Origin of the sequence: Brenneria izbisi, from assembly GCF_025840185.1 — a bacterium.
Lineage (GTDB): Bacteria > Pseudomonadota > Gammaproteobacteria > Enterobacterales > Enterobacteriaceae > Brenneria > Brenneria izbisi.
The window spans coordinates 461,374-576,716 of record NZ_JAMPJU010000001.1; the positions used below are offsets into that span (position 1 = coordinate 461,374).

At 50.4% G+C, this 115,343-nt stretch carries 106 protein-coding genes, 1 tRNA gene, 1 other RNA gene, 2 pseudogenes, 1 riboswitch and 1 other annotated feature (2 of these 112 only partly in view); of the genes and pseudogenes, 54 read left to right on the plus strand and 56 right to left on the minus strand.

Going from position 1 to position 115,343, the window contains the following annotated elements:
• The 4 genes in view from oppD to oppA are tightly spaced (at most 56 nt apart) and all read right to left on the minus strand, a layout consistent with a single transcriptional unit that may run on beyond the window.
• On the minus strand, window positions 1-803 hold the 5' portion of the coding sequence (oppD, locus tag NC856_RS02120) for an ABC transporter ATP-binding protein (protein ID WP_264088758.1). It extends 193 nt beyond the left edge of the window; 803 of the gene's 996 nt are visible here — the first part of the coding sequence; the start codon lies at window positions 801-803; its stop codon lies off the left edge, out of view.
• 11 nt (window positions 804-814) lie between these two features.
• Window positions 815-1,723: an oligopeptide ABC transporter permease OppC gene (oppC, locus tag NC856_RS02125; RefSeq protein ID WP_264088759.1), complete on the minus strand. Its 909-nt coding sequence runs from the start codon at window positions 1,721-1,723 to the stop codon at window positions 815-817.
• A gap of 12 nt (window positions 1,724-1,735) precedes the next feature.
• The gene (gene oppB, locus NC856_RS02130; RefSeq protein ID WP_264088760.1) at window positions 1,736-2,656 is read right to left on the minus strand and encodes an oligopeptide ABC transporter permease OppB; all 921 of its coding nucleotides are present in this window, start codon (window positions 2,654-2,656) and stop codon (window positions 1,736-1,738) included.
• Between the two features lie 56 nt (window positions 2,657-2,712).
• Window positions 2,713-4,350 (minus strand): oligopeptide ABC transporter substrate-binding protein OppA, encoded by a 1,638-nt coding sequence (gene oppA, locus NC856_RS02135; RefSeq protein ID WP_264088761.1) that lies wholly within the window; start codon window positions 4,348-4,350, stop codon window positions 2,713-2,715.
• Window positions 4,351-5,373: 1,023 nt separating this feature from the next.
• Between oppA and adhE the strand changes: the two genes are divergently transcribed.
• A complete protein-coding gene (gene adhE / locus NC856_RS02140; protein ID WP_264088762.1) occupies window positions 5,374-8,064 on the plus strand; it encodes a bifunctional acetaldehyde-CoA/alcohol dehydrogenase in 2,691 nt (896 codons plus the stop codon).
• A 320-nt stretch (window positions 8,065-8,384) separates the two neighbouring features.
• Here the strand turns inward: adhE and NC856_RS02145 are convergent, their stop codons facing one another.
• Window positions 8,385-8,981 carry a thymidine kinase gene (locus tag NC856_RS02145; protein WP_264088763.1) on the minus strand — a complete coding sequence of 199 codons (597 nt, stop codon included), beginning with the start codon at window positions 8,979-8,981 and terminating at the stop codon, window positions 8,385-8,387.
• Between the two features lie 399 nt (window positions 8,982-9,380).
• Here NC856_RS02145 and hns point away from each other — a divergent pair, with 399 nt between their 5' ends.
• Window positions 9,381-9,788: a histone-like nucleoid-structuring protein H-NS gene (hns, locus tag NC856_RS02150; RefSeq protein ID WP_264088764.1), complete on the plus strand. Its 408-nt coding sequence runs from the start codon at window positions 9,381-9,383 to the stop codon at window positions 9,786-9,788.
• A 132-nt stretch (window positions 9,789-9,920) separates the two neighbouring features.
• Here hns and galU read toward each other — a convergent pair whose 3' ends face one another.
• The 3 genes from galU to rssA all read right to left on the minus strand — a co-directional run bounded on the left by galU (window position 9,921) and on the right by rssA (window position 13,030).
• The gene (galU, locus tag NC856_RS02155) at window positions 9,921-10,832 is read right to left on the minus strand and encodes a UTP--glucose-1-phosphate uridylyltransferase GalU (RefSeq protein WP_264088765.1); all 912 of its coding nucleotides are present in this window, start codon (window positions 10,830-10,832) and stop codon (window positions 9,921-9,923) included.
• Window positions 10,833-11,035: 203 nt separating this feature from the next.
• Window positions 11,036-12,052, minus strand: coding sequence for a two-component system response regulator RssB (rssB, locus tag NC856_RS02160; protein WP_264088766.1), 1,017 nt, complete (start codon window positions 12,050-12,052; stop codon window positions 11,036-11,038).
• A 72-nt stretch (window positions 12,053-12,124) separates the two neighbouring features.
• Window positions 12,125-13,030, minus strand: coding sequence for a patatin-like phospholipase RssA (gene rssA, locus NC856_RS02165; RefSeq protein ID WP_264088897.1), 906 nt, complete (start codon window positions 13,028-13,030; stop codon window positions 12,125-12,127).
• Between the two features lie 147 nt (window positions 13,031-13,177).
• Here rssA and NC856_RS02170 point away from each other — a divergent pair, with 147 nt between their 5' ends.
• The 4 genes from NC856_RS02170 (at window position 13,178) to NC856_RS02185 (ending at window position 14,987) form a co-directional block, all read left to right on the plus strand.
• Entirely contained in the window at window positions 13,178-13,642 is a 465-nt protein-coding gene (locus tag NC856_RS02170; RefSeq protein ID WP_264088767.1) for a YchJ family protein, read from the plus strand.
• A gap of 83 nt (window positions 13,643-13,725) precedes the next feature.
• On the plus strand, window positions 13,726-14,574 hold the full coding sequence (gene purU, locus NC856_RS02175; RefSeq protein ID WP_264088768.1) for a formyltetrahydrofolate deformylase: 849 nt from the start codon (window positions 13,726-13,728) through the stop codon (window positions 14,572-14,574).
• Window positions 14,575-14,726: 152 nt separating this feature from the next.
• Window positions 14,727-14,811, plus strand: a tRNA-Tyr gene (locus NC856_RS02180).
• A 45-nt stretch (window positions 14,812-14,856) separates the two neighbouring features.
• Window positions 14,857-14,987, plus strand: a non-coding RNA gene (locus NC856_RS02185) — RtT sRNA.
• A 43-nt stretch (window positions 14,988-15,030) separates the two neighbouring features.
• Here the strand turns inward: NC856_RS02185 and NC856_RS02190 are convergent.
• Complete coding sequence (locus NC856_RS02190) at window positions 15,031-15,651, minus strand: trimeric intracellular cation channel family protein (protein ID WP_264088769.1); 621 nt, start codon at window positions 15,649-15,651, stop codon at window positions 15,031-15,033.
• A 21-nt stretch (window positions 15,652-15,672) separates the two neighbouring features.
• Window positions 15,673-15,770, minus strand: a riboswitch (glycine riboswitch).
• 219 nt (window positions 15,771-15,989) lie between these two features.
• Here NC856_RS02190 and xthA point away from each other — a divergent pair.
• Window positions 15,990-16,796 (plus strand): exodeoxyribonuclease III, encoded by an 807-nt coding sequence (xthA, locus tag NC856_RS02195; RefSeq protein WP_264088770.1) that lies wholly within the window; start codon window positions 15,990-15,992, stop codon window positions 16,794-16,796.
• A gap of 71 nt (window positions 16,797-16,867) precedes the next feature.
• On the opposite strand, the gene NC856_RS02200 is transcribed toward xthA, so the two are convergent.
• The 3 genes from NC856_RS02200 to NC856_RS02210 all read right to left on the minus strand — a co-directional run bounded on the left by NC856_RS02200 (window position 16,868) and on the right by NC856_RS02210 (window position 19,728).
• Complete coding sequence (locus NC856_RS02200; protein ID WP_264088771.1) at window positions 16,868-17,161, minus strand: YnjH family protein; 294 nt, start codon at window positions 17,159-17,161, stop codon at window positions 16,868-16,870.
• Window positions 17,158-19,080, minus strand: coding sequence for a DNA topoisomerase III (locus NC856_RS02205; RefSeq protein ID WP_264088898.1), 1,923 nt, complete (start codon window positions 19,078-19,080; stop codon window positions 17,158-17,160). The genes NC856_RS02200 and NC856_RS02205 overlap by 4 nt, the downstream gene beginning before the upstream one ends.
• A gap of 96 nt (window positions 19,081-19,176) precedes the next feature.
• On the minus strand, window positions 19,177-19,728 hold the full coding sequence (locus NC856_RS02210; RefSeq protein ID WP_264088772.1) for an NAD(P)H nitroreductase: 552 nt from the start codon (window positions 19,726-19,728) through the stop codon (window positions 19,177-19,179).
• A 400-nt stretch (window positions 19,729-20,128) separates the two neighbouring features.
• Between NC856_RS02210 and sppA the strand changes: the two genes are divergently transcribed.
• From sppA to pncA, 3 genes are all read left to right on the plus strand, one after another.
• A complete protein-coding gene (gene sppA / locus NC856_RS02215) occupies window positions 20,129-21,979 on the plus strand; it encodes a signal peptide peptidase SppA (protein ID WP_264088773.1) in 1,851 nt (616 codons plus the stop codon).
• Between the two features lie 81 nt (window positions 21,980-22,060).
• Window positions 22,061-23,080 carry an asparaginase gene (ansA, locus tag NC856_RS02220; protein ID WP_264088774.1) on the plus strand — a complete coding sequence of 340 codons (1,020 nt, stop codon included), beginning with the start codon at window positions 22,061-22,063 and terminating at the stop codon, window positions 23,078-23,080.
• Window positions 23,081-23,115: 35 nt separating this feature from the next.
• On the plus strand, window positions 23,116-23,775 hold the full coding sequence (pncA, locus tag NC856_RS02225; RefSeq protein WP_264088775.1) for a bifunctional nicotinamidase/pyrazinamidase: 660 nt from the start codon (window positions 23,116-23,118) through the stop codon (window positions 23,773-23,775).
• A gap of 9 nt (window positions 23,776-23,784) precedes the next feature.
• Here the strand turns inward: pncA and NC856_RS02230 are convergent, their stop codons facing one another.
• Window positions 23,785-24,057 carry a YeaC family protein gene (locus NC856_RS02230; protein ID WP_264088776.1) on the minus strand — a complete coding sequence of 91 codons (273 nt, stop codon included), beginning with the start codon at window positions 24,055-24,057 and terminating at the stop codon, window positions 23,785-23,787.
• Window positions 24,058-24,180: 123 nt separating this feature from the next.
• The gene (gene msrB / locus NC856_RS02235) at window positions 24,181-24,600 is read right to left on the minus strand and encodes a peptide-methionine (R)-S-oxide reductase MsrB (protein WP_264088777.1); all 420 of its coding nucleotides are present in this window, start codon (window positions 24,598-24,600) and stop codon (window positions 24,181-24,183) included.
• A 344-nt stretch (window positions 24,601-24,944) separates the two neighbouring features.
• Between msrB and gapA the strand changes: the two genes are divergently transcribed.
• Both gapA and NC856_RS02245 read left to right on the plus strand, forming a co-directional pair.
• Window positions 24,945-25,940: a glyceraldehyde-3-phosphate dehydrogenase gene (gene gapA / locus NC856_RS02240; protein WP_264088779.1), complete on the plus strand. Its 996-nt coding sequence runs from the start codon at window positions 24,945-24,947 to the stop codon at window positions 25,938-25,940.
• A gap of 108 nt (window positions 25,941-26,048) precedes the next feature.
• Entirely contained in the window at window positions 26,049-26,918 is an 870-nt protein-coding gene (locus NC856_RS02245) for a D-hexose-6-phosphate mutarotase (RefSeq protein WP_264088780.1), read from the plus strand.
• 61 nt (window positions 26,919-26,979) lie between these two features.
• On the opposite strand, the gene NC856_RS02250 is transcribed toward NC856_RS02245, so the two are convergent.
• The gene (locus NC856_RS02250; protein ID WP_264088781.1) at window positions 26,980-27,834 is read right to left on the minus strand and encodes an aldo/keto reductase; all 855 of its coding nucleotides are present in this window, start codon (window positions 27,832-27,834) and stop codon (window positions 26,980-26,982) included.
• Between the two features lie 125 nt (window positions 27,835-27,959).
• Window positions 27,960-28,709, minus strand: a complete 750-nt coding sequence (locus tag NC856_RS02255) for a MipA/OmpV family protein (RefSeq protein ID WP_264101766.1) — start codon at window positions 28,707-28,709, stop codon at window positions 27,960-27,962.
• 521 nt (window positions 28,710-29,230) lie between these two features.
• Here NC856_RS02255 and yeaG point away from each other — a divergent pair.
• The 3 genes from yeaG (at window position 29,231) to NC856_RS02270 (ending at window position 33,879) form a co-directional block, all read left to right on the plus strand.
• Entirely contained in the window at window positions 29,231-31,165 is a 1,935-nt protein-coding gene (yeaG, locus tag NC856_RS02260; RefSeq protein ID WP_264088782.1) for a protein kinase YeaG, read from the plus strand.
• Window positions 31,166-31,201: 36 nt separating this feature from the next.
• A complete protein-coding gene (locus tag NC856_RS02265; protein ID WP_264088783.1) occupies window positions 31,202-32,476 on the plus strand; it encodes a YeaH/YhbH family protein in 1,275 nt (424 codons plus the stop codon).
• Between the two features lie 203 nt (window positions 32,477-32,679).
• Window positions 32,680-33,879, plus strand: coding sequence for a multidrug effflux MFS transporter (locus tag NC856_RS02270; protein WP_264088784.1), 1,200 nt, complete (start codon window positions 32,680-32,682; stop codon window positions 33,877-33,879).
• Window positions 33,880-33,963: 84 nt separating this feature from the next.
• Here NC856_RS02270 and NC856_RS02275 read toward each other — a convergent pair whose 3' ends face one another.
• Complete coding sequence (locus NC856_RS02275; RefSeq protein ID WP_264088785.1) at window positions 33,964-35,217, minus strand: D-amino acid dehydrogenase; 1,254 nt, start codon at window positions 35,215-35,217, stop codon at window positions 33,964-33,966.
• 307 nt (window positions 35,218-35,524) lie between these two features.
• On the opposite strand from NC856_RS02275, the gene NC856_RS02280 reads away from it, so the two are divergent.
• Window positions 35,525-37,063, plus strand: coding sequence for a SpoVR family protein (locus NC856_RS02280; protein WP_264088786.1), 1,539 nt, complete (start codon window positions 35,525-35,527; stop codon window positions 37,061-37,063).
• A gap of 116 nt (window positions 37,064-37,179) precedes the next feature.
• Here the strand turns inward: NC856_RS02280 and fadR are convergent, their stop codons facing one another.
• On the minus strand, window positions 37,180-37,899 hold the full coding sequence (gene fadR / locus NC856_RS02285; RefSeq protein WP_264088787.1) for a fatty acid metabolism transcriptional regulator FadR: 720 nt from the start codon (window positions 37,897-37,899) through the stop codon (window positions 37,180-37,182).
• 425 nt (window positions 37,900-38,324) lie between these two features.
• Between fadR and dsbB the strand changes: the two genes are divergently transcribed.
• Window positions 38,325-38,858, plus strand: a complete 534-nt coding sequence (gene dsbB, locus NC856_RS02290) for a disulfide bond formation protein DsbB (RefSeq protein WP_264088788.1) — start codon at window positions 38,325-38,327, stop codon at window positions 38,856-38,858.
• 72 nt (window positions 38,859-38,930) lie between these two features.
• On the opposite strand, the gene NC856_RS02295 is transcribed toward dsbB, so the two are convergent.
• From NC856_RS02295 to NC856_RS02310, 4 genes are all read right to left on the minus strand, one after another.
• Complete coding sequence (locus tag NC856_RS02295; protein WP_264088789.1) at window positions 38,931-39,128, minus strand: DNA polymerase III subunit theta; 198 nt, start codon at window positions 39,126-39,128, stop codon at window positions 38,931-38,933.
• 73 nt (window positions 39,129-39,201) lie between these two features.
• Entirely contained in the window at window positions 39,202-39,648 is a 447-nt protein-coding gene (locus tag NC856_RS02300) for a YcgN family cysteine cluster protein (RefSeq protein ID WP_264088790.1), read from the minus strand.
• Window positions 39,649-39,748: 100 nt separating this feature from the next.
• A complete protein-coding gene (locus NC856_RS02305) occupies window positions 39,749-40,405 on the minus strand; it encodes a fumarylacetoacetate hydrolase family protein (protein WP_264088791.1) in 657 nt (218 codons plus the stop codon).
• A 374-nt stretch (window positions 40,406-40,779) separates the two neighbouring features.
• A complete protein-coding gene (locus NC856_RS02310; RefSeq protein WP_264088792.1) occupies window positions 40,780-41,037 on the minus strand; it encodes a YcgL domain-containing protein in 258 nt (85 codons plus the stop codon).
• Between the two features lie 136 nt (window positions 41,038-41,173).
• Here NC856_RS02310 and minC point away from each other — a divergent pair, with 136 nt between their 5' ends.
• The 3 genes from minC (at window position 41,174) to minE (ending at window position 43,065) form a co-directional block, all read left to right on the plus strand.
• Complete coding sequence (minC, locus tag NC856_RS02315) at window positions 41,174-41,857, plus strand: septum site-determining protein MinC (RefSeq protein ID WP_264088793.1); 684 nt, start codon at window positions 41,174-41,176, stop codon at window positions 41,855-41,857.
• Window positions 41,858-41,979: 122 nt separating this feature from the next.
• A complete protein-coding gene (minD, locus tag NC856_RS02320; protein WP_264088794.1) occupies window positions 41,980-42,792 on the plus strand; it encodes a septum site-determining protein MinD in 813 nt (270 codons plus the stop codon).
• A 3-nt stretch (window positions 42,793-42,795) separates the two neighbouring features.
• Window positions 42,796-43,065, plus strand: a complete 270-nt coding sequence (minE, locus tag NC856_RS02325) for a cell division topological specificity factor MinE (protein WP_015840174.1) — start codon at window positions 42,796-42,798, stop codon at window positions 43,063-43,065.
• Between the two features lie 115 nt (window positions 43,066-43,180).
• On the opposite strand, the gene rnd is transcribed toward minE, so the two are convergent.
• From rnd to NC856_RS02350, 5 genes are all read right to left on the minus strand, one after another.
• Window positions 43,181-44,302 (minus strand): ribonuclease D, encoded by a 1,122-nt coding sequence (rnd, locus tag NC856_RS02330; protein WP_264088795.1) that lies wholly within the window; start codon window positions 44,300-44,302, stop codon window positions 43,181-43,183.
• A 192-nt stretch (window positions 44,303-44,494) separates the two neighbouring features.
• On the minus strand, window positions 44,495-46,183 hold the full coding sequence (fadD, locus tag NC856_RS02335) for a long-chain-fatty-acid--CoA ligase FadD (RefSeq protein WP_264088796.1): 1,689 nt from the start codon (window positions 46,181-46,183) through the stop codon (window positions 44,495-44,497).
• A gap of 203 nt (window positions 46,184-46,386) precedes the next feature.
• Window positions 46,387-47,001, minus strand: a complete 615-nt coding sequence (locus tag NC856_RS02340) for a Slp family lipoprotein (RefSeq protein WP_264088797.1) — start codon at window positions 46,999-47,001, stop codon at window positions 46,387-46,389.
• A gap of 124 nt (window positions 47,002-47,125) precedes the next feature.
• Complete coding sequence (gene tsaB, locus NC856_RS02345) at window positions 47,126-47,824, minus strand: tRNA (adenosine(37)-N6)-threonylcarbamoyltransferase complex dimerization subunit type 1 TsaB (RefSeq protein ID WP_264088798.1); 699 nt, start codon at window positions 47,822-47,824, stop codon at window positions 47,126-47,128.
• Between the two features lie 105 nt (window positions 47,825-47,929).
• Window positions 47,930-49,849: an ATP-dependent DNA helicase gene (locus NC856_RS02350; RefSeq protein WP_264088799.1), complete on the minus strand. Its 1,920-nt coding sequence runs from the start codon at window positions 49,847-49,849 to the stop codon at window positions 47,930-47,932.
• Window positions 49,850-50,037: 188 nt separating this feature from the next.
• Between NC856_RS02350 and NC856_RS02355 the strand changes: the two genes are divergently transcribed.
• Entirely contained in the window at window positions 50,038-50,382 is a 345-nt protein-coding gene (locus NC856_RS02355; protein WP_264088800.1) for a RidA family protein, read from the plus strand.
• Between the two features lie 36 nt (window positions 50,383-50,418).
• On the opposite strand, the gene NC856_RS02360 is transcribed toward NC856_RS02355, so the two are convergent.
• Window positions 50,419-50,661 carry a YoaH family protein gene (locus NC856_RS02360; protein WP_264088801.1) on the minus strand — a complete coding sequence of 81 codons (243 nt, stop codon included), beginning with the start codon at window positions 50,659-50,661 and terminating at the stop codon, window positions 50,419-50,421.
• Between the two features lie 138 nt (window positions 50,662-50,799).
• Between NC856_RS02360 and pabB the strand changes: the two genes are divergently transcribed.
• From pabB to NC856_RS02375, 3 genes are all read left to right on the plus strand, one after another.
• On the plus strand, window positions 50,800-52,227 hold the full coding sequence (pabB, locus tag NC856_RS02365; RefSeq protein WP_264088802.1) for an aminodeoxychorismate synthase component 1: 1,428 nt from the start codon (window positions 50,800-50,802) through the stop codon (window positions 52,225-52,227).
• Entirely contained in the window at window positions 52,223-52,813 is a 591-nt protein-coding gene (locus NC856_RS02370; protein WP_264088900.1) for a CoA pyrophosphatase, read from the plus strand. The genes pabB and NC856_RS02370 overlap by 5 nt, the downstream gene beginning before the upstream one ends.
• A gap of 152 nt (window positions 52,814-52,965) precedes the next feature.
• Complete coding sequence (locus NC856_RS02375; RefSeq protein WP_264088803.1) at window positions 52,966-54,330, plus strand: L-serine ammonia-lyase; 1,365 nt, start codon at window positions 52,966-52,968, stop codon at window positions 54,328-54,330.
• 85 nt (window positions 54,331-54,415) lie between these two features.
• On the opposite strand, the gene NC856_RS02380 is transcribed toward NC856_RS02375, so the two are convergent.
• The 3 genes from NC856_RS02380 to NC856_RS02390 all read right to left on the minus strand — a co-directional run bounded on the left by NC856_RS02380 (window position 54,416) and on the right by NC856_RS02390 (window position 58,241).
• The gene (locus NC856_RS02380; RefSeq protein ID WP_264088804.1) at window positions 54,416-55,969 is read right to left on the minus strand and encodes a TerC family protein; all 1,554 of its coding nucleotides are present in this window, start codon (window positions 55,967-55,969) and stop codon (window positions 54,416-54,418) included.
• A gap of 367 nt (window positions 55,970-56,336) precedes the next feature.
• Window positions 56,337-57,440, minus strand: coding sequence for an amidohydrolase (locus tag NC856_RS02385; RefSeq protein ID WP_264088805.1), 1,104 nt, complete (start codon window positions 57,438-57,440; stop codon window positions 56,337-56,339).
• A 153-nt stretch (window positions 57,441-57,593) separates the two neighbouring features.
• The gene (locus tag NC856_RS02390; protein WP_264088806.1) at window positions 57,594-58,241 is read right to left on the minus strand and encodes a YitT family protein; all 648 of its coding nucleotides are present in this window, start codon (window positions 58,239-58,241) and stop codon (window positions 57,594-57,596) included.
• A gap of 454 nt (window positions 58,242-58,695) precedes the next feature.
• Here NC856_RS02390 and manX point away from each other — a divergent pair, with 454 nt between their 5' ends.
• From manX to mntP, 5 genes are all read left to right on the plus strand, one after another.
• Window positions 58,696-59,658 (plus strand): PTS mannose transporter subunit IIAB, encoded by a 963-nt coding sequence (manX, locus tag NC856_RS02395; protein WP_264088807.1) that lies wholly within the window; start codon window positions 58,696-58,698, stop codon window positions 59,656-59,658.
• Between the two features lie 114 nt (window positions 59,659-59,772).
• Window positions 59,773-60,570: a PTS mannose/fructose/sorbose transporter subunit IIC gene (locus NC856_RS02400; RefSeq protein ID WP_264088808.1), complete on the plus strand. Its 798-nt coding sequence runs from the start codon at window positions 59,773-59,775 to the stop codon at window positions 60,568-60,570.
• Window positions 60,571-60,584: 14 nt separating this feature from the next.
• Window positions 60,585-61,427, plus strand: coding sequence for a PTS mannose transporter subunit IID (locus tag NC856_RS02405; protein WP_264088809.1), 843 nt, complete (start codon window positions 60,585-60,587; stop codon window positions 61,425-61,427).
• 114 nt (window positions 61,428-61,541) lie between these two features.
• A complete protein-coding gene (locus NC856_RS02410; RefSeq protein WP_264088810.1) occupies window positions 61,542-62,000 on the plus strand; it encodes a DUF986 family protein in 459 nt (152 codons plus the stop codon).
• 431 nt (window positions 62,001-62,431) lie between these two features.
• Window positions 62,432-63,004 carry a manganese efflux pump MntP gene (gene mntP / locus NC856_RS02415; protein ID WP_264088811.1) on the plus strand — a complete coding sequence of 191 codons (573 nt, stop codon included), beginning with the start codon at window positions 62,432-62,434 and terminating at the stop codon, window positions 63,002-63,004.
• 77 nt (window positions 63,005-63,081) lie between these two features.
• Here the strand turns inward: mntP and rlmA are convergent, their stop codons facing one another.
• The 3 genes and pseudogenes from rlmA to NC856_RS02430 form a co-directional block, all read right to left on the minus strand.
• Window positions 63,082-63,912, minus strand: coding sequence for a 23S rRNA (guanine(745)-N(1))-methyltransferase (rlmA, locus tag NC856_RS02420; RefSeq protein ID WP_264088812.1), 831 nt, complete (start codon window positions 63,910-63,912; stop codon window positions 63,082-63,084).
• 142 nt (window positions 63,913-64,054) lie between these two features.
• Window positions 64,055-64,264 carry a transcription antiterminator/RNA stability regulator CspE gene (gene cspE, locus NC856_RS02425; protein ID WP_005968829.1) on the minus strand — a complete coding sequence of 70 codons (210 nt, stop codon included), beginning with the start codon at window positions 64,262-64,264 and terminating at the stop codon, window positions 64,055-64,057.
• 39 nt (window positions 64,265-64,303) lie between these two features.
• Window positions 64,304-64,415: pseudogene (locus tag NC856_RS02430) on the minus strand (DUF2627 domain-containing protein).
• Window positions 64,416-65,141: 726 nt separating this feature from the next.
• Between NC856_RS02430 and NC856_RS02435 the strand changes: the two are divergent.
• The 5 genes from NC856_RS02435 (at window position 65,142) to NC856_RS02455 (ending at window position 69,815) form a co-directional block, all read left to right on the plus strand.
• Window positions 65,142-66,056, plus strand: a complete 915-nt coding sequence (locus NC856_RS02435; protein ID WP_264088813.1) for a metal ABC transporter substrate-binding protein — start codon at window positions 65,142-65,144, stop codon at window positions 66,054-66,056.
• Window positions 66,053-66,943 (plus strand): manganese/iron ABC transporter ATP-binding protein, encoded by an 891-nt coding sequence (locus NC856_RS02440; protein WP_264088815.1) that lies wholly within the window; start codon window positions 66,053-66,055, stop codon window positions 66,941-66,943. Before NC856_RS02435 ends, NC856_RS02440 begins: the two co-directional genes overlap by 4 nt.
• On the plus strand, window positions 66,943-67,806 hold the full coding sequence (locus NC856_RS02445; protein ID WP_264088816.1) for a metal ABC transporter permease: 864 nt from the start codon (window positions 66,943-66,945) through the stop codon (window positions 67,804-67,806). Before NC856_RS02440 ends, NC856_RS02445 begins: the two co-directional genes overlap by 1 nt.
• Window positions 67,803-68,663 (plus strand): metal ABC transporter permease, encoded by an 861-nt coding sequence (locus NC856_RS02450; protein ID WP_264088817.1) that lies wholly within the window; start codon window positions 67,803-67,805, stop codon window positions 68,661-68,663. Before NC856_RS02445 ends, NC856_RS02450 begins: the two co-directional genes overlap by 4 nt.
• A 291-nt stretch (window positions 68,664-68,954) precedes the next feature.
• Window positions 68,955-69,815, plus strand: a complete 861-nt coding sequence (locus NC856_RS02455) for a fructosamine kinase family protein (RefSeq protein WP_264088818.1) — start codon at window positions 68,955-68,957, stop codon at window positions 69,813-69,815.
• A 5-nt stretch (window positions 69,816-69,820) separates the two neighbouring features.
• Here the strand turns inward: NC856_RS02455 and NC856_RS02460 are convergent, their stop codons facing one another.
• Window positions 69,821-70,369 carry a YniB family protein gene (locus tag NC856_RS02460; RefSeq protein WP_264088819.1) on the minus strand — a complete coding sequence of 183 codons (549 nt, stop codon included), beginning with the start codon at window positions 70,367-70,369 and terminating at the stop codon, window positions 69,821-69,823.
• Between the two features lie 197 nt (window positions 70,370-70,566).
• Here NC856_RS02460 and hxpB point away from each other — a divergent pair, with 197 nt between their 5' ends.
• Entirely contained in the window at window positions 70,567-71,232 is a 666-nt protein-coding gene (gene hxpB / locus NC856_RS02465; protein WP_264088820.1) for a hexitol phosphatase HxpB, read from the plus strand.
• 59 nt (window positions 71,233-71,291) lie between these two features.
• Here hxpB and NC856_RS02470 read toward each other — a convergent pair whose 3' ends face one another.
• Window positions 71,292-71,624: a cupin domain-containing protein gene (locus NC856_RS02470; protein WP_264088821.1), complete on the minus strand. Its 333-nt coding sequence runs from the start codon at window positions 71,622-71,624 to the stop codon at window positions 71,292-71,294.
• A gap of 492 nt (window positions 71,625-72,116) precedes the next feature.
• On the opposite strand from NC856_RS02470, the gene kduD reads away from it, so the two are divergent.
• From kduD to NC856_RS02510, 8 genes are all read left to right on the plus strand, one after another.
• Window positions 72,117-72,878, plus strand: a complete 762-nt coding sequence (gene kduD, locus NC856_RS02475; RefSeq protein ID WP_264088822.1) for a 2-dehydro-3-deoxy-D-gluconate 5-dehydrogenase KduD — start codon at window positions 72,117-72,119, stop codon at window positions 72,876-72,878.
• A 294-nt stretch (window positions 72,879-73,172) separates the two neighbouring features.
• Window positions 73,173-74,804 carry a pectate disaccharide-lyase PelW gene (pelW, locus tag NC856_RS02480; RefSeq protein WP_264088823.1) on the plus strand — a complete coding sequence of 544 codons (1,632 nt, stop codon included), beginning with the start codon at window positions 73,173-73,175 and terminating at the stop codon, window positions 74,802-74,804.
• Window positions 74,805-74,844: 40 nt separating this feature from the next.
• On the plus strand, window positions 74,845-75,735 hold the full coding sequence (locus NC856_RS02485; protein WP_264088824.1) for a carbohydrate ABC transporter permease: 891 nt from the start codon (window positions 74,845-74,847) through the stop codon (window positions 75,733-75,735).
• Window positions 75,728-76,633: a carbohydrate ABC transporter permease gene (locus tag NC856_RS02490; protein WP_264088825.1), complete on the plus strand. Its 906-nt coding sequence runs from the start codon at window positions 75,728-75,730 to the stop codon at window positions 76,631-76,633. The genes NC856_RS02485 and NC856_RS02490 overlap by 8 nt, the downstream gene beginning before the upstream one ends.
• Window positions 76,634-76,646: 13 nt before the next feature.
• Window positions 76,647-77,774, plus strand: a complete 1,128-nt coding sequence (locus tag NC856_RS02495) for an ABC transporter ATP-binding protein (RefSeq protein WP_264088826.1) — start codon at window positions 76,647-76,649, stop codon at window positions 77,772-77,774.
• A gap of 16 nt (window positions 77,775-77,790) precedes the next feature.
• Window positions 77,791-79,080 (plus strand): ABC transporter substrate-binding protein, encoded by a 1,290-nt coding sequence (locus NC856_RS02500; protein ID WP_264088827.1) that lies wholly within the window; start codon window positions 77,791-77,793, stop codon window positions 79,078-79,080.
• A gap of 245 nt (window positions 79,081-79,325) precedes the next feature.
• A complete protein-coding gene (locus NC856_RS02505) occupies window positions 79,326-80,042 on the plus strand; it encodes an oligogalacturonate-specific porin KdgM family protein (protein ID WP_264088829.1) in 717 nt (238 codons plus the stop codon).
• 451 nt (window positions 80,043-80,493) lie between these two features.
• Complete coding sequence (locus NC856_RS02510; protein ID WP_264088830.1) at window positions 80,494-81,888, plus strand: L-cystine transporter; 1,395 nt, start codon at window positions 80,494-80,496, stop codon at window positions 81,886-81,888.
• 108 nt (window positions 81,889-81,996) lie between these two features.
• Here the strand turns inward: NC856_RS02510 and osmE are convergent, their stop codons facing one another.
• A complete protein-coding gene (gene osmE / locus NC856_RS02515; RefSeq protein ID WP_264088831.1) occupies window positions 81,997-82,329 on the minus strand; it encodes an osmotically-inducible lipoprotein OsmE in 333 nt (110 codons plus the stop codon).
• Between the two features lie 227 nt (window positions 82,330-82,556).
• On the opposite strand from osmE, the gene nadE reads away from it, so the two are divergent.
• The gene (nadE, locus tag NC856_RS02520; protein ID WP_264088832.1) at window positions 82,557-83,381 is read left to right on the plus strand and encodes an ammonia-dependent NAD(+) synthetase; all 825 of its coding nucleotides are present in this window, start codon (window positions 82,557-82,559) and stop codon (window positions 83,379-83,381) included.
• 177 nt (window positions 83,382-83,558) lie between these two features.
• Window positions 83,559-85,277 (plus strand): ABC transporter ATP-binding protein, encoded by a 1,719-nt coding sequence (locus NC856_RS02525; RefSeq protein WP_264088833.1) that lies wholly within the window; start codon window positions 83,559-83,561, stop codon window positions 85,275-85,277.
• A 145-nt stretch (window positions 85,278-85,422) separates the two neighbouring features.
• On the opposite strand, the gene ihfA is transcribed toward NC856_RS02525, so the two are convergent.
• From ihfA to NC856_RS02610, 17 genes are all read right to left on the minus strand, one after another.
• Entirely contained in the window at window positions 85,423-85,719 is a 297-nt protein-coding gene (gene ihfA, locus NC856_RS02530) for an integration host factor subunit alpha (RefSeq protein ID WP_009112984.1), read from the minus strand.
• A 4-nt stretch (window positions 85,720-85,723) separates the two neighbouring features.
• A complete protein-coding gene (pheT, locus tag NC856_RS02535) occupies window positions 85,724-88,111 on the minus strand; it encodes a phenylalanine--tRNA ligase subunit beta (protein ID WP_264088834.1) in 2,388 nt (795 codons plus the stop codon).
• 15 nt (window positions 88,112-88,126) lie between these two features.
• Window positions 88,127-89,110: a phenylalanine--tRNA ligase subunit alpha gene (pheS, locus tag NC856_RS02540; protein WP_264088835.1), complete on the minus strand. Its 984-nt coding sequence runs from the start codon at window positions 89,108-89,110 to the stop codon at window positions 88,127-88,129.
• Between the two features lie 119 nt (window positions 89,111-89,229).
• Window positions 89,230-89,354: a sequence feature (Phe leader region), on the minus strand.
• On the minus strand, window positions 89,304-89,348 hold the full coding sequence (gene pheM / locus NC856_RS02545) for a pheST operon leader peptide PheM (RefSeq protein WP_121514181.1): 45 nt from the start codon (window positions 89,346-89,348) through the stop codon (window positions 89,304-89,306). It overlaps the preceding feature by 45 nt.
• Window positions 89,355-89,492: 138 nt before the next feature.
• The gene (rplT, locus tag NC856_RS02550) at window positions 89,493-89,849 is read right to left on the minus strand and encodes a 50S ribosomal protein L20 (RefSeq protein WP_012769671.1); all 357 of its coding nucleotides are present in this window, start codon (window positions 89,847-89,849) and stop codon (window positions 89,493-89,495) included.
• A 42-nt stretch (window positions 89,850-89,891) separates the two neighbouring features.
• Complete coding sequence (gene rpmI, locus NC856_RS02555; RefSeq protein ID WP_109054964.1) at window positions 89,892-90,089, minus strand: 50S ribosomal protein L35; 198 nt, start codon at window positions 90,087-90,089, stop codon at window positions 89,892-89,894.
• Between the two features lie 98 nt (window positions 90,090-90,187).
• Window positions 90,188-90,730, minus strand: coding sequence for a translation initiation factor IF-3 (gene infC / locus NC856_RS02560; protein WP_109054963.1), 543 nt, complete (start codon window positions 90,728-90,730; stop codon window positions 90,188-90,190).
• 3 nt (window positions 90,731-90,733) lie between these two features.
• A complete protein-coding gene (gene thrS / locus NC856_RS02565; protein ID WP_264088836.1) occupies window positions 90,734-92,662 on the minus strand; it encodes a threonine--tRNA ligase in 1,929 nt (642 codons plus the stop codon).
• Between the two features lie 325 nt (window positions 92,663-92,987).
• Window positions 92,988-93,254 (minus strand): YebO family protein, encoded by a 267-nt coding sequence (locus NC856_RS02570; protein WP_264088901.1) that lies wholly within the window; start codon window positions 93,252-93,254, stop codon window positions 92,988-92,990.
• 241 nt (window positions 93,255-93,495) lie between these two features.
• Window positions 93,496-94,287 carry a DNA-binding transcriptional regulator KdgR gene (gene kdgR, locus NC856_RS02575; protein ID WP_264088837.1) on the minus strand — a complete coding sequence of 264 codons (792 nt, stop codon included), beginning with the start codon at window positions 94,285-94,287 and terminating at the stop codon, window positions 93,496-93,498.
• Window positions 94,288-94,499: 212 nt separating this feature from the next.
• Window positions 94,500-95,666, minus strand: coding sequence for an oligogalacturonate lyase (ogl, locus tag NC856_RS02580; RefSeq protein ID WP_264088838.1), 1,167 nt, complete (start codon window positions 95,664-95,666; stop codon window positions 94,500-94,502).
• Window positions 95,667-95,940: 274 nt separating this feature from the next.
• Window positions 95,941-96,822: a protease HtpX gene (htpX, locus tag NC856_RS02585; RefSeq protein ID WP_264088839.1), complete on the minus strand. Its 882-nt coding sequence runs from the start codon at window positions 96,820-96,822 to the stop codon at window positions 95,941-95,943.
• A 219-nt stretch (window positions 96,823-97,041) separates the two neighbouring features.
• Window positions 97,042-98,265 carry an L-lactate MFS transporter gene (locus NC856_RS02590; RefSeq protein ID WP_264088840.1) on the minus strand — a complete coding sequence of 408 codons (1,224 nt, stop codon included), beginning with the start codon at window positions 98,263-98,265 and terminating at the stop codon, window positions 97,042-97,044.
• A 183-nt stretch (window positions 98,266-98,448) separates the two neighbouring features.
• Complete coding sequence (locus NC856_RS02595) at window positions 98,449-99,198, minus strand: LytR/AlgR family response regulator transcription factor (protein WP_264088841.1); 750 nt, start codon at window positions 99,196-99,198, stop codon at window positions 98,449-98,451.
• Window positions 99,195-100,940, minus strand: coding sequence for a sensor histidine kinase (locus NC856_RS02600; RefSeq protein WP_264088842.1), 1,746 nt, complete (start codon window positions 100,938-100,940; stop codon window positions 99,195-99,197). Before NC856_RS02600 ends, NC856_RS02595 begins: the two co-directional genes overlap by 4 nt.
• A gap of 290 nt (window positions 100,941-101,230) precedes the next feature.
• Window positions 101,231-103,405, minus strand: a complete 2,175-nt coding sequence (locus tag NC856_RS02605) for a sensor domain-containing phosphodiesterase (protein ID WP_264088843.1) — start codon at window positions 103,403-103,405, stop codon at window positions 101,231-101,233.
• Window positions 103,406-103,999: 594 nt separating this feature from the next.
• Window positions 104,000-104,257: a hypothetical protein gene (locus tag NC856_RS02610; protein WP_264088845.1), complete on the minus strand. Its 258-nt coding sequence runs from the start codon at window positions 104,255-104,257 to the stop codon at window positions 104,000-104,002.
• Window positions 104,258-104,636: 379 nt separating this feature from the next.
• On the opposite strand from NC856_RS02610, the gene NC856_RS02615 reads away from it, so the two are divergent.
• Complete coding sequence (locus NC856_RS02615) at window positions 104,637-104,903, plus strand: hypothetical protein (RefSeq protein WP_264088847.1); 267 nt, start codon at window positions 104,637-104,639, stop codon at window positions 104,901-104,903.
• 53 nt (window positions 104,904-104,956) lie between these two features.
• On the opposite strand, the gene icd is transcribed toward NC856_RS02615, so the two are convergent.
• On the minus strand, window positions 104,957-106,210 hold the full coding sequence (gene icd, locus NC856_RS02620; RefSeq protein WP_264088848.1) for an NADP-dependent isocitrate dehydrogenase: 1,254 nt from the start codon (window positions 106,208-106,210) through the stop codon (window positions 104,957-104,959).
• A gap of 131 nt (window positions 106,211-106,341) precedes the next feature.
• On the opposite strand from icd, the gene rluE reads away from it, so the two are divergent.
• The 7 genes and pseudogenes from rluE to NC856_RS02655 all read left to right on the plus strand — a co-directional run bounded on the left by rluE (window position 106,342) and on the right by NC856_RS02655 (window position 112,900).
• Window positions 106,342-106,968: a 23S rRNA pseudouridine(2457) synthase RluE gene (gene rluE, locus NC856_RS02625; RefSeq protein ID WP_264088902.1), complete on the plus strand. Its 627-nt coding sequence runs from the start codon at window positions 106,342-106,344 to the stop codon at window positions 106,966-106,968.
• Window positions 106,961-107,407 carry an NUDIX hydrolase gene (locus NC856_RS02630; RefSeq protein WP_264088850.1) on the plus strand — a complete coding sequence of 149 codons (447 nt, stop codon included), beginning with the start codon at window positions 106,961-106,963 and terminating at the stop codon, window positions 107,405-107,407. Before rluE ends, NC856_RS02630 begins: the two co-directional genes overlap by 8 nt.
• Window positions 107,408-107,511: 104 nt before the next feature.
• Window positions 107,512-108,618 carry a tRNA 2-thiouridine(34) synthase MnmA gene (mnmA, locus tag NC856_RS02635; RefSeq protein WP_264088851.1) on the plus strand — a complete coding sequence of 369 codons (1,107 nt, stop codon included), beginning with the start codon at window positions 107,512-107,514 and terminating at the stop codon, window positions 108,616-108,618.
• 2 nt (window positions 108,619-108,620) lie between these two features.
• Window positions 108,621-109,250 (plus strand): high frequency lysogenization protein HflD, encoded by a 630-nt coding sequence (gene hflD / locus NC856_RS02640; protein WP_264088852.1) that lies wholly within the window; start codon window positions 108,621-108,623, stop codon window positions 109,248-109,250.
• A gap of 143 nt (window positions 109,251-109,393) precedes the next feature.
• A complete protein-coding gene (gene purB, locus NC856_RS02645; protein ID WP_264088853.1) occupies window positions 109,394-110,764 on the plus strand; it encodes an adenylosuccinate lyase in 1,371 nt (456 codons plus the stop codon).
• A 172-nt stretch (window positions 110,765-110,936) separates the two neighbouring features.
• Window positions 110,937-111,710: pseudogene (locus tag NC856_RS02650) on the plus strand (ATP-binding protein); the annotation flags it as partial.
• A 68-nt stretch (window positions 111,711-111,778) separates the two neighbouring features.
• Window positions 111,779-112,900: a ribosomal protein uL16 3-hydroxylase gene (locus NC856_RS02655; protein ID WP_264088854.1), complete on the plus strand. Its 1,122-nt coding sequence runs from the start codon at window positions 111,779-111,781 to the stop codon at window positions 112,898-112,900.
• A gap of 81 nt (window positions 112,901-112,981) precedes the next feature.
• On the opposite strand, the gene pepT is transcribed toward NC856_RS02655, so the two are convergent.
• Window positions 112,982-114,214, minus strand: coding sequence for a peptidase T (gene pepT, locus NC856_RS02660; RefSeq protein ID WP_264088855.1), 1,233 nt, complete (start codon window positions 114,212-114,214; stop codon window positions 112,982-112,984).
• A gap of 405 nt (window positions 114,215-114,619) precedes the next feature.
• On the opposite strand from pepT, the gene potA reads away from it, so the two are divergent.
• A protein-coding gene (potA, locus tag NC856_RS02665; protein WP_264088856.1) for a spermidine/putrescine ABC transporter ATP-binding protein PotA crosses the window boundary here: on the plus strand, window positions 114,620-115,343 show its 5' portion. It continues 392 nt past the right edge of the window; only the first 724 of its 1,116 coding nucleotides appear in the window; the start codon lies at window positions 114,620-114,622; its stop codon lies beyond the right edge, outside the window.

The window sequence follows — 115,343 nt, forward strand, 5'->3', positions numbered from 1 at the left end:
CGGGGAACCGCGTTCAACAACCCGACGGAATAAGGATGACTTGGCTGATAAAACACGTCACGCGCCATGCCATATTCCATCGTCCTCCCCGCGTACATCACCAGCACCTTATCGCAGATACCCGCCACCACGCCAAGATCATGGGTAATCAAGATAATGGCGGTATTGAATTCGTGTTTCAGTTCATTAAGCAGCGTCATGATTTGCGCCTGAACCGTCACATCCAGCGCCGTCGTCGGTTCATCCGCGATCAGCAGCTTAGGCCGGCACAACAACGCCATAGCGATCATGACGCGCTGACGCATCCCGCCGGAGAACTCATGGGGATACATTTTCATGCGTTTACGCGCTTCCGGCATTTTTACCGCATCCAGCATTCTGACCGACTCTTCAAAAGCTTCCCGCTTGCTGATCCGTTTGTGCAACATCAGCACCTCCATCAGTTGCTCACCCACCCGCATATAGGGGTTTAGCGATGTCATCGGATCCTGAAAAATCATGGCGATTTCTTCAGCACGCAACTTGTTCAACTGCTGTTCCGGCAGATTTAAAATCTCTTTGCCGCGAAAACGGGCTGAGCCGGTAATGCGACCGTTCTGGGCCAACAAGCCCATCAACGCGAATGCGGTTTGCGACTTGCCCGATCCCGATTCACCAACAATGCCCAACGTTTCCCCGGCATTCAGCCTGAACGTCAGGTCGTTTACCGCCGTGACCTCGCCATCCTGCGTATGAAACGTCACGCGTAAATCCTGAACACTGAGCAGCGCCTCATTCTCACCGGCTGAATTCATCCTATTCATGCAACCCCTCCTCAGCGATCTTTCGGATCGAGGGCATCACGCAGGCCATCGCCGATAAAATTGAAACAAAATAGCGTTACCACCAGAAAGGCGGCGGGATAAAGCAGTAGCCAGGAAGAGACTTCCATCGAGTTGGCGCCATCATTCAACAACGCGCCCCAACTGCTTAACGGTTCCTGCGTACCTAATCCCAAAAAACTCAGGAAGGATTCGAACAGGATCATGTTCGGCACCAGCAATGAGGCATACACCACCACTACACCCAGTACGTTCGGCACAATATGGCGCAACACGATGCCGCGCGTCGAAACGCCGGAAACCATCGCAGCCTCAATGAACTCTTTACGTTTCAGGCTTAGCGTCTGACCGCGTACGATCCGCGCCATATCCAGCCAGGAAACCATGCCTATCGCCACGAAGATCAACAGCATGTTCTGTCCGAAAAAGGTCACCAGCAGAATGACGAAAAACATGAACGGGAAGGAGTTGAGGATCTCCAACAGTCGCATCATAACGGAATCGACTTTACCGCCCAGATAACCGGACAGCGCGCCGTATAACGTGCCGACCACCACAGCCACCAACGCCGCCGCGACCCCCACCATTAACGACACGCGCCCGCCGATCGCCACGCGCACCAGCAGATCGCGACCGGAAGAGTCGGTGCCGAAATAGTGACCGGAAGTCATGTCCGGGGCGGAAGACATCATCCCCCAGTCAGTATCCGCATAATTAAACGGCGACACCAACGGCGCAATAATCACAAACAGCGTGATCACCCCCAGCACCAGCAAACTGGCCAACGCCGCCCGATTATTGATAAAACGCAACCGGGCATCCTGCCACAGACTGCGCCCTTCAATCTCCATCTGCTCACTGAAACTTTCCAGGGCTTCAATATCTTTTCGATGCCAAAACATAACGCCCCCGACTCAGTAGCGGATTTTAGGGTCGATAACCGCGTATAACACGTCAATTATCGCATTGAATAAAATGGTCAATCCACCGACCAGAATGGTCAGGCTGAGTACCAGCGAATAATCACGATTCAGTGCGCCATTCACAAACAACTGACCGATTCCCGGCAACCCGAAAATGGTTTCAATCACCATTGAGCCGGTAATAATGCCGACGAATGCCGGTCCCATATATGAAAGCACCGGCAACAGCGCCGGTTTCAACGCATGACGTAGAATAATGCGGCGCATAGGCAACCCTTTGGCCCGTGCGGTGCGAATGAAGTTGGAATGAAGAATTTCAATCATCGAACCTCTGGTAATCCGCGCAATACTCGCAATATAAGAGAGCGACAACGCCACCATCGGTAAAATCATGAATCTGGCTTCACCACCGTTCCAGCCGCCGCCTGGCAGCCAGCGCAGCGTAATCGCAAAGATCAGCACCAGTAAGGGCGCAACCACAAAACTTGGGATCACTACTCCCGTCATGGCAAACCCCATGACTGTATAGTCCCATTTACTATTTTGCTTCAACGCGGCAACCACACCGGCGGTCACCCCCAATATCACAGCCAGTAAAAAAGCGGCGGCGCCCAGTTTGGCGGAAACCGGAAATGACGCCGCCACCAAATCGTTTACGGAATAATCTTTGTATTTGAAAGAAGGTCCAAAATCACCCTGCGCCAACTGCAATAAATAATTGCCGTATTGCGTCAGGATGGGATCGTTCAGATGATATTTGGCCTCAATATTCGCCATCACTTCAGGTGGAAGATTACGCTCCCCGGTAAATGGGCTGCCTGGCGCCAGCCTCATCATAAAAAACGAAATTGTAATCAGTATAAATAGTGTTGGAATAGCTTCCAGACAGCGGCGAAATATGAATTTTAACATTGCTCATACCTGTAAAAAAACAGACAGGACGGAATACCGCCTGTCTGTCATTTTTATTAATGCTTGATAATATAAAGATCTTTAACGTAAACGTAATCCAGCGGATCTTTACCGGTTAATCCGCCGACATAGGGTTTTACCAACCGAATATTGGCGTAGTAATAAACCGGCGCGATGACCGCATCCTTATCCAGCAAAGCCTCAGCTTGCTGATAAATCACCGAACGCGCTTCATCCGTGGTCACCTGCAAGGATTTGCTCATCAATTGATCAAATTCCTGATTTTTATAATGCGACGTGTTGTTACTGCTGTCCGATATCATGCTATTCAGGAAGGTAGACGGCTCATTATAGTCGGCGCACCACCCCGCACGCGCAATATCATATGTCCCCTGATGACGTGAACTGAGGTACGTTTTCCACTCCTGATTATCCAGCTTGACGGTAACGCCGATATTTTGCTTCCAGAGCGATGCCGCCGCAATAGCCAGCTTTTTATGTAAATCAGAGGTGTTATACAACAGGCTCAGCGTCAACGGTTTGTCGGCGGTATAACCCGCTTGCGCCAACAGTTTTTTTGCTTCTTCATTACGCTTCGCCTGCGGCCAGGTAAACCACTCCGGTTCGTCGACTTTCAATCCATCAATGTAAGGCGGCACAAAACCATAAGCCGGCGTGTCGCCCTGATTCTTGACTTTATTGGTTAAAATATCCTGGTTCAGCCCCAAACGCAGCGCGGTTCTTACCCGGACATCATTAAAGGGCGCTTTCTGATTATTGATTTCGTAATAATAAGTACACAAATAAGGATTGGCCTGCACTTCCTGCGGAATTTCTTTTTTCAGTTTCTGGAACAGTTCGATGGGCAGATAATTATAGGTCATATCGATTTCACCGCTGCGGTAGCGGTTTACATCCGTCACTTCGGAGGCAATCGGCAAATAGGTGACCTGATTAATCACCGTATCGGCGTTATCCCAGTATTGCGGGTTGCGCGCCAGCACGATTTTTTCATTCACCACCCACGCTTTCAGCTTGTAGGCGCCATTACCAACCCAATTTTGTGGTTGCGTCCATTTATCGCCAAACTTTTCGACCACCGATTTATTGACCGGCGACATCGCCGGATAAATCGGCAATTTATAGAAATAAGGCACCGCTTCAGACAGCGTGATTTCCAGCGTATGATCGTCCAGGGCTTTCACTCCCAGCGTATCAGGGGCTTTCTTGCCGGCAATAATGTCATCGATATTCAATAAATGACCATATTGCAGATAGCTGGCATAAGGGGATGCGGTTTTGGGATCGGCCAGGCGTTGCCAGCTATAAACGAAATCCTGCGCCGTGACGGGATCACCGTTTGACCAGCGCGCATCTTTGCGCAAATGAAAAGTCCACACCTTGAAGTCTTTATTATCCCAACGTTCCGCCACGCCGGGGATCACTTTGCCGTTCACATCTGAAATCACCAGCCCTTCCAGCACATCGCGCAACACATTCGACTCTGGCACGCCTTCGATTTTATGCGGATCCAATGACGCCACTTCCGCGCCGTTATTGCGCACCAGTTCCTGTTTTTCCGCCAGTTGGACGCCAGCGGGAACGGTGGCCGCCCAGGTTTGTCCCCCTGTTGTTGCGTACGACAACGCAATGAAACTGGCCAGCAGGCTTTTTCTTGTGATCATGTGTGTCATTCTCCTCTCCTTTGACTGTTTGACAAAACATCTGCATCTGAGTGGTGTTATTGACGATTCAGCGCGACTGCCATTTATGCCTGACTAACAAGGTGTTAACGGATTCGTTGTATCTGCGTCGTCATGATTATCAGACAGAATCGATGATTACCGTAATAGAACCAATAAAAATAACTTATCAATTACACTGCAATGACGATATTAATCCGAAGCTATCAAAAGCCCTCACATCCGCCAACATGTTTAAAGCCGCGTTGCTGAGTATTATTTAAGCCAAATGAAGCAATCATTAAATATCATCAAGCCGATAAAGATTAACTAATTGATAAATTACGCTATTTAATATGATATGCCTTTTTATAAATAATCATCCATTAAACTATTGATACAAAAAAGATCTGCCCGAATCCTGACGCCGAGATAAGTAACCATACCATCGCTCGCTTAAACACATAACATCCTATTGCTCCATTCGTTACAAATTTAGCAAAATATACTTAACCTATAGGGCTATGCAATGACAGTGCTCACGATTAAAAGATAAAAAAAGCATGTCAAACATTACATTTTTACATAAGAATTATTTATGAAAAGGCGAGAATATTCGCCAGCACAAAGGCATTGATGGGATGCCAGGCGCGGCGATAAAAACAGATAAGTTGAATATTGATAATAATTATCAATAACCGCTTGCTGAATGGTGTCAGCATAACAAAAAATAGACAGAGATCACAAAAAAGAGCCTCACAAATCGGTATGCTCTTTTCATACTCGGTTAAACAAGCGAATATTCTGCATTCACACTAATCAGCAAATTTTTATTTTTATAATACCCGCCATTCTCGATTACAGTATTTTAAAAACCGAATAGTAGACCATGGAGGTCGACAAGCTCTTTGAGTCAATCAATGCGACGTAACGGATATACGTTTTGTTGGCAAAACGCGTTCAACGTACGTTTATCTATACCTTTGGGCTTAGCAGCGATTGACTGAAAGAGTTTAACATTATCAGGAGAACATTATGGCCGTAACCAATGTTGCTGAACTTAACGCACTAGTGGAAAGAGTAAAGAAAGCGCAGCAGGAATTTGCCAACTATTCCCAGGAACAAGTTGATAAAATTTTCCGCGCTGCCGCGCTCGCCGCCTCAGATGCACGTATCCCGCTGGCGAAGATGGCCGTGGCCGAATCCGGCATGGGTATTGTTGAAGATAAAGTGATCAAAAACCATTTTGCTTCCGAATACATATATAACGCTTATCAGGACGAAAAAACCTGTGGCGTTCTCTCTACCGACGATACCTTTGGCACCATCACCATCGCCGAACCGATTGGCCTGATTTGCGGTATTGTGCCGACAACCAACCCGACTTCCACCGCGATTTTTAAAGCGCTGATCAGTCTGAAAACCCGTAACGGGATTATCTTTTCTCCGCATCCCAGGGCCAAAAGCGCCACCAATAAAGCAGCGGATATTGTTCTGCAGGCAGCGATTGCGGCGGGCGCGCCTAAAGATATTATCGGCTGGATTGATCAACCTTCTGTTGAATTGTCCAACCAGTTAATGCATCACCCGGACATCAACCTGATTCTGGCAACCGGCGGCCCCGGCATGGTGAAAGCCGCATACAGTTCCGGTAAACCCGCAATTGGCGTGGGCGCGGGCAACACGCCCGTCGTCATTGATGAAAGCGCCGACATTAAACGTGCCGTTGCTTCTATTCTGATGTCGAAAACCTTCGATAACGGCGTGATCTGTGCGTCTGAGCAGTCGGTGATTGTAGTTGAGAGCGTCTATGATGCGGTACGCGCGCGTTTCGCTTCTCATGGCGGCTACATGCTGCAAGGTAGAGAGCTTCAGGCCGTTCAAGGCGTATTGCTGAAAAATGGCGCGCTCAATGCAGATATCGTGGGCCAAACAGCGCCGAAAATTGCAGAAATGGCGGGGATTTCTGTACCTGACAACACGAAGGTGCTAATCGGTGAAGTGACCGCGGTTGACGAGTCGGAACCCTTTGCCCACGAAAAACTGTCGCCGACCCTGGCCATGTATCGTGCCGTCGATTTCAACGATGCGGTGATGAAAGCTGAAAAACTGGTTGCGATGGGCGGCATCGGCCACACCTCCTGTTTGTATACCGATCAGGACAACCAGCCGGAACGCGTCCATCATTTCGGCAACAAGATGAAAACCGCCCGTATTCTGATCAATACCCCTGCGTCTCAAGGCGGTATCGGCGATCTGTATAACTTCAAACTCGCCCCTTCCCTGACGTTGGGTTGCGGTTCCTGGGGGGGGAATTCCATCTCGGAAAACGTTGGTCCGAAGCACTTGATCAACAAGAAAACGGTAGCCAAGCGAGCAGAAAATATGTTGTGGCATAAACTTCCCAAATCCATTTATTTCCGTCGCGGTTCATTGCCGGTGGCACTTGAAGAGGTCGCGTCCGACGGCGCCAAACGCGCATTCATTGTGACTGACCGTTTCCTGTTCAATAACGGTTATGTCGATCAAGTGGTCAGCGTGCTGAAACAGAATGGGCTGGAAACCGACGTGTTCTTCGAGGTCGAAGCAGACCCTACTCTGAGCATCGTGCGTAAAGGCGCTGAGCAAATGAACTCCTTTAAACCGGATGTCATTATCGCGCTGGGCGGCGGTTCTCCGATGGATGCGGCAAAAATCATGTGGGTGATGTACGAACACCCCACTACCCATTTTGAAGAACTGGCGTTGCGCTTTATGGACATCCGTAAACGTATCTACAAGTTCCCGAAAATGGGGGTAAAAGCCAAGATGATTGCCATCACCACCACATCTGGCACCGGTTCCGAAGTTACGCCGTTTGCGGTGGTGACCGACGACGCGACAGGCCAGAAATATCCTCTGGCTGACTACGCATTAACCCCGGATATGGCCATTGTGGACGCCAATCTGGTGATGAATATGCCAAAATCGCTGTGCGCCTTCGGGGGACTGGATGCGGTGACTCACTCACTGGAAGCTTATGTCTCGGTATTGGCGAATGAATATTCTGATGGTCAGGCGTTACAGGCGCTGAAGCTGTTGAAAGAAAACCTGCCGGCCAGTTATCGCGACGGTGCGAAAAATCCGGTAGCCCGTGAACGAGTCCATAATGCCGCAACGATTGCCGGTATCGCATTTGCTAACGCTTTTCTGGGTGTTTGTCACTCCATGGCGCACAAGCTGGGCTCGGAGTTCCATATTCCGCACGGTCTGGCGAATGCGCTGCTGATCTGCAACGTTATTCGCTATAACGCCAATGACAACCCAACCAAGCAAACAACGTTCAGTCAGTATGACCGTCCACAGGCTCGACGTCGTTATGCCGAAATCGCTGACCATCTGCGGCTGACCGCACCGAGTGATCGCACCGCGCAGAAAATCGAGAAGCTGTTGAACTGGTTGGAAGAAATGAAAACTGCGTTGGGGATCCCTGCCTCCATCCGTGAAGCGGGCGTACAGGAAGCGGATTTCCTGGCGAAAGTGGATAAACTGTCTGAAGATGCGTTCGATGACCAATGTACCGGCGCTAACCCGCGTTATCCGTTGATTTCTGAACTGAAACAGATTCTGATGGATACCTACTACGGTCGTCAATTCTCTGAAGATACCGCAAAAAAAGAGGTGGAAGCTGTTGTTGCTGCGCCCGCAGCAAAAACCGTGAAACAATCGAAGAAAGTCACCAGTTGATTCATGATGCGCAAACAGCCTCATTGGAGGCTGTTTGACTGCGTTATCATCGCTGCCTTGCTAATGAAGCAGGGCTTTTTTTACGTCACTATCCCCGTATTCATCCCGCCTGAATGTTTCAATCAACCTTACCAAACGGCGTTAGCCCGAATTACCGCAAAAAAAGGCCATCAACAGCGCGACGGCGGCATTTTTCGCAGGACATGGAAACTCCTAAGCAATGGCGGCGCAACACGTTCACAAGCCCTTAAATCGCGTTTTTAACGTAACCAGGCAGCCATAACGATGAATTGAAGAAACCATCGCCTCTCATCGTTGTTTTATTCGCTCGCGGTTCTGATCAATCCCAACGCTATTTTGTAGTGTTTTCGACAGACGGAGACATAGCTTTCATTGCCGCCAATTACTACCTGTTCGCCTTCACGCAACGGATTACCCTGAGCATCCAGACGCAATACACAGTTCGCTTTACGTCCGCAGTGACAAACCGTTTTTAGCTCTATCAATTTATCGGCCCAGGCTAATAAATAGTGGCTTCCTGAGAACAATTCGCCGCGAAAATCCGTGCGTAAACCGTAACACAATACCGGGATATCTAATTGATCCACCACGTCGGAAAGCTCGCTCACCTGCTCACGAGTTAAAAACTGACATTCATCAATTAATACACAGTGAATAGGTTGAGCCCTATGTTCTTTTGCCAGCAAGTTAAATAAAGATGTCTGCGGATTATACAATAATGCGGGAGAAGAAAGGCCGATACGGGAACTCACCACCCCGACGCCATGGCGGTTATCTATTTCTGCGGTGAACACCAGCGTGCGCATGCCGCGTTCCTGATAGTTATATGAAGATTGCAATAGTGCGGTGGATTTTCCCGCATTCATTGCTGAATAATAAAAATAAAGCTGAGCCATACTCGGCGCTCCAAAAGATAGGCGAGATCATCGCTTATACGGTCAGATTTTATTGTAACAACCCGCCTTTAGACTATGCAATGCGCTATTACATTTACGTTCCTCCGCCCAGATAGTGGCTATTGATAGGCGCGGAAAGATAAACAGATAAAATTCCCTTATAACGGTAAGCTAAGGTCCAATATCCGCCCCCTTCTACATTTGTTGTAGAAAAAATGACGGAAAAATGTATTTCTCATCTTGGCGAAAGTATTTTATATTCAGGTTTCAGCGTGTGTGATATCCGTTTTAAAACTAGTATTTTTTAACAAACTTACAAATTTGACTATTGCAGAAAAGAAAATAGCATTCTATTATCACACTACACGACACCAATAATATAAATCTGAGATTATCACAATGAGCGAAGCACTAAAGATTCTAAACAATATCCGTACTCTGCGTGCCCAGGCAAGAGAATGTAGTCTGGATACTTTGGAGGAAATGCTGGAGAAACTGGAAGTCGTCGTTAATGAACGACGTGAAGAAGAAAGCCAGGTCCAGGCAGAAGTTGAAGAACGTGCACGTAAATTGCAACAATATCGCGATATGTTGATCGCTGATGGTATTGACCCTAACGAATTATTACAATCTCTAGGCTCCGTCAAAGTCGCAGGTAAAAGCAAACGTGCCGCACGCCCTGCTAAATATCAATATACCGATGAAAACGGCGACCTTAAAACCTGGACTGGTCAGGGTCGGACGCCAGCTGTAATCAAAAAAGCCATTGAAGAGCAAGGCAAATCCCTGGATGATTTCCTGATCTAATTCAGCTTTAAAATAATACGCCGATACCCTTGATTTTTATCAAGGGTATTTTTTTATTAAAAAAAGCGGGGAGGACGAAAATTGATGCTCTCCATCTTGGATAATAAAACAGAGAGCAGGCTTTACCCGATATTATTTCGCCTCGGCGTCAACCGTTTCCTGCAACCACTCGGTGAATTCACTACCCAGGCTATCATTGCGCATACCGTACTCGACAAAGGCCTGCATATAACCTAATTTGTTGCCGCAATCATGGCTCACGCCTTTCAGATGGTAAGCTTCCACCGTCTCTTTCTGCATCAGCATGGCAATAGCATCCGTTAACTGAATTTCATTACCCGCGCCTGGCGGCGTTTTTTCCAGCAAAGACCAGATTTCCGCAGAAAGAACATAACGACCAACAACGGCTAAATTAGACGGGGCTTCGGATGCTTTCGGTTTTTCAACGACGCCCACCATTGGGGCGCTGTCACCCGCGTTTAATTTCACGCCTTTGCAATCCACAACCCCGTAGCTGCTGACATTGTCCACCGGCTCAACCATAATCTGGCTGTGACCGGTTTCTGAAAAACGCTTCAACATTTCGCTCAGGTTATCTTTTTTCAAATCGGAAGCATATTCATCAATAATGACGTCAGGTAAAATAACGGCAACCGGCTCATCACCGACTAAAGGATGCGCGCACATTACCGCGTGGCCCAATCCTTTCGCCAACCCCTGACGAACTTGCATAATGGTAACGTGCTTAGGACAAATAGATTGAACTTCTTTGAGTAGCTGGCGCTTAACACGTTTTTCCAACATGGCTTCCAGTTCGAAACTGGTATCAAAATGGTTTTCAATCGAATTTTTAGAAGAGTGAGTAACCAGAATGATTTCATTGATTCCCGCAGCAATACACTCATTAACCACATATTGAATTAGCGGTTTATCCACCAATGGCAGCATTTCTTTTGGAATAGCCTTTGTCGCCGGTAACATACGCGTTCCCAGCCCTGCAACGGGGATTACCGCTTTTTTTACTTTCTTATTAACAATCGACATAAACAACCTCTTATATATCGTTCAAATAATGAACTTTATTTGTCTTGCCTAAAAACGGGATGAGTTCAACTCATTTACCGGATGGCGCTTGACCAATGTTATAACGCAATAAAAAATAAGATCACTAGGAATAGTGTAGAAAATAAAAAATAATAACGGAAGGTGTACATCGTCTGGAGAGAGTAACCAACATACCTATCGGATTATTCTGTAGACAACATGAGTCGTAAACGCCCCCCCCCACCCCATATCTGACATTGCCAATCAACACAATTGTGATTTAACTGATTGAGGTAAGTGACATCCAACGTTCCTAACGGCACGCCGCTATTCAGAGAAATCTGGTTGCCATCGGCATTTAACATGGCGTTCAAACCGGCTGATACCAGAATTAACCGTTTTAATTCACGATGATAATAACCAACCAATAAAGGGAAGCGTCCCTCTAAACTCGCTTGCCGCAACAACTGGTTTACCTGCTTTAATAATGTCGGTAGATACGGTAAGCGATGCTGCTGATTAGCCAAATGATCCTGAAGCAACCCATTGAATAATGTCCGAAGTAATAAGGCCGCTAACGTTCCATTATTATTCACCGCCTGAGTCACATCCAGACAGTAAAACGCCAGTTCCGTCTCTGAGAGCGCGGCAATATCCAAAACCAGGCCCGGCTGTTCGGCAATCGTCAACTGGCGATAATTAATCCGACAATGCGCAAGCGTTTGCTGAACCGGCGGCTGCAATTGCGCCAGCAATTTTGCGACCGCATCGGGAGATTGACTCAATGAGTCCATATCCTGCATTAATTGTTCAAGCTCATTCACCTGCGAGGTAAACATGTCTGGATACAGGCAAGACATGACGACCTCGCGTAAGCGGGCATAATCACGAACCGGTTTCAGCAGCACATCCTGAGCCCCAAGGCGCAATACCTTTGCGACATCCGCCATATGGCTGGTCGCCGATATAACCAATATCGGCGTGTTGTTGCCTCTTAAGCGCAGGCGCTCAAGAAATTCGATCCCTCCCATCATCGGCATATCCAGATCGCAGATAATCAAATCAGCTTGGCGATCTTCCAAAAGGCTCAATGCTTCCAGTCCATGGACTGCTTCTAACACTGAAGCGCCAAGCGTAATCAGATAACCGGAAAGCACTGAGCGGAAAACGGCCTCATCCTCAATGATTAAAACATGTTTACCCGCTAATGGTCGTTCCATCCGTTTGTTACCTCTTGCTTCAAACTCTTCATGTTCAAAAATTGCTTATCGACAATACCTGAACCCAAGGTTTCAGTGAGATTGATTAACCAAAGGCAGCAATTCCTCACGTTTCTTCTCCACCGCCTGACGTCCCGCGCTTATTGCCTCCTGCGCTCGGTGGAAATCCAGAGTGGCAATCTGCGGGCAGTAGGGTTGCACCAGCACATCCGGCGGATCACCCGCCATTCGCGTCATTTTCAGTCTACTTTCCAGGATATGGATCGAGGTGCTCATGATTTCCATCGCCGTTGGCGAAACGGCTGGACGATGGCGTCGTCCGCGTAATAAGCGCTCACGGATTTTACTCCGCCAATCATTTGGCTCAACGTCGCCATCCTCCTCTGCGTTCGTGGGCTTAACCGACAGCATGTGCTGATTGAGGCTGGCATCCTGCTGCAAATCCACCGCGATGACAACATCAGCACCCATCGCACGCGCCAGTGAAACTGGGATAGGGTTCACTACGGCCCCATCCACCAGCCAGTAACCATTGAACCATACGGGAGACAATAAGCCCGGCACACTACAAGAAGCCCGGATTGACTGGTGCAAGTCCCCTTCCGTCAACCAGAGTTCGCGTCCGGTGCTCAGATTGGTCGCGACCGCACCAAATTTAATAGCGCATTCTTCAATGCGTTGTGTATGTAACAAATGCTTTACATTATTAAATACCCGCTCACCACGCAACAACCCGCCACGCTGCCAGGAGAGATCCATCAATCGAATGACATCCCAGTAGCCGAATCCTGACACCCAGCGCTCAATCACCGCCAGATTATGCGTGGCGTAAGCGGCCCCGACCAACGCGCCGACAGAGCAGCCAGCGACAACATCAATCTTGATGCCCAGTTCGGTCAATGCATTGATGACGCCGATATGAGCCCATCCTTTGGCCGCGCCGGAACCCAAAGCCAGCCCCACTTTTACCTGTCGCATGGGTACATCGTGTGTTTTCATTCTAGCCCACATTACTACTTCCAGAATGTCTTGGTTAACATATTGGTTAACATATCTGTATCCTGATTAAAGATCTCTTTATTATCTATCAAGTTTTAAGTTATTAAATTTTCTTCAGGAGAAACTGTGCCAGAACTTTGTCCTTGTTGCAGCGGCTTGCAGTATAGCGCATGCTGCCAGCCGTATCTTGGCAATACCCGTACCGCCGCGGATCCGCAAACGCTAATGCGTTCTCGCTATACCGCTTATGTCAAACACGATGTGGACTATCTGGTCGCCACCTGGCATCCCGACCTGCAAGCGGAGAAATGGCGTGATTCCATTACGGAAAGCTGCCGGGACACCTGCTGGCTTGGGCTCAATATATTGACCTCAGGCCCCGGCAAGACGCAAGACGAAGGTTATGTTGAATTTGCCGCACGCTATACGGCCGCCAACCGGCAGGAGACTGGATTGATGCGGGAACGCTCGCGCTTCCTTCGTTATCATGATCGCTGGTACTATAGCGATGGCATTCATCTGCAAACTGGCAGAAATGAACATTGCCCATGCGGTTCCGGCAAAAAGTACAAAAAGTGCTGCGGACAATAAGCAAGGCGCATTAACCGCAGTGAATTCCGGCACTGCATTAACATACGATCGCTATTATAGTTTTGGACAGGATCCACGCTCTCATGCAATCCCAGAATATACAAAGAAAAGTGTTACGGACTATTTGCCCTGATGCCAAGGGCCTTATCGCAAAAATTACCAATATTTGTTACAAGCATGAACTTAACATCGTGCAGAACAATGAGTTTGTTGATCATCGTACTGGTCGCTTCTTCATGCGCACGGAACTGGAAGGGATTTTTAACGATACCACCTTGCTGGCCGATCTCGACAGCGCCCTCCCTGACGGTTCTTCTCGTGAGTTAACCAGCGCAGGCCGTCGCCGCATTGTTATTCTGGTCACCAAGGAAGCACACTGTCTGGGCGATTTACTGATGAAAAGCGTATACGGCGGATTGGATGTTGAAATCTCCGCGGTGATTGGCAACCACGAAACGCTGCGCACGCTGGTCGAGCGCTTTGATATTCCCTTCCATCTGGTCAGTCATGAAGGTTTTTCCCGCGAAGAACACGATCAGCACATGATCGCGCAGATCGACCAGTACCAGCCGGATTACGTTGTGTTGGCAAAATACATGCGCGTGCTGACGCCCGCTTTCGTTCAGCACTATCCGAATCAGGTTATCAATATCCACCACTCGTTCCTGCCGGCGTTTATCGGCGCACGACCTTATCATCAGGCTTATGAGCGAGGCGTAAAAATCATTGGCGCCACCGCTCACTATGTCAATGACAACCTGGATGAAGGCCCAATCATCATGCAGGACGTAATCAACGTCGATCATTCCTACACCGCGGATGACATGATGCGTGCCGGACGCGACGTTGAGAAGAATGTGCTGAGCCGAGCGCTGTATCGTGTATTGGCACAGCGGGTTTTTGTCTACGGAAACCGCACTATCATTCTTTAATTTGCTGATCGGGCATCATTTTTTGTATCAGGATGCCCGGCATAAAAAATCGGCAAACAGGTTCGTTTTTTAATATATCCGGCTTTACAGCGGCGTATCATTTGATATGATGCGCCCCGCTTGATGCGAAAGCGTCTTGCGGCAAGGCCAATGGTGGGGTTCCCGAGCGGCCAAAGGGAGCAGACTGTAAATCTGCCGTCACAGACTTCGAAGGTTCGAATCCTTCCCCCACCACCAATTCAATATTGTTCTACTGAATTCAATTTTAACACCACACATCCATTTTCCCCTTCAGGGGGAAGGTGAGAAACTTCGACCAAGGTTCGACAAAACCGGAACGGTTTTGAACAACGCGACAGCGTTGACCCGTAGGGCGAGGCGCAAAGCGCCGAGTTATCCTTCCCCCACCACCAATTCAATATTGTTCTACTGAATTCAATCCTTCCCGGCATCAGATCAACTTTTCCAACTCCCCGGCACGTAGGAAAACACCGGCAGTTGCCACGACCAGCGAATGGCTGCCAGACGAACGGATAAGCCGAGGGTGAAGGACACCAGCAGATTGATGTCGTGGTTCACATTCAACGCTTTCAGACCGAGATATAATAAAGCCACCAGCAACGATACGCTGGCATAGAGCTCTTTTCTCAACACCATCGGCGTGCGGTTGCAGAAGATATCCCGCAGAATTCCGCCGAAAATACCGGTCACAATTCCCGCCATAATCACCACTGTCGTGGAATAGTTCAATTCCTGTGCGACATTGCAGCCGATGACGGTAAACGCGATCAGTCCCATCGCATCCAGTATCAGAAACAGACGATGTAGATGGTGCATAATGCGCGCGATAATAATCGTGAACAAACCAGCGCCAATGGTGAGATAAATATAACCAGGGTGTTGAGTCCAGCCGATGGGGTAATTGCCGAGAAGAATGTCACGCACCGTACCACCGCCCAGCGCGGTGATAAACGCGATCATGCCGACACCAAAAATATCCATATTTCGCCGTCCGGCAGCCAGCGCGCCAGACATGCCTTCAGCCGTGATCGCGATCAGATAGATGTAAGTAAGCACACAAGATTTCCTGTGAAATGTGCCCCTCCCTCTGTCCGTTTTACCTGAGAGTTTACGCAGCGCTCGCCGCTTGCCCCTTCGGTGGGTTGTCGCAACAACCTCTCTCCAGTTGGCATCAATGAAATTCGCAGTATGGTGACCTGAGCGATTATGGGAGTTTGCGCCTTCGGCGGAGCATCATTCGATACCCTCTCTCCTGCGAGCAGCGCAGTATACGGACTCCCCACGCCTGGTTCAACCTGTCATAGCCGAATCTTATTATCAGGTGGCGTTGCCGTGACGTTTGGCCTCGATTTCTGCTACCATCTGCAAACATTTTTCATTGAACGGCAGCTAACATGAAAGTTGTTTCTTTTAATATCAATGGACTGCGAGCTCGCCCTCATCAGTTGGCCGCAGTTATCGAACAGCATCAACCGGATGTCATCGGCTTGCAGGAGACAAAAGTCCATGACGATATGTTTCCACTGGCAGAGGTTAGCCAATACGGTTATCACGTCTTTTATCACGGTCAGAAAGGGCATTACGGGGTCGCGCTGTTGTGTAAAGCAGAACCGATTGCCGTCCGACGTGGTTTCCCTGATGATGATGAAAACGCGCAACGACGTATCATCATGGCGGATTTTGCCACCGTTCACGGCACGCTGACCGTTATCAACGGCTATTTCCCGCAGGGCGAAAGCCGCGATCACCCGATCAAGTTTCCTGCTAAAACCCGGTTCTATCAGGATCTGCAACACTACATTGAACAATACCATACCGCCGCTCAACCCTTAATCGTGATGGGCGATCTCAACATCAGCCCAACCGATCTGGATATCGGCATTGGCGAGGATAATCGCAAACGCTGGTTGCGTACCGGAAAGTGCTCTTTCCTGCCAGAAGAGCGCGAATGGCTTGCCCGTCTGCAATCCCTGGGATTGATCGATACTTTTCGCGCCGCCAATCCCGAATGTAACGATCGTTTCTCGTGGTTTGACTACCGTTCCGCGGGATTTGATACCAATCGAGGATTACGTATTGATTTGATACTGGCAAGTCAAGTGCTGGTCGAACGCTGTACACGCACAGGTATCGATTATGCTATTCGGGCAATGGAAAAACCTTCCGACCATGCGCCGATTTGGGCCGAATTTGCCTTATAACGTTGCCTTGTTGTAATCATCACGCCGTGCGTCGAAGATGCCGCACGGCGTGATCGTCGGCTTTCAGAACGTTACTGTTTGATTAACTGCCAAATCAAATTATTAGTGCCCAGCGTTTGTTTATCGCGCACGCATTGAAGCAATACCCCTTCTGTTTTCAGCACCGCGCCTTCCGAATAGTTGCGGTTTTCGTAAACGCAGCAGCGGATGCAGGTATTCTGCTGCTGCCCGCGCGAGGCAGAGCCTGAACCCCATACTTCGGCGGGAACCGGCACCACAATGTCCGTTTCGCCGCGATTGGCCAGAACCATTGACGGCAGTGCTGAAACCGCACCGAGAATAACCATAAACGCTCGTAATCTCATTGTTCCCGCTCCTTCCCATTAGGCTGAGGCTTTCGCCGTTTTTTACTGCGAGCCGGCGGTGCGGACATTCCCTTGAACGCACTGACAGCCCGGTTTTGTCTGGCTTGGCGGATCATTTCCTGTAGCGAATGCGTCAACGGCTGCATGAAATCCTGATAACGGCATTGCTTTTCACTGATTTGCGTCAGCGTCGCTTCCCAATGGGCGGTCATATCCGGCAGTGCGGCACTGTCCGGCAACGAATGGATCAACGCCCGACCCGTTTCGCTGGCATGAATATAACGTCCTTTTTTGAACAGGAATGTCCGCTTGAATAACAGTTCGATAATGCCGGCGCGCGTCGCTTCAGTGCCAAGACCATCAGTCGCACGCAGGATCTTTTTCAGATTTTTATCCTGCACAAAGCGCGCAATACCAGTCATAGCCGATAACAAGGTCGCATCGGTAAACGGTCTGGGCGGCTGCGTCTGTCGCTCAACCACTTCGCCACGCTCACACAACAGTTCATCACCTTTGGCAACCACGGGCAACGGCGTCCCCTCATTCTCCTCATCACGCTCTTTGCCGCCCAGCAACGTTCGCCAGCCCGCTTCCGCCAGAAAACGCGCTTTCGCCAAAAATTTACCGCCCGCGATGTCCAGTTCGATAACACATTTGCGAAAAACCGCATCGGGGCAGAATTGCATGATGTATTGCCGCGCAATCAGACCATAAACGTTGCTCTCATTATCCGATAACGTCGTGCCGGCGCTGCGCGCCGTCGGGATAATCGCATGGTGCGCGTCCACTTTGCCGTCATCCCAGCAGCGATTGCGCCGATCTATGTCCATAACGGGCTGCGGCAATAACGCGGGCTGATGCAGCGAAATGGCGTTCAATACTGCATGGCGCCCCGCAAAATGCTCTTCAGGCAAGTAACGGCTATCCGAGCGCGGATAGGTGATCAGTTTGTGGGTTTCATACAACCGCTGACAAATATCCAGCACCTGCTGCGCGCTAAGCCCAAAACGCCTGGCGGCTTCAATTTGCAATGTGGACAGCGAGTAAGGCAACGGCGCGGTTTCAGACTCACGTTTATCATTATAGCCGGTGACAAAAGCAGGTTGACCGTCGATTCGCTTAACAACATGCTCCGCCAGGGCCCGATTGAGCAGTCGTCCTTCTTCATCCTGATAGGGTTCACAGGATTCGCTGGGTTGCCAGATCGCCACAAATCGTTCATCGGCTGGCGTGACGATATGCGCTTTCACCTCGAAATAATCCCTGGGGACAAAATTCTCGATTTCTTCATCACGCCGCACAACCAGACCAAGCACCGGCGTCTGAACGCGACCAACCGACAACACGCCGTCATAACCGGCATTGCGCCCAAGCAATGTGTAGGCGCGAGTCATATTTATGCCATACAGCCAGTCCGCGCGTGAACGGGCCAGCGCGGACACGCACAACGGAATAAACTCACGGTTTTCCCGCAAGCGCGAAACGGCGCGCGCCACCGCCTGCGGATTTAAATCGTTAATCAGACAACGACGCACCTGGTGTCGTTTTTCTGTCGGCAACGCCAGATATTCCAGCACTTCATCAACCAGTAATTGCCCTTCACGATCGGGGTCGCCCGCATGAATAATTTCGTCGGCGTCAGCCAGTAATTTTTTGATGGCATTAAGCTGCTTGCTGACCGATGAACGCGGTTGCAGCAACCACTTTTGCGGAATGATCGGTAAATCGTCCAGGGACCAACGCGCATAGCGCGTATCATAAACATCCGGCTGCGCCTGTTCGAGCAGATGCCCGACGCACCAGGTGACGACATCACTCCGCCCGCAGGCGATAAAACCGTCGCCACGTCGATGCGGTTTAGGCAGCACATCCGCAATCGCCCGCGCGAGGCTGGGCTTTTCGGCAATAAAAAGTCGCATTACCCACCGTTGCGCTGAAAGCATGTTTCCCGACGCCGTGCGGCACAATTGCGCGTCAGCTTCGTCGGTGAACACGACATTTTCAATTGGCGCTTATCAGAAGTACTGAACAAATTTTTCCGGGTCGAGCGGCGTAACCGTAGTCGACGCTTTCAGCATCGGCGTCCCCAGATAGAGGAATCCGACGATCTCATCGTGCTCGCGGCACTGAAATGCTGCACGAACACGCGGGCTGTGCGTCCAGGCGCCGCTGCGCCAGATACCGTTAAAGCCCTGAGCCAGCGCCGCCATTTGCATCGCCTGAACCGCACAACCGGCAGAAACAACCTGCTCCCAGATCGGAACTTTCGGATGTTCCTCGCAATATGCCACAACCGTAATGATCTGCGGTGCGCGGAAAGGCGCCTGGCGCGCTTTATCAATACCGGCTTCGTCCATACCTTCCGCTTGCGCCGCTTCAGTCAGCACCGCGCTAAAACGCGCCAGGCCCTGCCCCTCAATGACAAAAAACCGCCAGGGTTGCAACGTGCCATGATCCGGCGCACGCATCCCGGCCTGGATAATATTGCTCAGGGCGTCGCCGGCCGGCGCGGGTGTTGTCAGGCGTGACGCCGATCGGCGGTTGAGCAACAGTTTGAGAGCATCCATCACACATCTCCTGTATGGCAATCTGATTTCTGAGATATCTCGTTTACGTTTAAGTCGCTGGTGTGCTGGCTTCCCGTAACGCGAAACCTATCGGGATAGGACAACGTTGCGCGCCACGGTAGCACAAGTAGAAGTTTTGTTACAAGATAGCCCCAATTCAGGGCGTCTGGGGTATTATTTAATGCTGACTTTTAGTGGCTCGCTCATTAGGATATTAGGGGCTATTACACTAAGGCTGAATTATCGCGGACAGGCTTCGCGTTGACAGCACACAGACAACCAAACGAAACATTTTTGAATGGCTACCTGTTACCGGAGCGTACCGCTGTCCGGTATCAACATGCCTGTAAAACAGCCTTTGGGAGCGATTCCAGGCGATTTTCCCGATCTCGGAGATATTATGCGCACATTGTGGCGAGTTTTTAGCGGACTTTTTAAGTGGACGTGGCGTCTGCTTAATTTTATCAGAGAATTTATTCTCAACATTTTTCTTATCGCGCTCATTCTGATCGGCGTCGGGATTTATTCACAATTTACGAGTTCTCCGACAGAAACGACGCGTGGGGCATTGCTGGTTGATTTGACCGGGGTGGTTGTCGATCAACCGTCGGTAAATAATAAATTACGTCAATTAAGTCGTGAGTTTTTCGGCGCATCCAGCAATCGTCGTCAGGAAAACTCGCTATTTGATATTGTCGACAGCATTCGTCAGGCGAAAAATGACGACAATATTACCGGTATGGTGCTGGATCTGAGCGATTTTACCGGCGCCGATCAGCCTTCATTGCAATATATCGGCAAGGCGTTACGTGAATTCCGCGACAGCGGTAAGCCGATTTACGCCGTTGGCGACAGTTTCGACCAGTCACAATATTATCTGGCCAGCTTTGCCAATACGATTGCGCTGACACCGCAGGGAGATGTCAATCTGCATGGTCTGGCAACCAATAACCTCTACTTCAAATCTCTGCTGGATAAGCTGAAGGTCACGACGCATATTTTCCGGGTCGGTACGTATAAATCCGCGGTCGAACCCTATCTGCGCGATGATATGTCCGATGCCGCACGGGATGCGGATCGCCAGTGGGTCAACTCGCTATGGCAGCAATATCTGAATACCGTTTCCGCCAATCGTCAGATCACCCCAGAGCAACTGTTCCCCGGCGCGGCGGGCGTGATTGCCGGTTTGCAGTCGGTTGATGGCGACACGGCAAATTATGCCTTGCAGAACAAACTGGTTGACGAAGTGGCTTCCCGCTCAGTTATCGAGCAGACACTGGTCAAAACATTTGGCTGGAACAACAAAACGAACAACTTTAATTTCACCAGCATTTACGACTACGTTACGACGCCGCCGGTGCAGAATAACAATCAGATCGCGGTTATTTTTGCCAATGGCGCAATTATCGATGGGCAGGAAACGCCGGGGATGGTTGGCGGCGACACCACAGCGGCCCAGATTCGTAATGCGCGACTGGATCCCAAGGTGAAAGCGCTGGTACTGCGCGTCAACAGTCCGGGCGGCAGTGTAACCGCATCCGAACTGATCCGCGCCGAATTGATGACCACGCGGCTGGCAGGCAAACCGGTGGTGGTTTCCATGGGCGGCATGGCGGCATCGGGCGGTTACTGGATTTCAACACCGGCTAACGCGATTATTTCCAGTCCGAGCACATTAACCGGCTCCATCGGCATTTTTGGCGTCATCACCACCTTCGAAAACTCGCTGGACAGCATTGGCGTGTATACTGACGGCGTCGCCACTTCTCCACTGGCGGATCTCTCGATAACCAAGACGTTGCCGCCAGAATTCAGTCAGATGATGCAACTCCGCATTGAGCGTGGTTACAAAAACTTCATCGATATTGTGGCTCAGGCGCGTAAGAAAACACCGGAGCAAATCGATCAGATTGCTCAAGGGCATGTCTGGGTCGGCAGCGATGCGAAAGAAAATGGTCTGGTCGACCAATTGGGCGACTTTGACGATGCCGTGAAAAAAGCCGCAGAACTGGCGAAACTGGGTAAATACCAGTTGAACTGGTATACGGAGCAACCCGGTCTGCTGGATTCGCTGCTGAATCAGGTCAATGCGTCTGTTTACGCCTGGCTGCCAGCCGCCGTGCAATCCATGCTGCCCGCGCCAGTAGCGCAGTTGTCTGAAACGGTGCGCTCGCAACCCGCTATCATGAATAACTTCAACGATCCGCAGAACCGATATGCCTTGTGCCTGAACTGTGGAGAAGTTCGCTAAATACCGCAGCCCGGTTCAAATACCGGGCTGTTTTCCTTTGTTGTTGCCCTATAATCGTTTTTTACCCTTATACACACACCTATGCAGAAAAAATCCATTTATGTGGCCTATACTGGCGGCACGATCGGGATGCAACGCTCCAGCAACGGTTATATTCCCGTGTCCGGGCATCTCCAACAACAGTTGGCTCAGATGCCGGAATTTCACCGTGCTGAGATGCCGGCGTTTACTATCCATGAATACTCCCCGTTGATTGACTCTTCCGATATGACACCCGCGGATTGGCAAGCTATCGCGGATGATATTCAGCAGCATTACGACCACTACGATGGCTTCGTCATTCTGCACGGTACTGACACCATGGCTTTTACCGCCTCTGCACTTTCGTTCATGTTGGAAAATCTGGCGAAGCCGGTTATTGTGACAGGGTCACAAATTCCTTTAGCGGAACTGCGTTCCGACGGACAAACCAATCTGCTCAATGCGCTCTATGTCGCCGCCAACCACCCGGTGAATGAGGTCGCCCTGTTCTTCAACAATAAGTTATTACGCGGCAACCGGACCACCAAAGCACACGCGGACGGCTTTGATGCTTTCGCCTCCCCCAACTATCCGCCGCTACTGGAAGCCGGCATTCATATTCGCCGTTTCGCTCCCGCCGCAACAGGTGAGAATGGCCCGCAGTTGAAAGTTCATCACATCACGCCGCAACCTATCGGGGTGATTACCATTTATCCGGGCATTTCCGCCGATGTGGTGAGCAACTTCCTGCGTCAGCCGGTCAAAGCGCTGATCCTCCGTTCTTACGGCGTAGGCAATGCGCCTCAGAGTCCTGGTTTGCTGAATGAGTTACGCCAGGCTTCAGAACGCGGTATTGTCGTAGTAAACCTAACGCAGTGTATTTCTGGCCGAGTGAATATGGGGGGTTATGCGACCGGCAATGCACTGGCGCAAGCTGGCGTCATCAGCGGTTTTGACATGACGGTGGAAGCCGCCTTGACCAAGCTGCACTATCTACTCAGCCAGCAAGATCTCAGTTCCGATGAAATCAGACAACAGATGCGGAAAAATTTACGGGGCGAGTTAAGCGATAGCGATTAACCCATTGAAAATGAATTTAATTATGGAGTGAACACATGAGCAGAGCGCTGTTATTGATTGATTTACAAAATGACTTTTGTCCCGGCGGCGCATTGCCGGTCAGTGAGGGCGATCAGGTCATTGAGATTGCCAATCATGTCATCAGCGCCTGTCTGACGGCCAACGTTCCGGTGATTGCCAGTCAGGACTGGCACCCGGCCAATCATGGTAGTTTTGCCGTCAACGCACATGCCAATGTCGGTGAAACGGGTGAACTGGATGGCTTACCGCAAATCTGGTGGCCGGTGCATTGCGTACAAGGGGAAGCTGGCGCGCAATTTCATCCGGCACTCAATCAACAGGCTATCGAATGGGTGGTTCAGAAAGGGACGCAAGCCAATATCGACAGCTACAGCGCGTTCTTTGATAACGGGCATCGCGCCCAAACTCAGCTCGATAGCTGGCTGAAAGCCCGCAAGATCGCTCATTTGACCATCATGGGGCTGGCGACGGATTATTGCGTGAAATTCACGGTGCTGGATGCGCTTGATCTGGGGTATCAAACGGACGTGCTGGTCGAGGGGTGCCGCGGCGTAAATCTTAGCCCTGACGACAGCCAGAAGGCGTTAGCGGAAATGGCGCAGCACGGCGCCAATCTACTGACGCTGGCGCAGGTTATCGCCAGCCTGAGCTCCGCCGCTGCTATTCATGGATGAGGATGATAACTAAGGTTTGAGCGTGATGATGGCGGCGCCGTCATAGAATTGTTGCTTCAGTTCCTGTTTGCTTTTCATCACGATCTCACCGTTGGCGCCAATCGTCATATGCTCCGCCTGCTGATTGTGACGAGCTTGCCACAGCATCACTATTTGCAGGCAGTTCTCTTTCTGTTCCGTCGACAGCGCCACGCCATCCGGCCATTTCCCCAGTTCTACCGCCGTTGCCAGGCGTTGATAAATCTCGGGCGTCATCGCATCAATCAGGTCATCAAGTTGCATATCCTGGTCCTGCACAGTGGAATATTTATCGATTTTGTCTGTGGCTTGCGCATCATCAATCCGCATTTTTTGCTGAATCGATTAAAGCAAAACTTGATATAATCGTCTGCGTTATATCACGAGTTAACCGTCAACCCGCTCTCCGTCTACCCCGTCAATAAAGCTGAGCGAGGCGGAATTGACGCAGTAGCGCTCCCCGGTGGTCTTGGGGCCATCGGGGAAGACATGTCCCAGATGCGCGTCACAGTGTCCGCAGCGAATCTCGATACGGCGCATGTTGTGTGAATCGTCTTCCAGATAGCGAATCGCCTGCGAGGATACCGGCTGATCAAAACTCGGCCAGCCACAGCCGGAATCATATTTGCTATCGGAATAGAACAGTGGCGACTGACAGCAGAGGCAGTGATAAACGCCGGTACGTTTGTTATGCAGCAACTTACCGGAAAAGGCTGGTTCAGTCCCCCGCTGCTGTGTGACATAACGTTGCATTTCGGTTAGCTCAAGGTCATCAGGGGGCGTTTGCCGGGTGGGTTCGTTCGTCATGGTAATCTCGCAGAGTGTGTTGTCTGTCAAAATAATCACTAATTATAACAAAAAATTAACAACCTTACAGGTCATTTTGGCATAATATAGACACCGTGATTATGAACAAATTCTAATTGTGATAAAGGTCACAATTTTAACTCAGCCGGGCTTTATATGATGTAATACAACATCATACCAGCCTTGGATGTTCCTGAGTTACAGCAATGGTGGAGTTTCGTTCAAAGGTTAGTCAGAGGATTGACTTACAGCAACTATTGACACGATTCCGCTTGACGCTCAGCAAGGTTTTTGTAATTTTACAACCAACCTTTTATTCACTAACCAATTATCTGGTGGAATATATGACTATCAAAGTAGGTATCAACGGTTTTGGCCGTATTGGACGTATTGTTTTCCGTGCTGCGCAAGAGCGTTCTGACATCGAAATCGTTGCCATCAACGATCTGTTGGATGCCGAATACATGGCTTACATGCTGAAGTATGACTCTACGCATGGTCGTTTCAACGGCACAGTGGAAGTTAAAGATGGTCATCTGGTTGTTAACGGTAAAACCATCCGCGTTACCGCAGAAAGAGATCCGGCCAACCTGAAATGGAATGAAGTCAACGTTGACGTGGTTGCTGAAGCAACCGGTATCTTCCTGACTGATGAAACCGCACGTAAACACATTACCGCGGGCGCCAAGAAAGTGGTTCTGACCGGTCCGTCCAAAGATGACACCCCAATGTTCGTGATGGGCGTAAACCACAAAGCTTACGCGGGTCAGGAAATCGTTTCCAACGCGTCTTGCACCACTAACTGCCTGGCTCCGCTGGCTAAAGTCATCAACGACAATTTCGGTATCGTTGAAGCGCTGATGACCACCGTTCACGCGACCACCGCTACGCAGAAAACCGTTGACGGCCCGTCTCACAAAGACTGGCGCGGCGGCCGCGGCGCGTCACAGAACATCATCCCTTCTTCTACCGGCGCGGCTAAAGCAGTCGGCAAGGTGATCCCGGAACTGAACGGCAAACTGACCGGTATGGCGTTCCGCGTTCCTACTCCGAACGTTTCTGTTGTCGACCTGACCGCGCGTCTGGAAAAACCGGCTTCTTACAAAGAAATCTGTGCGGCTATCAAAGCGGCGTCTGAAGGCGAACTGAAAGGCGTTCTGGGCTACACTGAAGATGACGTTGTATCTACCGATTTCAACGGTGAAAAACTGACTTCTGTGTTCGATGCCAAAGCCGGTATCGCCCTGAACGACAACTTTGTGAAACTGGTTTCCTGGTACGACAACGAAACTGGCTACTCTAACAAAGTTTTGGATCTGATCGCCCATATCTCTAAATAAGCATCGGTGATGATTCAATGATGAAGGGCGACCGTTGCGTCGCCCTTTTTATTTGCTGCCTGACGAGCCGTTATGCGCTCATATATAACAACCATAAAAGGCAATATCATGAACGATAAGATTTTCAAACTTCCCATCATAAATCCTATTACCGCCACCATCAGTCAACGTCAGTTGGCGCAACTGCCCGTCATCGTGGTTGACCATCCGCAAGTCCGTGCTGCCATCGCGCTACAGGGTGCGCACCTGCTGAACTGGCAGCCCGTCGATGAAGCATCGGTGCTGTGGTTGAGCGAAAACACGCCATTCACCGAACAGGTGGCCATTCGCGGCGGCGTGCCAGTCTGTTTCCCCTGGTTTGGCCCGTATGCCGAGCCTAATCATGGATTTGCACGACTTTTACCGTGGGAATTTACCTCGCACCGCGAAGATGACGACGGCGTTCAACTTGCCTTCACGCTGCGAGACAACGAACAAACCCGCGCCATCTGGCCGCATGCGTTTACACTTATCGCCCATTTCCATCTGGGTAAAGAGTGTCGTATTGAGTTGGAAGCTCATGGGGATTTCAGTATCACCAGCGCACTGCATACCTACTTCCAGGTTGGCGATATCAGCGAGATCAGCATCAGCGGTCTGGGTGAAACATTTATCGATAAGGTCGATCAAGGTAATCTGTCGAAAGCGTCCGGGAATTTGGCGTTTACTGGCCGCACCGATCGGATTTACACGCATCCGCAACCCGTCAGCATGATTAATGATCCGGTACTGCAACGCACAATTGAAGTGCGCCACATCAACCACAGCGATGTGGTAGCCTGGAATCCCGGCGCGGAACTGTCGCATACCATGAGCGATATGACCGACGACGGTTATCAAACCTTTGTGTGCGTAGAAACCGCGCGCATTAATCAACCGCTTATCGCCAGCGCCAGTTCACCGGCACGATTGACCAGCCTGATTCGAATCAGGAAATAGCCCCTCCGCCAGCGGGTGTCAGCCGATGCGCGGACACCCATTTCAATGCTGGCGCGCTAGCCTACACCACATCCAGATATTGTTTGTGGCTCGGAGGCGGAAACGCCTGATCCAACATCGCCAGTTCCTGCGCCGTCAGCACGATCGCCAGTGCTTGTGCATTTTCTTTCACATGCTGCTCGCTACTGGCTTTGGGGATCGCGATCACATCGGGATGGCGAATTACCCAAGCCAGCAGAAGCTGAGCAGGCGTTATTCCTCGCGCGTCGGAAATACGCTTTACTGTCGAATGCGTCAGCAGGTCATCACGTAAACGGCCTGCCTGCGCCAATGGGCAATAAGCCATCACCGGTACATGATGTTGCTGACACCAGGGCAACAAATCAAACTCAATCCCACGCGATGCCAGATGATAAAGCACCTGATTGGTTTGGCAGGTCTGACCGCCGTTGAGCGACCATAATTCCTGCATATCCTGAATATCCAGATTGGAGACGCCCCACTGTCTGATTTTGCCGACCTGCTGTAGCTTTTGCATGGCGGTGATCGTATCAATCAGCGGAAAACCACCGCGCCAATGCAGCAGATATAAATCGATATAATCTGTTTTCAGGCGCTGCAAACTTTGCTCACAGGCATTGATGGCTTGCTTACCGCCGGCATTGTGCGGATAGACTTTGGAAACCAGATAAACTTTGTCGCGCTGCCCGCGAATGGCTTCGCCAACAACCTCTTCCGCTCCGCCATCGGCGTACATTTCCGCCGTGTCGATCAACGTCAATCCGTGCGCGATGCCGACCTGTAGCGCATAAACCTCTTGCGCTCTCAACTCGGCATTTTCTCCCATATGCCATGTTCCCTGCCCCATTGCCGGAACCGTGGTTCCATCTGGAAATGCCACTTTCCTGTTAGTCATCGAGCTTCGCCCTCCTCTGAACAATCCTGGACAAGCAGCATAAGGGCCATTGCCTCATTAATGTGCGAATGGGGTGAAAACACCCCATTATTGTGCAACCAATGCACCATCACCGCTAAGTCTGCTCAGAACCGATAGCTGACGCCCACACTCATCAGTGCATTGTAGCTTCTATCTACAATCGGGCTGTCTTTTACCTCATCAGATAAACGGGTATAACGCCCTACCGCCCAGGTGCTCCAGTTCGAGTTGATCTGGTAATTCGCGCTGAGCTCCAGATAAGGCGACCAGCCATCGTCTGGACGATAACGAGCAAAACCGGAACGTGCGGACTCTTTGCTGCTGACGCCATAGTAATAGCGGTTCATATTCTCACTGAACCAGGTGGCGCCAATGCCGGGAGTTAAGCTCAAATCGCCCAGCGTGAAGCGATAAAGGTAAGCGGTATCCCAGACAAATCCGTTACTGTAATCCAGCGTATCCCCGGCCAGAACGGTACGAACCTCGCCCCAGTCGGCCCGGTGGCTATAAGCCACGCCCGCCATCAGCGTTCCACGGCGTTTATCCAATTGCTTCATCTGCTGATCGTCATTGTCGCCGCGCTTAAAGCCCAACGGCAGGTAATACGCCGTCAATGAAAGACGATTGGCGCCATCATTCCACAGATAATATCCTCCGCCCAAACCACGAAAATAGAATTGCTCGCTTTCATAGTTCAATACCGGGATCGGATAAACGTTATTATCCTCTCCACGATACACGGAAGTTGAACTCGCGGCGCCAACGCCTAAGGACACCTCGGCTGCATAAGCGGCCGGCAATGCCGCAACGCCGGAAACAAGCGCTGCCAATAGACATACATGAGAGTTTTTCACCGTTTTATTTCCTATTACATATTGGGATGAATAAGGATAGGACATGAAGCGACACCTTTGTGCCCACCCTCACGCGATAAGATCAATTAAAAATAAGATAAGCAAACAGGTTATATCAAGAAAATCGCCGTATGACGAATACATGACACGCCGCCCCAACGCCCACCCTACGGGATAATACATGGGATTGGCAGGAAGTGAGTCATTGAAATGTCTTAAAAATATGTCTAACAAGGAGAGGAAATTTTACGGATGCAAACTAAGCTTTAACAGAGAAGGTGAATTTTCCCGGGTCAGTATGCATGAAAAAAAAATCGTGAAACAGCCCGCTATCGCAAGTTGGCATAAGGGTTGCTGTACTCAGGATGACTTCATCTTTCGGGGGGCATTATATCCCATCAATATCAAGGTGCGGCACCGTGGCAACTTGAAGGAGAGCGGATATACATATTATATAGGCCACACGCATTCTACACGCTCTCTTAATCATCTGTGCTAATCGACGAAGGACGGGCATCGCTATGAACATATTTGATCACTACCGTCAGCGTTATGACGCTGCCAAGGATGAAGAGTTCACATTGCAGGAATTCCTTACTATCTGCCAGCAAGATCGCAGCGCGTTTGCCAATGCCGCTGAACGATTGCTAATGGCTATCGGCGAACCCGTGATGGTGGATACCGCACATGAATCGCGTTTATCACGTTTATTCTCGAATCGGGTCATTGCCCGCTATCCTGCGTTTGAAGAGTTTTATGGTATGGAAGATGCCATAGAACAGATCGTGTCGTATCTAAAACACGCCGCTCAGGGATTGGAAGAAAAGAAACAGATCCTGTATCTGCTAGGGCCGGTCGGTGGCGGTAAATCCTCACTGGCGGAGCGTCTGAAAGTGCTGATGCAGCGTGTCCCCATCTATATTCTTAGCGCCAATGGCGAGCGCAGTCCGGTCAACGACCACCCGTTATGCCTGTTTAACCCACAGGAAGATGCCGCAATCCTGGAAAAAGAGTACGCCATTCCGCGACGCTATCTCGGCACCATCATGTCGCCCTGGGCCGCCAAACGTTTGCAGGAATTCGGCGGCGATATTACCAAATTCAAGGTTATCAAAGTCTGGCCTTCCATTCTTGCGCAACTGGGGATCGCCAAAACCGAACCAGGCGACGAAAACAACCAGGATATTTCGGCGCTGGTGGGTAAAGTTGATATCCGTAAATTGGAGCACTATGCCCAGAACGATCCCGATGCTTACGGTTATTCCGGCGCCCTCTGCCGCGCTAATCAGGGCATCATGGAATTTGTGGAAATGTTCAAAGCCCCGATCAAAGTGCTGCATCCCCTGTTGACGGCAACACAGGAAGGCAACTACAACGGTACGGAAGGCATTGCCGCCTTGCCCTTCAACGGCATCATTCTGGCGCACTCCAATGAATCGGAATGGGTGCAGTTCCGTAACAACAAAAACAATGAAGCTTTCCTTGACCGCGTCTATATCGTGAAAGTGCCATATTGCCTGCGCGTTTCAGAAGAAGTCAAAATCTACGACAAGCTGCTTAACCATAGCGAACTGACTCATGCGCCATGCGCGCCCGGAACGCTGGAAACGCTGGCCCGTTTCTCCATCCTTTCCCGGCTGAAAGAACCGGAAAACTCCAGCATCTACTCCAAAATGCGGGTATATGACGGTGAAAGTCTGAAAGATACCGATCCGAAAGCCAAGTCTTATCAGGAATACCGTGACTATGCGGGCGTGGATGAGGGCATGAACGGCCTTTCAACCCGCTTTGCGTTTAAAATCCTGTCACGCGTCTTCAATTTCGATCACAGTGAAGTCGCGGCGAATCCGGTCCATCTCTTCTATGTGCTGGAGCAGCAGATTGAGCGCGAACAGTTCCCACAAGATCTGGCTGAGAAATATCTGGAGCACCTGAAAGGCTACCTGATCCCAAAATACGCGGAATTTATCGGTAAAGAGATCCAGACCGCTTATCTGGAATCCTATTCGGAATACGGGCAAAACATCTTTGATCGTTATGTTACCTATGCCGACTTCTGGATTCAGGATCAGGAATACCGCGATCCCGATACCGGGCAGTTGTTTGACCGCGAATCCCTGAATGCCGAACTGGAGAAAATTGAAAAACCGGCTGGTATCAGCAACCCCAAAGATTTTCGTAATGAAATCGTCAATTTTGTGCTGCGCGCCAGAGCAAATAATAGCGGACGTAATCCAAACTGGACCAGTTACGAGAAATTGCGCACAGTGATTGAGAAGAAAATGTTCTCCAACACGGAAGAACTGTTGCCGGTTATTTCGTTTAACACCAAGACCTCAACGGATGAGCAGAAAAAACATGATGATTTCGTCGATCGCATGATGGAGAAGGGCTATACCCGTAAGCAGGTGCGTTTGCTGTGCGAATGGTATCTGCGGGTGAGGAAATCATCATAATGATGCATGAAGTTGGCAATGTTGTTTGGGGGAAGTATGGCCTATTTCATTGATCGACGGCTTAATGGCAAAAACAAAAGCATGGTTAACCGCCAGCGCTTTTTGCGCCGCTATAAGTCGCAAATAAAAAAGTCGATTGCCGAGGCCATTAATAAGCGTTCGGTGACCGATATTGAAAGTGGGGAGTCCGTTTCGATCCCCAATGGAGACATCAACGAACCCATGTTTCACCAGGCCCGCGGTGGACACCGCCATCGTGTTCATCCGGGAAATGACCACTTTGTACAAAACGATCGCATCGAGCGTCCGCAAGGTGGCGGCGGCAGCGGTTCCGGGCAAGGCGAGGCCAGTCAGGATGGTGAAGGTCAGGACGAGTTTGTGTTCCAGATATCCAAGGATGAATATCTGGATCTGTTATTTGAAGATCTGGCGCTGCCTAATCTGAAGAAGACACAGCATCGGCAGATGAATGAATTCAAGACGCACCGAGCGGGTTACACGGCGAACGGCGTACCTGCCAATATCAGCGTCGTACGTTCATTGCAAAACTCCCTTGCCCGCCGGATGGCGATGACGGCAGGCAAACGACGGGAATTGCACGCGCTGGAAGAATCGCTGGAACAGTTGGTGCATACCGAGCCGGCCCAGCTTCTGGAGGAGGAACGTTTACGGCTGGCTATTGCGGAACTGCGCCAGAAGATTGCCCGTGTCCCGTTCATTGATACCTTTGACCTGCGCTATAAAAATTACGAGCGGCGGGCCGAACCATCCAGTCAGGCGGTGATGTTTTGTCTGATGGATGTCTCTGGTTCGATGGATCAGGCGACCAAAGACATGGCCAAACGCTTTTATATCCTGCTCTATCTGTTTCTCAGCAGGAGTTATAAAAACGTCGAGGTGGTGTATATTCGTCACCACACGCAGGCCAAAGAGGTCGATGAACAGGAGTTTTTCTATTCGCAGGAAACGGGCGGCACCATTGTATCCAGTGCGTTAAAACTGATGGAAGAAGTGGTGCATGAACGTTACGACCCCGCGCAGTGGAATATTTATGCCGCGCAAGCATCCGATGGCGATAACTGGGCTGATGACTCGCCGCTGTGCCATCAGATTCTGGCCAACCAACTGCTGCCGTTGGTGCGATATTACAGCTACATCGAAATCACCCGGCGTTCACATCAGACGCTGTGGCGCGAGTACGAAATGCTGCGTGACGAATTCGATAACTTCGCCATGCAACATATTCGTGAACCAGATGATATCTATCCGGTATTCCGCGAACTTTTCCGCAAACAAACGGTAGGACATTAACCATTGTTTATTCCTCAAAATAGAATCAGCCAGAGATAATCGGGTTGATTCTATCTCTTTCCGTTAAGAATAAGTGACAACGTCACGCACATTCTGGTTTAACCACGTCAGGGGAGATAACGCTTTCTTTCCTCTGATCTGACCATTATCCTAGGCCCCCTATTTAGGAAAGCATTGAAGTAACATTCAGGTTTTTGTTGTATATGAGAAATTTTGTTCTGTTGTTATTGGCGCTGGTGTTGCTGGGGCCATTAGGGATCGACATCTATTTACCGCTGATCCCCACCATCGCTCAGGAATTAAACAGCACTGAGCCGCTGATCCAATCCACCATCGCCCTGTTCATTCTAATCATGGGAGTGGGACAACTCGCCGCCGGTCCATTAGCGGATCGCTATGGTCGTCGTCCTATGGCGCTGGCGGGCGTCGTCATCTACCTGCTTGGCGCGTGCATGGCGGCGCTGGCGACCAACGCCGGGATTTTCATGGCGTCGCGCATTTTGCAGGGAATGGCCGTCTGCTGTACCTCGGTGGCCATCTTCAGTTGTGTACGCGACCGACTGAATGGCGACGAGGCCGCCAAAACTTTCGGTTTTCTTAACGGCACGCTGAATATTGTGCCGGCGTTAGCGCCATTATTAGGCGGACTGTTGGCGGAGTTTTTGGGCTGGCGAGCGCCCTTCTGGTTTCTGGCGGCGTACAGCATTATTCTGCTGGCGCTGGTCATTTTCTTCCTGCCTGAAACCAGGCCGGCATCAACCTTGTCGTCGCGCGGCATCCCACTGCGGCAATACGCACGCATTCTCACTGAACCTCGCTTTTTGGGCTTCGCATTGGTCAATGCGGGCGCGATGGGCATGGCGTTGACCTATGTCACCTTTTCGTCGGTCGTGTTGATGAGTGACGCGCAACTGACGCCATTACAATTTTCCCTGGCATTCGGCGGTAATGGGTTCTGGATCATGCTGGTCAGCTTTTTTGCCAACCGTATCATCCGTAAAGCGGGACGCCCCGCGTGCCTGACTGTGGGCGGTCTGTTGATGGGGTTAGGTTGCATGAGTATGTTGGCTGGCGTGATGTGGCTGCCTTCTTACTGGCAAAACAGTTGGCAGAGCTTCATGTTGCCGGTGGCGCTGGCCTGTGCGGGGCTGGCGTTCCTGATGGGCCCCGCCACCAGTTATGCGCTGGAGCCTTATTCCAATGAGGCGGGCATTGCTTCGGCAATGGTGGGATTCCTTCAGATGGCGGGGGGCGCGGTGCTGGGGCTGACGGCCATGGCGCTGCCTCTGCCCTCCAAGGTTTCGCTCTCCGTGGTGATGCTGTGCGCCGCGCTGCTGGCGGTGTGGGCGCGGTTGTTGACGCGAAAACTGAAAGGCAATATTACGCCGTTGTCCCAACATTAAGCTGATTTATATCCTGAACAACCCAGTCATTGAAGGATTCAGATGACCGGGTTGATTCGACGCGTGCTTCCAGCCGGGTAAACGCTATTGCGCGTAGCGCGAGAGGGAAAGATCGTCGGATTGAATATCCGGCGTTTTACCGGAAATGATATCCGCCAACAGTTGTCCCGAACCACAGGCCATTGTCCACCCCAGCGTCCCGTGACCCGTATTAAGATAGAGATTTTTCAGCGGCGAACGTCCTACCAGCGGCGTGCCGTCTGGCGTCATCGGGCGTAACCCCGTCCAGAACTCCGCCTGCGCCAGATGACCAGCACGGGGATACAAATCTCTGACCACCATTTCCAGCGTGGCGCGGCGCTTCGGATTCAATGCGGTATTGAAGCCGACGATCTCTGCCATGCCGCCAACGCGAATACGTTGATCGAAGCGGGTAATCGCTACTTTATAAGTTTCATCCAATACGGTGGAAACCGGGGCGGCGGCATCATCCGCCAGAGGAATGGTCAATGAATAGCCTTTCAGCGGATAGACCGGGATGGTAAAACTATCGCGCAGCAGGCCCGTTGAATAGGAACCGCAAGCCATGACATAAGCATCCGCCGTTATCACTTCCCCATCGCATTGCACGCCCGTTACCTGCCGACCTTCCACTTCCAAATGGCGAACTTCACGCCCCAGCTTGAATACCACGCCCTGCGCTTGCGCCTTCGTAGCCAACTGGCGGGTAAACATCTGACAATCGCCGGTTTCATCATGCGGCAAACGCAAGCCGCCAGTGAGTTTTTCCATTACGTTGGCCAGCGCAGGCTCCACGGTTGAAAGTTGCATATTGGTCAGCAATTGATATGGCACGCCGGCGTCTTCCAGCACCGCGATATCGCGCGCCGCATTCTCATACTGTTGCGCGGTTCTGAACAGTTGCAGTGTTCCGCCCTGCCGTCCCTCATACTGAATCTGGGTTTCCTGCCGCAATTTTTGCAAACAATCCCGACTGTATTCCGCCAGTCGAACCATGCGCGCTTTATTGACTTTGTAATGCCGGCTATCGCAATTGAGCAGCATCCGCCACATCCAATACAACTGTTCGGCGGTGAAATCAGGACGGATCGCCAACGGTGCATGACGTTGGAACATCCATTTAATCGCTTTCAGCGGCACGCCTGGCGCCGCCCAGGGCGCGGAATAGCCGGGCGATATCTGACCGGCATTGCCGGCGCTGGTTTCAAGCGCGGGCTCAGGCTGCCGATCAATCACCGTGACATCATGCCCGGCTTGCGCCAGATACCATGCCGTAGAGACACCAATCACGCCACTGCCCAAAATCACAACCCGCATTTTTACTTATCCCCTCTCTTTTACCTGATCACCATGCAATATGCTGGTCAATTACCTATCCATTGGAATAAAAAACCACCTCAACCGTGGAATAGGAGACTACTGTAGCATTTAGATAAAAATTGTCATCAAGCGCAGATATAGCATTTATCTATTATTCATTCCTTGTGCACTCATCGTATGATGTGCGCCAACCCTATCAATATTTATTCCCAACTCACCGTTTTCTCATCACTTTTACCAGATTGAGCTACGATTAATAATGTCTGTACGATACCGTGCAGACAGTCATATAGAGGGCGCGCTGATGGCGATATCGACTGATAATCGGGTAAAGAAACCTCATCGTCTTGATGATGGACCAGACTGGACGTTCGAGCTATTGCAGGTCTACCTCGATGAGATAGATCGGGTAGCGAAATCCTATCGGCTGGATACCTATCCGCATCAAATTGAAGTCATTACCTCTGAGCAGATGATGGATGCCTATTCCAGTATCGGTATGCCGATCAATTATGCTCACTGGTCGTTCGGGAAGAAATTCATTGAAACCGAGCAACGCTACAAACACGGTCAGCAAGGGTTGGCGTATGAAATCGTTATCAACTCCGATCCCTGTATTGCTTATCTGATGGAAGAAAACACCATGCCCATGCAGGCGCTGGTCATGGCGCATGCCTGTTACGGGCATAACTCGTTCTTCAAAGGAAACTATCTGTTCCGTAGCTGGACCGATGCGGGCTCTATCGTCGATTATCTGATTTTTGCCCGTCAGTACCTCTCGCACTGCGAGGAGCGCTATGGCGTCGAAGAGGTTGAACGTCTGCTGGACTCCTGCCATGCCTTGATGAATTACGGCGTGGACCGTTACAAACGCCCGCAGAAAATTTCGCTGGAAGAGGAGAAGTCCCGGCAAAAAAGTCGTGAAGAATATCTGCAAAGTCAGGTTAACGAACTTTGGAAAACCCTGCCGCGGCGCGAACAGGATGTCTCCCCGGAAAAAGCCCGTCGTTTCCCACAGGAACCGCAAGAAAACCTGCTGTACTTTATGGAAAAGAACGCCCCGCTGCTGGAGCCGTGGCAACGTGAAATTTTGCGTATCGTGCGCAAAGTCAGCCAGTATTTCTACCCGCAAAAACAGACTCAGGTGATGAACGAAGGCTGGGCGACATTCTGGCACTATACGATCCTCAACCATCTGTATGATGAAGGCCGGGTGTCTGAGCGCTTTATGCTGGAATTTTTGCATAGTCATACCAATGTTGTTTATCAGCCGCCCTATAACAGCCCGTATTACAATGGCATCAACCCTTACGCACTGGGTTTTGCCATGTTTCAGGATATCAAGCGTATTTGTCAGGAACCAACGGAAGAAGATCGCTATTGGTTCCCGGATGTCGCGGGTAAAGACTGGCTGGATACGCTGCATTTCGCCATGCAGAATTTTAAAGATGAGAGTTTCATCAGCCAGTTTCTGTCGCCCAAAGTCATGCGCGATTTCCGACTGTTCACCGTGCTGGATGACGATAACAATAACTATCTGGAAATTGCCGCGATCCATGACGAAGAGGGATATCGCTTAATCCGTGAGGAGTTGTCCGCACAATATAATCTGAGCAATCTGGAGCCCAATATTCAGGTATGGAATGTGGATTTACGCGGCAACCGTTCATTGACGCTACGTTACATTCCCCACAATCGCGCGCCGCTGGATAAAAGCAGATGTGAGGTGATGAAACATGTTCATCGCCTGTGGGGATTTGATGTGAATCTTGAACAGGTTAACGAAGATGGCAGCGTGGAGTTGCTGGAGCGCTGTCCGCCGCGCAATATCGCCACCACCTGATCGGGAAGAAAAAACACAGGGTATTCTGATTGCGGGATACCCTTTTTATAACACGCGATCACGGCCCGACATTGTGTTGATGTTGAACATTGCCGGCAGCGATTTTCAATGTCCGCTTAGCGGCGAATTTCGGCAATATCATGTGGAATGGAACTCTGCATGCTATGCCAGATCGCCCCGCTTTCTTTACCGTAGTGTCTGACCACATCCATCACCTGCTCATACAGCCCTTCACTACACAGCACTTCCAGACGGCCATAAAAATCCAGCGCCAGTTTGCGCGCTTCGGGATTGGAAAAATAGTAGCGGCCAACGCGGATATATAAACCTTTAAGTCCGTTGAGGATCAATCCATAGATAGGATTGCCAGAGGCAAAGGCCAGCCCACGAAAAACATTGTAGTCAAGCTTGGCGAAAGCATCCGCGTTGTCCTCCACCACTCCGGTTTGCGTCAATACTTCACGTGTTTTTTCAGGATGTTGCCGCAGCGCTGTGCGAATAAAGATCGCCGCAATATTGGTACGTACGGCCAGAAGGTTATCAATCAGTTGCGGCACGCTATCGTGATCGAGTCTTGCCAGTGTTTCCAGAATATTCAGCCCGGAAGTTTCCCAGAAATTGTTGACCTTCGTCGGTTTACCATGCTGAATCGTTAGCCAGCCATCACGCGCCAAACGCTGAAGCACTTCGCGCAACGTGGTGCGTGTTACGCCTATCAACTCGGAGAGCTCTCTTTCTGCTGGCAGAATGGAGCCAGGCGGAAAGCGGTTGTTCCATATACTTTCAATTATATATTCTTCAGCGAATCCTGCCGGACTTTGCGCCTTTATGACCATGAGTTTGATTCCGTAGCGATATTTACCGATGAAAGCTGATCTCATCATACCAGATGAGCGAAACATGACATAGCACCGCCGCCATACGTCAAACCAATTCGCGACAAAACTGTGACCGTGAACAAAACCCTTCCGACCGACGGCGATATACTCCATTGAGTATAAAAAATTTCGCATATGTTGCCACTTCCTGCCTGGGTTACATTGAATTCATACTCATCGTGTATAGTGGTGAACGGCAGGCAAGAGATTGCCGAGGTGAAGAGAGAGCGTTAGCATCGCCGCCCGCAGAGGAATTAAAGGAAAAATCAAATAAATACATTGTTACTGAATACATTATTACGTTTTGCACAGTGAAATGATGGCGGTGAAGCCAAATCGGTTTACACTGCTGATTCGCTCATTTTTAGCATGGAATACTTGTTATGTTGCGATTTCTTAACCGTTGCTCACGCGGACGCGGCGCCTGGTTATTATTGGCATTGACTGCCCTGATTCTGGAGTTGGTCGCGCTCTATTTCCAGCACGTCATGCAGTTGCGGCCCTGCGTTCTTTGCATCTACCAACGCGCGGCGCTTTTCGGCGTGATGGGCGCAGGATTGCTGGGGGCGATCGCGCCGAAAAGCTTACTGCGTTATCCCGCCATCGGGCTGTGGATATACAGCGCATTCGAGGGTCTGCGCCTGGCCTGGAAACAAACGGATATATTGCTCAATCCGTCGCCTTTTAATACTTGCGACTTTTTTGTCAGCTTCCCGTCCTGGCTACCGCTGGATAAATGGCTGCCCGCGGTATTCAACGCGTCGGGAGATTGTTCCGAACGTCAGTGGCAGTTTTTGTCACTGGAAATGCCGCAATGGTTAGTCGGTATTTTCGCGGCCTATTTACTGATTGCAATATTGGTTCTGATCGCCCAGCCTTTCCGCCCTAAACGTCGCGATCTCTTCAGCCACTCATAAAAGATAATAACAAGCCCAGGTATTTACCTGGGCTTGAGCAGCGCAACAGCGTGAAAACACAGACCGCGCCTTTTATTGCTGAGGGCGATAAATATGCCGGTAGTGGACGAGTCTCTCCTTGAAAAATTGCCTCTTCTCTTTAGGAATATTTTTCGATACCTCATCAGCATTGATCTTTTTGTGCTGACTTTCCATAAAAGCAATCGTGGAGGCAGCAAAATCAGTATATTGCTCGCTGTATTCCATAATGATTTTTTCAAAGTTAATCATTTATTGTCCTCCTGTGCTGTTTGCCGTTGTATTAAAATTATACAGCATATTAGAAATTACACAGGGGGGATCGCTATCTGGCCCACGCCGGTTTGTTCAAAATGTGATCTTGCCAGTCAACAACTTCACTTTCGTGCACCGCGATATGGCGCACCGAGATACGCTCGCCATGCATTGCCGCCTTGGAACCGGAGATCAGCGGGTGCCAGGACGGTAATGCCTGCTGTTCATTAATCAGACGGTAAGCACAGGTGACGGGCAGCCAGTTAAAGGTCAGCAAATTTTCGCGCGTCAGCTTGATGCAGTCAGGTTCATATTCAAAACGACGGGCATAATTACGACATTGACAACTTTTTATATTAAGTTGATTACAGGCTACGTTGGTGAAATAAATTTCCTCCGTATCCTCATCAATCAGTTTATTCAAACAGCACTGACCGCAGCCATCGCACAGCGACTCCCATTCATCATCGGACATCTCTGACAATGTCTTGTGCTGCCAAAAAGGGCGTTCAGTCATTTTCTTTTCCAGTTAATTTTTCTTGGGCGCTCTGTATAACGGGTTTAGCTGGCGGGAGCAAGCGTTGCTACCCGCCCATGCCGGGCGGATAACCAGATACTTAGATGACACGGGTGTTCAAAGTGCGATCGTTGACGGTGATTTTCAGCATATCGCCGGACTGGAGCGGCCCGACGCCCTTTGGCGTGCCGGTCAGAATGATATCGCCCGCCCGTAGCGTAAAAAAGCGGCTCATATAGGCAATCAGCGGCAGGATCGGCGTAATCATGTCGCGGGTGTTGCCCTGCTGACGAACCTCGTCATTCACTCTCACGCCGAGTTCAGTTTGCTGCGGGTCACCGAACTCGGCAACCGGAATAAACCCGGAAATAGGACAGGAACCATCAAACGCCTTGGCTTTTTCCCAGGGTTGTCCGGCCTTTTTAAATTCGGACTGTAAATCACGCAACGTCAGATCCAGCGCAACGCCATAACCGGCTATGGCCCGTGCAACGCGTTCTTCATTTGCCTGCTTCAACGGCGTGCCGATCAGTACCGCCAGTTCAACTTCGTGATGCACGGCGCCCAAGTTTTTAGGAATAGCGACTGGCTGACGCAAATCACACAACGCGGTTTCTGGTTTGATGAACAACACTGGCTCGGTTGGCGTGGCACTGCCCATTTCCTTGATGTGTTCCGAGTAGTTGCTGCCGACACATACTACTTTGTTGACCGGAAAATCAAGCAGCGCACCCTGCCAGTCTCTGTGTTGGTACATGGATATTCTCCTGCCCTGTCTGTTGGGTAACTATGGTATTTATCACAATAGCATCATGCTCAAATACCATCACATAAAATACAATTCTGTAAACCTAATCCTGGTAAATAGCGTTCTCGCCAGCTTATGTCGTTACTTTCTGACGACAACCTCAGCTTGTCGCCATAAGCGTCACAGTATAAAACAAACCGGCTGATTTCTATCGCTGACAATAGTGAGTAAAGTCACTACTGGTGATACGGATTAAATACAGCGCGGATTATTCCAACCGGAACCCGGTTTATTCACGTTGCTTGCTTTTTTGAATATGTGTCACCATAAGATTATGACTAAGGCATTATCTGAAAATATACGCCGGTATTATTTTTTTACATTTACCAAAGCGTCTTTAATAAAGTTTCCGGCGGAGGCGGAACCTGTAGATAAAAGCCCTGTTCCCTAAGCGCTTGTTTCACCTTTTCAATATCGGCATTCGCCAGTTTTTTACTGCCGTCCAGCGGCAGTAACATGGCTAAATGCGGCGTACCAAAACTTTTCATCAATTCTTGCGGGACGCGGGAAAAATCGTCTTTTTTTTCGACATAAAGATAGGTCTGGTCACGTTTGGCGCTTCTATAGATCACACAAAACATCTTTTTTACTCTGTTTAATGGGAATGGCGTCTTGCCTGTATATAATTGTGACTATAACATGCTTGCAGCGCTCTGGAATATCATGCTTTAAATGTTATTCTGGGGATTAAAAGATGCGGAAACTGAGTCAGGATAGATGTCACAAACGCCAATAGAATTAAAAGGCAGCAGCTTTACCTTATCGGTTGTTCATTTGCATGATCCCCAACCAGAGGTAATTTATCAGGCATTGCAGGAAAAGATCGAGCAGGCGCCCGCTTTTCTGAAAAATGCCCCCGTTGTCATTAATGTCGCCGCATTGACGGCGGAAACCGACTGGATAACATTACAACAGGCTATCGCATCGACCGGACTGCGTGTCGTTGGCGTCAGCGGCTGTAAAGACGAACAACTGAAACAGGCGATTACGCAGGCGGGCTTGCCTTTGCTGAGTGAAGGTAAAGCGCAACGACGCCCGCCCGAATCCGTAGCGGCGGCGCCAACCGCAGTAAAAACCAAAGTTATCAATACGCCGATACGTTCCGGTCAGCAGATTTACGCCCGGAATTGCGATCTGATTGTAACCAGCAGTGTCAGCGCAGGCGCGGAGGTGATTGCCGATGGTAATATTCATATTTATGGCATGATGCGCGGTCGCGCCCTCGCCGGCGTGTCTGGCGATGTGCACAGTCAGATATTTTGTACGCATCTGGCCGCCGAGCTTGTATCTATCGCCGGACGTTACTGGCTAAGCGACCAGATACCCGCTTCTTATGTCGGGCAGGCGGCCAGGATAAACCTGAACCTGCTGGACAATGATTTAAACATACACTCGTTTTAAACACACAAGCTTTGAATAATCGCTAGACTAGCACCTATGCTGGCAGATGTACGTGTCACTGACCGTGACAATGAAAACCGCCTGCCGGGATACGTTCTGAACCCTTTAACAAGGAAACATTTATGGCACGCATCATTGTTGTTACATCGGGTAAAGGGGGCGTTGGCAAGACCACTTCAAGCGCGGCCATTGCTACCGGTTTAGCCCAGAAAGGAAAGAAGACCGTTGTTATCGACTTCGACATCGGTTTACGTAACCTCGACCTGATTATGGGATGCGAGCGTCGCGTGGTTTATGATTTTGTTAATGTTATTCAAGGTGATGCGACCCTGAATCAAGCGCTGATCAAAGATAAGCGTACTGATAATCTGTATATTCTGCCCGCTTCGCAAACGCGTGATAAAGATGCGCTGACCCGCGAAGGCGTCGAAAAAGTGCTCAACGATCTGGGCGAAATGGATTTTGATTTCATCGTCTGCGACTCCCCGGCCGGGATCGAAACCGGCGCGTTGATGGCGCTGTATTTTGCCGATGAAGCGATTATCACCACCAACCCGGAAGTGTCTTCCGTGCGTGACTCAGACCGTATTCTTGGCATTCTGTCGTCTAAATCGCGGCGGGCGGAACGTGCCGAAGAGCCGATCAAGGAACATCTGCTGCTGACCCGCTATAACCCTGGTCGCGTAAGCCGCGGTGATATGCTGAGTATGGAAGACGTGCTGGAAATTCTCAGGATCCCGTTGGTTGGCGTTATTCCTGAAGATCAATCCGTATTACGCGCATCAAACCAGGGCGAGCCGGTCATTCTGGATGCGGAAGCCGATGCGGGCAAAGCCTATTCGGATACGGTAGACCGTCTGTTAGGCGAAGATCGTCCCTTCCGCTTTATTGAAGAAGAGAAGAAAAGTTTCCTTAAACGACTTTTTGGGGGATAAATTATGGCATTACTCGACTTCTTTCTGTCCCGCAAAAAAACGACAGCCAATATCGCCAAGGAGCGGCTGCAAATTATTGTCGCGGAGCGACGTCGGGGTGATAGCGAACCTCATTATCTGCCGCAATTAAAACGGGATATTCTGGAGGTCATCTGTAAATATGTACAGATTGACCCTGAAATGGTCACCGTTCAGCTAGAGCAAAAAGGCGATGATATTTCCGTGCTTGAGTTGAACGTCACATTACCGGAAGCGGAAGAAACGCCCAAATAATTTTTTCTCTGCCAATATCCCCTGCTTATTTTTGCAGGGGTTCGCCTCTGTGCGCCATCATAAAACAGCTGTGCTCTTTTACTGTCAGGCGGAAAGTCGTTTCAATTAGTATCGTTCAGCATTCCTTGAGAATCTCCCGTAACGCATCGCCATATAGATTATTGCGCCAGCCGGAAAGCATTTCTGGTACAGTGTCCTGCGCGATTAATTTCCAGTGCCAGTTAAGCACCCGGTTGATCTGGCGCCGTGAGGCCAACAGTTCAGCCGATAATCCGCTGCTCTCGCTGTAGCGTTGCACCATTGCTTTAATATCCTTAAAAGCTTTCTTATAGCCGGGGTAATCAATCAGGTTGATAACCGGCGGCGGGCAATCAATCTCGGCAATATCGTTGGTTTGCGCCACCAGCGCCAGCAACGTTTTACCGTGGTAACGAATTTCCGGGCCGCTCAACCCCAGCGCATCCAATTCCCCCAATGACGACGGTAAGCACCGGGCAACCTGCAATAGATTTTCTTCCCGCACCACAAAATTTACCGCGCTGTCACGCTCACGAGCTTTACGCAAACGCCACTCAGCCAGGCGTTGCAGACAGGCCAGTTGGCGGCCTCGCAGTTGCCAGGCGTTTCCTATCTCGCGATACGCCGCTTCGGGCGTCAGAATCTCCTGCTTACGCTGACATAAAAGACGACACTCATCCCGCGCGGCGTTTGTCCACCCGGCGGCCTCGGTTTCCTCAACCAGTTTGATGGCCATCGGCAACAGATAGAACACATCCGCGGCAGCATAGTCACACTGTTTTTCACTCAGCGGACGGGCCAGCCAGTCAGTGCGTGATTCGCTTTTATCGAGCGTCACGTTCATGTACTCAGCCACTAACGCGGCGAAACCATAGGAGAGCGGTTTACCCAAAAACGCGGCCAGGATCTGGGTATCGATGAATGGCGCGGGAGACAGATCAAAGGCGTTGAAAAACACCTCCAGATCCTCACTGCCGGCGTGCAAAAACTTGGTGACCCGCTCATCACGCAACAACGCCTGAAAAGGCTGCCAGTCGGTGATCGTCAGCGGATCGATAAGCGAAAGCTGTTCGCCATCATACAATTGAATCAACCCTAACTGGGGATAGTACGTTCTCGTTCTGACGAACTCAGTATCTAACGCAATCTGTTGATGCTGACGCGCCTGTGTGCAAACCTGTTTTAATCCGATATCGGTGGTGATCAACTGATAATTCAAAACATCATTCTCTTGATTGCTGATTAATATAAAAAGTAACGCCGGACACACCGGCGTAAAGAGGTTAATCGGGCCTGAAAACGCTGTTGCGGATGTGGTTTTCCCCTCAACCGCGCCATGACGATAGCCATGATAACGTGTCCTGTCGGCTTCTGGCAGACGATTTATTGATAAATCATCATCCGCACGGAACTAGGCGTTAACCACCTTTGCTGACTGAGGTTGAGCGTCGCGCAACTCTCGGCGCAAAATTTTCCCGACGTTTGATTTGGGTAAATCATCACAAAATTCAATTTCTTTCGGCACTTTATAGCCAGTAAGGTTGCGGCGACAATGCGTAATTAACTCTTCTTTGGTTAATGTCGGGTCGCGGCGCACCACAAACGCTTTCACCGCCTCACCCGATAATTCGCTGGGTATTCCCACTACCGCGGATTCGGAAACCTTTGGATGACGAGTCAGCACATCTTCAATTTCAGTGGGGTAAACATTAAAGCCGGATACCAGGATCATATCCTTCTTACGGTCAATAATGCGCAGAAAGCCTTGTTCATCAGACGTGACAATGTCACCCGTTGCCAGCCAACCATCTTTAAGGACTTCATCGGTTGCTGCGGGTTGCTGCCAATAACCCAGCATTACCTGCGGACCACGGACCCATAGCTCACCGGATTCGCCGGGAGCGACATCATTGCCATTATCATCAATGATGCGCACATCGGTGGAAGGAACCGGTAATCCGATGCTGCCATTATACGAGGTCATATCATAGGGATTGCCTGATACCAATGGCGAACTTTCCGTCAACCCATAACCTTCCAGCAGATGTTTACCCGTAAGCTTTTCCCAACGTTCGGCAACCGCCTGCTGTACCGACGCTCCACCGCCGACAGACAATCGCAACGTGGAAAAATCGAGTTCGCTAAATGCATTGTTGTTCAGCAAGGCATTGAATAGCGTGTTCACCCCGGTAATGGTGGTAAACGGATACTGGCTCAACTCCTTGACCACCGCCGGAATATCACGAGGATTGGTGATCAGCAGATTTTTTCCGCCTCGTTCAAGAAACAGCAGACAATTCACAGTCAACGCGAAAATGTGATACAGCGGCAATGCCGTCACCACCAGTTCTTGTCCTTCCCGCAGGACGGGGCCGTAAGCCGCTTTACACTGTTCAAGATTCGCCTGCATATTGCGATGGGTCAACATCGCGCCTTTGGCAACGCCCGTCGTGCCGCCGGTGTATTGCAAAAATGCCAAATCGGTATTGATGATCTCGGGCTTCACATATTGCAGGCGTCGTCCTTCCTGCATGACCCGACGAAACGAAATCGCATCCGGCAGATGATATTTCGGCACCAACCGCTTGATATATTTGACGACAAAATTTACCAGCGTGCCTTTGGCGGTAGAAAGCTGATCCCCCATGCGAGTCAGAATAACGTGCTTTACTGACGTATTCGCCACCACCTTTTCCAGTGTATGCGCGAAATTGGACACGATAACGATGGCGCTGGCTCCGCTGTCTTTCAGTTGATACTCCAGTTCCCGCGGGGTATACAGCGGATTCACATTCACCGCCACCATCCCTGCCCGCAGTACGCCAAACAATGCCACCGGATACTGCAACAGATTGGGCATCATTAAGGCAACACGGTCGCCCTTCTTCAGACCAAGCCGGTTTTGCAGATAGGCGGCAAAGGCCCGGCTACGCTCTTCCAGCTTGCGGAATGTCATCACCTCACCCATGTTGATGAATGCGGTCTGATCGGCATAGCGCGTTATCGTGCTTTCAAACATGTCGATTAGTGAGGTAAAACGATCCGGGTCGATTTCCGCGGGTACCGAGGCCGGATAGCGAGACAGCCAGATTTTGTCCAAGACGTCACTCCCAAGATATTTTTTTAGTGGCATCGCATGGACCTCGGCATTGAGCGTTAATTAACATTATTTTAACTAAAATAATCATTTAATTAACAGTTAATATCCAGGTTGCGAAGCCGATCACTGATTTGATGTTAGTCATTAGTTCAAAAAAAATCAGGCAACCTAAGTCGCCTGAATTTCTTCATCTGCAACAGTGTTTATTCTGTTACAACATTCTCAACTTGCGCAGGACCATACCAACCGCCGCCGAATCCCCATCCTGGCCCCCAGCCGTGACCATAGCGAGCGTCCCATCCCCACGGGCCATAAGCGCCGGGCGGCATGACGACCCGCTGCACAACATTCCAACGTTTGTATCCCTGCGCGTCCACCACGACAAAACGATACGGTTTGTCGCCGATAGCGCCTTGCTCCGATCCCGTAATAGGGCCGACGACAGTCACTAATTGATTCTGAAAATCGATCGGCTCCAGGAAACGATTCACATAGGCAATAAAGCGCCCCTCGGAAGGCATATCCAGTTGAGGTCTGGCGCCGCTGTCAAGCGGCAGGCTGGCGATTTCCAATCGGGTTCGGTTAACCTCATTGCGGATACTCACTACCCGGCCCCCCAAACGCGCCTCCTGACCGACATACAATTGCGGCGCATTCATTACCCGCACAAGATCGTCTTGTGGCGTGGGGGACGTTCCCTTTATCGCATCAGGCACACTGACGCAGCCAGACAGCAGCAACACAGCGGCAACGGCAAGACCGCGCACGGCCTGCGCTGACAGGTTGTGAGGCTTCACATGCCTTGAAATCGTTACCATCACATGCCCCTTCTTCAATGTCCGTTCATTAGACTATATCGCATCGAATAAGTTGCTGTTTTCTTCTGACCAGGCCCCTTCGGGATGTGGAACGCGGCGACTGAAGTCTCAGCGAAGACGGGCCTCAGCGTCCCGGCAGTTTTTTCCAGGCCACGTCGTTACGCAGATACCGCGGCTGGGCCAGTTCAACGCTCACGGCTTGTCCGGCCTGCCATTGCCGGTACGCCAGCGGCAACATGTCCTCGGCCCGAGGTAACAGCATGTCGCCATCCCGCAGGATCAACGCGGCATGATCCACCAGATCGGGATAGGTTTGCCAGCCTGTTCCCGCCGTCGCCCATTCGCCTTGCAACGCAGCCGTCAGCGTTTGCGCCTGCAAGGGGGTCAGGACGGTCTCAGAAGCGTCACCCTGCCAGACGCCATCAGCGTTACGCAGATATTGCGCCCAGTAGACTTCCCCCATCCGGGCATCAATGGCGGCTAACACCTGAGCGGCATTAATCCGACGAAATGCGCCCTGCGCCAGCGTCGCCAGCGTGGAAACGCCGATCATCGGCAGTTCCGCGCCCAACGCCAGCCCTTGAGCGATACCGATGCCGATCCGCACGCCAGTAAAACTGCCCGGCCCCTGACCAAACGCCACCGCATCCAGTTCACCAAGCGTGAGGCCACTCTCGGCCAACACCTGTTGAACCATCGGCAGCACACGCTGAGTATGCTCTCTGGGACAAACCTCAAATAAAGAATGAATTTCACCATCATTCCAGAGCGCGACGGAACAGGCTTCCGTCGCAGTATCAAGCGCTAGAATTCGCGTAGACATGCCAACCTCAGGCGGGGTAAATAAATCTTAACGGCGCGCATAATAGCATATCCCCCGCTAGCGACGTCACCTTTCAGACCCTTGTTCCGTCACTCATCAGGTCAGTTACGCCTTGCGGGTAAGAAACTCAATGGCCTGCGCCATCTCTCGGGTACGGGGAGCGGGCGGCAAGCTGTTAAGGAAAACCTCGCCATACGGACGCATCACCAGGCGGCTATCGCAAATCACCAGCACACCGCGATCATCCGTGTCGCGGATCAGACGACCAACCCCTTGTTTTAATGTGATCACCGCGTCAGGCAGTTGTACGTCATCAAACGGTTCGCCGCCACGCAGACGACAATCTTCGATACGCGCTTTCAATAACGGATCGTCAGGCGAAGTAAAGGGTAATTTATCGATGATCACGCAGGACAGCGCGTCGCCGCGCACGTCCACGCCTTCCCAGAAACTGCTGGTCGCCACCAGCAACGCATTCCCCGCCGACACAAACTGAGACAGCAACTGCGCTTTGCCGGTTTCTCCCTGCAACAGAACGGGCAAGGTCAGGGTGGCGCGAAACTCGGCGGCCAGGTCGCGCATCATTTGATGCGAGGTGCACAGCATAAAACAGCGTCCCTGATTAGCTTCAATCAATGGCCGCAATAGACCTGCCAGCTTACGCGCCGCACCCGGCTGATTGGTTTGCGGCAGATAACGCGGCACACAAAGCAACGCTTGACTTGCATAGTCGAACGGGCTGGGCAGCAGCAGCGTATTGGCTGCGTCCAGCCCCAAACGCTCGGTAAAATGTGTCAGCTGTTCATTAACGGAGAGCGTCGCGGAAGTAAATATCCAGGCCGCAGGCTTTTCTTTCATCAACTCCCGAAAGCGATCGGCAACGGACAGCGGCGTCAACGCCAACACAAAATGGCGGGAATTGCACTCATACCAGTAGCTGTAACCTGGCTGCTGCACATCGCGCAGGCGTTGCAGACGACTGCGGTATAGGGTGGCGCGCTCAAAGGCCGCATCAAGCAGCGCAGAGCGTCCCAACGACAGTTTGGCGACGTCATAACACAGTTCCAGCGCATCATCCAACAGCACCAGCGCACGCTGAAGATGGGGTTGGCCGAGCACATCGCGCAGGTTGCCGCGAAAACCGGGATCGCCAAGCGCCAATCGAAAATCCTGCGTACTCTGGCTCAGGCGATCGGCGCTTTTCTGGAGTTGCTGCGCGTCCCGCACTTCCGTGCGATAGGCGATGATGATGTCTTTTGCCAAATCCAGCAGTTGGCGGCTGGAAAGCTGCTGACCAAAATACTGGCTGGCGATATCCGGGATCTGATGGGCTTCATCGAAAATGACCACCTCGCTTTCTGGGATCAATTCGGCAAACCCGCTCTCTTTAACCACCATATCCGCCAGATAAAGATGGTGATTCACCACCACGATATCTGCATCCATCGCTTTGCGGCGCGCTTTTACCACAAAGCAGTCTTTGTAATGCGGGCAGTCGCTGCCCAGACAGTTATCGTTGGTGCTGGTTACCAGCGGCCAGATTTGACTGTCTTCCGCCACGCCGTCACAGGTCGCGATATCACCTTCCGTGGTTGCAGAAGACCAGCCGCGCAAGCGGACCAACTCGCTGAGCAGTTCCGCGGACAACTCTCCGCCCGCCAGCGATTGCTGTTCGAGTCGTTCGATGCAAAGGTAATTGGAACGGCCTTTCAGCAGCGCCAGTTTGCCCTGGTATTTCAGCGCCTTGGCCACCGTGGGCAAATCCCGACTGTAAAGCTGATCCTGAAGGGCTTTCGAACCGGTCGAAATAATGACTTTTTTATCCGAACGCAATGCAGGGGCCAGATAAGCGTAAGTTTTCCCGGTGCCGGTTCCCGCTTCCACCACCAGCGCCTGTTTGCCGTGGATGGCCTGAACCACCGCTTGCGCCATTTGTCGTTGCGGCTCACGCGGTTTGAATCCGCTAATCGCCCTGGCTAACGCCCCATCGGTGGCAAAATCATCTATTACACGATCACTTATCACGCTGTCTCTCTTAGTCGGGTTCGGACTGCCAGCGTTATCCAGTGACGCCGCCGGACCGATTATGCCAATACTCCGCCACTCTCGCTACCACCCTATCTCCACCTGCTCTGCCCGCAAGAGATTCATAACGCAAAAGAGTATGTTACGCTTAGCGCCGCTATTTACCCCAAGATGGAGAGAATATCCTTATGTCAATTCAGAGAATCGATCCTGATGAGCGCTGGTCCGACGCCATTATTCATAACAACACGCTGTATTACACCAGCGTGCCGGAGAATCTGAATGACGGGGCGCAAGCGCAGACTGAAAATGCGTTGGCCGCACTGGATGCGATCCTGCAACGAGCGGGAACGGATAAAAGCCGACTGTTGGATGTCACGATTTTTTTGGCCGACGCCGACGATTTCGCCGCCATGAACGCCGCATGGGATGCCTGGGTGGTGTCAGGCAGCGCGCCGGTGCGCTGCACTGTTCAGGCCAAACTGATGAATCCGAAATTCAAAATCGAAATAAAAGCCATCGCCGCGATATAACTTTACGCTGGCGTCATCTCAGAGGAGGAACGTCACTCAGTGTTCTTCCTCTGCCTCACCATCGTCAAACGTGCCTTGGTCGTCATCCTCACGATTATCCTGATCGTCTTCATCGTCAAACATTGCGGTGACACTGTCACCTTGATGTGTGGCGCGAATTTCTGCGGCGACCATCGCAATCGCCTGACCACTGCTTAACCCCTGTGACATTAGTTCCTGAATACGTTCTACCGCTGCTTGCTGCTGTTGATGCGTCAGCGCGGGCATACCTGCAATCATGATAAATTCCTGCTTATCAACCTGGCACGTATCATCGCATGCTCTCCCGGTCATACACCAGCAGTTATGGTTTGTGATACGCTAGCCGATCTGAATCGTCAAACAGACAACATACAAAATAAACATCACCTGCCAAGCATGAAATTATACGACCACACCGCCTCAGGCATGTCCTGCGTCTATCACTCGTTACCCTATCAGCCGGATGCGTTGCTAAAACGTTTTGCGCCTTTTTCTCAACAGCCGTGGGCCATGTTATTACATTCAGGATTTGCCGATCACCCGCACAATCGCTTCGATATCATGGTCGCCGATCCGCGGGTAACACTCATCACTCGCGGTGAGAAAACGGCGATAACCCGCGACGGGAATACGCAAATGGCGGCTGGCGATCCGTTCACGCTGTTACAGCAAGAACTGGATGAGCTCGGCATCGCCGCGCCAGCGCATCCTGACTTTCCGTTTCAGGGCGGCGCGCTCGGCTTGTTCGGTTACGATTTGGGGCGTCGCATTGAGACTTTGCCCATGCAGGCGGAACGAGATATTGATTTACCGGATATGGCGCTCGGCCTGTATGACTGGGCTTTGATCGCGGATCATCAGCATCAGACGTTAACCCTGGTCGTCCAGGGCTCGCTTCAGCAACGGCTTGACTGGTTATCCGCCCCGCCCGCCGCCAATAATCGGACAGATTTTCGACTCAATAGCCCCTGGCTTGCCAATCTGTCCCGCGAGGAGTATGGCGAGCGATTTCGCAAAATACAGGATTATCTGCTGGCGGGAGACTGCTATCAGGTTAATCTGGCGCAACGCTTCAGCGCGGAATATGACGGGGATGAATGGCAGGCATTTCTGCGCCTGTCGGCGGGCAATCAGGCTCCGTTTTCCGCCTTCATCCGCCTGCCCGAAAATACGGTGCTCAGTGTCTCTCCCGAACGATTTCTGTGGCTGGCGGAGAACCGTATCCAGACCCGCCCGATTAAAGGTACGCTGCCGCGACTGGCCGATAAAAATGCGGATGACTTGCAGGCCGAACGATTGGCCCGCTCGGATAAGGATCGCGCCGAAAACCTGATGATCGTGGATTTATTGCGTAACGACATTGGCCGCGTCGCCGAACCGGGCAGCGTTCACGTACCGGAACTGTTCGTCGTGGAGCCTTTCCCGGCTGTCCACCATCTGGTCAGTACGATTGAAGCGAGACTTCCTGACTCGTGTCCTGCCACCGCGTTACTGCGCGCCTGTTTCCCCGGCGGTTCCATCACCGGCGCGCCCAAAATTCGGGCGATGCAAATCATTGAAGAACTGGAACCGCAACGACGCAATGCCTACTGCGGCAGTATTGGTTATCTTAGTGTCTGCGGCACCATGGATACCAGCATCGCCATCCGCACTTTATTAACTGAACAGGGAAAAATTTACTGCTGGGCAGGCGGCGGTATTGTGGCGGATAGTCAGGAACAGGGCGAATATCAGGAAACGTTTGATAAAGTTGGCCGCATTTTACCCTTATTGGATCCTCAGCCAGACGAGCAGGTAGAAAGCCGTGACCCATTCAGCCATTAGCAGAACCATAGCGCCGACATCATTTGATTTGGCGGCGTTTATTACCCGTTTTCAGCTGCATGCGTTGCAGCCTCATCCTCCGGTGTATCAGCAACGAAAGGCGGCGGTACTGGTGCCGATTGTTTGCCGCGCCACCCCGACACTACTGTTGACCCGACGAGCGTCGGGTTTGCGCAAACATGCCGGTCAGGTGGCATTTCCTGGCGGCGCAGCCGACCGGGAAGATGGTTCGCTCATCGTCACGGCGCTGCGTGAAGCCCAGGAGGAAGTCGCCATCCAACCGCAGAATGTCCGGGTGCTCGGCACAATGCCGCCGGCGGACAGCGTCAGTGGGTTTCAGGTCACGCCGGTGGTGGGGCTGATCTCCGCACAGACCCGCTTTCATGCTAATGAAAGTGAAGTCGCCGAAGTGTTCGAAATGCCGCTGGCGGACGCCTTTGCGCTGGCGCGTTATTATCCGCTGGATATCGAACGGCAGGAAAAACGTCACCGCGTTTATCTTTCCTGGTATCAACAACAGTTTGTCTGGGGCTTGACCGCCGCCATCATTCGCCAACTGGCCATGCATGTCGCCAGTACGCCATAAGCGTTATTCAATGCGTTCTGCTATAAGTTCCATTGTCCGTCGGCATAAGTTTATTTCATGCGAAAAAGTGAACTCCACAATATATTCCACACTACAATAGCGCGATTTTACGCGTTTTATTCTAACCACCTGCGCTTTTTAAGGAGTTCCGCGTGATAAGCGTTTTCGACATGTTTAAAATCGGTATTGGCCCCTCTAGCTCTCATACGGTTGGACCGATGAAAGCCGGTAAGCAATTTGTCGATGAATTGATAAATCAGGCGTTACTCACCGCCGCCACGCGCATCGCCGTCGATGTCTATGGTTCATTGTCATTGACGGGAAAAGGCCATCATACCGATATCGCCATCATCATGGGGCTGGCGGGCAATATGCCTGATACGGTTGATATTGATGGCATTCCGGCGTTCATCCGTCGTGTCGAACAGAGCGAGCGACTGAGTCTGGCGGACGGTAAACATGAAGTCGATTTCCCGCGCGAAGGCGGAATGATTTTCCGCAGCGAAAACCTGCCGTTGCATGAAAATGGCATGACGATCACCGCCTTTGCCGGCAACAAAGAAATTTACAGTAAAACCTATTATTCCATCGGCGGCGGCTTCATCGTTGATGAAGCGCATTTTGGTCAATCTACATTGACTGAGGTTTCCGTCCCCTACGCGTTCAACTCCGCCAAAGCGATGCTGGCGCATTGCAAACAAAGCGGCCTTTCCGTATCCGGTATGGTCATGCGTAACGAACTGGCGCTGCATAGCCGCGAGGAGATCGAAAATTACTTCGCGGATATCTGGCAGACCATGCGCGCCTGTATTGATCGCGGCGTAAACACCGAAGGCGTATTGCCGGGGCCGCTGCGTGTTCCACGTCGCGCTTCCGCGCTGCGCCGCATGTTGGTCTCGTCAGATAAACACTCCAGCGACCCAATGAACGCTGTGGATTGGGTGAATATGTTTGCGCTGGCGGTGAATGAGGAAAATGCGGCGGGCGGTCGCGTGGTGACCGCGCCCACCAACGGCGCATGCGGCATCGTTCCGGCGGTATTGGCGTACTATGATCACTTTATCGAACCCGTAAGCCCAGGTATCTATATTCGCTATTTCCTCGCGGCGGGCGCCGTTGGCATTCTGTATAAAATGAACGCCTCAATTTCTGGCGCGGAAGTCGGTTGTCAGGGGGAAGTCGGCGTGGCCTGTTCCATGGCGGCGGCAGGATTGGCGGAATTGATGGGCGCCAGCCCGGAACAGGTTTGCGTCGCGGCGGAGATCGGGATGGAGCATAATTTGGGGTTAACTTGCGATCCGGTGGCGGGACAGGTTCAGGTTCCCTGCATCGAGCGTAATGCCATTGCAGCGGTGAAAGCGATTAACGCCGCGCGTATGGCGATGCGCCGCACCAGCGAACCCCGCGTCTCGCTGGATAAGGTTATCGAAACCATGTACGAAACAGGGAAAGACATGAATGCCAAATATCGGGAAACCTCACGCGGCGGTCTGGCGATTAAGGTTCAGTGCGACTGACGGTTTTTAGTGAATAACGCTTTTTAATGAATGCATTGATTTAACCGCCAACGCCGCCAGCAGCGACGTTGGCGATCCCTTGATATTACGCGTCCTGGTCTTCAACCGGCTCGGCGATTTTCTCCACCTTAACCAGTTCAATACGGTATTCCGAAACTTCAAGGATCTGGAAACGTAATTGGTGTAATTCGATGATTTCGCCCACTTGCGGGAATTCATCACTGTGTGCCAGCAACAGTCCGGCCAGCGAAGTGTAATCCTCCTTCGGACTGACCAGATCGCTGCTGTTGAGCACTTGCTGCAACGAATGTAGATCCGTACCGCCCTTTACCAGCCAGCCATCGCCGTCGGCTACGATCTCCAACGTTTCATCTTCGTCCGGGAATTCACCGGCTATCGCTTCCAGAACGTCCAGCGGCGTCACTAATCCCTGAATCACGCCAAACTCATTGCTCACCATCACCAGGCTGCCTTTGGCGCGACGCAGTACAGGTAGCAGATTGATGACGTCCAGCGTTTCCGGTACGACGATCGGCAAGTTCGCCGCTGCAAAGCTTTCCACATCGGTGTGCGCGTCCAGCGCCACCAGCAGGTCTTTGGCTCGCACCACACCGACCAACTCATCCAGCGAACCGCGACAAACCGGGAACAAACTGTGCGGCGTATCCAGCAATTGCAAACGGATATCTTCGATAGAACGTTCACAGTCTACCCAGGAAATTTCCGTGCGCGGCGTCATCACGCTGCGCAGCGAGCGCGACGCCAGCGTCAGTACGCCGCTGATCATATAGCGCTCCTCCTCGGCAAAGGTGTCCATCGTCACCTTCTGCGGTTCATCGTCATCCACTTCATCCGTGGTTTTCCTGGCTCCCATCAGCCGTAAAATCGCCTCGGCGGTGCGCTCGCGCAAAGGGCGTCGCGACTGATGTTTCATGAAGTTATGTCGGGCGATCTGGTTGAAAAACTCGATCAGAATTGAGAATCCAATCGCGGCGTACAGATAACCTTTCGGAATATGGAAACCAAAACCTTCCGCCACCAGACTCAAGCCAATCATTAACAGGAAGCTGAGACACAGCACCACCACCGTGGGGTGGGCGTTGACAAAGTTGGTCAGTGGCTTGGAAGCCAGCAGCATCACAGCCATCGCAATGATGACGGCGGTCATCATCACGCCAAGGTGGTTGACCATGCCCACGGCGGTAATCACGGCATCAAGTGAGAACACCGCATCCAACACCACAATCTGCGCCACCACAGCCCAGAAGTTGGCGTGTACGCGCGGACCATTTTCGTCATGTGATTTATTTTCCAGCCGTTCATGCAACTCCGTCGTCGCTTTAAACAACAGGAATAGCCCGCCGAACAGCAGGATCAGATCGCGACCGGAGAAGCTGAAATCACCGATGTGGAACAATGGACGGGTCAGCGTGACCATCCAGGAAATCAGGGACAATAGCCCCAGACGCATTAACAGCGCCAGCGACAGACCGATAATACGGGCTTTATCTCGCTGTTTAGGCGGCAATTTATCGGCAAGAATGGCGATAAATACCAAATTATCAATACCCAGAACAATCTCAAGTACCACCAGCGTCAGCAGGCCTGCCCAGATTGAAGGATCCAGCAAAAATTCCATGTCAGACTCCGAAATATGAACGAGCAGATGACTTCAATGCGTTATCTGCATTGAATGGTAATAGAAAGAATTGGAATGAAGCAGAGTAACTCAGAGAATGGTCGGAAAAACCAACCGAGTACAGAAAACCACCAGCGCAAGCAGGTAAGCAGTTAACGTTTTGTCGGTGACAGTCCATGGGAAGGGCTGATGCCCAGTGCTCCTAAGCAATTTAACGGAAGATTACTCTAACAGGTTGTTCGGCGTTTTCACAAAGATTTTCTTACACTTTTCTCGCTGATAAATGCGCTGCCCAGTAGCGTCTATTCTTTGAAGATTGATAAGCCGCCAAAAAGTATACGCCGCAGCGCAACCAGGGATCACGGCCTTATCCCAGTACTTTTTTCACACAGGTTTTAAAAACCCGGACGCCAATCTCCATTGCTTCAAGATCGAATCGCATATCGGGATGGTGTAAGCCCGGTGTCAGGTTGGCTCCCAGGCCCCAGAAGCCACATTTGATCGTTGGCCGCTGACGCCCGTAATGGAAGAAATCTTCACTGCCAGGCGTATATTTGGCCTCGGTCGCCCCCTTCATCCCCAACACGTCCACAATGGCGCTGGCAATCAACGCGGTGACCTCGTCGTCAACCACCGCCGCCGGCATTTCCTTCATCACGCGAATGTCTGCCGTAGCGCCAATCGCCGCCGTGCTATGTTCAATCGCTGTAATGACTTTGGCTTTCAGTTCATCCATCGGTTCATTGAATTGCGCGCGCAGATCCCAGCACACGCGGGCTTCGGCTGGCACCGAGTTGGTAACGCCCGCATCGCAGATAAAACGTGTCGCCTTGACGCTATAGGTCAGTGAGGGCGCCAGATGGATGCTATTCACCGACTGTACCGCCAACACAGCGGCATCCAACGCATTGATGCCCTTATGCGGGCGGGCGGCGTGGGACGGCACCCCGGTGATCACGGCTTCAATCGTCGCACTGGCTGAATAAAGCATGGCCGGCACCGCCTGCCCCAGCGGACACTCTTCCAGCGGCCGCACATGAAAACCGAGCAGTATATCGACATCATCGATCGCGCCGCCGGCCACCATCGCCAGCGCGCCCGTTCCCAATTCTTCCGCGGGCTGAAACAAAATCTTCAACCGCCCTTTTTTCACTATTCCTTCGCTTATCACTTCCTGCGCGGTGCTCAGCACCACGGAGGAATGCGCATCATGCCCACAGGTATGACGCGCCACCGACTCGCCATTGATGATATGTCCCAGGGCGTCCATATCGGCGCGTAGCGCCATCACCGGCCCCGGCGCCCCACTGTCCAGTTCGGCGATAATCCCGGTGGTGCCGTTTACATTGCGCGTGACGTTAAAACCCGCGCGCGCCAGTACGTCTGCCAGATATGACGATGTTTTCACCTCCTGAAATCCCAATTCAGGAATCTGATGCAAATAGTGATAATGTTCGAGCGTTTTGGACACAGGCGGCATCTCCAGCAAAGAAAGTCAGCAATCGATTGACTGAAAGCCTGATTCGCGGATCAGGCGCAATAATCACTAAAGAAAGTACACAGACTGAGGTTGGCGAGGTAAGAACGTTATCTTATCCCTCGATCTGATGGTGCGAAAATAGACTCACCCGCCCTGATAACGACCCGGTTTGTGCCAGTTCATCAGCATGGCATTCATCGCCAGGGCGCTGACCGCCGACCAGAGCAACAACAGTCCTGGTATCTTAAGCAGCGAAAGCAGGAACACCAATATATCCAGCACCATCTGAGTTTTGCCGACATTGATATTGAAGCGCCGATACAACCACATGGCGACCACGCCCGTTCCGCCCACAGAGGCATTGTGACGCGCCAGAGAAAGAATCCCCATGCCGAGGAACGTGCCGCCCACCAGCGAGGAAAACAGCGGATGGATATAACTGATGGTGATCAAATGAGGGATTGCCTGGGTCGTCAGGCCGAGGGCTACATTGACGATCAGGGTTTTCAATGTAAAACCGCGCCCCATGCTGAAGTAACAGAAAATCATGAACGGGATATTGACCAGAATAAACAGCAGACCGATAGATAGCGGAACATAATAGGAAATCAGTAATGCAATGCCGGCAATCCCACCGGTAACCATGCCGGACAACTTAAGCATATTCAGCCCTACGGCGATAAACATTACCCCCAGCGTCAACCCATAAATATCATCTTTCAGCGTATGGGCCGTTCCCATCTGAAAACCCATATTCGGCGCTTTTTGTTGCACAACCGATTTTCTTAGCATACGCATTAACCTCAACGTTCACCGAATGTCTTTAGCCATAAGAAATGCATATGTTTGCATTTTATTTGCCTGATAATTCACTTGATGCCCTTAAATTAACATCGTTCACGCCGTGATGCTTAACTAAAAATCACCGTGTCGCTATCACAATTTCCTCACAAACGTGCGCAACGCGGACATCACCCCTTTTAACTGATCAGCATTAGAGGAACATCACACTATTTATTTTTTCGATGGGTAAAATAAATCTGTCAAACCGTAGTGTTACGTGTCGTTGCCAGTAGCTACTCGCTGAAGGTATTGAATTAATGGCGACATTACTTACCGGGTAAATCAGCAAGCTGGATGCTTACAACCATACGGATACCGCGACGGTTAACTTTCAGCATCTGAGCGTTAACCCTGTTTCCTGACGCATTACACATTCAATTCGATCGTGATGAGGAGGTAGCAAGTGAGTATTGCAATAATGTTATGCACTCACGGAGCCACTGCGGGGCCGCTGTTAAAAACGGCTGAAATGATCCTTGGCGAGCAGAGCAATGTCGCCTGGATTGATTTCGTCCCCGGTGAAAACGCTGAAACATTGATGGAAAAATATCAGGAGAAATTATCGCAATTAGACACGTCTGACGGCGTGTTGTTTTTGGTCGATACCTGGGGCGGCAGCCCGTTCAATGCCGCCAGTCGTATGGTTACCGACAAAGATAATCATGAAGTTATCGCCGGGGTAAATATTCCCATGCTGGCGGAAACCTTTATGGCGCGTGATGACAACCCGGCGTTCGCCGAATTGGTTTCCATCGCCCTGGAAGCGGGCAGAGATGGCGTTAAAGCGCTGAAGCAGCAGAACGCCACCGCGCCTGCCGCCGCGCCACCATCACCTAAAGTACAGGCTGTCGCTCCGGTTAGCGGAACGGGCGAACACATGAAGATCGGGTTGGCGCGTATTGATGACCGCTTGATCCACGGTCAGGTGGCGACCCGCTGGACCAAAGAAACCAATGTCACGCGCATTATTGTCGTCAGTGACGACGTGGCGGCGGATCATGTGCGCAAAACGCTGCTGACCCAGGTTGCGCCGCCGGGCGTTACGGCGCATGTGGTGGATGTCGCCAAAGCCATTCGCGTTTATGACAACCCGAAATATGCCGGCGATCGCGTTATGTTGTTATTTACTAATCCGACAGACGTATTAACACTGATTGAAAACGGCGTAAAAATCACGTCCGTTAATATTGGAGGAATGGCGTTCCGCCAGGGCAAAATTCAGGTTAATAACGCGGTCTCTATTGATGAGAAAGATATTGCCGCGTTTAAAGAACTGGATAAGCGCGGCATTGAGTTAGAAGTCAGGAAAGTATCATCCGATACCAGACTAAAAATGATGGATTTAATTAACAAGATGGCACGTTAACACCATTATTGGTGAATACATCATTGGTTCACACATCATTGATTCACACAATCAATAACTATCGCTGTGTAACGATTCACTTTACTCAGAAACGTTTTCCATAGGAGAAGTACAATGGAGATTTCCACCCTTCAAATTGTGCTGATATTTATAGTGGCTTGTATCTCGGGGATGGGCTCTATTCTTGACGAGTTCCAATTCCATCGTCCATTGGTTGCCTGTACGCTCATCGGGGCCGTTCTGGGCGATTTAAAAACTGGGATTATTATCGGCGGCACGCTGGAAATGATCGCTCTCGGCTGGATGAACATCGGGGCGGCGGTAGCTCCTGATGCCGCACTCGCTTCCATTATCTCGACCATTCTGGTTATTGCCGGTGGTCAGAGCGTGGGCGCGGGGATTGCGCTGGCCATTCCGCTGGCAGCCGCAGGACAGGTGCTGACCATTATTGTGCGAACCATCACCGTCGCCTTTCAACATGCCGCCGACAGCGCGGCTGAACGCGGCAGTTTAAGCGCGATCAGTTGGCTTCATGTCTCCGCCCTGTTGCTTCAGGCAATGCGTATCGCAATCCCCGCCGTTATCGTTGCGATTTCCGTCGGTACGGATGCGGTTCATGCCATGTTGAATTCCATACCGGAAGTGGTGACCGGTGGTCTGAATATCGCCGGCGGTATGATTGTCGTCGTCGGTTACGCCATGGTCATTAATATGATGCGCGCAGGCTACCTGATGCCGTTCTTTTATCTCGGCTTCGTGACCGCGGCGTTCACCGACTTCAACCTGGTTGCATTGGGTGTGATTGGTATCGTGATGGCGGTGCTGTATATCCAACTGAGTCCGAAATACAACAAGTCTCAGGGGCAGCCAGTCGCTGCCGGCAGCAACGATCTCGACAATGAACTGGACTAAGGGGAGTGAGAGAAATGGGTGATACAACTGAAGTCAAAAAACTCACTGCCAGCGATATTCGCGCGGTGTTTATGCGCTCTAATCTTTTCCAGGGTTCATGGAACTTTGAACGTATGCAGGCGCTGGGGTTCTGTTTTTCCATGGTGCCGGTCATCCGTCGTCTTTATCCTGAGAATTCGGAAGAGCGTAAACAGGCGATCAAACGCCATCTGGAATTTTTCAACACGCAGCCGTTTGTCGCCGCCCCGGTGCTTGGGGTAACGATGGCGATGGAAGAACAGCGCGCCAACGGCGCGCCGATCGATGACGGCGCCATTAACGGTCTTAAAGTCGGTTTGATGGGACCGTTGGCAGGCGTGGGCGACCCGATATTCTGGGGTACGGCTCGTCCGGTGTTTGCCGCGCTGGGCGCCGGTATCGCCATGAGCGGCAGTTTGCTCGGCCCCTTATTGTTCTTCATTCTGTTTAATCTTGTGCGTCTGTTGGTTCGTTACTATGGCGTGGCTTACGGTTATCGCAAAGGTGTGGATATCGTTAACGATATGGGCGGCGGCTTCCTGCAAAAGATGACCGAGGGGGCATCCATTCTTGGTCTGTTTGTCATGGGCGCGCTGGTGAATAAATGGACCCACGTCAACATCCCGCTGGTGGTATCCAGAGTCACCAACCAGAGTGGTGAAACCACGGTAACGACGGTTCAGTCGATTCTCGATCAGCTTATGCCAGGTCTGGTTCCGTTACTGCTGACGTTCGGCTGTATGTATCTGCTCAGGCGGAAAATCAACGCACTGTGGCTCATCATGGGATTCTTCGCCATCGGTATCTTTGGTTATTGGATCGGTCTGCTTGGCATGTAGTCCGCTACCTTGTCGCCGGAGGGCAGTCCTCCGGCAATATTCCTTTATTTCCCTTATTTTTCATGTTACAGGTCTTGGGTTTCCGCCCACGGATATTTGCCCATGGAGTTTCTCATGACGCTTACGGATATCGCTCTGGTGATAGTGATCGGGTTGACGCTGCTTTATGCCATCTATGATGAATTCATCATGGATAGATTAAAAGGCAAAACGCAGCTACGCGTGATGCTCAAACGCGTCAATCGTCTGGATGCCCTGATTTTTATTGGTTTGGTGGGAATTCTTATTTATCAGAATATTGTCAATAACGGTACGGTAATAACCACCTCTCTTTTGCTTTTTTTAGTATTTATGGCGACCTATCTTGCCTATATTCGGCATCCAAAATTATTGTTTAAATTAACCGGGTTCTTTTATGCCAATATATTTATTTCTTATAACCGTATTCAAAGTATGAATTTATCCGAGGACGGCGTTCTGGTTATTGATCTGGAGCATCGTCGATTACTTATAAAGGTTAGGGAAATTGATGACCTGGAAAAAATTTATCATTTTATGATTGAAAATCAATGATATGTAATTTTAAATAAAATAAATTTAAATTATTATTAAAATACCCATAACATACTAATGGTATTTTAACCCTGCCGAGTAAGATGGTATTTTATATGTTCGTAACTTGCTCGCCTTTAAATGAAAATGGTTATCAATTGCATTAATAGACCATAAAACTTTTATTGTTGTTTAGTTCATAAATAATATGTTAAGGTTGCGCCGTCATTGGGGAGTAGCTGATTTCTGATAATAAGTCAGAAATGCTCGTATCAACATACTCGTTTTTATCCTTTCGCGGGATTGTTTTTTGCAGGATGATTTTCCGCGAGATGGTTCAAACGTGGTGCGGGCGGCCAAAGGGCAAGCGAGACCATAGACACGGGGGATCATCATCTGGTTGGGGATGATCTACGTGGATATGGAGAAGCACCCAGCCGAGGCTATTTAACATGAACCTATCAGCAACCCTCATTCTTGCTTTTGGTATGTCGATGGATGCATTCGCCGCGTCTATTGGCAAAGGCGCGGTTCTGCACAAACCATGTTTTCGGGACGCCATTCGTACCGGTTTTATCTTCGGGATCATTGAAGCTATCACACCGCTGATGGGCTGGGCGCTTGGCTTTTTTGCCAGCCAGTACATTATCGAATGGGATCACTGGGTGGCATTCGCCCTGCTGATGATTCTTGGCGTGCGCATGATTACCGAAGGTATCAAGGGAACCGATCCCTGCAACTGCGAAAAAATCAAAAAACATAGTCTGGCGCTACTGATTTGCACAGCATTCGCCACCAGCCTTGATGCGCTGACAATCGGCGTTGGACTGGCTTTCTTACAGGTCAATATCTTCCATACAGCCATGGTTATTGGTCTGGCGACCATGATTATGGTAACGCTAGGTATGCTGATTGGGCGTTATATCGGCCCGCTGCTCGGTAAAAAGGCTGAGATTATCGGTGGCGTGATATTGATTGGTATCGGTTGCAACATCCTGTACGAACATATTGGCAATGTCGCCTGATCTTGCCCGCGCGCTCCCTGAAAAATGGGCGGGTTCGTCGCCACCCCGCCCATTTTTTATTCTCCTTCAACTCGCTTTTACCGTGCGTCCAACGGTTCTACGCGCTGATACAAGCGGATAATAAAGTCTGTCTCACAAGCGAATCGCGGCGTAGTTTGTATACGCTGGCTGACTTCCGGCGTCGCTCGCCAGGCGAATGGCGTCATTTGCAACAATGCCGCAGCCTCAGGGCCTGACAACCGCATCGGATAAGCCAACGTCTGTTGTTCAACCAACTCAAACCCGTCCAGCGTCTCATCCTTGAGCGGATGCGGCAGCACCTGATCGTAGACCTCAGCCTTGATCTGGTAAAGGTGACGAGGCCCTGGCGATACGGTCATCAGCCAGCCGCCGATCTTCACCGTGCGCCGTAATTCAGTATCGTTACAGGGGGCATAAATTTTTAATACGGCGTCAAAAGACCGATCGTTGAATGGCAGACGCTGGCTTGACGCCACACAGAAATCAACGTTCTGATAACGCTTCGCCGCCCGCTGGATGGCTGCTTTTGAAACATCCAGCCCGTAGACTGCCATTTCTCGGTGTTGTTGCAAACGCGCCGCCAGCGCCGCCGTGTAATACCCTTCCCCGCAGCCAATATCGAGTAAGGCGCTCGCCTGATGCGTCAAAATTTCATCAAGGCGTTGCGTAACTCGTTCCTGCAACGGCTGGTAGTGACCCGCATCCAGAAACTTCCGGCGCGCTTGCATCATCTCTGCGCTATCGCCTGGTTGTTTTGAGCGCTTGAATTGCACCGGCAACAGGTTCACATAGCCCTCTTTGGCACAATCAAAATTATGACGACCACATGACCATTGCTGACGTATCCGTTGCAAGGGCTGTTGGCATAGCGGGCATTGATAAGACATCAGAACCCCTTCCCCGCAAAAAAACGTCTTTACACCGCATCATAGCGGTTGATAAGACGTTATATGACAAAAATGTGTTATTGATAAATTTCAGGCAACAAAAAACCCGCATCATAGCGGGTTTTGCAATAGAAGCGATAAATTACAGTGCAGTAACGTTAACTGCTGATGGACCTTTCTGACCATCTTGAATTTCGAATTCTACGTTCTGGCCTTCAGCCAGAGTTTTGAAACCGTTGCCTTGAATTGCGGAGAAGTGCACAAACACATCTTTGCTGCCGTCAGCCGGAGTGATGAAACCGAAGCCTTTAGACTCATTGAACCACTTTACCTGACCTTTAATCTTTGCCATTTCAAATATTTCCTTTAATTGTTTAAACCGCCAGAGGCGTTATACAGACAAACCAAAGTCGTTACTGCTTGAGGCACTAAGATAAGGATCGGCAGAGAAGTGCAACGCTAACGTTTGTACTCAACTCTTCTTTACTAAAAATGCCATTCATATACAGAACTGTACCTCGTTTTACCCAGAAGCGTTATTACACACTCTGTAATCAATGGCAAGCCATTTTTTATCAGTCATGGACATGCTGCACAGATTAGTGCCATCAATGGTTCAGTAATAAGCGATTACGGGCGAAAAGAGTCTGATATAGCGCTTTATCCAATAAGCACCACCAACAGTTCCTTACTATAAGGAGATACAATGGTCTCAGCCTACACAACAGGTTTTTACACCGTAGATGCGCTACTCAACCTGTAACATAACAACAAATAATACGGCCACCAGTATCAGTAAAATTATACTTGCCAGCTTCCAGCGTCTTTCTGATTTCGTGCTCATGTTATTTACATACCTTCCCGGTAAAAATTTATACCCAATTCTTATAGCCTATAATTTATCGGCAGGTGGCGGCATTTTGTTAATTTATCTCCCGGTTTTTTCCTTTATGTCCGTCACGCGGTTATCCATCGCATAACAAAAAGCGTGCTTTTTCTCGTTACCGTTAGACTTACGTTGCAACACTAGTTACGATTTATTAAATTAGATCAGTATTTTTGTTACCGAAGGCGCATTATGGGTTTCTCGCTCATGTGCACCGACGTACCGGTAGCCATCACTCGTGTCGCCGGACGCGCTATCACCGCCCTCTTTTCTTTGTCCCTTGACTTAAATGATATTGATAATTATTCTCATGTGCTTCATTCACATTTTGTAAGGATAATACATGACCGGTTTCCAGATTAATTTCGCGCCCCTCTTACGACGTATTGCCTTGCCATGCGCTTTATTCTTGCTTGCCGGTGGTTACGCGCAGGCGGCGGAAAAACTTAAGGTTGTCACCACTTTCACCATCATTCAGGATATCGCGCAAAACATTGCCGGGGATGCTGCGACAGTAGAGTCGATAACCAAACCGGGGGCGGAAATTCATGACTATCAACCCACGCCGCGCGATATTGTCAAGGCGCAGTCCGCCCAGTTGATACTGTGGAATGGTATGAATCTGGAGCGCTGGTTCGAGCGCTTTTTTGAAAATGTCAAAGATGTACCCGCGGTGGTGGTGACCGAAGGGATCACTCCGCAACCCATCCGCGAAGGCGCCTACAATGGCAACCCGAACCCTCACGCCTGGATGTCGCCGTCCAATGCGCTAATCTATATTGAGAACATTCGCGCGGGATTGGTGAAATATGATCCGGCCAACGCTGAAATCTATAACCGCAATGCCAAAGCCTATGCGGAAAAAGTTAAAGCGATCGATGCCCCGCTACGTGAGCGTCTCTCGCGAATTCCCGCGCAGCAACGCTGGCTGGTAACCAGTGAAGGCGCGTTTAGTTATCTGACCAAAGATTATCAATTCAATGAAGTGTACTTATGGCCAATCAATGCGGATGAACAAGGCTCGCCGCAACAGGTGCGCCGTGTGATAGATACTGTGCGCGAAAAGAACATCCCGGTGGTGTTCAGTGAAAGCACGATCTCGGACAAACCGGCAAAACAAGTCAGTAAAGAAACCGGGGCCAAGTATGGCGGCGTGCTCTATGTAGATTCGCTGTCAAATGCAGAAGGCCCGGTTCCTACCTATATTGATTTACTCAACGTCACGGTTGAAACCATCGCCAAAGGATTTAATCAATGAGCAGCGATCTCGCAATACAGTCATTAGATGTCAATGATGTTTCCGTCACATACAGTAATGGGCATCAGGCTATCCGCCATGCCTCTTTTTCGCTGAATGGCGGGACGATTTGTGCGCTGGTCGGGGTAAACGGCAGCGGTAAATCAACGCTTTTCAAAAGCATCATGGGGTTGGTCAAACCCACCTCCGGGCAAGTGCTGCTTAATAAACAACCTATTTTTCAGGCTTTAAAGCAAAATCTGGTGGCCTATGTCCCCCAGACGGAAGATGTGGACTGGAACTTTCCGGTGCTGGTTTCCGATGTGGTGATGATGGGCCGTTATGGAAAAATGAATTTTCTGCGCATGCCTAGTCAGCAAGATCGCGCCATTGTTGCCGAATCTCTGGAGCGCGTGGGGCTTTCCGCTTTGCGGCAGCGTCAAATCGGCGAGCTATCCGGCGGCCAGAAAAAACGCGTATTCCTTGCCCGTGCGCTGGCGCAGCAAGGCAGCGTTTTGTTGCTGGATGAACCTTTTACCGGCGTTGATGTTAAAACTGAAAACGCCATTATCGACCTGCTGCGCACCCTGCGCAATGAAGGACACCTGATCCTGGTGGCAACTCACAATCTCGGTAGCGTACCTGAATTCTGCGATAACGTGATTCTGGTCAACCGTACCGTGCTGGCGGCTGGCCCCACCCACAGTACGTTCACCCAAAGTAATCTGGAAAAAACCTTTGGCGGAGTATTGCGCCACATTAATCTCGGCGGTCCGAATCTCCACGACGACGATGATGTCCGTTCCGTTACCGTCCTGACGGATGATGAACGTCCGGCGGTATTTTATGGTTCAACCAAGAGCGATCCTCCCGCGCTGTTTACCACCCCGGAGGAGAAGAAAGACTGATGGTCGATATTCTATTGCAACCCTTTGCCTACAACTACATGGTCAAAGCGATCTGGGTCAGTGCGATTGTCGGCGGCGTCTGCGCATTTCTGTCCGCCTATCTGATGCTGAAGGGCTGGTCATTAATGGGCGATGCGTTGTCGCACTCGGTGGTGCCTGGCGTGGCTGGCGCTTATGCGCTCGGTTTTCCGTATGCCGCGGGCGCGTTTTTCACCGGCATGTTGGCTGCGTTGGCGATGACGTTGATCCGGCATATTACCAGACTGCGTGAAGACGCGATTATCGGCTTTATTTTTTCCACCTTCTTCGCCGTCGGTCTGTTGATTATTTCACTTAATCCGACGTCTATTAATGTTCAGTCGATCATCTTCGGTAATATTCTGGGTATCGATGATGCGGATATGCTTCAGGTGGAAATCATCATCGGCATCACTTTCTTCATTCTTTGTTTACTGTGGAAAGACCTGCTGGCGGTGTTCTTTGATGAAAACCACGCACGTTCGATCGGTCTTTCGCCACTGAAGCTGAAAATTCTTTTCTTCACCTTGCTCAGCGCCTGCACCGTTGCCGCACTGCAAACCGTCGGTGCCATTCTGGTCATCGCGATGGTGATCACGCCCGGCGCCACGGCCTATCTTCTTACTGATCGGTTTGAGCGTTTGGTGCTGATTGCCATCGCATTGGGTTCAATCACCAGTTCAGTCGGCGCCTATCTGAGCTTTTTTCTGGATGGTGCCACAGGCGGCGTTATCGTCACCTTGCAAACTGTGGTCTTCCTGCTGGCGTTTTTATTCGCTCCCAAACACGGTTTGTTGGCATCTCGCCGCGCCCGGCAACATGATCAAACGGGAGACGCACTATGAGCATACTGATCAGTTGGTTTACCGAACCGCTTGCCTACCCGTTTATGCAACGGGCGATCATCGCCGCCGTCATTACCGGAACCGTATGCGCGGTGCTGTCATGCTTTCTGGTGCTGAAAGGCTGGTCACTGATGGGCGATGCGATTTCGCATGCCGTGTTGCCCGGTATCGTCGTGGCATTTCTGTTGGGGATCCCGCTGGTTATCGGCGCCTTTGTTTCCGGTATCTTCTGCGCCATCGCCACCGGTTACGTCAAAGAGCATAGCCGGGTGAAAGAAGATACGGTCATGGGGATTATCTTTTCCGGCATGTTTGCGCTAGGGCTGGTGATGTTTGCCCGTGTCGATACCGATCAGCACCTCAATCATATTCTGTTCGGCAACGTGCTGGGGATCACCCGTCAGGAACTGACGCAAATCGTGCTGATTGCCGGCATTACGTTGTCGGTCATCCTGCTCAAGCGACGTGACTTCATGCTCTACTGTTTCGATCCCAGTCATGCGCGGGTGATCGGTCTGCCGGTGAAGCTGCTGCACTATGGCCTGCTCTGCCTGCTGGCATTGACGATTGTGGCCTCATTGCAGGCGGTCGGGGTGATTTTGGTGATCGCGCTGCTGATTGCGCCGGGCATCATCGCGTTTATGGTGTGCAAACAATTTGACCGCATGCTGATTGTGGCGACGGTTGTCTCTGTATTTTCTTGTGTCGCCGGAACATTAATCAGCTTCCACATTGATGGCGCCACCGGCCCTTGCATTGTGCTGGTACAGGCATCATTTTTTGCTCTGGCCCTGATTTATCACCGGTGGAAACTGAGTAAAACCGCCGCGTTGACAGCCCCGGCGAAAACCGCATGACGCGTACCAGCCTCCTGTCTCCGCCATCATAATGTAAACCCAGGGATGGCATGCCCATCCCTGATACGCCATTTTTCATGTATTGATTGCGCGCAATGGGCAAACTGCGTTATTTTTCAGCTGCGTCTATACTCTTCTGCTGAGCGCGTTCACCACCGTCTTCGTCATCACTGTGTCACAAGTCCAGTTTTTATTGTGCTTAATGCGTTATCGTGGTAACCGTCATCGGCGGGCAGGTGGCGGCACGAGAAGAATCAGGGTATCTGGCAATATCAACGGGAGGATGACCTTATGTGGCAAGCAATCAGCCGACTTTTGGAAGAACACCTCGGCGCAGCTGATATTCAGGCGCGCCACGAATTGTCAGGCGGCGAAATTCACGCCGCATGGTATGTGCAATACGGTGAGCATGAGGTGTTTGTAAAATGCGATACCCGAGAAATGCTGCCCAAATTTACCGCCGAAGCCGATCAGATCACCTTACTGGCGCGCAGTAACACGGTTAATGTGCCTGCCGTCTACGGCGTCGGCAGTTCCCGCGATAATAGCTTCCTGCTGTTGGAATATCTGCCGGTAAAACCGCTGGATGCCCACAGCGCATGGTGCCTTGGCGAACAGTTGGCGCACCTGCACCAATGGAGCGACCAGCCGCAATTCGGGCTGGATTTCGATAACGACCTGTCGACGACGCCCCAGCCCAACTGCTGGCAACGCCGCTGGTCGATCTTCTTTGCTGAACAACGGATTGGCTGGCAGCTTCAATTAGCCGCCGAAAAAGGGATGCATTTTGGTCATATCGAAACCCTGATTGCACGAGTAGAGGAAAGACTGGCGGGCCACCAGCCGCAGCCTTCCCTGCTGCATGGCGATTTGTGGCCTGATAACTGCGCAAACAGTCATCATGGCGCTTACTTGTTTGATCCGGCCTGCTACTGGGGCGATCGCGAGTGCGATCTGGCGATGTTGCCGCTCTACCCTGAGTTGCCGCCGCAAATCTATGACGGCTATCAGAGCGTATGGGCATTAGACAAGGGCTTTATCGAACGTCAGCCAGTCTACCAGATATACTATCTGCTCAACCGCGCCAACCTGTTTGGCGGGAAAAATATCGTGGCGGCGCAGCAGGCGATTGAACAACAGCTTAACGTATGATTGCGTTACAACGGCATGCCCATTAAACGCAAAATCAGGTATCCCGCGCCCACCAGAATCAACGGCAGAATATAAAGCGGGAAAAACTGCACGAAAATGGTATGACGAGGAACCACGACGCGTGCTTCCAGCCCTTCACGCGTACTGTTGTCATTGCCTTTTACTTTTTCCAGAATCAACTGATCTTCAATCCCCTCACGGATGGCTTTTACCTGCCGGGACATCCGTGCGCCTGACACCTGCAACGCCAGACCGATGAAAATCAGAAAGTAAATCAGCCAGAACATCAGACTTGACGTCATAAAAAAGCGAGAGAAATCTGGCACTGGCGAGTTAAACCAGAAAATATTCAGAAATGGCGTATTGAAACGAATCATTTCAATCATCAGGTTCAGAAAATCAAGCAGAACCGCATCAATCCCCTGTTTTTTCTGTGCATACATGTATAAATAATTGGCCAGCGAAACAAGTGTAGACAGCAGAGCCGGAATAAAAATTATCCATCCCGCGATACGTTTAACCACGGCAATACGGCCAGCCTGTTGATACGTCATGAGTTCCCCTTTTGAGCGACGCAGTATCGTTGATATCAAACAGTGTATACTCTAAAAATCCCGATAGCAGCCTACTTTAAGTTCATTATCAGTCAATGTTTTATCGCTCAACACACGTTATAAACCATGATTTAGCATATGGTTAACCTGTATTATCATTGATTTCCGACTTTTCTACCTTGAGGGGCTGGGCTGGTATGATCGCTAATTCTGTTATTCGCGCCGCCATTTTTGATATGGATGGATTGCTGATTGATTCCGAGCCCCTGTGGGACATGGCGGAACTTGAAGTCATCGCCTCGTTGGGCATAGATACCTCATTACGTGAGTCCATGACCGATACCCTGGGATTACGTATCGATATGGTGGTTGATCTCTGGTATCGCATTGCTCCCTGGAAAACGCCCGATAAAGAGGCGGTCGTGAACCGCATTATTGAGCGGGCAATCGCTCTGGTTGACGAGCGTCGTCCGTTATTACCTGGCGTTGAACACGCGCTGCAATGTTGCCGCCAGCAAAATCTCAAAATCGGTCTGGCGTCGGCATCACCGTTGCGTATGTTGCAACAGGTTCTGCACATGTTCCAGCTTGAAAGCTATTTCGACGTGGTGGTTTCCGCGGAAAAACTGCCGTATAGCAAACCTCATCCTGAGGTCTATTTGCAGGCAGCGGAGAGATTAGGGATTGCGCCGTTACAGTGCGTTACACTGGAAGATTCGATAAACGGCATGATTGCCACCAAAGCGGCGCGCATGCGTTCCATTGTGGTGCCGGCGGCGTCGTTCAGCCAGGATCCGCGTTGGGTGTTGGCCGATCACCAACTCAGTTCGTTGCAGCAGTTGGACATCAGGCACATTACATAACAGGCGTGCAGGACAAGGCTATTGGCCGGAAGGTCACTACCGGCCAGTAACCGAGATAATTACAGGAAATCCGCACGTTTGGGAGAAAACGTGTCAATCAACACGCTGCCGTCTTCCAGTGCAACCACACCGTGCATCTCATTCTTAACGGCCATATACGCATCACCGGTTTTAAGGATGCGCTTTTCCCCTTCAATCACCACTTCAAAGCTACCAGCCGCGACATAAGCGATCTGATCATGGATATCATGCTTATGCGGCGTACCAATTGCTCCTTTATCGAAATGCACGCAGACCATCATCAGTTCATCACTCCAGGTGATAATTTTGCGTTTAATGCCGCCGCCCAATTCTTCCCAGGGCGTTTCATCGTCAATAAAATACCGTCTCATCATTTCTCCTTTTCGGTTTCTCAGTCTCATCCACCTGACCTACCAGAATGAGCACGCTACAGCAGATGCGGATATTCTAATCACATCCGCCACAGATGAAATATAAAATAAGCAAAATCATGATGCGCCTCAAGAAATAAATAAAACATTATTTCATTTTTATTGAATTAACATACCAATCAAACTATCATCCTCAAATGACAAGAAAGAACCGGGCAATCAAGGCTCAGGTGACGTTGTCACTGCCACGCAACGGCCACGTGTTCCGCCCGGTACTTTCACCGCGTGGGTCAATTATTCAGGTGTGGGCTCCAGATGCTGCACCTTTATCTGGGGCATGGTTGGCGAGAAATAGTTGGCGAGAATCAGGTTTTCGGTGACATGGATTACGTCAAGGTTAGCGAGTGAGGTTAATCGCTTTCTATCACAATGGCCGGTGTTCCCTACAATAACAGCTAATGACTTATTGTCGCTTATAGAGAGAGTAAATCCATGATTTTAAATTCCTTTGATTTACAGGGCCGCGTCGCACTTATCACCGGTTGCGATACGGGGTTAGGCCAGGGTATGGCAATCGGCTTGGCGCAGGCTGGTTGTGATATTGTCGGCGTCAACATCGTTGAACCCAAAGAGACTATCGAGAAAGTCACCACGCTGGGACGTCGTTTTCTTAGCTTGACCGCCGACATGAGCAACATCGCCGGTCACGCCGCGTTGGTGGAAAGAGCGGTGGACGAATTTGGCAAAGTTGACATTCTGGTTAACAACGCCGGTATCATACGCCGTGAAGATGCCATCGAATTCAGCGAAAAGAACTGGGACGATGTGATGAATCTGAACATCAAGAGCGTGTTCTTCATGTCTCAGGCCGTTGCGCGTCAGTTCATCAAACAAGGTCACGGCGGTAAAATCATCAACATCGCCTCCATGTTGTCTTTCCAGGGCGGTATTCGCGTGCCTTCTTACACCGCATCAAAAAGTGCCGTGATGGGTGTGACCCGTCTGCTGGCGAACGAATGGGCGAAACACAACATCAACGTCAACGCGATCGCTCCAGGCTATATGGCCACCAACAATACCCAGCAGTTGCGCGCCGACGAAGACCGCAGCAAAGAAATTCTGGATCGCATCCCGGCAGGCCGTTGGGGTTTGCCGCAGGATCTGATGGGCCCCGCCGTATTCCTGGCTTCCAGCGCATCCGATTACATCAACGGCTACACCATTGCGGTGGATGGCGGTTGGCTCGCCCGCTAAACATTTATTTAACCAGCGGTACAATTTTTTATACGCTGTTTTTTTCACGCCCCGCACGAAAAAAGGCACAATTCCGGTTGTGCTTTTTTCTTTATTTTCAAGTCATTATTTGATTTTTCCCTCTATTCCCTCTAATCAGAATCTTGCCTTAAAAAAATTAAAACAACGTTCCGACTTTGATCACACTTTCGATATTGCGTACATGACGGCAGGGTTAATCGCGCCATATAATCATTCAAAACAGTGTTTCTATTTATAAGGAACTGGTTATGCAGTTCCACAAGAAGGTACTCCATGAGTATTTTTGCAAGTTTCTACACCAGCCAGAAAATGCTGCTTGATCAGTGGATTAGTATGCTGAGCCAGCATATCGCAACCGTTCGGAAAGTCGCGCATAGCCGTACCAACCCAACACCTTTAATCGCTGATGGGTTTGATGTACTTAATCACCAACCGGTGGTATGGCAATTTCCTGACGGGCGACGGGCGCCAATCGCCAACTTCGCCAGTCAGCAGAACTGGCTGAGAACACTCTGCGCCATGAACGCTGTCACCGGCAACGCCGACTATCAGCAACAAGCCGTATCGCTGAGCGATTATTTCCTCAATCATTTTGTCGATGACGCTAGCGGACTGTTTTACTGGGGCGGCCACCGCTTTATCAATCTCGATACACTGGCGAGCGAAGGCCCGGAATCAAAAGCGCAGGTGCATGAATTAAAGCACCATCTGCCCTATTACGCATTGTTATACCGCGTAAACCCGGAAAAAACGCTGAACTTCCTGCAAGGTTTTTGGCATGCGCATGTTGAGGACTGGAACACATTGGATCTGGGACGTCACGGGGATTACGCCAAAATCCGCGATCCTGATGTCTTTCTGCATGCTCGTCACGATGTCGTCGATCCGGCGCGTTGGCCCGTTTTGCCGCTTACCAAAGGATTGACTTTCGTCAATGCCGGTACCGACCTGATTTATGCCGCCTTCAAATACGCGGAATTTACCGGTGATAAGCAAGCCGCCGCCTGGGGCAAACATCTGTACCGTCAATATGTGCTGGCCCGTAACCCGGAAACCGGTATGCCGGTTTATCAGTTCAGTTCCCCATTGCAGCGTGAACCCGTGCCGCAAGATGACAACCAGACGCAATCCTGGTTCGGCGATCGCGCTCAGCGTCAGTTTGGCCGTGAGTTTGGTGAAATTGCTCGTGAAGCGAACGTATTATTCCGCGACATGCGTCCGTTATTAATTGATAACCCTCTGGCGATGCTCGATATTCTGCATAGTCAGCCGGATGATGAAATACTTGGCTGGGTCATTTCCGGGCTGAAAAATTATTACCAGTATGCCTATGTCGCCACCAGCAATACGCTGCGCCCCATGTGGAATAACGGTCAGGATATGACCGGCTATCGTTTCAGACGTGATGGTTATTATGGAAAAGCAGGTACGGAACTTAAACCTTTTACGCTGGAAGGTGATTATTTATTACCGCTGGTGCGGGCTTATCGCCTGAGCGGTGATGAAGATTTGTACCTATTAATTAATACCATGCTGACACGACTGAATAATGAAAAGATCCATGACATCGCCAGCCCAATGTTATTACTGGCGCTGATTGAACTGGCGGAGCATCAGCAATCGGAAACCGTTGCGAAAAATGCCTGGCAGATCGCCAACATCCTGTTTGATAAGCATTTCCACCGTGGTTTACTCGTTCGCTCGGCACAACATCGTTATGTTCGACTGGATGACCCGCTTCCACTGGCTTTATTAACTTTCATTGCGGCCTGTCGCAACAAATTAAACGCTATCCCACCGCTTTTAACGCAGGGGGGATATGTTCACGGTGATTTTCGCGTTAACGGGGAAAATAGAATTATCTATGACGTGGAGTTTATTTATCCAGAATTATTAACACTTTAATTTTTTTTAATGTTTCACAATGACTAAATAGGTAAGCATTATGAATGAAAACAGAATGCTGGGGTTAGCCTATATCTCCCCCTATATTATAGGGCTGATAGTGTTTACCGCTTTCCCCTTCGTTTCATCATTTTTTCTCAGTTTTACTGAGTATGATTTGATGAGTCCACCTGAATTCACCGGGATGGAAAATTACCAGCGCATGTTCATGGAGGATGACCTTTTCTGGAAATCCATGGGCGTGACCTTCGCCTATGTTTTCCTCACCATTCCGCTGAAATTGATATTCGCCCTGTTGATTGCCTTCGTCCTCAATTTTAAACTGCGCGGCATTGGTTTCTTCCGCACCGCCTACTATGTACCTTCCATTCTCGGCAGCAGCGTCGCCATCGCCGTGCTGTGGCGCGCCCTATTCGCCATCGACGGGCTGTTGAACAGCTTTCTGGCCGTCTTCGGCCTGGATGCCGTCAACTGGCTGGGCGAACCCTCGCTGGCGCTGATGTCCGTCACCCTGCTACGCGTTTGGCAGTTTGGCTCCGCCATGGTTATCTTCCTCGCCGCCTTGCAGAATGTGCCGCAATCACAATATGAAGCCGCCATGATCGACGGCGCCTCAAAATGGCAGATGTTCCTCAAAGTGACGGTCCCGCTGATTACCCCGGTCATCTTTTTCAACTTTATTATGCAGACCACTCAGGCATTCCAGGAGTTCACCGCCCCTTATGTCATCACCGGCGGCGGTCCGACCCATTACACCTACCTGTTCTCGCTCTATATCTACGATACCGCCTTCAAATATTTCGATATGGGATATGGCGCGGCGTTGGCATGGGTACTGTTCCTGGTGGTGGCCGTATTCGCTTCGGTCGCGTTCAAATCATCCAAATACTGGGTGTTCTACTCCGCGGATAAAGGAGGAAAAAATGGCTGACATGCATTCCAATATGACCCCGGCCCAGGCAATTGCCGCGCGGGAAGTACACCGCACGCTGCGTAAAGAAAAAATCAGCGCCGCCATCCGTTATGTCATTTTACTGTCCGTCGGGCTGCTGATGCTCTATCCGCTGGCCTGGATGTTCTCGGCTTCCTTCAAGCCTAACCATGAAATCTTCACCACCCTGGGGTTATGGCCTGAGCACGCCACCTGGGACGGGTTCGTCAACGGCTGGAAAACCGGCACCGAATACAACTTCGGTCACTACATGATCAACACCTTCAAGTATGTGATCCCGAAAGTGCTGCTGACCATTATCTCCTCCACCATCGTCGCTTACGGCTTCGCCCGCTTCGATATTCCGTGGAAAAATTTCTGGTTCGCCACCCTTATCGCCACCATGCTGCTCCCCAGCACCGTGCTGCTGATCCCGCAGTACATCATGTTCCGCGAAATGGGCATGCTGAACAGCTACCTGCCGCTCTACCTGCCGCTGGCGTTTGCCACACAAGGGTTCTTCGTGTTCATGCTGATCCAGTTCCTGCGCGGCGTACCGCGGGATATGGAAGAGGCAGCCCAGATCGACGGCTGCAACTCCTTTCAGGTGTTGTGGTATGTGGTAGTGCCGATCCTGAAACCGGCGATTATCTCGGTGGCATTGTTCCAGTTCATGTGGTCGATGAACGACTTTATCGGGCCGCTGATTTACGTCTACAGCGTGGACAAATACCCGATTGCGCTGGCGCTCAAAATGTCCATCGACGTGACAGAAGGCGCGCCGTGGAATGAAATCCTGGCGATGTCCAGCATTTCGATTCTGCCCTCCATCATTGTTTTCTTCCTGGCACAGCGTTACTTCGTTCAAGGCGTGACCAGCAGCGGCATTAAAGGTTAACTGAGGATTTATCATGGCTGAAGTCATTTTCAACAAGCTGGAAAAAGTCTATTCCAACGGTTTCAAAGCGGTACACGGCATCGACCTGACTATCAAAGACGGGGAATTTATGGTGATTGTCGGGCCGTCAGGCTGTGCGAAATCCACCACGCTGCGGATGCTGGCCGGGCTGGAAACCATCAGCGGCGGCGAAGTCCGTATCGGCGAGCGCGTGGTGAACAATCTGGCGCCCAAAGAACGCGGAATTGCTATGGTATTCCAGAACTATGCGCTCTACCCGCACATGACGGTCAAGGAGAACCTGGCCTTCGGCCTGAAGCTCAGCAAAATGCCCAAAGAGCGGATTGAAGAGCAGGTTACCGAGGCCGCCAAAATTCTGGAACTGGAAGAACTAATGGACCGCCTGCCCCGCCAGCTTTCCGGCGGCCAGGCCCAGCGTGTCGCGGTAGGCCGCGCCATCGTGAAGAAACCTGACGTCTTCCTGTTTGACGAGCCGTTGTCCAACCTGGACGCCAAGCTGCGCGCCTCTATGCGTATCCGTATTTCCGACCTGCACAAACAACTGAAAAAAAGCGGCAAGGCCGCCACGACCGTATACGTCACCCACGACCAGACCGAAGCCATGACCATGGGCGACCGCATCTGCGTCATGAAACTGGGCCATATCATGCAGGTGGACACGCCGGACAACCTGTACCACTACCCGGTCAACATGTTCGTCGCCGGTTTTATCGGCTCGCCGGAAATGAACATCAAGCCAAGCAAGCTGGTGGAGAAAGACGGCCGGATTGGTCTGACGGTCGGTCACTACACGCTGGTACTGAACAGCGAACAGCAGGACAAAGTCCGCGCTTACGCCGGTCAGGATGTGTTCTTCGGTATTCGTCCTGAGTACGTCACCGTGTCCGAAACCCCGTTTGAGGCGAACCACTCTCAGGGAGAACTGGTGCGCGTAGAGAACATGGGCCATGAATTCTTTATGTACATCAAGGTTGACGGCTTTGAATTAACCAGCCGTGTCGCTTCTGATGAAGCACGGTCGATTATCAGCAATGGCCTGCATCGCCAGGTCTTCTTCCAGTTTGATATGGAGAAGTGCCATATCTTTGATGCAAAAACAGAAAAAAATATCTCTCTTTAACAGGAGTAGTAACCCGATGAAAAAAGCGATCCTACACACTCTGATAGTTTCATCTCTGGCATTATTGGCGGCACCGTCGTTTGCTGCTGATCAGGTTGAATTAAGAATGTCCTGGTGGGGAGGCAATACCCGCCATCAACAGACACTTAAGGCGATTGAAGCTTTCCATCAGCAATATCCCAATATCACCGTTAAAGCGGAGTACACCGGTTGGGACGGACACTTGTCTCGTCTGACGACACAGATTGCCGGCAACACGGAACCCGATGTGATGCAGACCAACTGGAACTGGCTGCCGATTTTCTCTAAAAACGGCGATGGTTTCTACGATCTGAACAACGTCAAAGAGACGCTGGACCTGACGCAGTTCGACGCCAAAGAGCTTCAGGGGACGACCATCAATGGCAAGCTGAACGGTATTCCTATTTCCGTTACCGCCCGCGTGTTCTATTTCAATACCGAAAGCTGGAAAAAAGCCGGTCTGGAATACCCGAAAACCTGGGATGAACTATTGAACGCCGGTAACGTGTTCAAAGAAAAGCTGGGCGAGCAATACTACCCTGTAGTGCTGGAGCATCAGGATTCGCTAGCGTTGTTAAACTCCTACATGGTTCAGAAGTACAACATCCCGGCCATTGATGAGAAAAGTCAAAAATTCTCTTATACCGATGAGCAATGGGTGGAATTCTTCAGCATGTATAAGAAGCTGGTTGATAGCCACGTGATGCCTTCAGCGAAATACTATGCCTCTTTTGGTAAGAGTAATATGTATGAGATGAAACCGTGGATTACTGGCGAGTGGAGCGGCACATATATGTGGAACTCTACGATCACCAAATATTCCGACAACCTGCAACCGCCGGCAAAACTGGTGTTAGGCAACTATCCAATGTTGCCGGGCGCCAAAGATGCCGGTCTGTTCTTTAAACCCGCACAAATGCTGTCAATTGGTAAATCAAGCAAGCATCCTAAAGAAGCGTCTCTGCTGATTAACTTCCTGTTGAACAGCAAAGAAGGCGTTCAGGCATTGGGATTGGAGCGCGGCGTGCCGTTAAGCAAGGCAGCGGTAGCTCAACTGACGTCTGACGGTGTTATTAAAGATGACTCCCCGGCGGTTTCTGGTCTGAATCTGGCGTTATCATTGCCGCATAGCATGAGCGTGTCACCTTATTTTGACGATCCGCAAATCGTGTCCCTGTTTGGTGATGCCATCCAATCTATCGATTATGGTCAGAAATCGGTTGAAGAAACGGCGAAATATTTCCAGCGGCAGTCTGAACGTATTTTGAGACGAGCAATGAGATAATAAAAAACATCTTTTACAGGTAATTCCCCCTGCCATGCCACCGGCAGGGGTTTTTCATTAAAATTAAAACATTCCTTATATTCAACTCGATCCAAATCACAATTTGAAATTGTATTTTATTTTTCATCAACCAAGAAGATCATGATCACAAAACAACGTTTAATAATAAATAAAATAGATCTCGCATCATAAAAATCAATACGTCTTTCAAATTAAACACCATCCTATCCATAGGAAATATAACAATGAAAATTAAATTATTAGCTCTGGCTGTTACTTCATTAATCAGTGTTAACGCAATGGCCGTCACAATTGATTATCGTCATGAAATGAAAGATACGCCCAAAAATGATCATCGTGATCGTTTATTAATGTCGCACCGTTTTGCTAATGGTTTTGGCCTGTCTGCTGAAGCTAAATGGCGCCAGGCCACCAATGACTCGACGCCGAATAAACCCTACCATGAGACGGTAAGTAACGGTACGGAAGTGGTTGCCAGCTATGTTTACAAAATCAACGAAACATTCTCTATTGAACCTGGATTTTCTTTAGATTCATCATCTAATTCCAATAACTATCGTCCTTATCTGCGTGGCCGCGCCGGAATTACTGATGACTTATCGGTATCGCTTCGTTACCGTCCATATTATCAACGTTACAATAGCAGAGTGGGTACAACAAACCCGAACACCAAGGAAACCGGATATACTCTCACTGGTGTTGTCAGCTATAAATTCCTGAAGAAATTCCAGGTGGACTATGAACTGGAATACAAGAAAGCTAATCAAGCCGGACGCGTTCTCTATGATAACGAAAGCTACAACTTTGTACATGATGTGAAATTATCATACAGTATCGATAAAAACTGGAAGCCATATACCGCCATTGCTAATGTAGAGGAAAGTGGTACATCCGACCATCGTCAAACTCGTTTCCGTGTCGGTGTACAATATAACTTCTGATAGTCTTCGAATTATTTAAATAACCTTTACTATTAGCAGTAATAAGGGATGTTATATTTAATAAACGTTTAACATCCCTTCATTAAACCATTCATTTTAGTGAAGCAAGTCATAAGTTAGTTGGTGTTTTAGGTATTTGCTGTCTGTGTTATCGTGTTATTTATGTACTGTGTCTGAATTACCCTCTTCTTATATGAATATTATTTATTAATTTATCTTTTGCGGTTCGGGACGGTCATTTTTTCTCCGATGTAATGACTGTCCCATTTTTTTGTTCCGCTTATCCGCGACAGTCCAGTAACAAACCTATACCCGTCATACTTCAAGTGGCAGATGCGTTGGTAACGTTCCCGCCACTCGAATTATTTAGCGTCCATAACAGACCTGTTATCCTGTTACTGTTTATGACGACAGAAATAGATAACATTTATACAAACAAGGAGAGGTGGAGATGAGTTTTCCGCTGCTATTCAATATATTGGCATTTGTTGGCCTGCTGTTCTTACTGGGTTATGCCGGAAGAAATCAGTCCTGGAGTCTGGCTAAAAAGGTATTGCTGGGTTTAGTGGTGGGGGTCGCATTCGGTCTGGTATTACACCTTATCTATGGTGAAAATACCGCGATCATCAGCCAATCTATCGCCTGGTTCAACATTGTGGGTAACGGATACGTCCAACTCCTGCAAATGATTGTCATGCCGCTGGTTTTCGTTTCTATCCTCAACTCGGTGGCCAAGCTGCGTAATGCCTCATCACTGGGCAAGATCAGCGTGCTGACGCTCTCTACACTGCTGATAACCACTCTGATTGCGGCCCTGGTCGGCGTCTTCGTCACTAATCTGTTTGGCTTGACAGCCACCGGCTTGGTGCAAGGCGCGCAGGAAAGCGCCCGACTGAGCGCCATTGAAAATAATTATGCGGGTAAAGTTGCCGATCTTAACGTGCCGCAACTGATCCTCTCCTTCATTCCCAAAAACCCGTTCTTCGAATTAACCGGGGCCAACCCCACGTCGATTATCAGCGTAGTGATTTTTGCTGCGTTCCTCGGTGTCGCTGCGTTGCAGTTGCTGAAAGATGACAGCGCGAAAGGCGAACGCGTGCTGGTTGCCATTGATACGTTGCAATCCTGGGTAATGAAACTGGTTCGCCTGGTGATGAGGCTGACGCCTTATGGGGTGATGGCGCTAATGACCAAAATGGTCGCCAGTTCCAATTTGCAAGATATTCTCAAACTGGGCAGCTTTGTGGTGGCGTCCTATCTGGGACTGGCGATCATGTTCGGCGTCCATGCCCTGCTCCTGTCCTTAACCGGGATCAATCCGGCGCGGTTCTTCCGTAAAGTCTGGCCGGTGCTGACTTTTGCCTTCACCAGCCGCTCCAGCGCCGCCACCATCCCGTTGAGCATCGAAGCGCAAACCCGCCGGATTGGTGTGCCTGATTCCATCGCCAGCTTTGCCGCTTCATTCGGCACCACTATCGGTCAGAATGGTTGCGCCGGACTTTACCCGGCTATGCTGGCGGTGATGGTCGCACCGACGGTAGGGATTAATCCGCTCGATCCGGTCTGGATCGCGACATTGGTCGGGATCGTTACCCTCAGTTCCGCTGGCGTGGCTGGGGTTGGCGGCGGCGCCACGTTTGCCGCCCTGATTGTGTTGCCGGCGATGGGGTTACCCATTACGCTGGTCGCCCTGCTGATTTCCATCGAACCATTGATTGATATGGGACGCACCGCGCTGAATGTCAGCGGTTCGATGACCGCCGGCACCGTGACCAGTCAGTTACTCAAACAAACGGACAAAACGGTATTTGATTCGCAGGAAAACGCGGAACTGACTCACCGGTAAATGCGGATAAAACGGTAAACCGTAATTAAGAAAAAAATAATGCCGGAAAATTACTTTTCCGGCATTGGATTATAAATAACATTGCATCAGATGATGCGGGACACCACTTTACCGCTGCGGGTTGGTGTCGTATGCCTGACAACTTTGGAAGCCTTTGTTGCGGACATATCCGGTTTCGTCATAGCTGACAAAATAACTCTGGGCCGTGCCGTCACGATTCTTCAACACGTAATCGCTACAGGTGCCTGTCGCATTCACCATTCTTCGTTCTGTGCTACCCGAACCGGCAATCTGATGAACCTGCTGCTTCGTCATTCCCACCTTAACATCTTTCACTACCGGCTCATTTACATAACTCTCTGCTTTATTGTAGGCCGAACACCCAGAAAGAAAGACAGCTCCTGCCGCCACAAAACACAACATTAGTCGATTATTTTTCATTACATTACCTCATTGATTAATGGGTCCTGGATAAGACTAGATGGCAAATGGCACTTTTTCAAATGGCAGGCCGATGAAGTAACCACTTTATCGATAGAAGAAAGGTATTAGCCATAGATTAAACCATTGACAGAACGCTTGTCCTTTTTCTTCACGCCGATTCGTTTTACACTCTGATGATTGAGATAATTATTTCGCAGGATCAATAAGTTCAGGAGGGGGAGATTATGTCATTACAGCCAGACATCATCGCTGCACTGGGAGTCAAAAGCACCATCGACCCGGTGAAAGAAATCCGCGTTAGCGTTGATTTTTTAAAGAATTATCTGAGCGCCCACCCATTTGTGAAATCGCTGGTATTGGGGCTCAGCGGTGGTCAGGATTCAACGTTAACAGGCAAACTTTGCCAAACGGCCATTACCGAAATGCGCAATGAAACGGGCGAGGAAAGTTATCAATTTATCGCCGTGCGCCTGCCTTATGGCGTACAGGCCGATGAAGCGGACTGTCAGGACGCCATCGCGTTTATACAGCCTGACCGCGTGCTGACTGTTAATATCAAACCGGCGGTGGAGGCCAGTGAAGCCACGTTGAAAGCGATTGGCATTGAACTGTCCGATTTCGTCAAAGGTAATGAAAAAGCCCGTGAGCGAATGAAAGCGCAATACAGTATCGCCGGAATGCATGCCGGACTGGTGGTAGGAACCGACCATGCCGCCGAAGCCGTGACGGGTTTCTTCACTAAATATGGCGATGGCGGAACAGACATCAACCCGATCTTCCGTTTGAACAAACGTCAGGGAAAAGCCCTCCTGCGAGAACTGGGCTGCCCTTCTCACCTTTACACCAAGGCGCCGACGGCAGATCTGGAGGAAGATCGTCCTTCACTGCCGGATGAAGTCGCGCTGGGCGTCACTTATGAGAAAATTGACGACTACCTTGAAGGTAAACAAATCGATGCCAAAGATGCCGCGATCATTGAAAACTGGTATCGCAAAACCGAACATAAACGTCGGCCGCCGGTAACGGTTTTCGACGATTTCTGGCGCTAATCTGGTTTTGATTTCCTCTGGCGGATGCGGGTCCCGGCATCCGCCTTTCTGGTTTTACTGATTGGTAAGATACCGCATGCCCCGGCGCAATGCGCATTCAATATGAAGAGCCTTAATGCCGCTCAGCGCGATAACCTGTTATAGTGGACTACCTGTTTATTTAACGAAAATAATGGCATGTTACGGCGCTTCTTCTCTTATTACGCTCCTTACAAGGGGTTATTTATACTGGATTTTGGCTGCGCCATTATCGCCGGGTTGCTTGAACTGGGTTTTCCGATGGCAATTAAAGCGTTCATCGATACGCTGCTGCCGGAACAGGACTGGTCATTGATTCTGCTGGCGTCAGTGGCGCTATTGGCTGTGTATTTACTGAATACCGGACTGATGGCCATTGTGAACTATTGGGGCCATGCGCTGGGTGTCGGCATCGAAACAGATATGCGTCGTCAGGCGTTTGAACACCTGCAAAAGCTGCCTTTCCGCTATTACGACAATATGAAAACCGGGCATATCATTACCCACGTCACCAAGGATTTGGAAGAAGTGGGAGAAATCGCCCATCACGGCCCGGAAGATCTCTTTATTGCCATTATGACCTTCATCGGCGCGTTTATTCTGATGGCCACCGTACATCTGCCTCTGGCGATGCTGACTATCGTTATCGTCCCGTTTATGACGTTTCTGGTCAGTCGCTATGGCGCCCGCATGACCGACACCTGGCGTCAGTTATTTGGTCAGGTCGGCAATTTCAATGCCCGCATTGAAGAAAGCGTTGGCGGCATCCGGGTAGTCAAGGCGTTCGCCAATGAAGCGCATGAGAAAAAACTGTTTTCCCATGACAATGAAAATTATCGCCGCACCAAACTTCAGGCCTACCGCATCATGACCGCCAGTTTGACGCTCAGCTACCTGAGCACACGCCTGATTCAATTGATCGTCATGCTGGCGGGCATCTGGTATGTCATTAAAGGCGAGCTTACCTACGGCGGTTTCGTGGGCTTCCTGTTGCTGATTGAAGTGTTCTTCCGCCCGGTCGCTAAAATTACTTCGGTACTGGAGAGCTACCCCAAAGGTATTGCCGGTTTCAAACGCTTTACCCAATTGCTCGATACCGTGCCGGAAATTGCAGACGCGCCCCATGCACGTGATGTCGGCACGCTCAAAGGCGATATCCGGTTCAATCAGGTTGGCTTTGGCTATTCGCCAGATCGCCCAATCATTCATAATGTTGATCTGTCGATTCGGGCGGGAGAAACCGTCGCCTTTGTCGGGCCTTCCGGCGCGGGAAAAACCACGCTTTGTTCGCTGCTTCCCCGTTTTTATGATCTCACCAGCGGCAGCATCACTATCGATGGTATTGATATCCGCGACATGACGCAAACCTCGCTACGCAGCCAGATCGGTATTGTTCAGCAGGATGTGTTTCTGTTTGGCGGCACCATTCGTGAAAATATAGCCTATGGCAAACTGGGCGCCGGCGATGACGAAATTATGCAGGCGGCGCGACGCGCCAGACTGGACGAACTGATTGAGAATCTGCCTGACGGACTGGATACCATCGTTGGCGAGCGCGGCGTTAAACTGTCCGGCGGACAGAAACAGCGTTTATCCATTGCGCGCATTTTCCTGAAAAATCCACCGATTCTGATTCTGGATGAAGCCACCTCCGCCCTGGATAGCGCTACCGAACAGGCGATTCAACAATCGCTCAGTGAGCTTTCTGCGGGACGAACCACGCTGGTCATCGCCCATCGGCTGGCAACCATTCAGAATGCTGAACGCATCGTGGTGGTCGATAACGGCGGGATCATTGAGCAAGGCAGCCATCAGGCTTTAATCGCACACCGCGGGATTTACGCCAGTTTGCATCAGGCACAGTTCAGACAGGCTTGATCCCCTCCGAGATGGCGTTGACGCCTCGCGGTTGACGTTGATTTCCTGCTGAACATGACGCCCAGCACATAATGCGTCAACGCTATTTAGGGCAGGTCAACCGCGTAAAAAAGGCCGCTTGCGCGGCCTTTAGGTTTTATCACGTTTACTCTTTGGGAGACGCGTTCTCTACCCTGCTTTTTAGCTTTTGCCCCGGACGGAACGTGACCACACGGCGCGCCGTAATCGGAATATCTTCGCCAGTTTTTGGGTTACGTCCCGGACGTTGGTTCTTGTCTCGCAAATCAAAATTGCCAAAACCGGACAATTTAACCTGCTCGCCATTTTCCAAAGCGCGACGAACTTCTTCAAAAAACAGCTCGACTAGCTCTTTGGCATCCCGTTTGCTCAGCCCAAGCTTCTCAAACAGGTATTCTGACATTTCAGCTTTAGTAAGCGCCATAGGTTCAATCCCTCAAGGATGCTTGGAATCGCTGTTTTAATGCTGCTACACATTCTGCAACGGTAGCGGCAATTTCCTCTTCTGCCAGTGTACGAGAGGTATCTTGCAAGGTCAGACTGATAGCCAGACTCTTATAACCATCCGCTACACCCTTACCTCGGTACACGTCGAATAAGTTTACGCCAACTAACTGATTTGCGCCAACTTTCTTACACTCGGCTAAAATATCGCCAGCAGGCACGTTTTCGGCCACTACCACAGCGATGTCACGACGGTTTGCCGGGAAGCGGGAAATATCGCTCGCATCAGGCAGCACGCGGTCTGCGACCTTATCCCACAGTAATTCGAACACCACGGTGCGCCCGTTTAGATCCAGTTTACGCTCAAGTTCCGGGTGAATAACCCCAATAAATCCAATGCGTTCCCCGCAGAGATAAATAGCAGCACTTTGCCCCGGATGCAATGCCGGATTGCTTTCCGCTTTGAATTCGATATCGGACAGTTTTCCGGTCAGCGCCAGAACTGCTTCCAAATCACCTTTTAAATCATAGAAGTCAACGGCCTGACGCGCCAGATCCCAATGCTCTTCGTAACGGGTGCCGGTAATCACGCCCGCCAGCATGAAATCCTGACGAATACCCAGGTCGGCGCTGCTGTCCGGCACAAAACGTAAGCCGCTTTCAAACAGACGCAGGCGGCTCTGCTGGCGGTTTTGGTTGTACGCTACCGCGCCAAGCAACCCGCTCCACAAGGAGAGACGCATAGCTGACATCTCTGCTGAAATAGGACTAGGCAGGTTCAACACCTGTTCACCAGGATGGATCAGCGCCTGAATTTTCGGATCAACAAAACTGTAAGTAATTGCTTCCTGATAGCCATGATCGACCAATAACGTCTTGACGCGTTTAAGAGACAGCGTTGCCTCGCGGTGTGACGTCATGGTCAACGGCGCAAGCGTCGCGATGTTGGGAATATTGTTGTAGCCATAAATACGGGCGATTTCTTCAACCAGATCTTCTTCGATTTCCATATCGAAACGCCAGCTTGGTGCAACTGCCTGCCATCCGGTTGCTATTTTGGTCACTTTGCCGCCAAGACGCTGCAAAATATCGGTCACCTGTTCATCGGCAATGACATGACCAATCAGGCGGTCCAGTTTTTCACGACGCAACGTAATCGTCGCCCGCGCAGGTAAATCCTCCTCGCTGGTCATATCCATGACCGGCCCCGCTTCACCGCCGCAAATGTCGATCAGCAGACGCGTGGCTCGTTCCATCGCTTTATGTTGTATCGCCGGATCAACGCCACGCTCGTAACGATGTGATGCATCGGTATGCAAACCATAGCGGCGCGCGCGCCCGGTAATGGACAATGGGTTAAAATAAGCGCATTCCAGCAGAACATGCTGCGTGTTTTGATTCACGCCGGAATGCTCCCCGCCAAAAATACCGCCCAACGCCAGCGCCTTCTGTTTATCGGCGATCACCAGCGTATCCGCATTCAGCTTCGCTTCATTGCCGTCCAGCAGCGTCAGCGTTTCGCCATCATGGGCGTGACGCACCACTATCCCGCCTTCCAGACGATCGAGATCGAACGCGTGCATCGGCTGACCTAACTCCAGCAGGACATAGTTGGTGACATCAACCACCGGATCGATAGAACGGATGCCGCAACGCCGCAGTTTTTCACGCATCCATAAGGGCGTTACAGCCTTGATATCGATACCTTTGACCACACGGCCTAGATAGCGCGGGCAAGCCTGCGGCGCGTCGACCTCGATCGGGAACGTAGCCTGAATGGTTGCCGCGACGGGCTGAATTTCAGGTTCGCTCAGCGGTAATTGGTTCAGCACCGCCACATCGCGCGCCACGCCAATGATGCCCAGACAATCCGCGCGATTTGGCGTAACGCTGATTTCAATGATGTTGTCGTCCAGTTGCAGATATTGACGAATGTCGGTGCCAATTGGCGCATCCAGTGGCAATTCGATAATGCCGTTATGGTCGTCAGAAATACCCAGTTCGGAGAATGAACACAACATTCCTTCTGACGGCTCGCCACGCAACTTGGCCGCCTTGATTTTGAAATCGCCCGGTAACACCGCGCCCACCGTCGCCACCGCCACTTTCAGCCCCTGACGACAATTCGGCGCGCCGCAAACGATATCCAGCAGGCGATCGCCGCCCACGTTCACTTTTGTTACCCGCAGTTTATCGGCGTTCGGGTGTGGCCCGCACTCAACCACCTCTCCCACCACCACGCCGTGGAACGCGCCTGCCACCGGTTCAATACCATCAACCTCAAGGCCGGCCATGGTGATTTGTTCAGATAATGTATCGCTATCAACCGCCGGGTTTACCCACTCGCGCAACCAGAGTTCACTGAATTTCATGATGATATTCCCGCCTTACTTAAACTGTTTGAGGAAACGCAGATCGTTTTCGAAAAATGCGCGTAAATCCGTGACACCGTAACGCAACATGGTCAGTCGCTCCATGCCCATGCCAAAAGCGAAGCCGGAATAGACTTCAGGATCGATCCCCACATTACGCAGCACATTCGGATGCACCATGCCGCAACCCAGCACTTCCAGCCACTTGCCGTTCTTGCCCATCACATCGACTTCGGCGGACGGTTCGGTAAACGGGAAATAGGAAGGACGGAAACGAACCTGTAAATCTTCCTCAAAAAAGTTACGCAGGAAATCATGCAGCGTTCCTTTCAGGTTGGTAAAGCTGATGTTTTTATCCACAATCAGCCCTTCCATCTGGTGGAACATGGGTGTGTGTGTCTGGTCGTAATCATTACGATATACACGACCCGGCGCAATAATGCGGATTGGCGGCTGTTGGTTTTCCATGGTGCGAATTTGCACGCCGGAGGTTTGAGTGCGCAATAAGCGTTTCGCATCGAACCAGAAAGTATCGTGATCAGCACGAGCCGGATGGTGGCCCGGAATATTCAGAGCATCAAAGTTATGGTAATCATCTTCAATTTCCGGCCCCATAGCGACGGAGAAACCTAACTCGCCAAAAAACGTTTCAATACGATCGATAGTACGGGTGACCGGATGCAAACCGCCGTTTTCAATGGTACGGCCGGGCAACGATACATCTATCGTCTCTTGCGCGAGTCTGGCGTTCAACTCTGCCGATTCCAGCATTTGCTTGCGCGTATTCAACGCTTCCTGCACGTCCTGCTTGGCCTGATTAATGACCGCACCCGCGGCTGGGCGCTCTTCAGCCGGCAGATCGCGCAGCGAGGTCATCTGGAGGGTTAAGTGACCTTTTTTGCCAAGATATTCAACACGCACGTTTTCCAATGCGGTAATGTCCCCGGCCTCTTCTATGGCTGTTCTGGCTTTGGCAACCAGTTCTGCGAGATGTGGCATTGTATTCCTCTTCTTGTGCCTGTATGACCAACCGTCATGATTAAAATTATGGTATCAATAACCTTTCCCCGCTTCTTGCCATCTGGAGAAAACCCATTGAAAAATCAGCATAATATTTAAAAAAAAAAGCCTCCCTGTGGGAGGCTTGAGCGCTACTTTTCGTTTCTTTTCTTACGCGCAAAGCCCCCTGAGTTCAGGCGCTAAAGTAAAAAAAGAAGCGGAAAATAGCAGTATGCATACTTGCGTTACCTTGTCGTTATATAAAACAGGAAATCGATTTATTGAAAAATGAGTCGCAATAAATGTCAACTGCAACCCATGATCTTACCAACATCAACCCTACAGACTAAAAGAGGGAGCCAGGCTCCCTCTTTTAACTGACTTATGCCAGAGCAGATTTCGCTTTTTCTACCAGTGCGCTGAACGCGACTTTGTCGAATACGGCGATATCAGCCAGGATCTTACGGTCAATTTCAACAGAGGCTTTTTTCAAGCCATTGATGAATTTGCTGTAAGACAAGCCATTTTGACGGGCTGCTGCGTTGATACGTGCAATCCACAACTGGCGGAATTGACGTTTACGTTGACGACGGTCGCGGTAAGCGTATTGACCAGCTTTAATAACTGCTTGAAAAGCAACACGATAAACGCGCGAACGGGCACCGTAGTAGCCTTTCGCTTGTTTCAGTATTTTTTTGTGACGTGCACGAGCAACCACACCACGTTTTACGCGAGCCATATGCTCTCTCCTAAAGTCTTATTCTAAATTCAAAAAGGTTACTTATGCGTAAGGCAGACATGCAACGACCAGGCCCAGATCCCCTTTGGAGACCATGCCTTTCGGACGCAGATGACGTTTACGTTTAGTCGCTTTTTTGGTCAGAATATGACGCAGGTTAGCATGCTTACGCTTAAAACCACCTTTGGCGGTTTTTTTGAAGCGTTTAGCGGCGCCACGTACTGTTTTGATCTTTGGCATGTTAATTTCCACTTCGCATTGTTAATTACAACGAATCAGATAAGGCGAACAAAACCCGCGCTGCGCATGCGCGGCGCGGGTTCAGTTACTTGAATGCCTTACTGTTTCTTCTTAGGTGCGAGCACCATGATCATCTGGCGGCCTTCAATCTTCGATGGGAAGGATTCAACCACCGCCAGTTCACTCAGATCGTCACGAACGCGATTAAGCATTTCGATACCAATCTGTTGGTGCGCCATTTCACGTCCGCGAAAACGCAGCGTGATTTTGGCTTTATCGCCGTCTTCCAGAAAGCGAACCAGGTTGCGTAGTTTGACCTGATAGTCGCCATCATCGGTACCAGGCCGGAATTTGATTTCCTTGACCTGAATAACTTTTTGCTTCTTCTTCTGTTCCTTTGTAGCCTTACTCTTCTCATAGAGGAACTTGCCGTAATCCATGATTCGGCAAACCGGCGGCTCGGCGTTCGGACTGATTTCAACTAAATCAACACCTGCTTCCTCGGCTTTTTCTAATGCTTCATTCAGACTGACAATACCAAGCTGTTCGCCTTCGACGCCAGTTAAGCGTACCTCGTGTGCGCGAATTTCTCTGTTGATGCGATTAGGACGCGCCGGTTGAACTCGTTTTCCGCCTTTAATACCTTATTCCTCCAATTGATGAAGACTACGGCTGCGAATCTCTTGTTGCAGCTTACTGATTACGTCGCTGACATCAAGGCTCCCCAGGTCTTTACCACGGCGAGTACGGACAGCAACTTTTCCTGCTTCCACTTCTTTATCGCCACAGACCAACATATAGGGAACACGCCGTAAAGTGTGCTCGCGGATTTTAAAGCCTATCTTCTCATTTCTCAAGTCTGCTTTTACGCGAATGCCTGCTTCTTGCAGTTTTCTGGTCAATTCACTGACATAATCAGACTGGCTATCGGTGATATTCATAATCACCGCTTGTACCGGCGCCAACCAGGTTGGGAAGAACCCAGCGAATTCCTCGGTAAGAATGCCGATGAAACGCTCCATTGAACCCAGAATGGCACGGTGAATCATTACCGGCACCTGACGTTCGTTACTTTCCCCCACATAAGAGGCATTCAGGCGACCCGGTAAAGAAAAGTCGAGTTGCACCGTACCACACTGCCAGGCACGATCCAAACAATCATGTAAGGTAAATTCAATTTTTGGTCCGTAGAACGCCCCTTCACCCGGCTGATATTCAAATGGAATAGCATTTTCAGTCAGGGCGGCGGCCAAATCTTCCTCGGCGCGATCCCACATTTCATCGCTGCCGATACGTTTTTCAGGACGGGTAGACAGTTTCACCGCGATTTTTTCAAAACCGAAGGTGCTGTACATATCATATACCATTTTGATGCAACTATTGACTTCATCACGGACCTGTTCTTCCGTACAGAAGATATGCGCATCATCCTGAGTAAAGCCGCGCACGCGCATTAATCCATGCAGGGAGCCTGACGGTTCATTACGATGGCAGCTACCGAACTCGGCCATACGCAACGGCAGATCGCGATAAGATTTCAATCCCTGATTGAAAATCTGTACGTGGCCTGGACAGTTCATCGGCTTAATGCAGTATTCACGGTTTTCAGATGATGTGGTGAACATTGCTTCTTTATAGTTTTCCCAGTGCCCGGTTTTTTCCCACAGCACGCGGTCCATCATGAACGGGCCTTTAACTTCCTGATACTGATACGCTTTCAGCTTCATGCGTACAAACGTTTCCAGTTCACGGAAGATGGTCCAGCCATCATTGTGCCAGAACACCATACCCGGCGCTTCTTCCTGCATATGGTAAAGATCAAGCTGTTTACCAATCTTGCGGTGATCGCGTTTGGCCGCTTCCTCAAGACGTTGCAGATATGAAGCAAGCTGTTTTTTATCGGCCCAGGCAGTACCGTAAATGCGTTGCAGCATTTTGTTTTTACTGTCGCCACGCCAGTACGCGCCGGACGTTTTTTGCAATTTGAAATGGTGGCAGAAACGCATGTTCGGTACATGCGGACCACGGCACATATCGATATATTCTTGATGGTGATACAGCCCAGGGCGATCATCACGGCTGATGTTTTCGTCCAGAATAGCGACTTTATATGTCTCGCCGCGAGCGGCAAACGTATCACGCGCTTCCTGCCAACTGACTTTCTTTTTAATCACGTCATAGTCAGTGTCGGCAAGTTCATGCATCCGTTTTTCAAGCAGATCGATATCTTCCTGGGTCAGAGTGCGATCAATATCAACGTCGTAATAAAAACCGTTATCGATAACCGGCCCAATCGCCATCCTGGTATCAGGCCATAATTGCTTGATGGCATGGCCCAGCAAGTGAGCGCAAGAGTGACGAATAATCTCCAGACCCGCTTCATCTTTGGCGGTAATAATAGCCAACTGCGCGTCGGTTTCAATTTTGTCGCCGGCATCAATCAATTCGCCATTAACACGACCCGCGATGCAGGCTTTCGCCAGACCGGGACCGATATCAAGGGCAACATCAAGGGGAGAAACGGCGTGGTCGTAGTGACGCTGACTTCCATCAGGAAGGGTAATAACAGGCATTATAATTCCCTTATTTGCAGTGGTGACCCGCACGAAAGATCACATACAAAAAACAATTTTCTTTAATTTCAGATGATTGCTGGTTAAATCAGACCCACAATGTCAGATTGACCAGCAAGTTGGCGCACAGCTTCTTTTATGTGCATATATTCAGCCTAAAAAGGCAGTCAGGATAATATCACCAAACTATCCAAGGATAAACGAGCACCTGGCGCCGGGAACACCAATAGATAAACCGACCAAACAAGCGTTATTCATGCGAATTTGCGCACAGGCGCACTGAATTGGCAAAATTTTTAGTCGGGACACCGGCGCGTATCTCCTGTCAACGTTCAGGGATCACGTTTTTAAATGCCAGCGTGACATCGTCACTTTCCTGAAGATGTCGCGCATCTTCATCTTCTTCTGCTCTTTTTGCCGTTGTGCCACGCGCTTCTTGCGGAAAGCGCATTTTTAACAAATCCAGTTGCTGGCGCTGTTGCTCAACAATTTTATGCAACAACCTGATCTGCTCATTGGCCCGCACGCTCGCCCGGTTAATGAAAAACCAAAGCAGCAGCGCCAACACCGCCAGCAGCGCGATAAAAACCATTTCTAATATGTTCACACACCCACTCCACTCAAAATTACGCTATTCAAAACCGCGCTATCCAAACAACACGACTCAAAATAACGTCACTCAAAACGAACCATACAACAGAACAAGCAGCGAACCGTTATTGGCGGCACTCATCTTAACACCGAGCATCCGGCAAGTTCGATAGCTCCTTTGTGTCATCGCGTTGCATAAAAAAAGCCTGTCGCTTGGACAGGCTGATTGGCGGCGCTCCTAATCAGAACGGATAATCGTGATATCCCATCTGCTCAGAAATGTTTCTGGCTGCGGTATGCAACATATCAACGTATCCATGTTTGTTTTCTTCAGAAAAACGGATCGTCGGGAATGAAATGCTCAGGCCGGCGATAACAACGCCGAAACGATCAAAGACAGGCACCGCGATGCAACGCAATCCTTCTTCCTGCTCTTCATTATCTTCACCGTACCCCTGCTCGCGCACCAGATCCAACTGCGTTAACAGCGCATCAGCGGAAGTCAGGGTATGCGGCGTACTGCGGGTGAATTCGACAGCGGAAAGAATTTCATTCACCTCATCTCTGTCACGCCAGGCAAGCAGCACTTTACCGATAGCCGTACTATATAAGGGATTACGGCGTCCAATGCGCGAGTACATGCGCAAGTTATACATTGAATCGATCTTATGGATATAAACGATACTGTCTTCATCTAGCGCGCCAAGATGGATGGTTTCCCGCGTCAGCGCCGAAAGCTCGCGCATCTGTATATCCGCACTACGGATCAAATCGACATTCTGTAATGCCTTTGCGCCGAGCTCAAACAACTTCAGCGTCAATGAATATTTCTCTGATTCGCCTTCCTGCGCAACATACCCCAGGGATTTCATCGTCTGTAAAAATCGGTACACGGTACTTTTAGACATCATTACACGCTGAGAAAGTTCGGTAATACCAATCTCCCGCTCTTCACCTAATGCCTGCAAAATACCAAAAACCTTTAAAACGGACGATACGGAATCGGGTTGTTTATCTAAATCTGCTATAGCCATCTCTGTAGTTACCCTACTCAGTCTTTGTTGTTTTAAAAAAAATAGAACAATGGTTTTAGTATAAAGGGAACGCTTTGATTATGGCAATGGAACAACGACGATAATCAAGACACTTTGACAAATATCAGAGCCAGAAATTTGTTGATTAATAATTAATTGAATTTACAGATAATAAACCGCGCAATAAATGTGACGACGCGGTTTATCAAGTATTATTGCCAGACTGACTCAGGGATCGTCGCCAAATACAAGGCGGGTTTGCCATCCACATCTGAAGTAAACAGAATACGCTTATTGTCCGGGGTGAAAGAAGGATGCGGATGCGTTACCTGGCGGTCGCCTTCCAGCACTTTCCAGGACGTATTATGCTGCGCCACACGATGCTGCTTCCCGGTGCGCATATTAAATACATAAAGGAATGGATCATTTTCAATCTTGTAGCCGCCGTCATCCTGTACATCGACCGGCGCATCGGAGCCATCGCCCACCAGTAATGTCCCATCATCGTTGCTCATCAGATGAGAACAGGCAGGCATCGCCGTCAGTTGACGATCTTGCATGGTAACCGGGTCAATGCTGCAAATATAACGGTTTGGATTTCCCTTATGATAAGAAACGTAGATCATCGCTGAACCGTCCGGCACCCAGAATTCGTGGGTACAACTCTCGCCTTGCGCGTGTTCTTTCACTTTACGCATGTTGCCGCCGTCTTCATTGATGAACCACATGCGGGCATCAACCAGATCGTGCGGCCCTTCATGGCAGAAAGCAACGGTATTGTCATCTCCCGGACGGTAGATAGGATGCCCAAGCCATTGATTTTCCTGGAGGATGGAGTGCGACTCCCCCGTCGCCAAATCAACACGAATCAGGCGGCAGCACGGATTGGTGAAGTAGAATTCCTGAAATTTTTTCCAATCTGTTAATGGTTTCCAATCTTCTTTCCTGATTTCAATCCCCACCATCTTGGTGCAATCGGAGTTAGCGACCCAGGTTCCGTAGCCCACCCAATCATTAGGAACCTGATAAATGATTTTCTCTTCCAGCGTTTCCATATCGACGCGCATCAGGTTACGTCCCTCCTTCACGTAATACAGCGCATCATCATTCGGCGATAGAAAACCACCGAAGGTATTATCTCCTTTCCCTTCGGTCAATTGCAGGGCTTCCTGGGTGTTCAGATCCAGCAGATAGTAGTTCCACGGCCCAGCAAATGCGCCGCCAAACAGCAGCTTACTGCCATCATTGCTGAAACATTTTTGATAAAAGTAATTGCGATGGCAAATGACATCTGGCGGGGTTAAACGCACAACGTCGGTGCCGGTTGCTGAATCCTGGTAGGAATGAAACGTCAGGGGAAACTTGTTACCTTTGGCCATCCATAAATCCTTAGCGCTTATCATGAACAATCTGGCCTCGCATGAGCATAGCATCAGGAAAATCCGTACTGCTGGTGATCCTCTCTCACGCGAATGACCTGTTATACCGACATTATAGAAACAATGTTTCATTTTTCCGTGATCGTGGTTTTGTTTTATGAAACATTGTTTCCGTTTTTATTAACAGTTATTGCGACAGATAGCGGGATTTCATAAAAGAAAAAGGCCCGAAATTCGAGCCTTTGGCAGAAAATAACGATATATCAGAGAACCCTTATTTCAGGTAAGCCCCTGAGCGCAGCGCTTCAATACGCTTGTCCAACGGCGGGTGCGACATAAACAATTCACTGAATGATTTAGCTTTACCGTTAATACAGAACGCCATCATGCTGCTGGCTTCCTGCGGTTCGTAGCTGGTTTTCAGACGTTGCAGCGCGGCAATCATCTTTTCGCGCCCTACCAACTTCGCGGAACCGGCATCAGCATGGAATTCACGATAGCGAGAGAACCACATGGTAATGATGCTGGCCAGAATACCAAACACCAGTTCCAGTACGGTCGCCACCGCAAAATAAACCAACGGGTTGCCGCTGCCGCTCTCGCCTTCGTCACGGTTGCCGGACAGGAAGCCTGACGCCACCTGCGCGATCAAGCGTGAGATAAAGATAACAAAGGTATTCACGATACCTTGAATCAGCGTCATGGTAACCATATCGCCATTGGAAATGTGGCTGATTTCATGCGCGATAACAGCTTCCGCTTCATCACGGCTCATGTTTTGCAGCAAGCCCGTGCTGACCGCGACCAGAGACGCATCACGACGCGCGCCGGTGGCGAAAGCGTTGATATCGGGCGCATGGTAAATCGCGACCTGAGGCATTGCGATCCCGGCTTGCTGTGACTGCGAACGGACAGTTTCCAGCAGCCAGCGCTCTGTTTCATTGCGTGGCTGTTCGATCACTTCACCACCAACCGATCGTAATGCCATCCATTTAGACATCAGCAGTGAAACAAACGCACCGCCGAAGCCGAACAGTCCAGCCATAATCATCAAGCCCTGGACACTGCTGGACTGAATTCCCGTCAGGCTGAGTACCAGCCCGAAAACCAACATCACCGCCAGGTTGGTGATCAGGAAAAGCGCAATACGCATCATAGAAGTCTGATTTCCTCTCGCAGAAAAATTAAAGTTTGCAACACTTACATCGTATGGGTTGTGGTGGCATTTTCAAGTATTCTTAACTTTTAAGTTACTAAATCCACATAACTTTACATTATCCACAGGAAGGCGTTTCGCACTGCGGGAGAAAACGCAAAAACGGCGGGATAGCTCCGCCGTTAATTGACTCATTATTGCGCCATTGTTGAAGGAAGATTACCGCGCATGCGCCATCTTGGTGTTAAGTGAAGTCGCAGACGGAGAATACTTCGGCGGTTTGATCCACAGCGTTATCAGTAAAGAGATCGCCGACATAATGATAATCGCCATAAATGTGGCCTGAAAACCGCCCAGTTGCGCCGCGATAAACGAACCGGACAGCGCGCCGATGCCGAAACCCTGATAGATCACGCCATAATTTTTGCTGTGATTTTTCAGACCGAAGAAGTCGCCGACGATAGCCGGGAAAACGGTGATATTGCCGCCGAAACAGAAAGCGATAGCACTCACGCAGATAAAGAATGTCACCGGATTGAGCGGCATAAACGTCATGACCGATACGGCGAGGATGGTTGTAAACAAGGTAACGCTAATCACCCGCATACGCCCGACATTATCGGAAAGCGCGCCTAATACGATGCGGCCCACAGTGTTGAATATCGCAATGGCGGATACGGCATTAGCCGCGGTTTCCATATTCATCCCCGCCATCTGCACACCGATATCTTTCACGATACCGATCAGATACAACCCGCTCATACAAGCGGTGAAGAAAATAATAAACAGCAGATAGGATTCTTTGGTTGCCAGCATCTCGCTCAGTGAGAAGTCATGCGCTTGCCCCTGAGCGGTTGCCGCCTTGTTAACCGGCGCCGCCGCGGGCTCTTTTAGCAGCGAGCTACCGATGCTAATCATCACCATGACGATGATACCCCAGTAGAAGAAGGCTGCCGACACGCCGACTTCGGCAATCAGGAAGCTATTAACATATTTGAAGAGCAGGCTGCCCGTACCAAATGCCCCCACCGAGATACCAGCGATTAACCCTTTCCGCTCCGGGAACCATTTAATCAGGTTGGACAGCGTGGTGATGTAGGCCGTGCCATCGGCAAAGCCGACAATGAAGCCCATCAGAATATAGATCATCATCAGGGAAGAACTGGCGGCGCTGGCCATCAGTCCTAACCCCAGCGCGATCCCGGCGATCAGGGTCAGGCGGCGAATCCCGATCCGCTCCTGAAATTTCCCGGCAAACAGCGTCGCCAGCGCCAGACAGAAACTGGTAATGGAAAATGTGGTTGCCACCGAACCCAGCGACCAGCCAAATTTATCCACCAGCGGTTGATTGAACAGACTCCAGGTATAAATGGTTCCCAGTCCCATCTGGGCAATGATAGTACCGACGACAATTAAACCTCGGTTTACAGGTTTCTCATTCATGGGTTTTTCCCTACATCAACATTGAATCCGATGATCTCGGAAGACGAAAAATATAAGCTGAGGCGAGGGATAAAATGTCACCGGAAACACCGTCAGCTTATGGGCTGAGGCCAGTATACAAGCGGGCTGACAGTGTCTGTTCGAAACGGGAATGAGATGCCGTAAATGCGGAATGAAATGCCGTTAAAGACGCATCAATGACCTGAATTCTTTTACCTTGCTGCGGCTGACAGGCACTTCAAAATCCAAATCGTTCAGGCGCAAAATATAAGTATTGTTAAACCAGGGTACAATCTCACAAATTTTGGTCAGATTGACGCAGTAAGAACGGTGACAACGGAAAAAAAACGTTTCCGGTAGCCGGTTGCAGAACTCGGTGATATTCATCGGCATGATGAACGTTTCGCGCCGGGTATAAACCAGCGTGACTTTTTCCTGCGCAGCGGCGTAATAGATATTATTGATGTCCGTGACGATAATGCGTTCATCTTTCATCAGATTAATCGTTTGTTGCGCGCTCCGCTGAGCGCTAATGCTATTTTCCGGTTCGATGGCTGCGGGTAACTGTCGTTGCCGCCATGCTGTTTCCAATTTTTGCAGCATAGTAACGATACGTGACTCATGATAAGGCTTGAGGATATAGTCAAAAGCTTCCACTTCAAACGCTTCAACCGCATGTTCCTTATACGCCGTAATAAAGATGATATAGGGCTTATTTACATATTTACTGATATTTTGCGCCAACCAGACGCCATCCAGAGATGGAATATTAATATCCAGAAAAATCGCATCCACCTCGTGGTGCTGGAGATATTTCAGTACATCCAGCCCGTCGTCAAAGATGGCGTCAATATCGATATTACTGTGTTGCTTGATGAGATAACTCAACTCTTGTTGAGCGAGAAACTCATCCTCGACAATAATGGCTTTCATTGTTCACCTCCTGATAAACTGGCTGTGGAATCCAATGCTTCCGCCCCACTTCTCATCTCAGGGATCGCTGACTGCGGTATATCAACGCGTGGAATATAAAAATAGATTTCGGTTCCCGGTTCGAGACGACGAAGATGTAATCCCTCGCCGTAAAGCAAACGAACCCGGTGGTGCACATTCAGCAAGCCGATTTTATTACCCGGCATTTCATTCCTCGCCACCCGATCCATCGTCTCCTGGCTGATACCATGTCCGGTATCTTTCACCGCCACCAGCAATCGTTCGCCCTGATCCTTCACCGACAGCACCACCGTCCCCTTGCCGCGACAAGGCTGAATACCATGCACAATGGCATTTTCCACCAACGGCTGAATTAACAGACTGGGGATCTTGTAGGTCAAATCGTCATCAATATCGTAGATAACCGTCAGTTTTGAACCAAACCGTGCCTGTTCAATCGCAATATAGTCACGGATCTGATAGAGCTCTTTTTTAATATCAATCAGCGAGTCATCATTCAGTTCCAGGTTATAACGCAAATAGCGGGATAAATTGATCACCAATTGACGTGCGGTATCGGGATTTATTCGAATGGATGAAGAAATAGCATTCAGCGCATTAAAAAGAAAATGCGGGTTGATTTTACTTTGCAAGGCGCGCAGTTCCGCTTTATTCGCCATATCACGCAGTTGTTCCGTACGGGAAACTTCAATCTGCGTTGACATAATTTGCGATAATCCCACGGCCATCACCCGCAATGAATAGGTAATTTTATGCGCATGGCAATAGTAGATTTTCAGCGTTCCCGTTACCTGTCCATGTTCCCAGAGAGGAATAATAATCATCGAATGGATCTGCGGCGTCAGATGCTGTTCATCATTATTTTTGATGATAATCTTGCCATCTTTCATCGCCTGCTGCGTCATCGGGCTGATGATATCGTGTTCAATCTGATATTTTTCCTTCCCAACACCCACATAGGCCAGAATATGTTGAGTATTGGTGATCGCCACCGCATCGGCGTTGATTTCCGTGCGAATGATATTGCAGATAGAGGCTAAGGAATCATTATTGATATTGCGGAAATAAGGCAGCGTTTTACGGGCGATATCCAGCGCGAGTTTTGCCTGTCGCGCGGCGATCACTTCTTTTTCATTAGCGACGCCCTGCACCAACTGTACGATAAGCCCGATACACACCGTACCCAAAATCATCGGCACCGCGATTTTGGAAACAATATCCAGCCCCAGTTCAATCGGCGTGGCCCAGGCAACCACCAGCAACATAGTAAGCGATTCGCACAACATGCCGCCCAGAATCCCCATGCTCCATTGCTGCTCTTTTTTAACTTTCTTATTAATATAACCGGCGGTCGCACCGGCAATAATGCTGGTGATTAAACAAGGTACGGATGTAATGCCATCAATATCTATCAGATATCGATGAACACCGGCAATCACCCCGGTAGCGATCCCTACCCACGGCCCAAACAGAATCCCGCCGGACATCACCGCAATAATGCGCACATTGACCAGCGAACCTTCAACATTAATACCGGAATACGTGCCAAACAGCGCGAATAACGAAAAAATAGCCGTTACCGTGACACGCTCTCTGGGTGAATAATGTTCTTTTTGCAACAGTTGCCGGAATTGCCGCGTGCGGGTAAGCAAAAAAAGACAAATCAGCATCAGGGCTGCGCGGTCAAATACCGCGAGCAACATTTCAAATATTTCGTGCACAGCGAATTCCGAAAACCAGAACGACAAGGGGGTCACTATAAAAAATATGTGATCTACATTCCACTTTTTAGTGCAGCGGAAGCGAATACCGGCCATCGTCTCCAGACGGGAGCAAAGCGTACATCTGGCGCTGTTGACACGGAAAATGTCACGAAACGGCAGCCTCATCAGCCTGATAAAAGGCTCTTTACGTTCTGACCGTTTCCTGACTTATCCGGCAGACTCGATTCGCAAATCAATCTGATCATATATTCTATGATCAGATGTTCTGGGATCAGATGTACATTGAACTATTGCTTTACGGAGTGCGGAATATCAAGTTTCAACAATCGGGTAAAATCGTCGGCAGGCATCGGACAACCGAACAGATATCCTTGCACTTCCTCACAGCCTTGGCTCCTCAGCAGTTCGCACTGCTGCTGGGTTTCGACCCCTTCAGCAATCACGCCCAGTCCGAAGCTTTTTCCGAGATAAAGGAGCGCCCGGACAATCGCTTCATCAGTCGAAGACTCGCACATACTGCGTACAAACGTCTGATCAATCTTAAGCCTGGTCACCGGGTAGTTTTTTAACATACTCAATGACGCGTAGCCCGTGCCGTAATCATCAAACGCGATACCGATTCCTGCATTTTTCAGCGTATTCAGCGGCTGTAACACGCTTTCATCGAAGCGCAAAATAATGTTTTCCGTAATTTCCAGTTCCAGTGCACTGGCGGGTAACCCGGTTTCCACCAGCACATCGGTGATCTTTTGCAGCAACATATCGGAACGAAACTGCACGCTAAACAGATTAATGCTGATGCGAAAATGCGAGGCGCCTGCGTTGTACCATTGAGCGGCCTGTGCGCAGGCGGTTTTGACCACCCAATCCCCCACGCGTTCGGCCCATGCCCCGTACTCCAATGCGGCAAGAAACGCGCCCGGCGTCAATAAACCTCTTGTCGGGTGACGCCATCGCAATAATGCTTCCGCACCGACGATCTCATCGCTCATCAGACTCACCAGCGGCTGATAAAACAACTCAAACTCATTTTGCGCATAGGCGCGCACGAATTCCTGTTGAAAAGCATGTCTTGCCTGAAAAATTTCGCGGAGTTCCTGGGTAAACAACCGATAGCAGTTCCGCCCTTCCGTTTTAGCCTGATAAAGCGCCAAATCGACGCTGGTCAAGAGCTCTTGCGCCGTAGTGCCGTGTTTCGGCGCCAATACAACCCCGATACTGGCGCTGATATTGATTTGGTGGTCGTCAACAAAGATAGCCTGCGAAATGTCATGGATGATTTTTTTCGCAAAATTGGCAATCGCCAGTTGATCATTCAACCCCGGAAATAACAGGGCAAATTCATCGCCTCCCATACGGGCAACCAAATCGCCAGGCCGTACAATGGTCTGAAGCGTCTTCGCGACACTAACCAGGATATGGTCGCCACAAGTATGACCCAGACTGTCGTTCACATCCTTGAAGCCATCCAGATCAACCATCATTACACAGGCAGTGGCGTTGTTTCTTAGCATCTGCTCCAGATTGGAAGCCAGCAGCATGCGGTTTGCCAACCCGGTGAGCGGATCCATATGCGCCAGCAAAAATAAGCGTTCTTCATTGCGTCGCCGCTCGGTAATATCACGCATGATCACGCCATAGCTGATACTGGCGTCCTCGCCCCACATGGAAACCGACACTTCGACCAACAATGAAACGCCGCTTCTCGCCCGGACATGCAATTCCAGCGTGATGCCCCTGGTCAACGCATGCCGATCGACAATCAACTGATCCAATTGCGCACGCTCATCTTCGGCGACAAGGATATGAATATCTGAACCGATGATTTCATCAACCGTATAACCAAACAATTTTTGCGCCGCCGCATTCCAGAAAGTAATCGTGCCGTGACCATCAACGCAAATAATACTGTCTGGCGAGGTGTTGGCGATATTTTCAAACTGGATCCGACTGGCCTTGCGCGCCAGATCCAGACGCCGCATCTCCAGCTTATCCATCACCAATGCGGCTAAGTCCTGCAAGTTATGTTTATCTCTGGCGCTCAGGGAAGGATGCGGTTTGACGTCAACAATACAGAGCGTGCCAATCGCATGACCCGTCAGCGTCCTTAACGGAATACCCGCATAAAAACGGATATAGGGTTCGCCAGTTACCAACGGATTATGTTCAAAACGCGGATCCTGGAGGGTATCAGGCACCACCATGATTTTATTTTTCAAAATCGCATAGGCACAAAAAGAGAACTCTCTTGGCGTCTCATAAAAAGGCATGCCAAGACTGGCGATAAATATCTGTCGTTCTGATTCCACCAGAGAAACCCAAACGAGAGGCATGTTAAAAACATTGGCCGCCAGATTGATCAAATTATTGAGATCGCTATCAAATAAATAATTGTTAACGCCATACTCACCAAGAGCAGCAAGACGAGCAGTTTCATCTTTGCCTATCGGGGCTGGGCTCATAGGTTCCCCCTGCATATCTATCGTATCCAGATTAAAAGAGTTAGAAATCTAATTAGTCACCGTATGTAATAACTTCAATACGGATCATCAACTAACGCCGACAAGCTAAAAAACGAGTAATGCGCCCATTTTCAGAGCAGTAAATCCCTATGGATAGAAATCATTATGGCAAAAGATCCTAAGTCTACCACCCCCTGGCATTAACAATAGTTACGGCTAGAAACATCAAGATATTTTGATTATGGGTTGTTCAACAATGATTATAGGTTGATCAACAAATAGTGCGGTGCTCGACAAACTCAGGACGAAGTCGCCAGATGAAGTGATCTGGTTTCAAATCTGAAATATATTTATGCATGATAAAAGCGCCTGCCGTTCATCTGTGCCAACCGGTATTCTGGATCGATTAATGCGGACGCTATCGCTGGAAAAAATACTTAATCCTATATCTTTTATGCAGATAGGCTGGAGTTTGTTATACCGATGCGATTACAAGATAGAAGGGAAAAGTACAATCTCGTATTTATTGGTAACTAGATATTCAAGGTCAGCCTATTCATTCACATCACAAACAATATGCTAACCACAATCTCATCAAGCAGGAAAATAGCTTATCGAATGTTCCGGCGTATCGTTTTTTGCCTTGATGATTAAATCCCAATTCCCGGTATAGGGAACCGTTAAATAAATCTCATTTTCCGCACTGACGCTTATCATATCCGGCATGGCGGTTTGATTCCGGGCGCTCTCCGCCTGCTCGCCACTAACCATTTGAAGTTCAAATACATTCGAACAACGTACAATCACCGTATCACCGCCAAAAAGACTCAAACAGGTGCGAATTACAGACATACATCCTCCCCGACATGCCGCTACCAGCATGCCTTTATGAAATCAATCGACTGCGTTATTTCCCACAACGGGATTTTCATAAGAACAAAATGCATATCGAAAAATTGTGATTTAGATCAAATTAAATCTACGTTTTTAATAAAGTCGCGGCGTAATAAGATGAAGCCATAAAACGACTTATTTCATTAGATTTCTTGATAGCGGTAATTACCGGACTGAATAACAAAATAAACAGGCGAGGCTTTCATAACATGAAATACAAAAAACGCGCAATACTATGTTTTCTCAATGATTATACTCATCGTAATCCTGACGGAAGGTAGAAACACAATCCCGCGCCTATACTCATAGCATCATCAGTAAGATTTCAGAGGCAACTATGCTTTGGTTTGAAGAAGGTCTGTATGTGAGAATAAAAGAGTTGGAAAATGGCCCTACCCCTTTGCCACTCAAAAGCGGCTTTAATACTGAAATGGCATACCGCGCAATTGGCGTATTCAATCCATCTGAAACGTCTGACGCCTATTACATCCTGTCCAATGACCGGGATGAAGTTTGGTTTATCTGTAACCGCCACCTGAGAACCGTCGCGCTGTCACCCCTGCCAGCCAATTTCAGACGCCCATTGGCCTCATTTCAGCAATGAAAACAAAGAGGCCGATAACAGCCTCCTTGTTCTTAATCTTCGACAGACACTGATTACATGTTATCGATGATGTCCTGCGCAAACTCACTACATTTCCGCAGCTTAGCGCCTTCCATCAGCCGTTCGAAATCGTAGGTCACGGTCTTGTTCTTGATCGCACCCTCAACGCCTTTAACAATTAAATCCGCCGCTTCGAACCATTGCAGGTGACGCAGCATCATCTCAGCGGACAGGATAACGGAGCCGGGGTTCACTTTGTCCTGCCCCGCGTATTTCGGTGCTGTGCCGTGAGTCGCTTCGAACAGGGCACATTCATCGCCGATGTTGGCGCCCGGCGCGATGCCAATACCGCCAACCTGTGCGGCCAGAGCATCGGAAATATAGTCGCCGTTAAGGTTCATACAGGCGATAACGTCATATTCGGCAGGACGCAGCAGGATTTGCTGCAAAAAGGCATCGGCAATGACGTCTTTCACCACAATGTCTTTGCCGGTGTTCGGATTTTTGATTTTTACCCACGGTCCGCCATCGATCAGTTCACCGCCAAATTCCTCGCGCGCCAACTGGTAGCCCCAGTCTTTAAAGGCGCCCTCGGTGAATTTCATGATGTTGCCTTTGTGCACCAGAGTGACGGAATCACGATCATTGGTGATGGCATATTCAATCGCGGCGCGAACCAGGCGTTTCGTGCCTTGTTCGGAACAAGGTTTAATACCGATACCACACTGCTCAGGGAAACGGATTTTATTGACGCCCATTTCATCACGCAGGAATTTGATAACTTTATCCGCTTCCGCCGACCCCGCTTTCCATTCGATTCCGGCGTAGATATCTTCCGCATTTTCACGGAAGATCACCATATTGGTCAGTTCAGGATGTTTTACCGGGCTGGGCGTGCCTTCATAGTAGCGAACCGGACGCAGACAGACATACAAGTCCAACTGTTGTCGCAGCGCAACGTTCAGCGAACGAATGCCGCCGCCGACTGGCGTCGTCAACGGGCCTTTAATCGCAACACGGTATTCACGAATCAGATCCAGCGTTTCTTCCGGCAGCCAAACGTCTTTACCATAAATTTGTGTGGATTTTTCGCCAGTATAAATTTCCATCCAGGAAATCGCGCGCTGCCCCTGATAGGCTTTTTTCACCGCCGCGTTCACGACATTGATCATAGCTGGCGTCACATCGACACCAATGCCGTCCCCTTCAATAAACGGAATAACCGGATTATTGGGAACAATCAGTTTGCCCAGGGCATCAACCGTGATCTTTTGCCCGTCTGTCGGTACAACTACTTTGCTTTCCATTAACCTCTCCTTCGAGCGCAGTTTTGTTAATGACTTGTAAGATGTGGGTCAATACTACTTCAATGTTCAGCCCGCGCCAATCGCAAACTATTTCGAGTATAATGCTTTTGTTTTTCGCGGCTATAAAGATGATGAAGAGATTCTCTGTTAAAAATCACAACGTTAAACGATTCAGTTCACAGACGGCAACTAAAAGGCGGGCAGATAACACCCCGCGGCGCGTCGTGCTGTTCAATAAACCCTTTGATGTCTTGCCGCAGTTCACTGATGAAGCGGGCCGCAAAACATTGAAAGACTATATCCCATTCAGCGGCATCTATGCAGCCGGACGTTTGGATCGCGATAGCGAAGGGCTGATGCTGCTGACCAATGACGGTAAGTTACAGGCCAGACTCACGCAACCAGCACAAAAAACGGCAAAAATCTATTATGTTCAGGTCGAAGGCATCCCGGATGAAGACGCGCTGGCGCGATTTCGGCGCGGGCTTGAACTGAAAGATGGAAAAACATTGCCGGCAGGCGCCGAGATCGTTGCGGCCCCGGCGTGGTTATGGCCACGTGTTCCACCGATTCGGGAGCGAAAAAGCATTCCCGATTGCTGGCTGAAAATTACGTTGTATGAAGGGCGTAACCGGCAGGTCCGCCGCATGACCGCGCATATCGGTTACCCTACATTGCGTCTGATTCGCTACGGCATGGCCAACCATACCGTGGAAAATTTGTCACCCGGAGAATGGAAGGAAATCACAGATGTTTAAACCTCATGTTACGGTAGCCTGCGTTGTTCAGGCCGAGAACCATTTTCTGGTGGTTGAAGAGTTGATTAACGGCAAGCGTCTGTGGAATCAACCCGCAGGACATCTGGAAGCCGATGAAACCCTGATCCAAGCGGCCAGTCGTGAACTGTGGGAGGAAACCGGCATTCACGCCGTACCGCAACATTTTCTGCGTCTGCATCAATGGATTGCGCCCGACCAGACGCCGTTTCTGCGTTTCTGTTTTGCGCTCGATCTCCCGCATCGTGCCGCAACCCAGCCTCATGACAGCGATATCGACTGCTGCCGCTGGCTGAGCGCCGGGGAGATCCTGCATTCATCTTGCTTGCGATCCCCACTGGTGGCGGAAAGTATTCGCTGCTATCAGCAGCCGGAACGCTATCCGTTGACGCTGCTGCAAGCCTTTAACTGGCCTTTTTAACCGCCCGCGCGTCAGGAATAGCGGTGCAGGCCCCCACGCAACATGCTAAAATGCGCCGCTTGTTTTCGCTTTAACGCATAAGTATTTCAGTTCGTGAGACTTCCATGTCAGATAACAGCCAGAAAAAAGTGATTGTCGGTATGTCCGGCGGGGTTGATTCATCCGTTTCCGCCTACCTGTTACAGCAACAGGGTTATCATGTTGAAGGCCTGTTCATGAAGAACTGGGAAGAGGATGACGACACCGAGTATTGCTCCGCAGCCACCGATCTTGCCGATGCCCAGGCCGTTTGCGATAAGCTGGGTATTGAACTGCACACCGTCAACTTTGCCGCCGAATACTGGGATAACGTATTTGAATTGTTCCTGGCGGAATATAAAGCGGGCCGCACCCCCAACCCGGATATTCTGTGCAACAAGGAAATCAAATTCAAAGCGTTTCTTGAGTTTGCCGCCGAAGATCTTGGCGCTGATTACATTGCGACAGGTCACTATGTCCGCCGTCAGGACGTTGACGGCAAAAGCCGTTTGCTGCGCGGTGTGGATGGCAATAAAGACCAGAGCTACTTCCTTTATACGTTAAGCCACGATCAAATCGCGCAAAGCCTGTTCCCTGTCGGGGAACTGGAAAAACCCGAAGTTCGTAAAATCGCTGAGCAGTTGGAACTGGCTACCGCCAAAAAGAAAGATTCCACGGGAATTTGTTTCATCGGCGAGCGTAAATTCACCGATTTTCTGGCGCGCTATCTGCCTGCCCAGCCTGGCCCGATATTGTCCGTTGATGATGGCAAACCGATGGGACAGCATCAGGGGTTGATGTACCACACACTGGGACAGCGTAAAGGATTAGGGATCGGCGGCGTCAAAGACGGCGGCGAAGATCCGTGGTACGTCGTGGACAAAGACGTCGCTAATAATATTCTGTACGTCGCACAAGGGCATGAGCACCCGCGCCTGATGTCTTACGGGTTAATCGCTCAACAGTTGCATTGGGTTGACCGCCAACCGCTGACCGCGGCATTACGTTGCACGGTGAAAACCCGCTACCGTCAGGCAGATATCCCTTGTACGGTTACCCCACTCGGCGAAGATCGTCTCTCGGTACGTTTTGATGAACTGGTCGCCGCGGTAACCCCAGGTCAGTCCGCCGTCTTCTATCTGGGTGACGTCTGCCTCGGCGGGGGTATCATTGAAGAACGCTTACAGGAGTGATTGTGGCGAAAAATTATCATGACATTACGCTGGCGCTGGCGGGTATCTGTCAGTCGGCCCATCTGGTGCATCAGTTGGCGAATACGGGCCATTGCGACAACGACATTCTCCACACCTCGCTGAACAGTATTCTGGTGGTTAATCCGGCATCCACGCTGGCGGTTTATGGCGATGCGGAAAGTAACCTAAAAACAGGACTGGAAACCTTGCTCGGCATTCTGAATACCAGTAGCGACAAAGGCGCCGGGGCAGAACTGTCACGTTATGCGTTCAGCCTGATTGCGCTGGAACGCAAGCTCAAAGCAAAACCCGCGTCATTAAATGAACTGGGTAACCGTATCGGACAATTGGAACGTCAGTTAGAGCATTTTGAACTGCTGTCTGATACGATCATCAGCGCGCTGGCGGGCATTTATGTTGATGTCATCAGTACCCTAGGCCCACGCATCCAGGTGACAGGCGCGCCGGAAGTGCTGAAAAACACGCAGGTTCAGGCCAAAGTGCGTGCGGCGCTGTTGGCGGGCATTCGTTCCGCGGTGCTGTGGCAGCAGATTGGCGGAGGACGCCTGCAACTGATGTTTTCCCGTAGCCATCTGATCAAAGAAGCCAAACAGATACTGGCGCGTTGCTGACGCGCAATACATTCGTTATACATTAGACAGGTTCGATGAATGCCGATCCCCGCCAGCGCGGGGACGATGAAACGCCGACAGGCTGTTGAGCATCGGAACCCGATATTCATGTTTATTAAAATCAATCCCAGGAGTTGCTTGCGATGGAATTATCCTCACTGACCGCCGTTTCCCCTATAGATGGACGCTACGGCGATAAAGTCAGCACGTTGCGCACGATTTTCAGCGAGTTCGGTCTGCTGAAGTTCCGCGTACAGGTTGAAGTACGTTGGCTGCAAAAATTGGCGGCCTGTGCAGAAATCCGGGAAGTTCCTGCATTTGATCGCGACGCAAACGCTTTCCTTGACCACATTGTCGCCGAATTCAGCGAGCAGGATGCCGAGCGCATCAAGACCATTGAACGCACGACTAACCATGATGTGAAAGCCGTCGAATACTTTCTGAAAGAGAAAGTGGCGGCAGTGCCTGCGTTGCATGCCGTGAACGAATTCATCCACTTCGCCTGTACATCCGAAGACATCAACAACCTGTCTCACGCCTTGATGCTGGATACGGCGCGGCGCGACGTGATTTTACCGCACTGGCGTAAAATTATTGATGCGCTGGCGGATCTGGCCCGGCAATACCGCGACATTCCGCTGCTCTCCCGCACGCACGGTCAACCGGCGACGCCGTCCACCATCGGCAAAGAGTTCGCCAACGTGACTTACCGGATGGAACGTCAGTATCGTCAACTTCAGCAGGTCGAAATTCTGGGCAAGATCAACGGCGCGGTCGGTAACTACAATGCACACCTTGCCGCTTATCCAGAAGTCGACTGGCATCAGTTCAGCGAAAGCTTTGTCACCTCGCTGGGCATTAGCTGGAACCCCTACACCACGCAAATCGAACCGCATGATTACATCGCCGAACTGTTTGACTGCATCGCGCGTTTCAATACCATTCTGATCGACTTCGACCGTGATATCTGGGGTTACATCGCCCTGAATCACTTCAAGCAGAAAACCATCGCGGGTGAAATCGGTTCTTCCACCATGCCGCATAAAGTGAACCCGATTGATTTTGAAAACTCCGAAGGCAACCTGGGGCTGGCGAATGCCGTGTTGGGCCATCTGGCCGGTAAACTGCCGGTTTCCCGCTGGCAACGCGACCTGACCGACTCTACCGTTCTGCGTAATCTGGGCGTTGGCGTGGGCTATGCGCTGATTGCGTACCAGGCGACCCTGAAAGGCATCAGCAAACTGGAAGTGAACCGCGATCGTCTTGCTGACGAACTGGATCACAATTGGGAAGTGCTGGCGGAGCCTATTCAGACCGTGATGCGACGCTACGGCATTGAGAAACCGTATGAAAAGCTTAAAGAATTGACCCGCGGCAAACGCGTTGATGCAGCGGGCATTCAGGCCTTTATTGACGGACTGGCGCTGCCGGAAGAAGAAAAAATCCGGTTGAAAGCCATGACGCCAGCCAACTATATTGGTCGCGCCATCACCATGGTTGACGAATTGAAATAAGCTGACGAACTGAAATAATTTGTACTGGCGGGCGTTCGCGCCCGCCTTTTCTAACGTAAATTTTCCCCTGCTCTCCCTACCCGTTTATGCCCTGTTTATTATCACTGTGGATAATCTGATACTTTTAAATGAGCGTGGTGAACTTATTATTTATAAGTTTCGACCGGATTCACTCAGACTTAGTACGCGCGAGCAATTGGATGAAAATCCGCCCCAGGAACTATCGAGTCTGGTAAAAAACCTGAATATCCTGCTGAATAATGAACGACAGCGCTATCATAAATATCGCACTACCCTGATGGATCTGACGCACAGCCTGAAAACGCCGCTGGCGGTGCTGCAAACCACATTGCGAGCGTTGCGCACCGGTAAAGAAATCCACATCGATCAAGCCGAACCCCTCATGCTGTCACAAATCAGCCGCATATCGCAGCAGATTGGTTACTATCTGCATCGCGCCAGCATCCGTTCCGAACATCACATGCTGATGCGGGAAGTTCACTCGGTGCAGGCAATGCTGGATAGTCTCTGTTCCGCTCTGAACAAAGTATATCAACGAAAAGGTGTGGTGCTGACGCTGGACATTTCTCCCGAACTGACGTTTGTCGGTGAAAAAAACGATTTTATGGAAGTATTGGGCAACATCCTGGACAACGCCTGCAAATACTGCCTGGAGTTTGTGGAGATCAGCGCCCAGTATTCCGATCATAAACTGCATCTAATCATTGACGATGATGGTCCCGGCATCCCGCTCGGCAAACACGAGGTGATGTTCCAGCGCGGACAACGCGCGGATCAAATGCGTCCCGGCCAAGGTATTGGCTTATCCGTCGTAGCGGAAGTTATTGAACAATATCAAGGCGAGATCCTCATCAGTGAAAGTGCGCTGGGCGGCGCCAGGGTTGAAGCCATCTTCTCTCGCCAGAATCTTGGCCAGAATGAGTGAAAGTCAGTACAGCAGACGGCACTTCGACTATAATGCCATCAGCCCCCTTGTTTGCCGGAAAATATGGTATGGACTATCAACTCAATCTCGACTGGCCGGATTTTTTGGCGCGCTACTGGCAACAACGCCCGGTCATTATCAAACACGGTTTCACCAATTTCATCGATCCGATTTCCCCTGATGAGCTTGCCGGTCTGTCGCTGGAAAATGAAGTCGATAGCCGTCTGGTGAGCCATAAAAATGGCCGCTGGCAGGTTAGCCACGGCCCGTTTGAAAGCTTCGATCATCTGGGTGAAACCAACTGGTCGCTGCTGGTTCAGGCCGTTGACCATTGGCATGAGCCCTCCGCCGCGCTGATGCGCCCTTTCCGTCAACTACCGGACTGGCGCATGGATGATCTGATGATCTCTTTTGCCGTGCCGGGCGGCGGCGTCGGTCCACATCTGGATCAATACGACGTGTTCATCATTCAAGGCACCGGACGCCGCCGTTGGCGCGTGGGCGAAAAGATCCCGATGAAACAGCATTGTCCGCACCCAGATTTGCTACAGGTTGATCCATTTGAAGCCATCATTGATGAAGAAATGGAGCCAGGCGACATTCTGTATATTCCGCCGGGTTTCCCGCACGAGGGCTATTCGCTGGAAAACGCGCTCAACTATTCCGTTGGTTTCCGCGCCCCGAATGCTCGCGAACTGGTGAGCGGTTTCGCTGATTATGTCCTTTCCCGCGAACTTGGCAGCTATCGCTACAGCGATCCCGCCATTCCCACGCGCGATCATCCGGCGCTCATTCTGCCGCAAGAGATGAATGCGCTTCAGAAAATGATGCTGGAACTGGTTCAGCAACCAGAACATTTCCAGAACTGGTTTGGCGAATTTATCTCTCAATCCCGCCATGAGCTTGATGTCGCGCCGCCGGAGCCGCCCTATCAGGCCAGCGAAATCTATGATTATCTGCAACAAGGGGAACCATTGCGTCGCCTGGGCGGATTGCGTGTCTTGTGTGTCGGCGATGACTGCTTTGTAAACGGCGAAAAAATTGATAGCCCGCATAAGCAGGCTCTTTTGGCGCTGGCCGAACATCATGTTATTGATATATCGATGTTGCGCGACGCGCTGGACGACCCCGCGTTTCTGACGCAACTCACTATTCTGATAAACAGCGGTTACTGGTATTTTGCTGATTAGTCAATAAGACATAAACATCAGGCGGGGAGAACCCCGCCTGATGTTTATTATAACGACATCGCTCACAGCAAAATAAACTGACTATAATCTGGCCTGCTGAGCAGTCAATTCGGCAATTCGCATAATTACGGATACTGCCTGCTCCATGCCTTCCAGCGTCACAAACTCATGCTTTCCGTGGTAATTGTAGCCGCCGGTGAACAAATTCGGGCAAGGCAATCCCTGAAACGACAGATGCGCGCCATCAGTTCCGCCGCGAATCGGTTTGAAAACAGGTTCAATATGACAATCCCGCATGGCCTGCTGCGCCAGTGCAATAATATGCGGGTGTTGCTCAACCTGTTCGCGCATATTGTAATAGCTGTCGGTGATCGTCACTTCGATATAACAATTCGGGTGCAACCCCGCCCCGACCTTCTCAGCAATGTCGATCATCTTCTGTTTGCGCCGTTCAAAACCTGAGCGATCAAAATCACGCACGATGTAGTGCATCTCCGCTCGTTCCACCACCCCTTTGATACTTTGCAAATGATAGAACCCCTGATAGCCTTCAGTTTTTTCAGGCGACTCTTCTTGCGGTACTGCCTGATGGAAGCGCGATGCCAGTGTCAGCGCGTTGACCATGACGCCTTTGGCGCTACCGGTGTGGACATTATTCCCTACAATTTTCACCGTTACCGCCGCGGCATTGAAGTTCTCATACTCCAGTTCGCCCACCCCACCGCCGTCAACGGTATAGGCCCACTGCGCATTGAATGTATTCACATCAAAGAACTGCGCACCTTTGCCAATTTCCTCATCGGGCGTAAACGCCATACGAATTTCCCCGTGCGGCGTCTGACGCTTTTTCAAACGCACCATCGCCGTGATAATTTCGGCTATCCCGGCTTTATCATCCGCGCCAAGCAGCGTTTTACCGTCGGTGGTGATCAGCGTATGGCCCAACAGTTGATGCAGCACCGGGAACATGACCGGCGATAGCACCTCATCGCCCATTCCCAGCGCAATATCACCGCCGCGATAGTTTTCCAGAATTTGCGGATTAACATTCTTGCCGGTGTAATCGGGCGACGTATCCATGTGAGAAATAAAACCGATGGTCGGCACTGCCCAGGCTACATTGGCAGGCAGCGTCGCCATCACGCAACCCTGTTTGCTGAGCGTCACCTGTTCAAATCCCAATTCCAGCAATTCCTGCTGCAAGGCGCGCGCAAGCCTTAGCTGGCCTTCCGTACTCGGCACTTGCCGAACGCCGGACTTTGACTGAGTATCAAAAGAAACGTAATTCAAAAACCTGTCGAGTAATTTATCCATCTCTATTGCCCCCCGAACCTTGTCTGGCATTATGCGGATGGCTGCCAACACGGATATTGCGTCAGGTCAGTTTTTACTGTAATAGCGTTCCGAAGCGAAAAAAGCGGGGATCACCCGGAAATAATGCACTTCGCGCCTTGCCCCACGCCACAATGTCACAGCTTGTCGCCAGGGGAGAAACAATTGCGAAACATCAATGCACCATACTTGCTACTTCTTTCATCGCACTCTCCCTCTCTATCGATATTTCCGGTTCGAAGTATGGCTACACAAGTTGGCGTTACGCCTCGTTTCCCGTAAAATGCCGCCCTCGACTAAGCTCGTAGGCTGAAGGTGATAACCCTTGGCGTGCACGCAACGGATTTTCCGTGGACACGCCATACTTGGATACAGAGCAATACCTTAATGAAAGATAATTCTCCCGCTACGCCGGTCGTCGAGTTGATCGAGGTCCAAAAAGGTTTTGATGGCAAAGACATCATTTCTCACTTTAATCTCACCATTAATCACGGTGAGTTTCTGACTATTCTCGGTCCTTCCGGCTGCGGTAAAACCACCGTATTACGATTGATTGCCGGACTGGAAACCGTCGATAGCGGCAATGTTATTCTTGAAAACCAGAATATTACCCACCAGCCTGCCGAACACCGGCACATTAATACCGTTTTCCAAAGTTATGCCCTATTTCCTCATCTTAGCGTGTTTGACAATGTCGCTTTCGGCTTGCGGATGCAGAAAACGCCCGCGTCCGACATTGCCCCGCGCGTTATCGAAGCCCTGAAGATGGTGCAACTGGAGAGTCTGGCGCAACGCCGCCCGCATCAACTCTCTGGCGGGCAGCAACAGCGCGTGGCGATTGCCCGTGCGGTCGTCAATCAACCGAAGGTTCTGCTGCTGGATGAACCACTCTCGGCCCTTGACTACAAATTGCGCAAACAGATGCAGAATGAGTTGAAAGCTCTGCAACGTAAGCTGGGCATTACGTTTATTTTCGTGACGCACGATCAGGAAGAAGCGCTCACCATGTCCGATCGCATCGTGGTGATGCGCGATGGCCGTATTGAGCAAGACGGCACGCCGCGTGAAATCTACGAAGAGCCTAAAAACCTGTTTGTCGCCAGCTTTATCG

Coding starts and splice junctions, on each gene's coding strand:
- oppC (WP_264088759.1), bottom strand. CDS start 1,723: ATGTTTTGGCATCGAAAAGATATTGAAGCCCTGGAAAGTTTCAGTGAG.
- oppB (WP_264088760.1), bottom strand. CDS start 2,656: ATGTTAAAATTCATATTTCGCCGCTGTCTGGAAGCTATTCCAACACTA.
- oppA (WP_264088761.1), bottom strand. CDS start 4,350: ATGACACACATGATCACAAGAAAAAGCCTGCTGGCCAGTTTCATTGCG.
- adhE (WP_264088762.1), top strand. CDS start 5,374: ATGGCCGTAACCAATGTTGCTGAACTTAACGCACTAGTGGAAAGAGTA.
- NC856_RS02145 (WP_264088763.1), bottom strand. CDS start 8,981: ATGGCTCAGCTTTATTTTTATTATTCAGCAATGAATGCGGGAAAATCC.
- hns (WP_264088764.1), top strand. CDS start 9,381: ATGAGCGAAGCACTAAAGATTCTAAACAATATCCGTACTCTGCGTGCC.
- galU (WP_264088765.1), bottom strand. CDS start 10,832: ATGTCGATTGTTAATAAGAAAGTAAAAAAAGCGGTAATCCCCGTTGCA.
- rssB (WP_264088766.1), bottom strand. CDS start 12,052: ATGGAACGACCATTAGCGGGTAAACATGTTTTAATCATTGAGGATGAG.
- rssA (WP_264088897.1), bottom strand. CDS start 13,030: ATGCGACAGGTAAAAGTGGGGCTGGCTTTGGGTTCCGGCGCGGCCAAA.
- purU (WP_264088768.1), top strand. CDS start 13,726: ATGCAATCCCAGAATATACAAAGAAAAGTGTTACGGACTATTTGCCCT.
- xthA (WP_264088770.1), top strand. CDS start 15,990: ATGAAAGTTGTTTCTTTTAATATCAATGGACTGCGAGCTCGCCCTCAT.
- NC856_RS02200 (WP_264088771.1), bottom strand. CDS start 17,161: ATGAGATTACGAGCGTTTATGGTTATTCTCGGTGCGGTTTCAGCACTG.
- NC856_RS02205 (WP_264088898.1), bottom strand. CDS start 19,080: ATGCGACTTTTTATTGCCGAAAAGCCCAGCCTCGCGCGGGCGATTGCG.
- NC856_RS02210 (WP_264088772.1), bottom strand. CDS start 19,728: ATGGATGCTCTCAAACTGTTGCTCAACCGCCGATCGGCGTCACGCCTG.
- sppA (WP_264088773.1), top strand. CDS start 20,129: ATGCGCACATTGTGGCGAGTTTTTAGCGGACTTTTTAAGTGGACGTGG.
- ansA (WP_264088774.1), top strand. CDS start 22,061: ATGCAGAAAAAATCCATTTATGTGGCCTATACTGGCGGCACGATCGGG.
- pncA (WP_264088775.1), top strand. CDS start 23,116: ATGAGCAGAGCGCTGTTATTGATTGATTTACAAAATGACTTTTGTCCC.
- NC856_RS02230 (WP_264088776.1), bottom strand. CDS start 24,057: ATGCAACTTGATGACCTGATTGATGCGATGACGCCCGAGATTTATCAA.
- msrB (WP_264088777.1), bottom strand. CDS start 24,600: ATGACGAACGAACCCACCCGGCAAACGCCCCCTGATGACCTTGAGCTA.
- gapA (WP_264088779.1), top strand. CDS start 24,945: ATGACTATCAAAGTAGGTATCAACGGTTTTGGCCGTATTGGACGTATT.
- NC856_RS02245 (WP_264088780.1), top strand. CDS start 26,049: ATGAACGATAAGATTTTCAAACTTCCCATCATAAATCCTATTACCGCC.
- NC856_RS02250 (WP_264088781.1), bottom strand. CDS start 27,834: ATGACTAACAGGAAAGTGGCATTTCCAGATGGAACCACGGTTCCGGCA.
- yeaG (WP_264088782.1), top strand. CDS start 29,231: ATGAACATATTTGATCACTACCGTCAGCGTTATGACGCTGCCAAGGAT.
- NC856_RS02265 (WP_264088783.1), top strand. CDS start 31,202: ATGGCCTATTTCATTGATCGACGGCTTAATGGCAAAAACAAAAGCATG.
- NC856_RS02270 (WP_264088784.1), top strand. CDS start 32,680: ATGAGAAATTTTGTTCTGTTGTTATTGGCGCTGGTGTTGCTGGGGCCA.
- NC856_RS02275 (WP_264088785.1), bottom strand. CDS start 35,217: ATGCGGGTTGTGATTTTGGGCAGTGGCGTGATTGGTGTCTCTACGGCA.
- NC856_RS02280 (WP_264088786.1), top strand. CDS start 35,525: ATGGCGATATCGACTGATAATCGGGTAAAGAAACCTCATCGTCTTGAT.
- fadR (WP_264088787.1), bottom strand. CDS start 37,899: ATGGTCATAAAGGCGCAAAGTCCGGCAGGATTCGCTGAAGAATATATA.
- dsbB (WP_264088788.1), top strand. CDS start 38,325: ATGTTGCGATTTCTTAACCGTTGCTCACGCGGACGCGGCGCCTGGTTA.
- NC856_RS02295 (WP_264088789.1), bottom strand. CDS start 39,128: ATGATTAACTTTGAAAAAATCATTATGGAATACAGCGAGCAATATACT.
- NC856_RS02300 (WP_264088790.1), bottom strand. CDS start 39,648: ATGACTGAACGCCCTTTTTGGCAGCACAAGACATTGTCAGAGATGTCC.
- NC856_RS02305 (WP_264088791.1), bottom strand. CDS start 40,405: ATGTACCAACACAGAGACTGGCAGGGTGCGCTGCTTGATTTTCCGGTC.
- NC856_RS02310 (WP_264088792.1), bottom strand. CDS start 41,037: ATGTTTTGTGTGATCTATAGAAGCGCCAAACGTGACCAGACCTATCTT.
- minC (WP_264088793.1), top strand. CDS start 41,174: ATGTCACAAACGCCAATAGAATTAAAAGGCAGCAGCTTTACCTTATCG.
- minD (WP_264088794.1), top strand. CDS start 41,980: ATGGCACGCATCATTGTTGTTACATCGGGTAAAGGGGGCGTTGGCAAG.
- minE (WP_015840174.1), top strand. CDS start 42,796: ATGGCATTACTCGACTTCTTTCTGTCCCGCAAAAAAACGACAGCCAAT.
- NC856_RS02340 (WP_264088797.1), bottom strand. CDS start 47,001: ATGGTAACGATTTCAAGGCATGTGAAGCCTCACAACCTGTCAGCGCAG.
- tsaB (WP_264088798.1), bottom strand. CDS start 47,824: ATGTCTACGCGAATTCTAGCGCTTGATACTGCGACGGAAGCCTGTTCC.
- NC856_RS02355 (WP_264088800.1), top strand. CDS start 50,038: ATGTCAATTCAGAGAATCGATCCTGATGAGCGCTGGTCCGACGCCATT.
- NC856_RS02360 (WP_264088801.1), bottom strand. CDS start 50,661: ATGATTGCAGGTATGCCCGCGCTGACGCATCAACAGCAGCAAGCAGCG.
- pabB (WP_264088802.1), top strand. CDS start 50,800: ATGAAATTATACGACCACACCGCCTCAGGCATGTCCTGCGTCTATCAC.
- NC856_RS02380 (WP_264088804.1), bottom strand. CDS start 55,969: ATGGAATTTTTGCTGGATCCTTCAATCTGGGCAGGCCTGCTGACGCTG.
- NC856_RS02390 (WP_264088806.1), bottom strand. CDS start 58,241: ATGCTAAGAAAATCGGTTGTGCAACAAAAAGCGCCGAATATGGGTTTT.
- NC856_RS02400 (WP_264088808.1), top strand. CDS start 59,773: ATGGAGATTTCCACCCTTCAAATTGTGCTGATATTTATAGTGGCTTGT.
- NC856_RS02405 (WP_264088809.1), top strand. CDS start 60,585: ATGGGTGATACAACTGAAGTCAAAAAACTCACTGCCAGCGATATTCGC.
- NC856_RS02410 (WP_264088810.1), top strand. CDS start 61,542: ATGACGCTTACGGATATCGCTCTGGTGATAGTGATCGGGTTGACGCTG.
- mntP (WP_264088811.1), top strand. CDS start 62,432: ATGAACCTATCAGCAACCCTCATTCTTGCTTTTGGTATGTCGATGGAT.
- rlmA (WP_264088812.1), bottom strand. CDS start 63,912: ATGTCTTATCAATGCCCGCTATGCCAACAGCCCTTGCAACGGATACGT.
- cspE (WP_005968829.1), bottom strand. CDS start 64,264: ATGGCAAAGATTAAAGGTCAGGTAAAGTGGTTCAATGAGTCTAAAGGC.
- NC856_RS02435 (WP_264088813.1), top strand. CDS start 65,142: ATGACCGGTTTCCAGATTAATTTCGCGCCCCTCTTACGACGTATTGCC.
- NC856_RS02440 (WP_264088815.1), top strand. CDS start 66,053: ATGAGCAGCGATCTCGCAATACAGTCATTAGATGTCAATGATGTTTCC.
- NC856_RS02445 (WP_264088816.1), top strand. CDS start 66,943: ATGGTCGATATTCTATTGCAACCCTTTGCCTACAACTACATGGTCAAA.
- NC856_RS02450 (WP_264088817.1), top strand. CDS start 67,803: ATGAGCATACTGATCAGTTGGTTTACCGAACCGCTTGCCTACCCGTTT.
- NC856_RS02455 (WP_264088818.1), top strand. CDS start 68,955: ATGTGGCAAGCAATCAGCCGACTTTTGGAAGAACACCTCGGCGCAGCT.
- NC856_RS02460 (WP_264088819.1), bottom strand. CDS start 70,369: ATGACGTATCAACAGGCTGGCCGTATTGCCGTGGTTAAACGTATCGCG.
- hxpB (WP_264088820.1), top strand. CDS start 70,567: ATGATCGCTAATTCTGTTATTCGCGCCGCCATTTTTGATATGGATGGA.
- NC856_RS02470 (WP_264088821.1), bottom strand. CDS start 71,624: ATGAGACGGTATTTTATTGACGATGAAACGCCCTGGGAAGAATTGGGC.
- kduD (WP_264088822.1), top strand. CDS start 72,117: ATGATTTTAAATTCCTTTGATTTACAGGGCCGCGTCGCACTTATCACC.
- pelW (WP_264088823.1), top strand. CDS start 73,173: ATGAGTATTTTTGCAAGTTTCTACACCAGCCAGAAAATGCTGCTTGAT.
- NC856_RS02485 (WP_264088824.1), top strand. CDS start 74,845: ATGAATGAAAACAGAATGCTGGGGTTAGCCTATATCTCCCCCTATATT.
- NC856_RS02490 (WP_264088825.1), top strand. CDS start 75,728: ATGGCTGACATGCATTCCAATATGACCCCGGCCCAGGCAATTGCCGCG.
- NC856_RS02495 (WP_264088826.1), top strand. CDS start 76,647: ATGGCTGAAGTCATTTTCAACAAGCTGGAAAAAGTCTATTCCAACGGT.
- NC856_RS02500 (WP_264088827.1), top strand. CDS start 77,791: ATGAAAAAAGCGATCCTACACACTCTGATAGTTTCATCTCTGGCATTA.
- NC856_RS02505 (WP_264088829.1), top strand. CDS start 79,326: ATGAAAATTAAATTATTAGCTCTGGCTGTTACTTCATTAATCAGTGTT.
- NC856_RS02510 (WP_264088830.1), top strand. CDS start 80,494: ATGAGTTTTCCGCTGCTATTCAATATATTGGCATTTGTTGGCCTGCTG.
- osmE (WP_264088831.1), bottom strand. CDS start 82,329: ATGAAAAATAATCGACTAATGTTGTGTTTTGTGGCGGCAGGAGCTGTC.
- nadE (WP_264088832.1), top strand. CDS start 82,557: ATGTCATTACAGCCAGACATCATCGCTGCACTGGGAGTCAAAAGCACC.
- NC856_RS02525 (WP_264088833.1), top strand. CDS start 83,559: ATGTTACGGCGCTTCTTCTCTTATTACGCTCCTTACAAGGGGTTATTT.
- ihfA (WP_009112984.1), bottom strand. CDS start 85,719: ATGGCGCTTACTAAAGCTGAAATGTCAGAATACCTGTTTGAGAAGCTT.
- pheT (WP_264088834.1), bottom strand. CDS start 88,111: ATGAAATTCAGTGAACTCTGGTTGCGCGAGTGGGTAAACCCGGCGGTT.
- pheS (WP_264088835.1), bottom strand. CDS start 89,110: ATGCCACATCTCGCAGAACTGGTTGCCAAAGCCAGAACAGCCATAGAA.
- rplT (WP_012769671.1), bottom strand. CDS start 89,849: ATGGCTCGCGTAAAACGTGGTGTGGTTGCTCGTGCACGTCACAAAAAA.
- rpmI (WP_109054964.1), bottom strand. CDS start 90,089: ATGCCAAAGATCAAAACAGTACGTGGCGCCGCTAAACGCTTCAAAAAA.
- thrS (WP_264088836.1), bottom strand. CDS start 92,662: ATGCCTGTTATTACCCTTCCTGATGGAAGTCAGCGTCACTACGACCAC.
- NC856_RS02570 (WP_264088901.1), bottom strand. CDS start 93,254: ATGGTTTTTATCGCGCTGCTGGCGGTGTTGGCGCTGCTGCTTTGGTTT.
- kdgR (WP_264088837.1), bottom strand. CDS start 94,287: ATGGCTATAGCAGATTTAGATAAACAACCCGATTCCGTATCGTCCGTT.
- ogl (WP_264088838.1), bottom strand. CDS start 95,666: ATGGCCAAAGGTAACAAGTTTCCCCTGACGTTTCATTCCTACCAGGAT.
- htpX (WP_264088839.1), bottom strand. CDS start 96,822: ATGATGCGTATTGCGCTTTTCCTGATCACCAACCTGGCGGTGATGTTG.
- NC856_RS02590 (WP_264088840.1), bottom strand. CDS start 98,265: ATGAATGAGAAACCTGTAAACCGAGGTTTAATTGTCGTCGGTACTATC.
- NC856_RS02595 (WP_264088841.1), bottom strand. CDS start 99,198: ATGAAAGCCATTATTGTCGAGGATGAGTTTCTCGCTCAACAAGAGTTG.
- NC856_RS02605 (WP_264088843.1), bottom strand. CDS start 103,405: ATGAGCCCAGCCCCGATAGGCAAAGATGAAACTGCTCGTCTTGCTGCT.
- NC856_RS02610 (WP_264088845.1), bottom strand. CDS start 104,257: ATGTCTGTAATTCGCACCTGTTTGAGTCTTTTTGGCGGTGATACGGTG.
- NC856_RS02615 (WP_264088847.1), top strand. CDS start 104,637: ATGCTTTGGTTTGAAGAAGGTCTGTATGTGAGAATAAAAGAGTTGGAA.
- icd (WP_264088848.1), bottom strand. CDS start 106,210: ATGGAAAGCAAAGTAGTTGTACCGACAGACGGGCAAAAGATCACGGTT.
- rluE (WP_264088902.1), top strand. CDS start 106,342: ATGAAGAGATTCTCTGTTAAAAATCACAACGTTAAACGATTCAGTTCA.
- NC856_RS02630 (WP_264088850.1), top strand. CDS start 106,961: ATGTTTAAACCTCATGTTACGGTAGCCTGCGTTGTTCAGGCCGAGAAC.
- mnmA (WP_264088851.1), top strand. CDS start 107,512: ATGTCAGATAACAGCCAGAAAAAAGTGATTGTCGGTATGTCCGGCGGG.
- purB (WP_264088853.1), top strand. CDS start 109,394: ATGGAATTATCCTCACTGACCGCCGTTTCCCCTATAGATGGACGCTAC.
- NC856_RS02655 (WP_264088854.1), top strand. CDS start 111,779: ATGGACTATCAACTCAATCTCGACTGGCCGGATTTTTTGGCGCGCTAC.
- pepT (WP_264088855.1), bottom strand. CDS start 114,214: ATGGATAAATTACTCGACAGGTTTTTGAATTACGTTTCTTTTGATACT.